100 protein-coding genes and 1 other annotated feature are annotated in these 115,343 nt (G+C 38.2%); of the genes, 16 read left to right on the top strand and 84 right to left on the bottom strand.

From position 1 onward, the window contains the following. Nucleotides 1–34: 34 nt before the first annotated feature. The 6 genes from IGL90_RS00500 to IGL90_RS00475 form a co-directional block, all read right to left on the bottom strand. Nucleotides 35–1,486, bottom strand: coding sequence for a YfcC family protein (locus tag IGL90_RS00500; RefSeq protein WP_002356134.1), 1,452 nt, complete (start codon nt 1,484–1,486; stop codon nt 35–37). A gap of 47 nt (nt 1,487–1,533) precedes the next feature. Next, entirely contained in the window at nt 1,534–2,226 is a 693-nt protein-coding gene (locus IGL90_RS00495; RefSeq protein WP_002356133.1) for a Crp/Fnr family transcriptional regulator, read from the bottom strand. A gap of 24 nt (nt 2,227–2,250) precedes the next feature. Next, nucleotides 2,251–3,183, bottom strand: a complete 933-nt coding sequence (gene arcC, locus IGL90_RS00490) for a carbamate kinase (protein ID WP_002356132.1) — start codon at nt 3,181–3,183, stop codon at nt 2,251–2,253. A gap of 105 nt (nt 3,184–3,288) precedes the next feature. Continuing rightward, complete coding sequence (gene argF / locus IGL90_RS00485; RefSeq protein WP_161299076.1) at nt 3,289–4,311, bottom strand: ornithine carbamoyltransferase; 1,023 nt, start codon at nt 4,309–4,311, stop codon at nt 3,289–3,291. A 26-nt stretch (nt 4,312–4,337) separates the two neighbouring features. Next, nucleotides 4,338–5,564, bottom strand: coding sequence for an arginine deiminase (gene arcA, locus IGL90_RS00480; RefSeq protein ID WP_002356129.1), 1,227 nt, complete (start codon nt 5,562–5,564; stop codon nt 4,338–4,340). 296 nt (nt 5,565–5,860) lie between these two features. Continuing rightward, entirely contained in the window at nt 5,861–6,373 is a 513-nt protein-coding gene (locus IGL90_RS00475) for an arginine repressor (protein ID WP_002397689.1), read from the bottom strand. A gap of 218 nt (nt 6,374–6,591) precedes the next feature. Between IGL90_RS00475 and IGL90_RS00470 the strand changes: the two genes are divergently transcribed. After that, nucleotides 6,592–7,071 carry an arginine repressor gene (locus IGL90_RS00470; protein ID WP_002356125.1) on the top strand — a complete coding sequence of 160 codons (480 nt, stop codon included), beginning with the start codon at nt 6,592–6,594 and terminating at the stop codon, nt 7,069–7,071. A gap of 130 nt (nt 7,072–7,201) precedes the next feature. Further along, nucleotides 7,202–8,152: an alpha/beta hydrolase gene (locus tag IGL90_RS00465; RefSeq protein WP_016615807.1), complete on the top strand. Its 951-nt coding sequence runs from the start codon at nt 7,202–7,204 to the stop codon at nt 8,150–8,152. Between the two features lie 36 nt (nt 8,153–8,188). Here IGL90_RS00465 and serS read toward each other — a convergent pair whose 3' ends face one another. From serS to IGL90_RS00445, 4 genes are read right to left on the bottom strand one after another with little or no spacing between them, the layout of a single operon-like run. Continuing rightward, the gene (serS, locus tag IGL90_RS00460; protein ID WP_002361511.1) at nt 8,189–9,460 is read right to left on the bottom strand and encodes a serine--tRNA ligase; all 1,272 of its coding nucleotides are present in this window, start codon (nt 9,458–9,460) and stop codon (nt 8,189–8,191) included. Nucleotides 9,461–9,486: 26 nt separating this feature from the next. Then, the gene (sdaAA, locus tag IGL90_RS00455) at nt 9,487–10,380 is read right to left on the bottom strand and encodes an L-serine ammonia-lyase, iron-sulfur-dependent, subunit alpha (protein ID WP_048738093.1); all 894 of its coding nucleotides are present in this window, start codon (nt 10,378–10,380) and stop codon (nt 9,487–9,489) included. Between the two features lie 14 nt (nt 10,381–10,394). After that, nucleotides 10,395–11,090, bottom strand: a complete 696-nt coding sequence (gene sdaAB / locus IGL90_RS00450) for an L-serine ammonia-lyase, iron-sulfur-dependent subunit beta (RefSeq protein ID WP_002387470.1) — start codon at nt 11,088–11,090, stop codon at nt 10,395–10,397. Further along, nucleotides 11,077–12,183, bottom strand: a complete 1,107-nt coding sequence (locus IGL90_RS00445; protein WP_002383466.1) for a PTS sugar transporter subunit IIC — start codon at nt 12,181–12,183, stop codon at nt 11,077–11,079. The genes sdaAB and IGL90_RS00445 overlap by 14 nt, the downstream gene beginning before the upstream one ends. A gap of 316 nt (nt 12,184–12,499) precedes the next feature. Between IGL90_RS00445 and IGL90_RS00440 the strand changes: the two genes are divergently transcribed. Next, nucleotides 12,500–13,120 (top strand): helix-turn-helix transcriptional regulator, encoded by a 621-nt coding sequence (locus IGL90_RS00440; RefSeq protein WP_002396730.1) that lies wholly within the window; start codon nt 12,500–12,502, stop codon nt 13,118–13,120. A gap of 58 nt (nt 13,121–13,178) precedes the next feature. On the opposite strand, the gene IGL90_RS00435 is transcribed toward IGL90_RS00440, so the two are convergent. The 7 genes from IGL90_RS00435 to fss1 all read right to left on the bottom strand — a co-directional run bounded on the left by IGL90_RS00435 (nt 13,179) and on the right by fss1 (nt 27,608). Beyond that, nucleotides 13,179–13,964, bottom strand: coding sequence for a lipoprotein (locus IGL90_RS00435; RefSeq protein ID WP_048738091.1), 786 nt, complete (start codon nt 13,962–13,964; stop codon nt 13,179–13,181). Nucleotides 13,965–14,119: 155 nt separating this feature from the next. Further along, nucleotides 14,120–14,881, bottom strand: coding sequence for a formate/nitrite transporter family protein (locus IGL90_RS00430; RefSeq protein WP_002389593.1), 762 nt, complete (start codon nt 14,879–14,881; stop codon nt 14,120–14,122). Between the two features lie 176 nt (nt 14,882–15,057). Next, a complete protein-coding gene (locus IGL90_RS00425; RefSeq protein ID WP_163404277.1) occupies nt 15,058–18,153 on the bottom strand; it encodes a glycosyl hydrolase family 28-related protein in 3,096 nt (1,031 codons plus the stop codon). Next, nucleotides 18,150–18,389 (bottom strand): hypothetical protein, encoded by a 240-nt coding sequence (locus IGL90_RS00420; RefSeq protein WP_002356115.1) that lies wholly within the window; start codon nt 18,387–18,389, stop codon nt 18,150–18,152. The genes IGL90_RS00425 and IGL90_RS00420 overlap by 4 nt, the downstream gene beginning before the upstream one ends. Nucleotides 18,390–18,733: 344 nt before the next feature. Beyond that, nucleotides 18,734–20,239: a helix-turn-helix domain-containing protein gene (locus IGL90_RS00415; protein ID WP_048738086.1), complete on the bottom strand. Its 1,506-nt coding sequence runs from the start codon at nt 20,237–20,239 to the stop codon at nt 18,734–18,736. Between the two features lie 82 nt (nt 20,240–20,321). Next, nucleotides 20,322–21,236 (bottom strand): diacylglycerol/lipid kinase family protein, encoded by a 915-nt coding sequence (locus IGL90_RS00410; protein ID WP_002407569.1) that lies wholly within the window; start codon nt 21,234–21,236, stop codon nt 20,322–20,324. Between the two features lie 273 nt (nt 21,237–21,509). Beyond that, complete coding sequence (fss1, locus tag IGL90_RS00405) at nt 21,510–27,608, bottom strand: fibrinogen-binding MSCRAMM adhesin Fss1 (RefSeq protein ID WP_152679635.1); 6,099 nt, start codon at nt 27,606–27,608, stop codon at nt 21,510–21,512. Between the two features lie 710 nt (nt 27,609–28,318). Here fss1 and IGL90_RS00400 point away from each other — a divergent pair. Further along, nucleotides 28,319–29,806: a helix-turn-helix domain-containing protein gene (locus tag IGL90_RS00400; protein ID WP_048738082.1), complete on the top strand. Its 1,488-nt coding sequence runs from the start codon at nt 28,319–28,321 to the stop codon at nt 29,804–29,806. Next, a complete protein-coding gene (locus tag IGL90_RS00395) occupies nt 29,800–31,284 on the top strand; it encodes a helix-turn-helix domain-containing protein (protein WP_048738081.1) in 1,485 nt (494 codons plus the stop codon). The genes IGL90_RS00400 and IGL90_RS00395 overlap by 7 nt, the downstream gene beginning before the upstream one ends. A gap of 155 nt (nt 31,285–31,439) precedes the next feature. Here IGL90_RS00395 and IGL90_RS00390 read toward each other — a convergent pair whose 3' ends face one another. The 15 genes from IGL90_RS00390 to IGL90_RS00320 form a co-directional block, all read right to left on the bottom strand. Next, nucleotides 31,440–31,619, bottom strand: coding sequence for a hypothetical protein (locus tag IGL90_RS00390; protein WP_002381345.1), 180 nt, complete (start codon nt 31,617–31,619; stop codon nt 31,440–31,442). A gap of 20 nt (nt 31,620–31,639) precedes the next feature. Further along, on the bottom strand, nt 31,640–32,875 hold the full coding sequence (locus IGL90_RS00385) for an MFS transporter (protein WP_002356101.1): 1,236 nt from the start codon (nt 32,873–32,875) through the stop codon (nt 31,640–31,642). A 296-nt stretch (nt 32,876–33,171) separates the two neighbouring features. Further along, a complete protein-coding gene (locus IGL90_RS00380; RefSeq protein ID WP_025189271.1) occupies nt 33,172–33,438 on the bottom strand; it encodes a hypothetical protein in 267 nt (88 codons plus the stop codon). Nucleotides 33,439–33,447: 9 nt separating this feature from the next. Next, on the bottom strand, nt 33,448–33,753 hold the full coding sequence (locus tag IGL90_RS00375; RefSeq protein ID WP_016630651.1) for a hypothetical protein: 306 nt from the start codon (nt 33,751–33,753) through the stop codon (nt 33,448–33,450). Beyond that, nucleotides 33,750–35,141, bottom strand: coding sequence for a DUF2974 domain-containing protein (locus tag IGL90_RS00370; RefSeq protein WP_048738077.1), 1,392 nt, complete (start codon nt 35,139–35,141; stop codon nt 33,750–33,752). Before IGL90_RS00370 ends, IGL90_RS00375 begins: the two co-directional genes overlap by 4 nt. Next, nucleotides 35,141–35,656, bottom strand: coding sequence for a hypothetical protein (locus tag IGL90_RS00365; RefSeq protein WP_048738075.1), 516 nt, complete (start codon nt 35,654–35,656; stop codon nt 35,141–35,143). The genes IGL90_RS00370 and IGL90_RS00365 overlap by 1 nt, the downstream gene beginning before the upstream one ends. Before the next feature lie 154 nt (nt 35,657–35,810). Continuing rightward, nucleotides 35,811–36,326 (bottom strand): hypothetical protein, encoded by a 516-nt coding sequence (locus IGL90_RS00360; protein WP_016626247.1) that lies wholly within the window; start codon nt 36,324–36,326, stop codon nt 35,811–35,813. 39 nt (nt 36,327–36,365) lie between these two features. Beyond that, entirely contained in the window at nt 36,366–36,881 is a 516-nt protein-coding gene (locus IGL90_RS00355) for a hypothetical protein (protein WP_048738072.1), read from the bottom strand. A 39-nt stretch (nt 36,882–36,920) separates the two neighbouring features. Next, on the bottom strand, nt 36,921–37,436 hold the full coding sequence (locus IGL90_RS00350) for a hypothetical protein (RefSeq protein WP_104859598.1): 516 nt from the start codon (nt 37,434–37,436) through the stop codon (nt 36,921–36,923). A 165-nt stretch (nt 37,437–37,601) separates the two neighbouring features. Further along, a complete protein-coding gene (locus IGL90_RS00345) occupies nt 37,602–37,844 on the bottom strand; it encodes a GlsB/YeaQ/YmgE family stress response membrane protein (protein ID WP_002356092.1) in 243 nt (80 codons plus the stop codon). 23 nt (nt 37,845–37,867) lie between these two features. After that, nucleotides 37,868–38,428, bottom strand: coding sequence for an Asp23/Gls24 family envelope stress response protein (locus tag IGL90_RS00340; protein ID WP_002356090.1), 561 nt, complete (start codon nt 38,426–38,428; stop codon nt 37,868–37,870). Between the two features lie 58 nt (nt 38,429–38,486). Beyond that, entirely contained in the window at nt 38,487–38,999 is a 513-nt protein-coding gene (locus IGL90_RS00335) for an Asp23/Gls24 family envelope stress response protein (RefSeq protein ID WP_002383483.1), read from the bottom strand. Nucleotides 39,000–39,011: 12 nt separating this feature from the next. After that, entirely contained in the window at nt 39,012–39,203 is a 192-nt protein-coding gene (locus IGL90_RS00330) for a DUF2273 domain-containing protein (protein ID WP_002356087.1), read from the bottom strand. A 12-nt stretch (nt 39,204–39,215) separates the two neighbouring features. Continuing rightward, entirely contained in the window at nt 39,216–39,788 is a 573-nt protein-coding gene (gene amaP, locus IGL90_RS00325) for an alkaline shock response membrane anchor protein AmaP (RefSeq protein WP_002381343.1), read from the bottom strand. Between the two features lie 12 nt (nt 39,789–39,800). Next, nucleotides 39,801–40,694, bottom strand: coding sequence for an SDR family oxidoreductase (locus tag IGL90_RS00320; protein WP_002356084.1), 894 nt, complete (start codon nt 40,692–40,694; stop codon nt 39,801–39,803). Nucleotides 40,695–40,967: 273 nt separating this feature from the next. On the opposite strand from IGL90_RS00320, the gene IGL90_RS00315 reads away from it, so the two are divergent. Further along, entirely contained in the window at nt 40,968–41,621 is a 654-nt protein-coding gene (locus tag IGL90_RS00315; RefSeq protein ID WP_048738045.1) for a Crp/Fnr family transcriptional regulator, read from the top strand. A gap of 42 nt (nt 41,622–41,663) precedes the next feature. Here the strand turns inward: IGL90_RS00315 and IGL90_RS00310 are convergent, their stop codons facing one another. The 3 genes from IGL90_RS00310 to IGL90_RS00300 all read right to left on the bottom strand — a co-directional run bounded on the left by IGL90_RS00310 (nt 41,664) and on the right by IGL90_RS00300 (nt 46,343). Further along, nucleotides 41,664–42,581, bottom strand: a complete 918-nt coding sequence (locus IGL90_RS00310) for a helix-turn-helix domain-containing protein (protein ID WP_023895201.1) — start codon at nt 42,579–42,581, stop codon at nt 41,664–41,666. A 546-nt stretch (nt 42,582–43,127) separates the two neighbouring features. Then, a complete protein-coding gene (gene ygjK / locus IGL90_RS00305; RefSeq protein ID WP_048738043.1) occupies nt 43,128–45,467 on the bottom strand; it encodes an alpha-glucosidase in 2,340 nt (779 codons plus the stop codon). A gap of 177 nt (nt 45,468–45,644) precedes the next feature. Beyond that, entirely contained in the window at nt 45,645–46,343 is a 699-nt protein-coding gene (locus IGL90_RS00300) for an N-acetylmannosamine-6-phosphate 2-epimerase (RefSeq protein WP_002364575.1), read from the bottom strand. Between the two features lie 212 nt (nt 46,344–46,555). Between IGL90_RS00300 and IGL90_RS00295 the strand changes: the two genes are divergently transcribed. Beyond that, nucleotides 46,556–46,993 carry a hypothetical protein gene (locus tag IGL90_RS00295; RefSeq protein ID WP_002388691.1) on the top strand — a complete coding sequence of 146 codons (438 nt, stop codon included), beginning with the start codon at nt 46,556–46,558 and terminating at the stop codon, nt 46,991–46,993. A 123-nt stretch (nt 46,994–47,116) separates the two neighbouring features. Here the strand turns inward: IGL90_RS00295 and ruvB are convergent, their stop codons facing one another. Together ruvB and ruvA are read right to left on the bottom strand one after the other, a co-directional pair. After that, a complete protein-coding gene (gene ruvB, locus IGL90_RS00290) occupies nt 47,117–48,133 on the bottom strand; it encodes a Holliday junction branch migration DNA helicase RuvB (RefSeq protein WP_002381340.1) in 1,017 nt (338 codons plus the stop codon). A 12-nt stretch (nt 48,134–48,145) separates the two neighbouring features. Further along, nucleotides 48,146–48,760, bottom strand: a complete 615-nt coding sequence (gene ruvA / locus IGL90_RS00285; protein ID WP_002361491.1) for a Holliday junction branch migration protein RuvA — start codon at nt 48,758–48,760, stop codon at nt 48,146–48,148. 218 nt (nt 48,761–48,978) lie between these two features. Here ruvA and IGL90_RS00280 point away from each other — a divergent pair, with 218 nt between their 5' ends. Both IGL90_RS00280 and IGL90_RS00275 read left to right on the top strand, forming a co-directional pair. Continuing rightward, the gene (locus IGL90_RS00280) at nt 48,979–49,965 is read left to right on the top strand and encodes an LLM class flavin-dependent oxidoreductase (protein ID WP_002386408.1); all 987 of its coding nucleotides are present in this window, start codon (nt 48,979–48,981) and stop codon (nt 49,963–49,965) included. A gap of 14 nt (nt 49,966–49,979) precedes the next feature. Beyond that, nucleotides 49,980–50,204, top strand: coding sequence for a DUF896 domain-containing protein (locus tag IGL90_RS00275; RefSeq protein WP_002386409.1), 225 nt, complete (start codon nt 49,980–49,982; stop codon nt 50,202–50,204). A gap of 46 nt (nt 50,205–50,250) precedes the next feature. Here the strand turns inward: IGL90_RS00275 and IGL90_RS00270 are convergent, their stop codons facing one another. The 20 genes from IGL90_RS00270 to IGL90_RS00175 form a co-directional block, all read right to left on the bottom strand. Continuing rightward, nucleotides 50,251–51,930 carry a peptide ABC transporter substrate-binding protein gene (locus IGL90_RS00270; protein ID WP_002361487.1) on the bottom strand — a complete coding sequence of 560 codons (1,680 nt, stop codon included), beginning with the start codon at nt 51,928–51,930 and terminating at the stop codon, nt 50,251–50,253. Between the two features lie 135 nt (nt 51,931–52,065). Then, nucleotides 52,066–56,088, bottom strand: coding sequence for a 5'-nucleotidase C-terminal domain-containing protein (locus tag IGL90_RS00265; RefSeq protein ID WP_048738040.1), 4,023 nt, complete (start codon nt 56,086–56,088; stop codon nt 52,066–52,068). 440 nt (nt 56,089–56,528) lie between these two features. Then, nucleotides 56,529–57,914, bottom strand: coding sequence for a bifunctional UDP-N-acetylglucosamine diphosphorylase/glucosamine-1-phosphate N-acetyltransferase GlmU (gene glmU, locus IGL90_RS00260; protein ID WP_002356067.1), 1,386 nt, complete (start codon nt 57,912–57,914; stop codon nt 56,529–56,531). Between the two features lie 201 nt (nt 57,915–58,115). Then, the gene (gene purR, locus IGL90_RS00255; protein ID WP_002381336.1) at nt 58,116–58,937 is read right to left on the bottom strand and encodes a pur operon repressor; all 822 of its coding nucleotides are present in this window, start codon (nt 58,935–58,937) and stop codon (nt 58,116–58,118) included. Between the two features lie 143 nt (nt 58,938–59,080). Beyond that, nucleotides 59,081–59,920 (bottom strand): metal ABC transporter permease, encoded by an 840-nt coding sequence (locus tag IGL90_RS00250; protein ID WP_002383493.1) that lies wholly within the window; start codon nt 59,918–59,920, stop codon nt 59,081–59,083. Nucleotides 59,921–60,081: 161 nt separating this feature from the next. Beyond that, nucleotides 60,082–60,774, bottom strand: coding sequence for a metal ABC transporter ATP-binding protein (locus IGL90_RS00245; protein ID WP_002356064.1), 693 nt, complete (start codon nt 60,772–60,774; stop codon nt 60,082–60,084). 25 nt (nt 60,775–60,799) lie between these two features. Then, nucleotides 60,800–61,753, bottom strand: a complete 954-nt coding sequence (locus tag IGL90_RS00240; protein WP_002386411.1) for a metal ABC transporter substrate-binding protein — start codon at nt 61,751–61,753, stop codon at nt 60,800–60,802. A 166-nt stretch (nt 61,754–61,919) separates the two neighbouring features. Further along, nucleotides 61,920–62,771, bottom strand: coding sequence for a 4-(cytidine 5'-diphospho)-2-C-methyl-D-erythritol kinase (gene ispE, locus IGL90_RS00235; RefSeq protein WP_002379846.1), 852 nt, complete (start codon nt 62,769–62,771; stop codon nt 61,920–61,922). A 180-nt stretch (nt 62,772–62,951) separates the two neighbouring features. After that, nucleotides 62,952–63,254 carry a Veg family protein gene (locus IGL90_RS00230; RefSeq protein ID WP_002383497.1) on the bottom strand — a complete coding sequence of 101 codons (303 nt, stop codon included), beginning with the start codon at nt 63,252–63,254 and terminating at the stop codon, nt 62,952–62,954. 57 nt (nt 63,255–63,311) lie between these two features. Then, on the bottom strand, nt 63,312–63,878 hold the full coding sequence (locus IGL90_RS00225; protein WP_002356059.1) for a sigma-70 family RNA polymerase sigma factor: 567 nt from the start codon (nt 63,876–63,878) through the stop codon (nt 63,312–63,314). An 85-nt stretch (nt 63,879–63,963) separates the two neighbouring features. After that, nucleotides 63,964–64,494: an NYN domain-containing protein gene (locus IGL90_RS00220; RefSeq protein WP_002356058.1), complete on the bottom strand. Its 531-nt coding sequence runs from the start codon at nt 64,492–64,494 to the stop codon at nt 63,964–63,966. Between the two features lie 14 nt (nt 64,495–64,508). After that, on the bottom strand, nt 64,509–65,366 hold the full coding sequence (gene rlmB, locus IGL90_RS00215; protein ID WP_048738038.1) for a 23S rRNA (guanosine(2251)-2'-O)-methyltransferase RlmB: 858 nt from the start codon (nt 65,364–65,366) through the stop codon (nt 64,509–64,511). Further along, the gene (locus tag IGL90_RS00210) at nt 65,356–65,754 is read right to left on the bottom strand and encodes a Mini-ribonuclease 3 (RefSeq protein WP_002356056.1); all 399 of its coding nucleotides are present in this window, start codon (nt 65,752–65,754) and stop codon (nt 65,356–65,358) included. The genes rlmB and IGL90_RS00210 overlap by 11 nt, the downstream gene beginning before the upstream one ends. After that, nucleotides 65,751–67,163 (bottom strand): cysteine--tRNA ligase, encoded by a 1,413-nt coding sequence (gene cysS / locus IGL90_RS00205; protein WP_010709112.1) that lies wholly within the window; start codon nt 67,161–67,163, stop codon nt 65,751–65,753. Before cysS ends, IGL90_RS00210 begins: the two co-directional genes overlap by 4 nt. Then, on the bottom strand, nt 67,156–67,695 hold the full coding sequence (epsC, locus tag IGL90_RS00200; RefSeq protein ID WP_002356054.1) for a serine O-acetyltransferase EpsC: 540 nt from the start codon (nt 67,693–67,695) through the stop codon (nt 67,156–67,158). The genes cysS and epsC overlap by 8 nt, the downstream gene beginning before the upstream one ends. 64 nt (nt 67,696–67,759) lie before the next feature. Then, nucleotides 67,760–67,966 (bottom strand) — a binding site (T-box leader). Continuing rightward, a complete protein-coding gene (gltX, locus tag IGL90_RS00195; protein WP_002381335.1) occupies nt 67,965–69,422 on the bottom strand; it encodes a glutamate--tRNA ligase in 1,458 nt (485 codons plus the stop codon). It overlaps the preceding feature by 2 nt. A 52-nt stretch (nt 69,423–69,474) precedes the next feature. Next, nucleotides 69,475–69,948 carry a 2-C-methyl-D-erythritol 2,4-cyclodiphosphate synthase gene (gene ispF / locus IGL90_RS00190; protein ID WP_033594376.1) on the bottom strand — a complete coding sequence of 158 codons (474 nt, stop codon included), beginning with the start codon at nt 69,946–69,948 and terminating at the stop codon, nt 69,475–69,477. Between the two features lie 18 nt (nt 69,949–69,966). Continuing rightward, complete coding sequence (locus tag IGL90_RS00185; RefSeq protein ID WP_002368622.1) at nt 69,967–71,112, bottom strand: PIN/TRAM domain-containing protein; 1,146 nt, start codon at nt 71,110–71,112, stop codon at nt 69,967–69,969. A 100-nt stretch (nt 71,113–71,212) separates the two neighbouring features. Next, nucleotides 71,213–72,583: a DNA repair protein RadA gene (gene radA / locus IGL90_RS00180; protein WP_002361473.1), complete on the bottom strand. Its 1,371-nt coding sequence runs from the start codon at nt 72,581–72,583 to the stop codon at nt 71,213–71,215. A gap of 78 nt (nt 72,584–72,661) precedes the next feature. Continuing rightward, nucleotides 72,662–73,147, bottom strand: a complete 486-nt coding sequence (locus IGL90_RS00175; protein WP_002361472.1) for a dUTP diphosphatase — start codon at nt 73,145–73,147, stop codon at nt 72,662–72,664. 319 nt (nt 73,148–73,466) lie between these two features. Here IGL90_RS00175 and proB point away from each other — a divergent pair, with 319 nt between their 5' ends. Together proB and IGL90_RS00165 are read left to right on the top strand one after the other, a co-directional pair. Next, nucleotides 73,467–74,282 carry a glutamate 5-kinase gene (gene proB / locus IGL90_RS00170; protein ID WP_002389550.1) on the top strand — a complete coding sequence of 272 codons (816 nt, stop codon included), beginning with the start codon at nt 73,467–73,469 and terminating at the stop codon, nt 74,280–74,282. Continuing rightward, nucleotides 74,269–75,522: a glutamate-5-semialdehyde dehydrogenase gene (locus tag IGL90_RS00165; protein ID WP_002385467.1), complete on the top strand. Its 1,254-nt coding sequence runs from the start codon at nt 74,269–74,271 to the stop codon at nt 75,520–75,522. The genes proB and IGL90_RS00165 overlap by 14 nt, the downstream gene beginning before the upstream one ends. A 91-nt stretch (nt 75,523–75,613) precedes the next feature. Here IGL90_RS00165 and IGL90_RS00160 read toward each other — a convergent pair whose 3' ends face one another. Next, the gene (locus IGL90_RS00160) at nt 75,614–76,561 is read right to left on the bottom strand and encodes a helix-turn-helix transcriptional regulator (RefSeq protein WP_002389777.1); all 948 of its coding nucleotides are present in this window, start codon (nt 76,559–76,561) and stop codon (nt 75,614–75,616) included. Between the two features lie 64 nt (nt 76,562–76,625). On the opposite strand from IGL90_RS00160, the gene IGL90_RS00155 reads away from it, so the two are divergent. From IGL90_RS00155 to IGL90_RS00145, 3 genes are all read left to right on the top strand, one after another. Then, a complete protein-coding gene (locus IGL90_RS00155) occupies nt 76,626–77,093 on the top strand; it encodes a VOC family protein (RefSeq protein ID WP_002379268.1) in 468 nt (155 codons plus the stop codon). Between the two features lie 7 nt (nt 77,094–77,100). Further along, nucleotides 77,101–77,610 carry a ClbS/DfsB family four-helix bundle protein gene (locus tag IGL90_RS00150; protein ID WP_002356044.1) on the top strand — a complete coding sequence of 170 codons (510 nt, stop codon included), beginning with the start codon at nt 77,101–77,103 and terminating at the stop codon, nt 77,608–77,610. A gap of 543 nt (nt 77,611–78,153) precedes the next feature. Further along, entirely contained in the window at nt 78,154–80,769 is a 2,616-nt protein-coding gene (locus IGL90_RS00145; protein ID WP_002361467.1) for a YfhO family protein, read from the top strand. Nucleotides 80,770–80,805: 36 nt separating this feature from the next. On the opposite strand, the gene mprF is transcribed toward IGL90_RS00145, so the two are convergent. The 5 genes from mprF to IGL90_RS00120 all read right to left on the bottom strand — a co-directional run bounded on the left by mprF (nt 80,806) and on the right by IGL90_RS00120 (nt 87,784). Then, nucleotides 80,806–83,397 (bottom strand): bifunctional lysylphosphatidylglycerol flippase/synthetase MprF, encoded by a 2,592-nt coding sequence (gene mprF / locus IGL90_RS00140; protein ID WP_048738034.1) that lies wholly within the window; start codon nt 83,395–83,397, stop codon nt 80,806–80,808. Nucleotides 83,398–83,587: 190 nt separating this feature from the next. Further along, complete coding sequence (locus tag IGL90_RS00135) at nt 83,588–83,968, bottom strand: RidA family protein (RefSeq protein WP_002356039.1); 381 nt, start codon at nt 83,966–83,968, stop codon at nt 83,588–83,590. Between the two features lie 99 nt (nt 83,969–84,067). Beyond that, nucleotides 84,068–85,282, bottom strand: coding sequence for a MalY/PatB family protein (locus tag IGL90_RS00130; protein ID WP_002399716.1), 1,215 nt, complete (start codon nt 85,280–85,282; stop codon nt 84,068–84,070). A 14-nt stretch (nt 85,283–85,296) separates the two neighbouring features. After that, nucleotides 85,297–86,865, bottom strand: a complete 1,569-nt coding sequence (gene malX / locus IGL90_RS00125; protein ID WP_048738032.1) for a maltose/glucose-specific PTS transporter subunit IIBC — start codon at nt 86,863–86,865, stop codon at nt 85,297–85,299. 148 nt (nt 86,866–87,013) lie between these two features. Beyond that, the gene (locus tag IGL90_RS00120) at nt 87,014–87,784 is read right to left on the bottom strand and encodes a MurR/RpiR family transcriptional regulator (protein WP_002387434.1); all 771 of its coding nucleotides are present in this window, start codon (nt 87,782–87,784) and stop codon (nt 87,014–87,016) included. A gap of 197 nt (nt 87,785–87,981) precedes the next feature. Here IGL90_RS00120 and IGL90_RS00115 point away from each other — a divergent pair, with 197 nt between their 5' ends. Continuing rightward, entirely contained in the window at nt 87,982–88,185 is a 204-nt protein-coding gene (locus IGL90_RS00115) for a hypothetical protein (protein WP_002383512.1), read from the top strand. Between the two features lie 46 nt (nt 88,186–88,231). On the opposite strand, the gene IGL90_RS00110 is transcribed toward IGL90_RS00115, so the two are convergent. The 7 genes from IGL90_RS00110 to IGL90_RS00080 all read right to left on the bottom strand — a co-directional run bounded on the left by IGL90_RS00110 (nt 88,232) and on the right by IGL90_RS00080 (nt 96,145). Next, the gene (locus tag IGL90_RS00110) at nt 88,232–88,759 is read right to left on the bottom strand and encodes an HdeD family acid-resistance protein (RefSeq protein WP_002356034.1); all 528 of its coding nucleotides are present in this window, start codon (nt 88,757–88,759) and stop codon (nt 88,232–88,234) included. 247 nt (nt 88,760–89,006) lie between these two features. Beyond that, nucleotides 89,007–89,384 carry a DUF956 family protein gene (locus IGL90_RS00105; protein WP_002356033.1) on the bottom strand — a complete coding sequence of 126 codons (378 nt, stop codon included), beginning with the start codon at nt 89,382–89,384 and terminating at the stop codon, nt 89,007–89,009. Between the two features lie 161 nt (nt 89,385–89,545). Beyond that, on the bottom strand, nt 89,546–90,457 hold the full coding sequence (locus IGL90_RS00100; protein WP_002356032.1) for a PTS system mannose/fructose/sorbose family transporter subunit IID: 912 nt from the start codon (nt 90,455–90,457) through the stop codon (nt 89,546–89,548). A gap of 22 nt (nt 90,458–90,479) precedes the next feature. Further along, on the bottom strand, nt 90,480–91,283 hold the full coding sequence (locus IGL90_RS00095; RefSeq protein ID WP_002356031.1) for a PTS mannose/fructose/sorbose transporter subunit IIC: 804 nt from the start codon (nt 91,281–91,283) through the stop codon (nt 90,480–90,482). Between the two features lie 34 nt (nt 91,284–91,317). Continuing rightward, the gene (locus IGL90_RS00090; protein WP_002356030.1) at nt 91,318–92,310 is read right to left on the bottom strand and encodes a mannose/fructose/sorbose PTS transporter subunit IIA; all 993 of its coding nucleotides are present in this window, start codon (nt 92,308–92,310) and stop codon (nt 91,318–91,320) included. A gap of 234 nt (nt 92,311–92,544) precedes the next feature. Further along, nucleotides 92,545–93,057 carry a mannose/fructose/sorbose PTS transporter subunit IIB gene (locus IGL90_RS00085; RefSeq protein WP_002385473.1) on the bottom strand — a complete coding sequence of 171 codons (513 nt, stop codon included), beginning with the start codon at nt 93,055–93,057 and terminating at the stop codon, nt 92,545–92,547. A gap of 202 nt (nt 93,058–93,259) precedes the next feature. Further along, complete coding sequence (locus IGL90_RS00080) at nt 93,260–96,145, bottom strand: sigma 54-interacting transcriptional regulator (RefSeq protein WP_002387433.1); 2,886 nt, start codon at nt 96,143–96,145, stop codon at nt 93,260–93,262. A 253-nt stretch (nt 96,146–96,398) separates the two neighbouring features. Between IGL90_RS00080 and IGL90_RS00075 the strand changes: the two genes are divergently transcribed. Then, entirely contained in the window at nt 96,399–98,030 is a 1,632-nt protein-coding gene (locus IGL90_RS00075) for an ABC-F family ATP-binding cassette domain-containing protein (RefSeq protein ID WP_002359215.1), read from the top strand. 39 nt (nt 98,031–98,069) lie between these two features. On the opposite strand, the gene IGL90_RS00070 is transcribed toward IGL90_RS00075, so the two are convergent. From IGL90_RS00070 to dnaA, 14 genes are all read right to left on the bottom strand, one after another. Beyond that, nucleotides 98,070–98,939, bottom strand: a complete 870-nt coding sequence (locus IGL90_RS00070; protein WP_002359214.1) for a DegV family protein — start codon at nt 98,937–98,939, stop codon at nt 98,070–98,072. A gap of 124 nt (nt 98,940–99,063) precedes the next feature. After that, on the bottom strand, nt 99,064–100,356 hold the full coding sequence (locus IGL90_RS00065) for an adenylosuccinate synthase (RefSeq protein WP_002359213.1): 1,293 nt from the start codon (nt 100,354–100,356) through the stop codon (nt 99,064–99,066). A gap of 236 nt (nt 100,357–100,592) precedes the next feature. Then, nucleotides 100,593–101,960, bottom strand: a complete 1,368-nt coding sequence (gene dnaB, locus IGL90_RS00060; RefSeq protein WP_002381331.1) for a replicative DNA helicase — start codon at nt 101,958–101,960, stop codon at nt 100,593–100,595. Between the two features lie 273 nt (nt 101,961–102,233). Beyond that, complete coding sequence (gene rplI / locus IGL90_RS00055) at nt 102,234–102,686, bottom strand: 50S ribosomal protein L9 (protein ID WP_002356023.1); 453 nt, start codon at nt 102,684–102,686, stop codon at nt 102,234–102,236. 5 nt (nt 102,687–102,691) lie between these two features. After that, nucleotides 102,692–104,716, bottom strand: coding sequence for a DHH family phosphoesterase (locus IGL90_RS00050; protein WP_002363542.1), 2,025 nt, complete (start codon nt 104,714–104,716; stop codon nt 102,692–102,694). Nucleotides 104,717–104,872: 156 nt separating this feature from the next. Beyond that, nucleotides 104,873–105,112 (bottom strand): 30S ribosomal protein S18, encoded by a 240-nt coding sequence (rpsR, locus tag IGL90_RS00045; RefSeq protein WP_002356021.1) that lies wholly within the window; start codon nt 105,110–105,112, stop codon nt 104,873–104,875. A gap of 25 nt (nt 105,113–105,137) precedes the next feature. Continuing rightward, nucleotides 105,138–105,704, bottom strand: a complete 567-nt coding sequence (ssb, locus tag IGL90_RS00040; RefSeq protein WP_002379277.1) for a single-stranded DNA-binding protein — start codon at nt 105,702–105,704, stop codon at nt 105,138–105,140. Nucleotides 105,705–105,748: 44 nt separating this feature from the next. Then, nucleotides 105,749–106,051, bottom strand: a complete 303-nt coding sequence (gene rpsF / locus IGL90_RS00035) for a 30S ribosomal protein S6 (RefSeq protein WP_002356019.1) — start codon at nt 106,049–106,051, stop codon at nt 105,749–105,751. Between the two features lie 174 nt (nt 106,052–106,225). After that, entirely contained in the window at nt 106,226–108,727 is a 2,502-nt protein-coding gene (gyrA, locus tag IGL90_RS00030; RefSeq protein WP_002361457.1) for a DNA gyrase subunit A, read from the bottom strand. Nucleotides 108,728–108,782: 55 nt separating this feature from the next. Beyond that, nucleotides 108,783–110,732: a DNA topoisomerase (ATP-hydrolyzing) subunit B gene (gyrB, locus tag IGL90_RS00025; RefSeq protein WP_002359210.1), complete on the bottom strand. Its 1,950-nt coding sequence runs from the start codon at nt 110,730–110,732 to the stop codon at nt 108,783–108,785. Beyond that, entirely contained in the window at nt 110,729–111,856 is a 1,128-nt protein-coding gene (gene recF, locus IGL90_RS00020) for a DNA replication/repair protein RecF (RefSeq protein ID WP_002356016.1), read from the bottom strand. The genes gyrB and recF overlap by 4 nt, the downstream gene beginning before the upstream one ends. Then, nucleotides 111,843–112,088, bottom strand: a complete 246-nt coding sequence (yaaA, locus tag IGL90_RS00015) for a S4 domain-containing protein YaaA (protein ID WP_002356015.1) — start codon at nt 112,086–112,088, stop codon at nt 111,843–111,845. The genes recF and yaaA overlap by 14 nt, the downstream gene beginning before the upstream one ends. Before the next feature lie 579 nt (nt 112,089–112,667). Further along, on the bottom strand, nt 112,668–113,798 hold the full coding sequence (gene dnaN / locus IGL90_RS00010; RefSeq protein WP_002356014.1) for a DNA polymerase III subunit beta: 1,131 nt from the start codon (nt 113,796–113,798) through the stop codon (nt 112,668–112,670). A gap of 201 nt (nt 113,799–113,999) precedes the next feature. Then, a complete protein-coding gene (dnaA, locus tag IGL90_RS00005) occupies nt 114,000–115,343 on the bottom strand; it encodes a chromosomal replication initiator protein DnaA (protein ID WP_002356013.1) in 1,344 nt (447 codons plus the stop codon).

The following is a 115,343-nucleotide window of genomic DNA, read 5'->3' as shown; positions in this document are numbered from 1 at the left end:
CGAAAGCCGAAGCCCTAACATAAAAAATTTTTGATTAGCTAAAGAGTAACATCGCGCCAATTAAGATAATTAGGTTAATTAAGCCTAAGACAATCATTGGTTTGGCCATGAATTTTGTCCAAGTGGCATATTGAACTTTGGAAATTTCCAAACCACCCATTACGACACCAGATGTTGGCGTGATCAAATTAATCAAGCCACAACCTGAAGCAAAAATCATAACCATCACTTCTGGACTTAAACCAATGTTTTTAGCTAACGCACCCATTACAGGAATAGAAACGTACGCTAAACCAGAAGTTGAAGGAATTAGGAAAGATAAACCTAAGTATAAAACAAAGGCACCGATGACAAATAAGACTGGGGAGAGTCCTTGTAATAAGCCTGCCGCTTTATCAAGGATAAATGAATCTAAATACGTTTTAGACATCAAAACAGATGCCCCGCGAGCAACTACGATAATTAAAACAACGGATAACATATCTTTGGCACCGTCGATAAATGCTTCAATGGTTTCTTTTTCAGTAAAGCGACCAATCAAGGCAGCAATGATCCCTAAAAGGAAGAACCACATCGCTAAGTCGCCAAAGTACCAGTCACCGAAACTGTTGCCTGTTAAAACAGACGTCCAGCCTTTGAAAATCGTCACTCCAAAGTCGTTCCATGGAATTAAGGAAACAATCATAATGACAAAACAGAAAGCGAATACCATTAAGATTTTTTTATGACGATTCGTAAATGGCATTTCTTTCGACGCTGCTTGTCCATATGTTTTTTCCATATCCTCTTGTTCTTGTAAAGATAAAATTGTTGAACCTTTGTCCGCCTTCACTTTTTTCGCATAACGCATCACAATGAAAATAGAATAGCTAGTAGAGGCCGCCCACAAAATAGCACCGACAATTAAAATAATTCCTGTATTGGGCTGAATGCCAATACCTCGCAACGCATCCATCGCTACCCCTGTGGAGAAAGGGTTAACCGTCGAACCGATAACACCTGATCCTGCACCCAATAGCACAGTGCCTACTGCGACAAACGTATCAAAACCAGCGGCGACCATGGTGGCACTCAATAAACCATAAAAAGGAATTGTTTCTTCTGCCATTCCATAAGTCGAACCACCAATAGAAAATAAAATCATTAAAATCGGAATGATTTTCAATTCGTTCCCTTTTAACTTTTTAACGACTGATTGAATCCCTGCTTCAAGAGCCCCAGTTTGTGTCACAATATTTAAAAAGCCACCAAGTACTAAAATAAAAATATTAATTTCAATGGCATCTTTAAACCCATTGAATGGAGCCATGATAATATCCGATAATTTGGCCCCTACCACGTGGTCAACCATTTTGCCATCAATTTCTCTTGGGGTAAATGGCTGGCCATTTAGCAAGACCGTTACGATACCTAAAACAATTAAAATAATAAATAAAATACTAAAAGACGAAAGCTGTTTTTTGTTTTTCTTCTTTTTTTCTGCCATATCCTTTTATACAGGAACCTACTTTCCTGTATCTCCCTTCTCTATGATTAATTACTCAATCGATCAATAAAGAATGGCGTATCTAGAAAAGTTAAGAATTTATGACTGTAGCTAATACGGTTCATTTGGACTAATTTTTTCATAACACTGCTTGCTGTTTCCCGCGTAGTTCCACTCATCCGTGCAATGTCATTAATGGTAATTGGACAAGTAATTGCAACGCGTTCTCTGTTGTCAATTCGTTCTCCTAAATCATTTAATAACATCGCCAGTGATGTCACAATCCGTTCACATGCATCATTGGTTGTTCCTTTTTGGATTTTGATCATACTTTCTTTTAAAAGGACCGATTGTTCTTGAATCCAATGAATCAATTGCTGGGGATTATTTTGGAGAAAACGCTCAAACAGTTTAACTGGCACAAACACAACCTCAATATCCGTATAGGCAATCGCGGAGTCGTAATGAACCTCATCTTGAAACAGTCCGATTCTCGGAAAAAGAGCCTGCTTTTTCATAAAATGCAGATAGGAAAAATTACCACTGCGATCATTTTTTTCAATTTTAATGACACCTGAAACCAATAAAATTAAATGATTTCTCGGATCACCTGGATAAAAAAGGACTTGGCCTTTTTTATAGGAGCGAACGAAACTCTCGTTGCGCAATTCTGTTAGTTCTGATTCAGAAAAGTATTGAAAATCTTGATTATTTTTAGTGATTATTTTCTCTATCATCATCTTAATTCTCCTAAATACTATACTTTATTTTGTCACAACCGTTCCTACGATTTCATCGCCGCTCATACTTCCTAAGTTTTCCAAAGAAGTGATAATTGCTTGTTTATTGGGTTGGCTTTCTACAAACTGAATGGCGGCTTCAATTTTCGGTAACATACTACCTGGTGCAAAATGACCCGCTTGTTTGTATTCTTCCAACTCTGCTACAGTGACATTGGTTAATTGTTTTTCATCTGGTTTGCCATAATTAATACACACATAATCCACGCCAGTTAAAATAACTAGTGCATCCGCATCCACTAATTCTGCCAGTTTTTCAGAAGCAAAATCTTTATCGATTACTGCTTCGACACCTTTTAATTCTTGTCCTACGACAGGGATGCCGCCACCACCACATGAAATGGTAATTATATCATTTTTTATTAAGGTATTAATAGTCTCAGCCTCGTGGATATCAATTGGCTTAGGACTTGGAACGACTTTGCGCCAGCCACGTCCTGCATCTTCTTTAAAAATAGCACCTGCTTGCATTGCTTCTTTGGCTTCAGCTTCTGTTAAAAATGGACCGATCGGTTTTGTTGGATTTTTGAATGCCTCATCTGCTGGATCTACGACCACCTGTGTTAAAACAGTAGCCACTTGTTTCTTGATTCCTGCTTTGTTTAATTCTTGATTAAGCGCATTGGACAACCAGTAGCCGATACTTCCTTGTGTCATAGCAACACACGTATCTAGCGGCATCGCTGGATTTTTTTCAGAATCAGCTGCTTGTTGTTGCAATAATAGATTACCGACTTGTGGACCATTGCCATGTGAAACAATCAACCGATGCCCTTGTTTAATTAAATGAACTAAATAGGCAGATGTTTGAACTAATGCTTGCTGTTGTGCATGTGCGCTAGCATCATTTGAAAGGATGGCATTTCCGCCTAGTGCAACGACCATTTTTTTCCCCATTACAAATCCTTCTTTCCTATCATAATAAAGAATAGGCCGCCCTTCAAAAGAAACTCTTAAAGGGCGAAACAACTATTCTTTTTTCAATGTTTTTTCAGTTGCTTCCTACACACGAGGAATGAATAAGTTGCCTAAAGTAGCTGCCATGATCGCTTTAATAGAATGCATTCTGTTTTCTGCTTCTTCAAATTGACGACCATATTTACTGCGGAAGACTTCATCCGTAATTTCCATTTCAGTAATGCCAAATTTTTCAGCAACCATTTCACCGTATTGTGTTTTCGTATCATGAAAGGCTGGCAAACAGTGTAATACGATTAAATCGCCATCCATGTTTTCGGTTTTTTCTAACATAGCCATATTAATTTGATAAGGTTTCAACAGATTGACACGTTCTTCAAATTTATCTTCTTCACCCATGGACACCCAAACGTCTGTATATAACACGTTGGCTCCTTTAACACCTTTAGCAACGTCGTCTGTAATCATTAATTCTGCACCAGATTCTTTCGCAAATTCTTTTGCATAATTAACGACTTCATCAGAAGGGAACAATTCTTTTGGTGCACAAATGCGAACATTTACGCCTAAAATAGCACCTGTCACTAACAAGCTGTTTGCCATGTTGTTACGGCCATCGCCGACATATACTAAAGTGATTCCTTCTAAACGACCAAAGTTTTCTTTCACTGTCATAAAGTCCGCAATCATTTGTGTTGGGTGCCATTGATCCGTTAAACCATTCCAAACAGGAACACCAGAATATTTCGCTAAATCTTCCACTACTTCTTGACTAAACCCACGGAACTCAATCCCGTCAAACATACTACCTAAAACAATCGCTGTATCTTCAACAGATTCTTTTTTACCTAATTGAATATCGTTGGCGCCTAAATACTCAGGATGTGCCCCTAAATCAATCGCTGCTGTCGTGAATGCAGAGCGTGTCCGTGTCGAAGTTTTTTCAAATAAAAGAGCGATATTTTTTCCTTCTAAATAGTGATGTGGAATCCCTTTTTTCTTCAATTCTTTTAAGTGAATACTGAAGTCTACCAAATACTCTAATTCTGCTCTTGAAAAATCTTTTTCTGCTAATAAACTACGTCCTTGAAATACTGAATTCATGATGATTCCTCCTATTTTTGGGTGTTTTTTTAAAGATCTTCACGGTAAAGTGGCATACTCATACAACGAGGGCCACCACGGCCACGTACTAGTTCACTTCCTGGAATGTAATTCAATTTCACGCCTGCTTCTTCTAGCGCTTTATTCGTAATCGTATTCCGATCGTAAACAACAACTTCCCCAGGGGCAATTGCTAATGTATTTGAACCGTCGTTCCATTGTTCACGGGCTGCTGCTGTTAAATTTCCAGCACCGCAACGGATTAATTGAACATTGTCTAAATGCAAGTATTTGCATAAAATGTTATCTAATGTATCTTTTTCTTTTGTAATTTGGATGTCTCCATCTGCTTTTTCAGTGATTGAGTAAACAACCAAGCCGCCTTCGATTTCTGGATGAATCGTAAATTTATCATAGTCAATCATGGTAAAAACGGTATCTAAATGCATGAATTTACGATGTTCACCGATATCAAAAGCCAAGATATTTTTGAATCCTAATTTTTGTTCAAAAATATTTCTCGCAATTTTTTCAATTGACGCGGCGTCCGTTCTTTGAGAAATCCCAATGGCCACCACTTCTTTTGAAAGAATTAATTCATCGCCACCTTCAATTCTGGTTGATTCTGAACGATCATAGACTCTAGGAACCTCTTTTCCAGCAAAACGAGGATGATAATCAAAAATGTATTGCCCAAAAATGGTTTCCCGTTGTCGAGTTACTGAATACATATGATTTAAAGAAATCCCGTGGCCCATTGTCGCAAAGTTATCACGTGTGAAGTATAAGTTAGGCATTGGATCAATAATGAATGGATAATCCGCTTCAACCATATCTGTTAAAAATTCTTGCTCATATTTAGGTAATTCTTGTTTTTGAATGCCAGCAATCGCTTTTTGAATCAGTTCTTCGTTGTCGTCAATTTCTAACATTAACTCTCTAACTTTTTCTTTTGCTGATTCGCTGCGAATATTGGCTTCTTCTAAGAATTGGTCAATAAATTGTCGGCGGACCTCTTCATTAATCAACGCTTCAGCAGCTAAGTCCTCTAAATAGACCACTTCGATATCTTTTGATCGTAACAACTCTGCAAATGCATCATGTTCTGCTTGTGCTTTTTCTAAAAACGGAATATCATCAAACAACAGTCTCTCCAGATAATCTGGCATTAAATTTTCTAATTCCTTACCTGGACGATGTAACATCACTGTTTTCAATTTTCCGATTTCAGAAAATACATTAATTGGATGACTCATGTGAAATAACCTCCTCAACTTAATTACAAACACAGAATAACAGACCTGATTAACCTAGGACGTGAGCCATTTGCCAAACAAAATACCAAATATACAACGGTATTCTTTCTTATGCATATTTCTAGCCTAAAAGAATGCGCTTTCATAGATATTCTAAAAAAATAATGCATAATTAAATAAAAAAAAATGCATTTATTCAAAAAAAATTATTTCTCCATGCATTTCATAAAGTTATAATCTTATAGAGGTAAAAGGAAGGGAACCAGAAGTCAAAACGACTTCTAGCTCCCTTCCTTTTATGCGTTACTTTTTGACAAAGGTGTTGGCTGAATAAATTGTTGAAAATACTGCTCTAGTTCTTGTGCTTTTTCCTCGGATGATGAAACAATAATAACAGTGTCGAAGCCAGCGACAGAACATTTCTTTTCACACAAAGACACTTCATCAAGTACAGCTGAAAACAATGTTGCGTTGTCTGGTAATGTATGAACCACTAGTAAAAAGGCGACACGTTCAACTTTGGTCACTACCTCACGAATTGCTTGTATCAACTGTTCTTTTTTTCGTTCTTCTAAAGAAGTGAATTGTTCAAAAATCGTTAACCGCATCTCGCCAGAATCATCTAATGCTTTGACGACTTTTAATTCCCATAAATCCCGTGAAATCGTTGCTTGTGCGACATTTATCTCGCGCTTTTTTAATTCTCTTAACAACTCATTTTGACTATGAATTACAGTTGTTTGAATGATTTCTTTAATCAAACTTTGGCGTGTTTGCTTATTCACAAATAACACCCTTCCTCCAGACATTTACAAAGCAATACTAGCAGAATCTCTCTTATTAGAATAGAAAAAGGGTCGTTTAGCTAAAAGGTTCTCATTGATTTTGTCGGATATTTCGCATTTAAAAAAGTGAGACTTGCACAATTTAGTAAAACGTTGTACAGTGATTTTAGGGAATTACTGGCACCGTTTTAAATAACAGCAATGATGTTTTTTTGCATGATTAACTGAACTGGAGGAAAGTAATGAACCGATTAAAACGCCAAACGATGATTAAGCGATTGGTCACAGAAAATGAAATCCATACACAAAGTGAATTACTAGCATTATTGGAAAAAGAAAATATTCACACCACACAAGCAACTATTTCTCGTGACATTCGTGAGCTGAATTTAAACAAAGTAGACAATGGTCAAGGAGAAGCCTATTATCGTATCTTGAATAATTCTGCCCTTCGTCCAAAATATAAAACAGATGAAGAACGTCTTGTTGACATTATTATTGAAACTGGTGTTTCTTTAACACAAATAGAGTTCACAAATCTTTTAACCGTCTTACCTGGCAACGGGCAAGCCATTGGGGTTTTAATTGATCGCATACGTATCCACAACCCTCATATCTTGGGCTGCATCGCTGGGGATGATACCATCTTAATTCTTTCAAAAAATAAAGAAGATGCCCTTGAAGTTAACAACTATTTCCAGCAGTATTTGTACCACCCATAATTCATCACTTAGTAAAATCGACTATTTTTTGACATCATTGCTATTTTTATTAAAGATAAATAAAAAAAGGCGTCTCAGTGAAAGCTGAGGCGTTTTCTCATGAGTTTTTCTTTTGAACACCGTCTTTTTTTTGTATAATAATCAAAAAGCAAAGAAAGGGTTTCTTATGACTGAACAATTCATACTCACTTCAAACGATCAACAAACTCAGCTCAATGTACGTCATTGGCCCTGTCCTTCACCCAAAGCCGTAGTTCAATTGATTCACGGCATGGCAGAGCATATCCAACGTTATGATGAATTTGCTCGTTTTTTAAATCAATTAGGGTTTGCCGTAATTGGTCATGATCATCTAGGTCATGGCGAATCTGTACAACCAAGCGCACCGATCTATGGTTTTTTTGGAGAACAAGGGCCTGAAAATGTCGTTACAGATATTCATCAAGTGAAACAATGGGCTGTGAATCGCTATCCACAATTGCCCTATTTTATGATGGGTCACAGCATGGGATCTTTCGCCTTGCGCAACTATCTGCAAGACTATCCTGTAACTATGCAAGGAGTCATTTTCATGGGTACTGGAACAAGTCCGTTACCTTTAACCGCCGCATTGCCTTTTATTAAAAAAATGGCCGAGAAACAGCCGAAAAAACCAGCTCCGTTCATTGATAAGCTGGCATTTGGTTCTTTTAGCAAAAAATTTCCTGAAGCAAGTTCCTTTAATTGGCTTTCTAAAAATCAAGCCAATGTCGCTGACTATGAAAATGACCCATTAATGGGCTTCATATTTACCAATAATGGTTTTGCTACCCTTTTTTCACTTGTTAAACGAGCCAATCAAAGGAATTGGTACCAAGCGATCCCAAAAGAATTGCCTATTTTAATCATTAGTGGCGCTGAAGACCCAGTTGGTGATTTCAGCAAGGGGCCAGCGAAAATTCAAAAGCAATTAAAGCATGCAGGTTTTCAGCACGTGACGTTACGACTATTTCCCACATTGCGTCATGAAATTTTATTAGAAACGGAAAAAGCTACAGTTTTTCAAGAAATTGGGCATTGGTTAACGGATTTAACGAATTAAAAAAGAAGGTTGATGTTGTGACATCAACCTTCTTTTTTAATCTATTTTCGTTAAACCACCCATATAAGGACGTAGAACTTCTGGAATCGTTACGGTACCATCTTCATTTTGATAATTTTCCAAAATGGCAGCCACTGTTCGACCAACAGCAAGTCCTGATCCATTAAGAGTATGGGCATATTGAACATGACCCGTTTTATCACGATAACGAATCAACGCCCGACGTGCTTGGAAGTCTTCACAGTTTGAACAAGAACTAATTTCTCGATACGTTTTCTGTGCCGGAATCCAAACTTCTAAATCATAGGTTTTCGCTGCCGAGAAGCCCATGTCACCTGTCGAAAGAGTAATCACTCGATAAGGGAGGCCCAATTTTTCTAAAATGTCTCCAGCATTGTTGGTCATTTTTTCTAATTCTTCATAGGAGTGTTCTGCATCACTAAATTTAACCATTTCTACTTTATGGAACTGGTGTAAACGAATTAATCCTCGGGTATCACGGCCTGCGCTACCCGCTTCCGAACGAAAAGAAGGACTTAAAGCAGTGAAATAAATCGGTAACTCTTGCGCCTCTAAAATTTCATTATTATAGTAGTTAGTTAACGGGACTTCCGCTGTGGGGATCAGCGTCAAATCACTTTCTGCAACTTGGAAGACATCTTCTTTGAACTTAGGAAACTGACCGGTGCCAAACATTGCTTTGCTATTGACCAAATAAGGAGGAATCACCTCGGTATAACCATGTTCATTAACATGTTGATCTAACATAAAATTATAGACCGCTCGTTCTAAACGAGCCCCTAAGCCTTTGTAATAAAGAAAACGGCTACCAGATACTTTCGCGCCTCTTTCAAAATCTAAAATTCCTAAGGCTTCACCGATTTCCCAATGTGGTTTCGGTTCAAATGAAAAAGTTTTCGGCGTACTCCACCGCCGAACTTCTACGTTGGCGGCTTCGTCTGCGCCAACAGGCACGCTCTCATGAGGTAAGTTAGGCAGACGTTCTGCAATTGCTGTGCATTGTTCTTGCAAATGAACAACTTCTTGGTCTAAAACTTTAATTTGCTCGCTAACTTCTTGCATATTTAGCAACTGTTGTGAAGCATCTTTTTGTGCACGCTTTAATTGTGCAATTTCTCCTGATACCTGATTACGGTGTTTTTTCAGTTCTTCAACTTTAACAAGTAACGCTCTCCGTTCTTCATCTAAAGCCAAAAAGCGTAATAAAACTTCCTCGTCCACACCACGTGTTTTTAACTTTTTCTGTACCACTTCTACATTTTGGCGAATTTTTTTCATATCCAGCATCTTATTTCCCTCTTCATGATTAAATTTTAAACAATGGTGAATTTTACTTTTTCAAAAATTTCATTCTTCATTCGTTGGCCAGTCGCTGTGCCAGCTAAGCCACCTAAACCCGTTTCTCTCAATTCTCGTGGTAATTGACGGCCGACTTTATTCATGGCTTCCACCACTTCATCTGCTGGTATTTTATTTACAATTCCAGCTAAAGCCATATCTGCAGCGATTAACGCATTGCCTGCACCTACTGTATTTCGTTTGACACAAGGAATTTCGACTAACCCAGCCACTGGGTCACAAACTAAACCTAATAAATTCCCTAAAGCCATAGCAAAAGCTTCAGAAGATTGGCGTGGTGTTCCGCCAGCCGCTTCAACAGCTGCAGCGGCGGCCATCGCTGAAGCACTGCCTACTTCGGCTTGACATCCACCAACAGCACCAGCAATCATCGCATTGTTGGCTGTGACCATTCCAAATAAAGAACTGGTAAACAAGAAACGAATTTGTTGCTCACGCGTTAAATTCAAGGTATTTTTAATCGCTGTTAAAACCCCTGGTAAGGTGCCACTTGCACCAGCAGTTGGCGTTGCGCAAACAACGCCCATTGCTGCATTGACTTCATTCGTACCTAGTGCGGCTTGAACTGCAGACATCATTAAATCACCTGATAACGTTTTGCCAGCTGCGCGGTATTTTTTTAAACGAGCCGCATCACCGCCCGTTAACCCAGTAGGAGAAAAAACGCCTGCTCCTTCTTGCGAGCGTTTGACAGCAGCATCCATGACATCCAAATTTTGACCCATCTGTGTCCAAATTTCTTCATAGCTTTTTTGGCTACGCTCCATTTCTTGCTCAATCATCAAATCAGAGATTTTTTTTCCTGTTTTTTCAGCTTTATCGATAAATTCTTCAATCGAAAGGTACATATGTCAAACTCCTATCATAATAAGATTATTTTCGATGTGTCATCTAGTGAAAACAGTTGTTCTTTCACCGAGGAAATTGGTGCCGAATCTAAGTCAAAGATGAATAAAATTTGATTCCCTTCCACATAACGAGACACCGCATTCACTTGAATATTATTTTTTTGTAACGTATCTTTAAAAGCTTGCATCGCCTGCTCTTCTTGATTAATGACTAACAAAATAGGTAAAGGACCATGTAGTTGGACATTGAAACCGTCTAATTCAATGTATTTCACCTCGATAGTGCCGCCACCTACAGAAATTCCTGTTAAATGAATTTCGTGCGTTGCATCACTGAGTGTCACACATGCTGTATTAGCATGCTTCACTGGACTTTCTTCACTCATTTCTAAAAATTGAATCTCAATTCCTTGTTCTTCCGCAAGTTCAATGGATTGTGTTACGTTGGCATCATCTGCTGCTAATCCAAGAATTCCACCAATAATTGCAAAATCAGTTCCATGTCCTTTATGCGTGTCTGCAAAAGATTCATAGTATTTAATCACAATTTTTTCTGGCGTTCCGCCGAATAACTTTCTTGCCGCTAAGCCAATTGCTAAGGCCCCAGCTGTATGCGAACTAGAAGGACCAATCATAATAGGACCGATAATGTCAAAACAACTTTTGTAGTTCATTACTTTGTTCACTTTTTTAGGTTTATTGATGGCCATAGCTGTGTTCATACGTAACTCCTCCTTTGGTTTTTACTGCTTCTTTTTCTTTTTCACTGGTTACTTCCGTCGTTCCTTCAAATTCTGGTGTATTATCCACCGCTTCAATTCTGTAACGTTTAAAGACCAGCGCACCTAAAAATCCAAACATCAGACTGACCACTGTGATAATCGCTACTGCTAGTAAAGTCGTTTGAATGGCATTGTTACCTAATGTCACAAGTAAACCAGCCCACGGTGTTGCCATTCCTGTCACAGGTACTTTTAAGCCAAAGAAAGTCACTACAATACCACTAACCATTCCTGAAAATAAATTCGTTGCGTAAATAGGAATTGGATTGGAGCTGATGATATCGACTTGTGTTAATGGCTCAATTGCCACAGCTAACGGGGTTGAAGCTGTGCCTAGTTTTAACTTTTTAAATAGCGCCGCATTGACAATGGAACTGCCGTAACAAGTCAACGCACCGACAGCCATTGGTACACCAGTCAAACCAATCAAGGCAGTTAAAACCATTGAACTTAACGGTGTCATACCAACAATCGGGATAATAGCACCTAAAATTGCGCCCATCACATATGGATTGCCATCTACTGCACTTAAAATCGTGCCCCCAATAACTTCTAGGACACCTAATACAACGGGTTGAATAAAACCAGCAACTAACGAGGCAGCGACTGGAATGACTAAAATAACGACTAATAAGTCAATCCCTTCTGGAATACGTTTTTGCATCTGCTCAACAACAAAAGATAAAAGATACGCGGTAATAAAAGCTGGTAACAAGCTGACTTTAATCAATGACAGACCTAAAATAATTGAAAAAACTGGACTAATACCGAAAGCCAGCGGCACAAGAGCTCCAGCTGCTAAACCACCTAGACTACCCATAGTTTCACCAATTTGCGACACATAATCTAAATGAAAAACGCCGCCTACTGCATACCGCAAAAACGCCTCTGGTAGAAAGGTGGCACAAGCTGCACCAGACAAAGCACTTAAAGATTTTTTCCCTCGCGGTGCTTTAAAAGAGAATAGGGACATGCCACATAAAACTAAGACTAACATCAAGATTCCTGATAACGTTTTCATTTCTTTGCCTCCAACTATATTTTTTTATAACGGATGGTACTCCTGAATAAAATTTTTATTGCTCAACAAGTGAAAGAATGAGCGAGCATTCCGATGAACTAAAGTACAATGAGTAACAAAAATTTCATTCCACATTCAGAGTATACGACTAAACAAAAGTTTAGTCAATGTATTTTTTTAACGTAAAGAATCTTATTGCTTTTCCATTAAAAAAGTATTACACTAAAATTAATTTCAGTGTAGGGGAGGATATCACTTGGAGTCATATTTACGTTTAAGTGAAGTAGATAAACAAATCTTACATTCACATGCCTTAATGCTTGATGGATTAGGGAACTTCTTTGGTAGTACCCATGAAGTCATTCTTCATAGTTTAGAAAATTTGGAAAGTTCAGCTATCAAAGTCATCAATGGCCATTTCAGTAACCGCAAGGAAGGTGCCCCCATTACTGATATGGCGTTAAAAATGTTAAGTCAAGTAGAGTCGGAACATGATTACGCTGTGAAACCCTACTACAATAAAAATCAAAAAGGGGTTATTTTAAAATCTTCCACTATTCCAGTTATCGGTGAAAATGATCGTATTATTGGATTAATCTGTATCAATATGCATTTAGAAATGCCATTAATTGATTACTTGCAAGACTTATTACCTTCAGGACAACAAAATGATATGTCCCAAGAGCTTAAAAATTCTGAACATTTTTCTGACAATATTGACGAATTAATCACTACTTCACTGTCAAAAGTAAAACAAGCAGTAGAAAGCGATCCAAATGTATCACATTTGAATCAAAATAAAGAAATTGTTATTCGTTTATATGATCAAGGAATTTTTAATCTCAAAGATTCTGTCATAAAGATTGCCGATCGATTAGGTATTTCAAAAAATACCATCTATTTACATATCCGCAATCATAAAAAAGAAGAAGCTTAAACCATCAAAGCCACCAACGCTAACTAGCGTTGGTGGCTTTGATCACTTCTCTTCTATTTTAATTTGGTAAATCAAACAAGTAAGGTGTCCCTATTTCTCCATTTAACGTAACATCTAAGCGATTTTTTGTGCCGGGAACTAAATTACTGGCTGTGAAATTCCCTTGGGCATCCGCAGTAAAACTTGCTAAAATCACCCGCGCATCATCTGCACGTGACACTAAAATAGTTGCATTCGGTGCTGTTTTACCAGAAATTGTCCCTTGTTTCGGATCAATCGTAATATTGCTAAAAGAAAGCGCTGCTTCTTGTCCTGAACTTGGAATATCAATTTGGACAGGTGCACTATTCCGTTGATCAACGGTTGCGATTAATTGAGTAGTCGCTCCCGCTCTGGGACTAATTACTGTAAAATTGCCATTGGCATCCGCATAAAAAACACCTGCTTGTGCAGAAGCATCACCGACTACCGTTGCTGTAATGGTTGCATTAGGTAATGTAGTACCATTAATTTCATTTCTTTCAGGATTGAAAACAACATTGGTAATTGTAATGTTTGTATCAGGTGTTTGGTTTTGAGGGACTTCATTCGTTTCATCAGTTTCTGCAGAAGGCTGCGTGGCATTTTCTGACGGATTTTCCCCTGTCACGTTAGAATTTTGACCCGTGACAGACGAATGACTACTTTTCATTTCTTGTTGGCTAGAGGATTTCTGCGTGGCTTTCTTTGTTTCTTGCTTTGGCTTAGAATCATTTGTGCTTGCTGTTTTTTTGTTTCCACATCCTGCTAGACTTAAAGACAATACACTGAACGTTAACATACTGAACAAAGCAATTTTTTTCATTTTTCGTTACCTCCAGAAATCTTTTTGTAACATTAATGTAACATTGTTTTAAAAATCTAGCAATAATTTTTCAACCGTTTTCCTTTTTGTTTAAAAAGAAAAAACCTGCACAAAGGCATTTAGCCTTTGTGTAGGTTTTTATCTGCTAAATGGATTTAATGTTTGCGATAGCTTAAATAGTAAAAGCCAGAAACAAAAATGGCACCACCAATGATATTACCTAAATAAACAAAAATAAAATTACGGAAAAAGTCTCCCCACTGAACGCCGCCTTCAAAAATTGCGGCTGGAATGATGAATGCATTCGCCACACTATGCTGAAAGCCAATTGCAACAAAAATCATTACTGGAAACCAGATGCCTAATAGTTTCCCCGCTGCATCTTTCGCACCATAACAAAGCCATAAGGCCAGACCTACGAACCAGTTACAGCCAATACCTGAAATAATTGCTTGAAGCCAAGTTGCTGCAACTTTATGTTCTGCAAGAGAAAGAACCTGATTTAAATAGGCACCGCTACTGGTTAAACCTAAATAATGGCCAAAAAAATAGGCAACAAATAGGGCGCCAACCATATTTGCCAATGTAATTGTGACCCAGTTCACGAGTAATTCTCTGAAAGAGACCTTTTTAGCAAACCAAGCCGTACTCACCGCCATCATATTTCCTGTGATTAACTCACCACCAGCCATTAAAATAACAATTAGACCAATCGGGAAAACCGCAGCTCCCACTAAAGCTTGAACACTGGCTAAATCTGCTGGAATAGAGGCGGAAACACGCACATAAGCCAAATAGCCGAGAGAAATCATGGCACCGCCGATAAATCCTAAAATGAGTTTTGCTACCAAAGGCTTTTGAATTTTTTTCTGACCATTTTCAATACTGATACTTAAAATTTCATCTGGTGTATACAAACATTTCACTTCCTTTGTTTTTTGTCCTCCTTTACTTTACCCTTATATCACAGAATTTCAAGTACTTTTGTGTATTTTTTCACTAAAAACTGTAGTTCTTTTAATTTTATATGAAAACATCCTGAAACAAGTCCTATTTCTTGTTTCAGGATGTTTACTTATCCGTTTTTAAAGAGTTATCTTTTCACTTTAAAACAATAGGTTGCTATGGCTAACGATAAAAAGCTCAGGCCTAGGAAGCTCCCAACTGTTGAAGATTGTTCCCCTGTTTTGGGGAATTTTTTCTTGGCAATTTTGGTCGTATTATCCGCTTTTTTGACTGTTCCTGACGATTCTTTATTTGTCTGTATCTGTTTAGTTGCTTGGTTTTCTGCTACTGATTCCTTTGTTTGACTAGCCTTGGCAGAGGGCTTTGAATTACTTTGAGCGTCATTAGGATCTTGATTAGACTCTACCGCGTAAATGACAGAATTCTGGCCTTTGTTTTGGCTGCTTTCGTTTACAGTGCTTGGGGTGCTACTCTCACTTGTATTGTTGGTTGCGCTGGTCGTACTTGAAGCACTACTTTCGCTGGTACTACTTGTTTTACTGGTTGTACTTGGCGTGCTGCTTTTACTCGTACTACTGCTCTCGCTTGGCGTGCTGCTTTCGCTGGTACTACTGCTCTCACTTGTCGTACTTGGCGTGCTGCTTTCGCTGGTATTACTGGTTTCACTGGTTGTGCTTGGCGTGTTGCTTTCACTCGTACTACTGCTCTCACTTGTCGTGCTTGGCGTGCTGCTTTCACTCGTACTACTGCTTTCACTTGTTGTGCTTGGCGTGCTGCTTTCACTCGTACTACTGCTCTCACTTGTCGTGCTTGGCGTGCTTGGCGTGCTGCTTTCACTCGTACTACTGCTCTCACTTGGCGTGCTTGGCGTGCTGCTTTCGCTGGTACTACTGCTTTCACTTGTTGTGCTTGAGGTGCTGCTTTCGCTGGTACTACTGCTTTCATTTGTCGTGCTTGAGGTGCTGCTTTCGCTTGTGTTACTAGTTGTCTCTATTGATTTTTCAACTAACAGAAGTAACGCCGTTTTTATGGTTTGTGTTAATTGGTTAATACGCTTTTGTGCATCTGCAGGCGTTTTAAAGCCACCAAGTGTTGGCTCTAATAATTCTTCATCTGACCAAGCAAGCAGTTGTTGTAACTGCTTAGAGCTTCCTTCGCCAGTTGTTGTATCTATTAAGGCTTCTTGCATGGCTTGCCAAGAGTCTTTGGTATATACAGATTCGTCTAATTTATGAACGCTTGCCAGTTCATTTTCTGCTTCTGTACGCTCTAGCGTGATATCGGCTTTTTTGACTAATACTTTCATTGCAGATTGCAAATTACTTGTTAACTGATCCACTTGCTCTTGGGTTTTGTCCTGACTCTCCTGACCTTCTGCTAACAATTGTGTCGCCTGCTGATAATAGGAAGAAACAATCGTTTTAGGCCCAATGGCAGTGAATAGCTGCCAAGAGTAAACCGTATATTGGTTTGCTTCACCAATCGAAGCATAAACGGTTTGTAGTTGGGACAAATCAAGCTTTTTTGCCGGAGCCTCTACCGTCACCGGTACGTTCACTGTTACCAATGAACCTGTTTCATAAGTTAATTGAACAGTCACTTTTTGTTGGCCGATTTCATTTAAGACCTCTGGATTGACGATTTTAGCGGCTGGGACTGCTTCATCCGCGTCATTTGTATTAGCAACCAGTTGCTGCGGATCGATTGATTGTCCTTGCACAATCGTTGTAGCCACAGGGGTTGCTAAAGTATTTCTAACCGGAATTGGCGTATTTTTATATTGCTCATAAAGTGTTGGTGAAATTAACGATTCCCATGTTGCTGGCATTAAGCGATAGTCGGCCTCTGTCCAATTTTCTACCAATAATTGGCCGTTTTTAAGGCCATCATCTCGAGTATTGTCTTTCACAAAACTCGTTTCTGGTCGGAAACCACCGCCACTAGCGATTAACAATTCCCGACGTCGGTTTTGCGGAATATTGTGGTAGTTAACAAACTGATTGTTGATAAATACGCCATTGAACACATTGTTATTTCCTGTATGTCGATTGTATTCCATTCCAATTGCATATTGATTGTCCCAATACTTCCAATCAAAAATGTTATTAGCCACTAGCCAGTTGGATAATTCTGAAATAGCTCCCTCTGCTTGTGTTTCTGCCAAACCAATCTCTGGTGTTCCATACATAATGAGACCTGTATTTCGCAAATAATTATTCATAATCGTAATATTACGGCCTGATTTAAATTTAAATCCGCCAGCTGGACCATTTTGTAGTCCACGTAAATGATTCCCCACCACCGTGATGTTTTGAGCACCACGGAAATAAATTGCATGATCTCCCACCAGACCATTCAAGTCTTCATTATCATAAGGTGAATAGAAAAAATTATGTTGAACAGTTACATCCTTCAGCATATTAAAAGAATTAACCCCGGTGGATAGATAATTTTGTTCATTAGGTACTGAAATAGCACCAGCTTCAATGGCTGTTTGCAAACGTGTAATAGTCGCTGCTAAGTCTGAACGACTGGTACTTTTAATCGCATCTAATTCTGTCACTTTTAACCCAAATAGATTGTCCACGATGTCTACATCTGACATATACTGGAAGCGACTTGGCGTTGAATAACCACCAATGTAAATCGCTCGGTTAAAATCAATCTTGGGTTGCATGTGTGCTGTGTCTCGCATGAAAATATTGCCTGAAATCTTAACGCCAATGTCTGCATTTAAATTGACCACAAATCCTTTTAATGGATTATAGAAGATATTGTTTGCTAGCGTTAATTGATTCGTCAATTTCAAGGTCACATTGATGCCATCAAAAGCAATATTTTGAAGTCGTACATTGGTTTTCGTTCCGTACGTAGTATCTTTCAGTTGAATCGGTGTACCTGTAGCATTATGTAAAATAGTGGCTCCTGTTGTATCGCCAATTAATTGATAATTTGAAGAAATCGTAATATCTTTTGACAAAGCATAACTTCCCTGTGGTAAAAATAATGCCCGTCCTTCCTTTGCTGTCTGACTCAGTAATGTCTGTAACTTCTCTGATTGATCTTCTGCACTATTAGGCACCATCGCTTGCGTACCAAAAATCGTTGTATCTGTTGCGTTAACTGGTTCAACCGCTTCGGTCACCATTGGTAGACCAACCACTGTTAATAAACCAAACAGAAGAATAAGTATTGTTTTCTTCATGTGTTTTCCTCTTTTCATTCCGTTACTTCCAACGGCTTATTTTGTAAAAGTTGATACAGCGTAATAACACGACTGTCTTCGTATGCATAAATTTTTTTGAATTTTGGATTCATATGTAAGATACTTGTTACCTTTAACAAGTTTTGATTTGTGACTTCTAATTCTAAGGCCTCAACCAATTCCTTTAATCGAACACCGGCACTATTTTCTTCACAACTTAAGATTTCTTCAATTTGTTCCATCCGTTTTTTCATTTTATCCCGCCTTTCTTCCCTTGCTCTTTCTATTATATAGAAAAATCCTTGTGAGAAACCTCAATATTTTTTAACTGACTGTTAAAAAAAGTAGTAGTTCCTTTACTATCAATAGCTAATCATCTATTATTTACGATAAAAAAAGCAAAAAAAGTACCTTTTTGACATAATTTTCAGAAGAATTGACGCAGTATTTATTAAAAAACAACGAGAAAACGTCAATAAGCAGGTGTTGATCACCTACTTATTGACGTTTTCTTCTTGTCTTTTTTTACTTTTTAGAAAAATTTTTTTACAATTTATCGGACATATGCATCAAAAAAGCCCATTTTTTTGATTTTTTATTAAAGTGACGTGGTTCTTTTCTCGTTAATTTTTACTATTTTTTGGTTCAAACGATTATATTGCTCAAACGTTAACTCACTTGAAAGTAAAAAGATCTCTGGATGACCCGTTTCCACATCTGCCAAAGAAGTCACTAATAGTAAATCAATATTTTGCCATTCTTCTTTGCTTGCTTCACTGTATCGTAAAACTTCCAATGCATAGAACCGACGAAAATTATTTTCAATCGAAAGTTTCACCCGTTCTTCTTCCAGTACTGGCAAGCCTGATTTTAAACCTAAAACAATTTTTTGTTCGCGATGAATTAAATCATCGGAAAGCGCCAAAACACTAGAATAACGCAGAGCCAAAAATTCTTTATTTGTAAATAATTCATTGCCTGTTTGTTCGTAAAGTTGATTTAAGCCTTGGCTTAATTCTTCTAAAAGAACCGGATATTTTTCTTTAACTTTATTCCAAAAGACATTGTACATTTTCACATTTTGGACATAGTAAAGTTCGGCAAATAAATGTGTAGCAAACAAATAATAAAAAATTTGCGGACGAATTTTCTCCAATTGCGGCGTCATGTGTATTTCTTCTAATAAGAAATGTTGGACTAAATGAGTCAACATGTAAACAGGCGCTTCAGTCTCATCAAAATGCGCTAAAATTGCTTGTGCAGTGGCTTCGTCTTGATAAAATTGGTCATTGGCTAACAAGAAAAAGTACACAAAAGTTAAATCGTTTTTATTAAGGAAAAGGGTTGTAGCTGTCATCTCTTCTATAAAGGCTTGGTAATGTTTATTACCTTCTAAATAAGTTTCTTGCTCGGCTGAAGGTCGATATTCGGCGCCTTGCGCACTCCGGACTTTTGAGATAGCGACCATATATTTAACTCGGCGTGTCACCGTTTCCGCAACTTCTACGTTGAAAAAAGCCATCATTTTTTGGACGGTTTGTGCGACTTCCGTTTCTTGTATATAGTCAAAAGGCCAAGTATCACGGATTAAGTCCATAAAAATAGTGTAAGCAAAATGGCGCAAATACGCTTCATTGCCTTCAATTTTCCAGGTGCTTTTATTAATCACTAGCCCCAATGGCGCTAAAATTTCTGTAAACCCTTTAAGCAAGCGCCGAATCGTGGCATCACTGGTATGATACTTTGCTGTCGCTGGCACAATTCCATTAAATCGACCCCAGAATAAATCTTCCATTACTTGATAAGTTAAACTATCCCGAAAAATTGCTGTATAAAGTTTCTGGAACGCTTGGCTAGACGCCAAGTTCAAGCGATAACCATGCCCCTTTTCAAAAGCCAAAGAAGCATCATTATCCACAGCATAATACGTAATGTCATCTTTTAGAAGTTCTACGTATTTTTTGACTGATTTTTTGTTTAATTGTAATTCTTCTGCTAACTCATTGATGTCAATCCAGCCTTCATTAATTGGCAAGTTTCTTAAAATAATAATTTTAGAAACGACATCTGTATCGAATATATCAACATATTCATCCCATTTCACTGTTCACTCAACTGCCTCTCTTCTGTTCTATTGTACACAAAATGAGAAATCTATTCCACGAAAAAAATAACAGTTGTTTCTTTTATTCTTTCGTAGATGTGGACGTTTCAGGAACAAACACGTTGAGTCCCCCAGCTTCCACCGTTACTTTAATCGGTAAATCATCGGTAGGGTCGCCATCTGTTCGTGTTTGGACTTTCTTGTCTTTTTCGCCACTAATTTTAAATTGACTCCCAGAGAAATACACGACACCAGGAATTTCATTTAATTGTCCTCTGATAATTTTAGGTAAATAATAGACAAACTTGTAAAAAACTAACTTAGGTAAAATGATAATGTGGACTTCGCCGTCATCTGGCGTGGCATTGGCATCGAAATTGGTAAAGCCGCCAGCAGAATTCGTCATGGTCATCGTTAATAATTGGGCTTTGCCATGCCAACGTCTTTCATCGCCATCAATTTTTAGTTTGTATTTTTTCTTTTTCATTAATAAGCGGAAAAATTGCTTTGTAAAGGCTAAAGGACCATATTTTTGTTTCTCCTGTTGGGTCACATTTGCTGCTGTATCTGCTAATAGTCCAATCGTTAAGGTCGAAATCATCACATCTTGATTTACCATCCCAAAGTCAACTGGCGTGGTCTGTCCTGCCAAAATGGTCTCAAAGGCGTCTTCTTCTTTCAAAGGAATACTTAACACACGTGCAAAATTATTGACTGTTCCACCTGGAATAATCCCTATTTGATAGTCACGAATGGTGTCTTTAAAATTTTGAACGGCATGATGAATGGTCCCGTCACCACCAATGACGACCAAGACACCCACTTGATTTTCTTTGGCATTTTTCCGCATTTCTTCAGGATCAATGTCTGGATTGGAAGGTTGCAAAATAACCGCTTCCCCTTTCGCTTCTGCAGCTTTTTTAAAGCGTTCTGCAATCTCTTTACTTTCACTACTTCCTGAAGTTTCGTTGTATAAAACCATCATCTTTTTCATCATTCTATCCTCATATCTCTAACTAAATTTCTTGCACATGTAAAGTGTACAATATTTTAGCCAAAATACCTAAAGATAGCATCGAAAAACAAAGGCTGAGGCACAAGCGGTTATCTTCAAGAACCCCGTAAGTTCTGTTCAAAGGCTAAACTGCGATGAAGGGTTACCTGAGAATGTCAATAAGAAGAAGCTACTTTTGTTCAGTTGATTAGCTTAAGATGAAAAAACAGGCCATCCGTCGAAAGGACGGATGGCCTGTTTTTTTATAGCTTTTGCTTATTTCTTGCTCTTTTTATAGAAGAGCCAACTTGCCAAACCGACCAACAGGAGGCCGATAAAGACAAAGAAGTAATTGACTTGTGTGTTGGTTTTCGGTAAACCAAGCCAACCTGTCTCTCTAGCTGCTTGTTTCGTTGTTGGCTGATTTGGTTTTGTTTTTTTGGATACAGGTTGTTTTTCGTTAACAAACGTGCCCGCATCCACGAGTTCAGGTTTGTCTTTCGCTGTTGCCGCAATAGTGAATGCGACAGCTTGCTTAGACAGTTGGTAACCATCCGGTGCTTTTGTTTCCACAAAGGTATATTTTCCTGGTTGTAAGTGGTTCACTTGAACTAACCCTTGGTTGTCAGAACGTAATGAACGAGCGACAGTTTGCCCTGTCTCTGCATCCGTCACTTTAAATTCAGCACCTGCTAAGGCATTCTTTTGCTGATCAATTTTCACCAGCTTGGCAGCACCTTGGTAATTAATAAAAGGTGCTTTAAGTACCACAGTGGCTGGTTTGCCTTGGTTGTCTTTCGCAATCGTAAAGCTTGCGCTTGGCGTTTCATTAAGAAGATAGCCAGTTGGCGCTTGTGTCTCCACAAAACGATACGTTCCCGGTGCTAAGTTTTTCGCAATGACTTTGCCTTGCTTGTCGGACATCAGATTGGTTTGTCCAGACACGGTTTGCCCTGCTTCATCAATGACCTTAAACACCGCACCAGCCAATGCTTCACCTGTTTCGTTTTCTTTGGTTAATTGAGCAGTTCCTTGATAATTGATAAGATCGCCTAAAGCAATTGGCTGCTCTTTTCCTAATTGGGCGGTTACATCAAATGGATGTGGCGTTGTGTCTAACAGATAGCCTGTTGGTGCTTTCGTTTCCACTAAAACGTAATGCCCTTCATTCAGCCCTTTAGCGTAAATTTCGCCAGTCTTATCCGTTGTTATTTCAGAAACTTTTTCTCCTACACGATTCAAGAATGTTATCGATGAACCTTGTGGCTGATTCTGCTCATCGGCATTGTAAATTGCAAAAACTGCACCCGCTAAGGCTTGACCTTGCTCATTGACTTTACATCCCGTTACTTCCGCTTGATAATTTACAAACTCTAACTCATCTAATGGTTGTTTATCATTTGAATTCTTCTTCACTACAAAATAAATGGGTTGTTTATTGACGATATAGCCATCCGTTGCATCCAGTTCATCTAATTCATAGCTACCAGCGCCTAAATCCTCCATAGCCAATGAACCATCTTTTTCAGCAGTTACTTCTCTTTCAAAGATTTTTTCCCCGTTTTCTATTCGATACAATTTAAAAATCGTTCCTGGAAGTGGGTTCGCATTGGCATCAATTTTCTTAAAGACGGCACGTCCTTTGAAATTGGCGAAGGCCCCTAATTGGAAGATCTCCGGGTCGCCTTTGAAATCACCACGAATTTCTACTTTTACTAATTCAGGATAAATAATATAATCTGCGCCATCTGGTAATTTTGGTGCTTTGATTTCTTTGTAATAATAGGTACCTGGCGCCAAGTCTCTAAAGATAATTTTGCCATCTTTGCCACTCGTTGCTGTAATCCCTAATGATTGTTTATTGTGATCATATAGTTCAAAAACAGCACCTGCTAATGGTTGGTCTGCGCTATTCGTTTTCACGATTTGGAAAGCCCCTTTGTAATTCACAAAGTTGTCACTAGCAACAATGACCGCTGGTTTACCAGCATTTTTCTCAGCAATTTCAAATGGGACTGGCGTGGTATTTAATAAATAGCCTGTTGGCGCTTTGGTTTCTACAAAGCGATATTTTCCTGGGGCTAAGTGCTCTGCAACAATTTCCCCTTGATTATTTGTCGTCAAGCCTGTTTGAATCGTTTCTCCCTTCGCATCAAGCACTTTAAATGTCGCACCACTTAATAAGTGTCCATTCACATCTTTTTTGATTAATTTAGCCGTGCCTTGATAGTTAACAAAGTTAGCCGTTGCTATAACTGTTGCTGGTTTGCCCCGATCGCTTGCTGCAATCGTGAAAGCACTTGGTTCAGTGTTTAAAAGGTACCCTGCTGGCGCTTTGGTTTCCACAAATTGATATTTTCCTGGGGCTAAATCCGTCACTGTGACTTTTCCGTTTGCATCCGAAACTAAGTGTTCTCGAACTGCTTGTCCTGTGGTGTCAAGGACTGAAAATTCAGCACCTGCTAATGGATTGCCTGCTTGGTCTTTTTTAATTAGTTCAGCAGAACCTTGGTAATTAAGCATTTTAACATGAACATCACGAATTTGTCCGCTCGTGTTTTGTGTCACAATGAACCGTTTGGGTGTCGTGTCTAAAAGATAGCCTGTCGGTGCTTCGATTTCTGTAAACTGATAAAGCCCTGGTTTTAAACTATCCACCTCTAACTGGCCATTTGCGTTGGTTCGATCCGGCGCAAGGGGAACTTCTTCCCAATGAGTAAACGGCGTGGTTACAGCATGCTCTAATTTAAAGCGTGCATTGACTAATTTTTTGCCCTTCTCATCTGTTTTTTCTAAAATTACTTTATTTACATCGTTTTTAATAATGGTTGGTTGTGCTCCTTCGGCTGAAGTTTCTTCATCAATAGTAATGACTCGGCCTTTAGCTAATTCGTCCGAAACTGTATAGCCTTCTGGTGCTTTTGTCTCCACCAAAATGTATTGCCCTTGCGGCAACCCACCAAATGTGATAACCCCAGTGGCGTCTACTGTACCTTCACGTAGGACTTGTGTTTTGGCTTGGTCCCAAATTTGGAAATGGGCGCCTGCTAAAATAGTCGTCCCATCCATGGCTGTTTTCTTCAGCTGAATTTTGCCTTTAGTCCCTGTGGCATGCCCGCCACTGTGATCAATGTCAACGACCACATCGCCATTGTCATCCCCATGAACGACTTCTGAACCATTTCCAGTAATTGACACTTGGTTGGATACCGTGTCTGTACTCCCCGCCGCTGAAGAAGTCACTAAACTACGATATTCCATATAATAAGGTGCTTCAATATGGGCCATTTTAACGACAATTTTTTGTTGTCCTGTTTCATTATCGGTGGTAACTTCCAGTGTGTAATCTTTTCCTTCTTCTAAAATAACAGATTTATCTGGCGTAATAGTTCCGTCTTCTGTTACGTTGGTACCGTAAATCACCAATGACTCGGGATCTAGCACTTGGTTTGGTGAGGGTGTATCAGTAATAACCACATCGTCTAAAACCGATTGGGCGCCATTGATCATTACATGCCAGTACACATGATCTGGATCATCTTTGTGGTATTCGCCACCTTTTTTCACTGATTCGCCACCATGTTGAATAGAAACTTTTCCTGTCACATCACGTGAAGAACCTTGGTTTGTATAAGATGCGGTATTGTCATAGCTAGCCGAACCTTCGATAACTTTTTCATCAACAGACGTCTTAAATTCAATCACATACGTACGACTATCATTAGGAAAATCAACACGCCAAGTATTTTGGTTTTTCTCGCTTGGTTCTTCCATTGTGATATCCGTCAACGGTTGCGTTGGTTTCACTTTTTCAACCGAACCATCTGGTTTTGTATTGCCTTCATAGACTTTCAAGCTCCCAGCCAAATAGGTTTGATTGGCTAAAATTGGATCCGTCAAAAAGGCGTCGACTAAACGATTATTACTTAAATTAACCGCAAGCGTCCAAGTGATTTCTTTGGTAACGGCATTGTAAACACCGCTTTTTTGCGCATTTAAATCAAAAGCAGGTAAAGGTTTAAACGGTTTACTATCTTCTGAATGATGATTGTTTCCTGCTTCATCCGTCCAATCAATGGCAGCAGTATTTCGGTAATGGTCTAACGCGGGATTGTTAGCGTCTAACTCGGTAACATCGAAAAAGGTAGTATAGGTTATGTGGAAGGCATCACTTGTTTTGGCATACGCCCCTATAAAACTTAACTTAAAGCCTGTTTCACCATCTGCATTATGAGTTATTTCTACCTTGTAATCTTTACCTAACGTCAACTGAGCACCAGTGGTTGTATCTTTGACAACCAACGAATTGGGTACCATGGTTAAGCCAGGAACTGGTTCGTACGTATCCGTAATCACGGCATTTTCCATCAAATAATTATTTTGATTCACAGCTAACGTCCAACCAATCGTCGAATTTTGATAATCCACTGCACCAGTGTTTTTAATAATATTTTGTTGACTGGCTGTGCCATCACCTTCTGAATGCTGACCAGTGCCAACATCCACACGATTATTCACGGCAACATCGCCTTCGACAATTCCATCAACTTTGGTTTTATAATCAATCTTGACTGCACCAGTCACATCATGTAAAAAGTCAATTGCAAAGGAACCGTCTCCGTTGATTACCACTTTGTAATCTTTTCCTTCCACAAGTTCTGCTCCAACGACTTCATTTCCTTTGTCATCAAACGTCACTGAATATAAATGTAAAGAATCTGGTTCAAACGTTAAATTATCGCCCATTGTGTCTGTAATGACTGCTTGGTCTTTTGGAATGGTTTGTTCACCATAGTTGTAGTTAATTTCCCAAGTGAATTCTTGATTGGCTTCGTCGTAATCTATATTGCGCTTGTCTAACATTTTGCCATATGTGGCGGTAACAGTTGCTTCAGCATCTAACCCATTTGGATTATTATCACTTGTTAACGTCGCGTGATTTTTAAAAGGCACATCGCCGCCGCCATCTGGAATAACCGCCTCGTCAATCGTCGTTTGGTACTCAAGACGATACGCTTTGTTGGTGTCACCTTTAATCGTCACATTGCCATTTTTATCAACGGTATATTCATCTGGACTAAGTTCGCGACCCACTTCTTTAATTGTTCCATCAAGATTCATCACTAACTCATAGACTTTCACGGACTTAAAGGTATTCCCTGTTGGCCATGTTTCCGTCACAGTTGGATTTGTTTGATCTTTCATCGCTTGATTGATATCTACCGTCCAAGTAATCGCACTAGGATTGGGCGTTCGATCAAAATGGCCTTGTTTATCAATTTGTTGTTCGGTATCTGGGACAATCGGAATCACTACAGGCGGCAAATCTTCTTGTGTAGGAATATCAATCACCCAATCTCCTGGGCCCCGCCCATCTGAATCATTCAAATGAGTATCTAAAGAAAAGTCCCCGTGAATGTCACTTTCAGACGTGATTCGCTCATTAAAGGTAAAACGAACCGTACCATCTTCACCAATTGTGTAGGTTCCATAGACATTGCCTTCTGCATCAACTAAGTCACCTGAACCGGGTTTATTAGGTTTCAAATTGCCAGGTAATTGAAACTCAAAGTAATCGCCTGCTTTCATTTGTTCCCGCACATCTTCTGGAATCGACCAGTTAAAGTTCCAATGAATGGTCACATCTTCTTTATACGGCGGTGTTGCTGGTGTGCCATCAGGATTTAAATAAATCGGATCTTCAAAATTATTGATAATCGTTGTTTCATCACCTGTAAAATAGTCACTGATATCTGTTGGTCCTGCTACGCGCGGTTTGACAGTCGTAGACTCGGTTGTTTTACTTTCTATCGCTTTTGTCGTGCTGGCGACAGTTTCTTCGGACGAACGAGGAACAGAGGAGTTTGTAGATGCTTCTTCTGTTGAACCTTCATTCGCTGATGCGGCTGGCGAACTCGTGATTGCCGTTGATTCTGTCGGATCAGTACCAGTATTTAACGTCAACGCTCGTTGCTGTTGTCCATAAGAAAACGTCACATCTTCTGTAGCTGTAGGGTTCAACGTTAAGACTAACGTATCTGCTAACGCTTGCTGATTCAATTCAATTTGAATCTGTTTCTTCTGGTCATCCACTTGAATCTTGCGCGTATTATTGGGCGCTGCCCAATGTGCAGCTTTGATTGACACATTGGCACTATAATGCACTACAACCTCTTGTGTTACTGGTTGTGCTTTTCCTTGAAGCGCTAAGGTCATTTCTTGTTGGCTGGTTTGCTTCACTTCTCCTAACGTTAACTGGCCATCGCTGTTAACATCTTCCGCCAAAGCCATGAGTGGTGTGCCATAATTTAGAACAAGTAACAAACACATCAACCCGTAGAGCCAACGGTTTACCATTGGTCCATTCTTTCTCATTTCTTTCATCCTTCCTCTACTAACGACACATAGAAGAGAACGTTCACTTCGTACCAATTTTTTATTTTAAACCAAATAAGTGAGTGCTCTTCTGTTGTCTTTCTTCCTTGCTAAAACAGACAGCCAACACACCTTTTCTTTTTATCTCCTCAAAACGCACTCTTACTTCGAATGCGGATTCATTTTCTGCTTTTTCCTATAGACTCTTCTATAAGAATAAGAAGAGTATAACGAGATTTTTCAGCAAAAATTATCAACAACTTCTCCTCCAAATAGAAAAAGTTGATAAAATCCAAGAAACCCTTTTCATCTTTATGAAGACACGCCCTTATCCTTTCTTATTTTTACTATTCCTCCTTCCACTATACCGTTTTTTTAAATTTTTTTCATAAGAACTAACCAGACAAAAAAGCCTATTTGTATAAGCTATTTAAGCTAAAAAATCAATAGACTCAAATTATCATTTTTGTTATTTAAATGTTTTATATAAACTGGTTGTTTTTCTTAATAATTTTTTGCTCTACCATTTTTTGTCCATGTTTTCTTCCGTTTGACACATTCAGTTCTTCTTGATTTTTAAGAATAGATACAGTAGCATAAGAACAACTAGTTCTTTCACTGGCAATTGTCAAATGTCATTTAGAAAAGAATGCCCTATCTGTATTATCTGAAAAATCAAACAATCATAACCAATTAGAAAGGTGGTTATTATGCATAACTTATTAACCAAACAGGAAATTCAGTTACTTTCCCTAATTGAATACTTGTATGACAGTAAAGAAAAAGTCCCCATGCAAGTACTCCGACGAAAATATGAATTTTCCCATTACAATATCAACAATTTATTGAATCAATTAACTTTGTTAATTTCTCGAGTCAATACACATGAAAATGTACATATTCGTATTATTAATAATCAACAGTCCATAGAATTAGTCGCCGATGAAAATATCCCGATTGAGTTAATGAAAGAAGCTGTTGTCCGCGGGTCACTAACCTATATGTTAGCCCTGGATTTACTTTTAAAACGCTACACTTCAGCCAAAGATTTTTGTGAAGAGCACTTTATTAACTTTTCTATTTTTAAACAAGTCAGTGACCGTTTAAATAATCATCTAGCTAGATTTAATTGTTATTTAAACTTAAAAAGACGAGAAAAAATTTGTGGTAACGAGAAAGATTTTCGCAGTTTCTTTTATTCCTTATTCTTCATTTCAGGAACTTCTCTAGTACCATTTTTATCTAAGACTAATCAAGCGCAATTGCAGAACTTCATTGAAATCATCAAAAACCGTTATCCTTACTTTACATATACCGATTTACGCAAATTAAAATTAATTATGTCCATAGGTTTACTCCGTTACCAATCTGATTTTACAATCAGCGATTATCCTGAAATTGCTACGATCAATTTAGCCTTTCCTTATTCAGAATTTCAATTATTAGTGAATGATTGTTTTATTAATGAACAAAAAGAACCCGACACATGGCGGGCTGAAATTCGTTTCTACTATGATTTTTTCAGTACATTAACGATGTATTCACTTGAACAAATAGAAACGGTCAACTTTGCCAACTTAGCGATTATGGGCATGGATGAAAGTCCCCATGTCACCTGGATTTTTGAAAAATGTACGCAATTACAGTTGGATTTAAGCGCAATAGAAGTTGTCTTTTTGTTGGTTAATTTATCCAATGCCAGTGAACGACTAATTCATTTTCCTGTGGAAGAGGAATTGAGCTATGAGGTTGCTAACGTCTCTTTGTATGAAAAGCAATACCCAAATGTTTCGCGAACAACCAACTATTTCTTAAAGCGTTTGCCTTTTGACAAAGAGCACCCACTAGATGCATTATTTAAAGAAACCATTTTTTTAATTATTCGGAGTGTTTTATTAAACAAACAAATTCCTGTTAAAATTTTACTTCATTCATCTATTAATCAGATACAAGAAAATTGGTTAGCGAAGGAAATCAATAATTATTGCGATGTTCCTTTGAAATTCGTCAATCATATTCAAGAAGTGCCTGACCTAGTCATTACTGACAAAAATAATCCGCTTTTTCACGCCAGCAAAACCTTTTATTGGCATCCTGTTCCTTATTTAGACGAGTACTATAACCTAAAACAAGTAGTTCGCAAAATTTATTTTGCCAAATTACGTGGGGAAAACAGTTTGGAGGGAATCGGATGTTAACAGGGTTACTTGATGTACCTTATCGTAAAAGTTTTGCTCTTTTAGAAGAATTACTCGAACGTCGTGAAGCAGAAGAGCAAACATTGGCGATTTCTACTTTAGCGACTCAATTAAAAATGCAACAAACTACCATTCTACAATCCGTGGCTTTGCTCCAAACAGAAATTGAAAAGAACGGCTGGGAGAACTTATTTTCTTTGTCGGCAAACGCCAAAGAAATCACATTTTGGTTTGCACCCTATTTCCAACTATCGTTCTTGATGCCTTACTTTGTCAAAAAAAGTTTCGCATATCAAGTGTTGACCTACGCCTTTAACCATAATGCAATTGATAGCAAACATTTTGAAAAAGTCCTAGAAATTTCTTCGTCAACCTTTACACGAAAAATTGGTCAACTAAATCAATGGCTTCAAAAATATCAGATTGAAATCAATTTAAAACGTACCAATGTGTTGGTGGGCAAAGAAAAAGATATCCGGATTTTCTTTATGATGCTTTTTTGGAACAATTACTCTGAAGGGGATTGGCCGTTGCACACGATTACTAAAAAAGAAGTCCATAGTCTCTTTCGACGTTTAAAACACTCTGTTTCTTTCAATACAACACAAGATTTTACAAAAGACTTAATTTTTTCTGCGGTGATTTTAGCGCGTTGGAAAGAGGGCTTTTTTATCAAAGAAACTTTCGTGGAGGAAGAAGCGATTGTTAATCCCTTTGTTAATCTGAGTGAGTTTGAATTGTTTTTTAAAGAAGAAGCCTTACACCAAGTTCCAACAAAATTTATACAAAAAGAAGGACTTTTTGCCTTTTTCTTATTGACGATTAGTGTCAGCTACGCCACACAAGATGTCTTGGAAATTCCTGCAGCACGGATGCATATGGTCCAGCTATTAGGCTCACCCATTAAAGAGATCATTTATCAACTAACGTCTTTTTATCAAATTAAATTGACATTTCACGAGTATCTTTATCTATATACTTCTATCCAAAATTTAAGTGTCTTTTTTAAGACCTTTGTCACGATTGCCAATCCATTTGTGCAAGAAAGCTTTTTAAAAGAAGCACTTCAAAAAAATCCAAGTCTCTACAAAGATGTGAAGCGACTTACAATCGAAATGCTTCCAACATTGATGGGCAATGAAAAATTGTTAGTTGACTGCTTGTTTATTCTTTTTTGTACATTGAAAACGAAATCTTTACCACCGATTCGTGTCTTAGTAAGGACCAATCAAAGTAATTTAATTTTAGATACCCTTTATGAAAAGCTAAGTAAAGCCGTGGATAAAAAATTAATTTTTGTCGCTTCACCAGAAAAGCCTTTCGATGTAATTATTACAGATATCTTTTCAGAAGTTAGTGTCAAATCAACGGTTCCCACTTATTATGTTGATTTTTCTGCTAGCATTGGTGAACTAGCGCAAAGCTTAGAAAATTTAAATACACAAATTGTCACCAAACAAAGTCCACGCCACTTTTAAAAGTTTTCACGTGAAACATTTTAAGTGATAAAAATTACAAAAAACGCCAAAAGGTAGCAGAAAAACTGCTACCTTTTGGCGTTTTTTACGAAAATTTTCAATGTTCCACTCTAGTGATACCGAAACGTAGAACATTCATTTACTAACTACTCACTTTACATGACGTTGTTATTTTCTGTCACCAATTCTAGCTCTTGCAAGTAATGATCCAAAGTCGCGTGATGTTGATCGACATCGGCTAACTCTGTTTCAATTTTAGCTAAACGCGTGTTCATGCGTTGAATTTCCGTTAGTGTTTGTTGTAAAACGTTTAAAATCCGTTCATCGTTAGGCATTGAAATCACTCCTTGTCCATTTATAGTTCTGAGCCGTGTTCAATCTCTTCAATCGTTTCAAGAGACAAATCTTTGGCATCATTTTTAGCTTTGTGGAAGACCATATATAAAATGGTACAAACGATTGGGATACAGCCTGCTAAGAAGTACATTTGTTGGAATGACATAAAGTTACGTAATTCACCTAAAACGTACGGACCAACCCCTAATCCAAGGTCTAAACCGATGAAATAAGTCGATAAAGCAATCCCGATACGGTGAGGACTTGGGCTTTCTTGAAGACAAACCGCTTGGCCATTTGACATGAAAGTACCATAACCTAAGCCAATTAACCCACCTGAAACTAATAACATCCAACCAGACGTAGTCATACTTAATAAGAATAAGCCTAGTGTTAAGAAAATGTAGCTCGGATACATGACGTAGCGTTCACCTTTGACATCGAAAATCCGACCTGTCGATGGACGTGTTAAGGTAATCACGACCGCATAGACGATAAAGAAGAAGGTGCTGACGTCAACTAAATCGATTACTTTGACATAAGAAGATAAGAAAGATAAGACACTTGAATAAGCAAGCCCCATTAAAAAGGCGATAAATGTAATAAATAAAACTTTCTTTTCAACAAAACTATCAAAATTCCATTTAGATAAAGCTTCACGATGTTCAGGTGTTAACTCAATATTTTTCACTGGGAAAATGAAGCAAGCAATGGTTGTTAACAAAATTAAAATAATTGAAAAGTTAATAATGACATGGAAGTTGGAAACATTTAACAATAACATCCCAATAAATGGCCCAATGCCGGCTGCTAAACTAGTACTCAACCCATAATAATTGATTCCTTCCCCTTTTTTGTTTTTAGGGATATAGGCGGTAACAATTGCGTTGGTCGCTGTCGAAACGGTTCCGTAACCAAACCCATTTAAAAAACGGACCAGATAAAGAATGCCCATACTTGGCATATACATATACGCAACAGTCGTTAAAAGATAAAACAAAGCCCCATAACGTAAGACTTGTTTGCGCCCAATCAGTTCAAGGAGTTTCCCCATGAAAAGTCGTGCAAGCAATGTCCCGATGATGTAAATTCCTGAGGCCAAACCAGCTTGACCTAAAGTAGCGTGTAAGCTATCTTGCGCAATCACCGCAATAATAACCATTAATAAATAATAAACAAGATAGACAATGAAATTAATCACTGTAATACTGATAAAGCCTTTATTCAAAAGCTTTGTTGGTGTTTGTTCTGTCATAATTCTTTGGATTCCTCTCTCTTTTGTTCTGTTTATTTTGTGTTGCTATTTTTCAATAAAAGACCGCTATCCCCTCACTTTGATGACTTATCAAAAAATTTTCTGAAATTCATTTGCAGTTATTACTATACGAGATATCCGTTACAAAAAAATGTAAATTTGTGAATGATAAACGTTATCTACAAATAACTTCAACAAATGTTGTTGATTTTTGTTGAAGAAAGAGTCCTCAACTATTCTCAAAATATCGAATGGTTGAGGACTCTTTCTTTTAATTAAAAATAAGTTCACATCTATTACAAACTGTCTATAGTTTGACTCTGTATGTCTAAGACATCGGTTACTTTTTGGCCAAATTGTCCTTGGATCGACTTTTCTAAGCCAGTATTTGCATTTTCTATTGAGCGTTTGGCTTGTGCTAAAGCATTTTTTTCCCTTCGCTTGCTTTTCTGTACTTTTTTACTCTGTTGTTGTAACAGCGATAAACCGAGAGACTGCGCTGTTACTTTTTGCAGATTCTTTTGGTATTCTTTCCATAATTTCTCCAATAACTCCATGAACATCCTCCTTCGTTAACTTTCCCGCTGTGCATTTAATTTTCTATACGTTATTTCTAACTCTTCCCTCTGACGGTAAAGTTTTCTCTTAGCATGACTTACTTCTTCTGAAAAGTCATATTCTAATCGGCCAAGCGCTTGTCTCGCTTGTTGTAGTGGTTGCTGATTTTCGGCAATCATTCGAATAGCAGACTGAATGTTATAATAGGTTTCTTCAGCGAGTTGTTGGCTTTTTCTCTGATAAGAAGCTAAGAGCATTTCTTGCTCATCTAACTCCCGCAATTGTCTGCGGCATCTTTCTAGCTCATCGGCTGTCGTCATGTTAAGGCTCCTTTCAGTTGGTTCGCTAATTCTTGATCTCTCTGAACCAATTCATTTATTTTAGCGGTAATTTGTTGGGTTAATTGAACAAATGAAGTTCTAATACGATTGATTTTGCTGAATTTTTTCTGGAAATATTCCAGATCTTGGTCAACCATCGTTTGTTTCGTACATTGGACTTGATCCATCGCCTCTCTCATTTCTGCATACGAAAGTTCTGGTGTATGTCGTTGAATGAGTTGCAATCCGTTTTCCCAATCTTCTTGTAATTCTTGCATCACTTTTTTGTAAATATGTAGGCACTCTTCCATCGCTACATCAAATTGTGATGCGGCGACTTTAACAACCGCTAAAGCTTGACTATCTTCTAAATAAATCCGTTCATTACTAGATAATCCGCCACCGCTCGCCGTTAAAGAAACACGTAATTCATTCAACTGATTAAATTGTTTTAGTTGTTCTTGAAGCCATTTGTTTTCTTTTTTTAAACGGTTGATTTCTGCCAATGTCTCAGGATTCGTGCCGTCGTAAGTCTCCAGCCCACGGATTCTATTTTTATTTTCTAAAATCTGCTGCGCCAAGATGGTTTGCTCGATTGCAACGCCACCATGCCCATCTGAATAGACAGCAATATCGCCAAATTTATCAATATAATTACCGGCATCATCAGTTTTAAACATATCCAAATCATGGCCGAACGTCTTTTTAACCCAACCGACAATTACACCACTATAATTATCAACTCCAAAACTATAAAAAGGAATTTTCCCTTGTCCACCTGTTACAAAACTGCTGGTGACCGCATCTGAAGTATCATAGAAATTAATAATTTGACCTTTGTAGTTTTTAATTTGTTCGTCTGTCAATCCTGAACCAGCCGCACCATACGTGATGGCATTGTAGCCTTTCAAAACCGCAACGTAAATTGCTTCGGCACCACCAAGAGAATGACCCGTCGTGTTAATTGTATAGCCAGCTTCAGGAGAATATTGGCGCTCAATCTGACTGGCATATGTTAAAGCAGATTGGAACGCTCCAGCTTGGTGTTTGTCATTAAAGCCAATTTCTCGAAAATTGGTTTTCCAATCTTGCCATGATTTGGTACCAGCGTAGACAATGGTGAGATTTTGGTTGATTACGGATTGGGGATAGTCTGGTACACCCTTTATATTTTTATCATTTTTATATTCATCTTTGATTTCTGCCACTGTCATAGCTTGCATGCTGTTGCTTCTTGGTTCATGTTCGTATCTGAGTGTATCTTTATCGGTGTCGATAGTATCGATTACAAGATACTTCGCCCCTTTGTATTTAATAACATCTCCTGAATTTGTTGTTTCTTTCTCCACTCCGTATACTATTTCAGAAAATTTCCGATAATTGTCCATTACTTTATCCCTCCTTCATAATAAATAATTTTATTCTTGGGCATTGTTACAGAAGTTGGCTGTTCTTTTTCTTCTAAAACATAATTATTTCTCGTATTTCCTGGATCCAAACTATAGCGAAATTTTCCTGTTTCTGCTGAGATAGTACTTAATGTTGTATTATCTTCATACACATCGTTAATAATAAATTCGACCTCTAAACCTTTCATTGGCCCTACTGCAAAACTGGTAAATTCTACTTTTTTAATATCGGAGTATTTGACAATTTCATCTAATTTATTTGAATACTCTCGATAACTCAATTCTCCATTTCCCTTATTATATTTCTTCTCTAATTGTGCTCTTTCTTGCTCATCAAATGTATAAATTCGATAGTTATTATACAAATAGTTCGCTAAATCTGTTTGGATTTCGTGTAGTTTCGCTTTTTCTTGTTCATCCATGTACCATTTTCCTCCAATTCCTATGATTAAGATAATGAGTAATCCGATTAACCATTGCTTCCTATGTTTCACTGATTCACCTCCTTGTTCTTTATGTACGATAATTTTTATTGGTTTGTTCCTTTATATGTCATCGATTACAATAAATTCAGTACCTTCAAGCTTAGTATTTATTTTATTCTTTTGAACGCCGTAGACTGATCTGATAAGATTCTATTCTGATCCATTAACGAATCCCTCCTTCATCGTACGTAACCAAACTTTCTGGTACAGGTAAATTGGTTGCTGTTGGCTTTTTCTCAAGATAATAGGGTCCCTCGCCCTCATGCTCACCGATTTTGAATACTAACTTATTTGTCTCTGCGGAAATAGTGTTGAGATACGTCTGTTTATTTAGCTTCTTATTTATTGTATAGTGTACTTTCAACATTTTCATTGGACTTACCGAAAATCCTGTAAATTCTATTTTATTGATATCAGAGTATTCTTTTAGTTTTTCAAGCTTGTCAAAAAACTCTTGTTCTGTCAGGGAACCTTTACCTCTATTAAATTCTTTAAAAATTTTCTCTTCTTCTTTTTCGTTCACTGTATATAACCGATAGTTATTATACAAATAGTTCGCTAAGTCTGTTTGGATTTCGTGTAATTCTGCTTTTTCTTTTTCGTTCATATACATTGCTCCTCCAATTCCTATGATTAAGATAATGAGTATTCCAACTAACCATTGCTTCCTATGTCTCACTGATTCACCTCCTTGGTCTTTATGTACGATAGTTATCCATTACTTTATCCCTCCTTCATAATACATAATTAAATTTTCCGGAATCGTTAATTCTGTCGGGTTATCTTTTTGTTCAATATAATAGGGACCTCTTCCTGTACTATTCGTTATTCGATAGATAAATTTCTTAGTTTCTGACGATATTGTGTCTAAACTGACCTCTTCTTCATAAACATCGTTGATGGTAAAATAAACTTTCAACGTGTTTACTGGGCCTATTGAAAAACTTGTAAATTCTACTTTTTTAATATCGCTGTATTCTTTTAATTCATCTGATTTTTTTAGAAATTCTTCCGTAGTTAAACTACCTTCCCCTCTGTTGTATTCCTTATTTAGCTGTTCATCCTTTGCTTCATCTACTGTGTAAAGTCTGTAGTTATTATACAAATAGTTCGCTAAATCTGTTTGGATTTCGTGTAGTTTTGCTTTTTCTTGTTCGTCCATGTACCATTTCCCTCCAATTCCTATGAATAAAATAATAAGTAGTCCGATTAACCATTGCTTCCTATGTCTCACTTGTTCACCTCCTTGTTCTTTATGTACGATAATTGCCCACTACTTTATTCCTCCTTCATAATAAATAATTTTATTCTTTAGCACTGTTACAGAAGTTGGCTGTTCTTTTCTTTCCAAAACATAATTATTTATCGTGTTGCCTGTGTTAAAACTATAGCGAAATTTTCCTGTTTCTGCTGAGATAGTACCTAATATTGTATAATCTGGATAAACATCATTGATAATAAATTCGACATCCAAACTATTCATTGGTCCCACTGAAAAACTTGTAAATTCTATTTTGTTGATATCAGAGTATTCTCTAATACTTTTCATTTTTTGTAGATACTCTTTTTCTGTTATTGAACCATTTCCTCGATTATATTTTTTCTTTATTTCTTCCGATTTTTCTTTATTTTTTGTATAAATCCGATAGTTATTATACAAATAGTTCGCTAAGTCTGTTTGGATTTCGTGTAGTTTTGCTTTTTCTTGTTCGTCCATGTACCATTTCCCTCCAATTCCGATGATTAAAATAATGAGTAGTCCGATTAACCATTGTTTCCTATGTTTCACTGATGCACCTCCTTTTTGCCACGCAACGACTTTTTAATTAAATTTTAACAAAACCACCTATCAAAGGAAAGCTATATTTAATCCAATTTTAATAAACTGAATGATATTAAAGAATATAAAAAAAAGAGTTTGGACAATCGCCCAAACTCTTCTGAAAAATCTTCTCTATTTTCGTCCTAAAATCCATGAAACGATGGCAACTAAAATCACTGCCCCGATAATCGATGGCACAATAGCCATCCCAGCTAAGCTTGGTCCCCATGTGCCTAAAATGGCTTGACCAATTGTTGAACCAACTAACCCTGCAATGATATTGGCAATAATGCCCATCGATGATCCTTTTTTAGTAATTGCTCCAGCGATTGCCCCAATGACCCCGCCGACAATTAATGCCCAAATAAAGCCCATGATTGTTTCCTCCCTTTAACTGTTTATTCTACACGTGGTTCCATATTTTCTTTGACTTGTTCTGTTCCTTTATTCACAGCTTTTTTTGCTTTTTCTGTTTGTTCAGAAGCAAATTCACCGGTACTTTTGGCAGCGCCTGTGACTTTATCTTGAACCGTTTCGCTATCTTCTTCGTATTCTTCTTTTGATTTGATATCAACTACGTTAACATTCACTTCAATCACATCTAAGTGGGTCATTTTTTTCACTTCACGACTGATTAATTCTTTCATTTTTTCGTAAATGTCTTGAATATCTTTGCCGTATTCTACCACGATATCCATATCAACAGCGACTTGTTTTTTACCAACTTCGGTATCAATACCCGCTGTGACGTTATCTGTGTTTACTAATTTTTCAGCAATATTTGAGAAAAAGCCGCCATCGACTGTTAATAGACCATCGACATTTTCTAAGGCTAAACCGATAATTTTTTGAACGACTTTATCTTCAAATGTTAATTCACCTTTGATTGCATGATCTTCTGGTGTGTGTGGTCCGTTTCCTGCTGGTTTTGGTACATTATTGAATTTTTCGTTACTCATGGTTCATTCCTCCTAGTTTCTTCTATTATTGCTTTATTTTTAATAAAATAATAACCAATTATTGAACACGAGGTGCCGTGTTTTCTTTGACTTTTGTCTTGCCTTTAGTTACCGCATGTTTGGCTTTGTTGGTTTGTTTTGACATAAAACTACCTGTCGCTTCAGCGGCGTTGCCAAGTTTATCTTGGACCGTTTCACTTTCTTCTTGGTACTCTGCTTGTGTTTTGATATCTACTACGTTGACATTGACTTCGATTACTTCCAAGTGAGTCATTTGTTGGACTTCGCGAGTAATAACCTCTTTCATTTGATCATAAATGGTCTCGATATCTTTCCCGTATTCGGCTACAATGTCCATATCCACTGCGACTTGTTTTTTGCCGACCTCGGTGTGAATGCCTGTTGTAACATCTTCACTGTTAATCATTTTATCTCGTAAATTCGAGAAAAAACCACCGTCCACAGTTAACAAACCGTCGACTTCTTCCAAAGCAATGCCAATAATTTTTTGGATTACTTTATCCTCAAACGTCAACTCACCTTTAACAATCGATACATTTGCATTTTCCATAGCCAAAACCTCCTATTTATGATGAAAATAATTTTTGACAATGCCTGTCTGTTCCAAATACAAACCTAGCCAAATACCTAGTCCTGTCAGGAGTACCACTAACAATGTTTTAAAGAAGCCGATTGACAGAAACAAGATTGCAAAAACCAAGCCGACTAGGCCACCAATTAACGGAACGGCATATTGTTTTATCCATTCAACCATTGTACATCCCTCCTACTCCACACGTGCTTGTGTTTGCTGTTGTTGTGGTCGTTTCATTGATTGAATATCTTCAAAATGAACATCAATCGTAATCTTGTGACCAGTTCCCACCAAACGAGCAAGCCGTTCTTCCATTGTTTTTGACCAAGCTTCTGTTTGCCCAATTAAATCTGCCGTTCGTTTCAGTGTGCCTTTAACATTGACCTTAATGCGCCGTTTTGTCGCCTTTACACGAATGGTTGGTGCTTCCAGAAAGTCACTGTCTTGCAAGCTAGAGCGTACAAATCCTTCGATGGCTTTACGGTGTAACACTAACTTTCCTTGCTCTTCTTTTAATTCAAACGTGCCTTTTCTTCTTGGGAATAAAAGAATGAATAAAAAGAGAAAGAGCATAATTCCTAGTAAAACCAGCGCTACCCAAAAGATTGCTTGACGTGCGTACTCGTTGTCTTGCAAGAACCATTGGACATTATCTGGTGGTTGCCAAGCTGTATCGGCTGACCAAGTGGTGATGGCCACCGCGCCAAATAATGCCATTAAAATCAGTGAACCTAGAAGCAAAAGTATTTTAACAACTTTATTCACGGAACATCCCTCCTAAAGATTAATTGCTTCTCCACCAGTTACGCCATAAACTTGAGCCGTAACATAACTTGCATCATTGGACGCCAAGAAAACATAAACAGGGGCTAATTCAGCAGGCTGACCCGCACGTTCCAGTAAAGAATGTTGCCCAAATTCTGGCAACTCTTCAATTGGTTGTCCATGATCTAACTGTAACGGTGTCCAGATTGGTCCTGGAGCCACGCCATTTACCCGAATGCCTTTTGGTGCCAGTTGTTTTGCTAAACCAACGGTAAAGTTGGCAATTGATGCCTTCGTTGCTGCATAATCCAACAAATGCTCACTGGGATTAAAGGCTTGGACGGAAGTCGTTGTCACAATACTACTTCCGGCAGGCAAGTGAGGCACTGCTGCTTTGACAATGCCAAACATCGCAATAATATTGACATGGAAAGTGTCTATCACTTGTTCCATTGGTAATTCTTCAATAGCGGCACAGGAAATTTGTTGGGCTGCATTTAAAACGAGGGTATCCAAGCCGCCTAATGCTTCATGAGCTTGTGCAACCAATTTTTCAGGTGCTTGTTTATCTCTTAAATCTGCTGGCAAAAGAACGACTTTTCGGCCAGCTTCTCGTATATAGTGCGCCACTTCTTCGGCGTCTTTTTCTTCACCTGGGAAAAAATGTAAGGCGATATCTGCGCCTTCACGAGCAAAAGCAATCGCCGCAGCTCGTCCAATCCCAGAATCACCGCCTGTAATTAATACCCGACGATTTTCTAATTTGTGATTTCCGACATAGCTGTCTTCCCCACAATCTGGTTTAGGGACCATTTTGTCCTGTAATGCGGGAGTTTCTTGATCTTGTTGCGGAAATCCATCACTATAAAATAACTTTCTTGGGTCTTTTAAGTTTGGTTCTGTCATTAAATCTCCTCCCTTTCTACTATTACCTTAATACAATTTTTTCTTTTTGAAAAATATTTGAGCACATAAAATAAAAAAAATATTTTTAATACTCATTAAGCGAAATTTTTGGCAAAATTATCTAAAAGCTGATTTTATTTTTCAAAATAGCGTTTAATTGACCTTTTTTATCAACATTTGTTATTGACATATGATGTCCAATTCGCTTAAATAAGAAAGAAGCCCAACAGGCAAAAACAAAAATATTTAGAGATAATTGAGGAGTTACCGCCAATGAGAAATGTTTTACAAGACTACTTAAATGAACATTCCTTTCGAGTCGTTGTAAAAAAGAAGAAAAATTATTTAACTTATGAAGGACTGCAAGATCGTTATGCCTATATTTTAAAAAGTGGCATCATCAAAACTAGCGTTATTTCCAAAGACGGTCGTGAATTTAATTTACGTTATATCAACAATTTGGAAATTGTTTCATTGCTACGTGATGAATATTCAGAATTTATTGATGCACCTTTTAATATTCGCATCGAATCTCCACAAGCAGAACTTTACCAAATCGACCGTGTTCAATTTTGGCGGGATATCAATAATAGTAAAGACTTGCAAATGTATGTCAAAGAATACTATCGGGACCGTTTAATGCATTCCATGAAAAAGATGCAGCAAATGTTGATGAATGGCAAATTTGGGGCCGTTTGTACACAAATCTATGAAATGTACGATTCATTTGGCGTAGAAACAGAGGAAGGTATTTTAATTGATTTCGTGGTGACCAATGAAGAAATTGCACATTTTTGTGGGATAACTTCTGCTAGTAGCGTTAACCGGATGATGCAGCAACTAAAAGAGTTAGGGGCAATTGAACTACGTAACCGCAAAATTTTGATTAAAGATTTAGATATGATTAGAGATAACATTATTGTTTAACATCAGCACCCCCCGCAAGTTTGACCTTGCGGGGGGTGCTTTTTATTTTTCAGTGACAATATTCAATGGAAACTGACCTTTTTCTAAATTAAATGTCCGACCAGCCGTCAGCTGAAGCATTTCTTTTTTCATGCCTTCCGCCAAACGTACATCGCCAAAGCTTTCAATCATATCAATAACGGCGATTACTTCTTTATAATATCTCATTTTGCCAGTGTACAGATAATACGTAAGGTTTTTTAAGTAACGTAAGTTAAAATGAATATAGTAGATTTCAGCAGGAATCGTGGTAACACTCACTAGCGCTAAATATTCCCGAGCTTTCGCATAATTTTTCTTATAAAGTTCCCCAGTAATGATATTTAGGTAAAAACCATAGGCAACATTTAGTGTTTGGGTATCACGTAATTCAGCATCTTTGACAGGAAACATCTGATCAAGAATCTGAAGGACTTCATTTTCAGAAAACAAGGCGGCAGGATTAGTCACCATTTGATAATCGTAGTATGTATAGTAGCTTTTGCTAGAGATAAGCGCGAGAATTACCATTCGATCGGTTTCATCAAATTCTGGAATTTCCTCCCAATCATTACTAAACGTTAATTTAATATCTGTGTAAATAGACATTTCCAACGCATTTTTATGAGGATTGCGCTCTAATTGATAAAAATAATGAATCAGATTCTTTTTTTCACTTGTATTGTTCAACCCCATTTGACAACATTCAATTTGATGTTTGACTTCTGAAGAAGCCATGATTCTCGTATCAGATACCATAAAAAAAAATTCATTAAAAGTAATCCCCAATGACTGTAATGCCGTCATTAAATCCTCGTAACTTAGCTTGGCTTCACCAATTTCGATTCTTCGATAGGTTTGTTTCCCCTTTTTTGGCAAAACATCTTTCTGAGCAATTTTTTTCTTTTTTCTAAAATATTTTAGAGCACCTAGCACATCCATAATATCCCCCTTTTATAATAAAAATAATATTAAATATTATTTTTTTATTAATTTAAAGATCCAACAATACCTGTACAAATTAAACAAAATCAGCGAAAACATTAATAAATATTTCAAAATATTCATTTTTATTATTTCCGTAATTATAATATTGTAATATTTTGATAATCATAAAAACTTATATACTTAACTTCCCTTGAAAAAACCAAAAGAAATGTTCTATAATAGAAGTCAATATAGCTAACAGAGAAGGAGGTTTTGCATATGTTTGGTTTTGATATCAGCTTATTCCTTATTACACTATTCCGTTAAACCCACTCTTCATTAACCATTGTACAATCAATTTCGTTGAATATCTATTTCATTTTTATTAAATAACATTTTTTATAAAAGTACATATCGTTTATTTTTAGATGTTTTATTTAATTATATGGAATATATTTATTTAAACAAATAAATTACCTTTAATTAAATCAGAGGGAAACAGATTGTAGCAAGTGAAGAAAAAAACAGCTCTTGAGAGATATTTTCTCAAGAGCTGTTTTTCTATTTTATTTCAAAAGCGGTTTGCGTTGTGGGGTTATTACTTAATAAGGTGTTTTTATACAGTAAATAGTACGCTGCCGCTGACCAACTAAAGTTTTTCGTACTTAGCCCCTTCCCTGTCAGTGGATCATAATTTTCATGAATAGGTCCTTCTCCCATCAATCCTTCGGCATGTAAGAAGAGTTTTTGTGTCATTTCTTTTGCTTCTTTTGTATAGTCATAGTTTTGAAGAGCTTCTACACCAAACAAGGCTTGATCAAGCCAAACTGGTCCCCGCCAATATTTCGTTGCAGCAAATTTTTCATTGTCTTTGGATGCCGTTGGGAATGGCATAAAGGTATTGAACATTTCTTGATTCATCATGTTTTTCTTAACTGCCGCCGCCTGTTCTTTGGTCGCTACTTTTGCCCAGAGCGGCAACCAGCCTTCTGTTCCTTTGCCACGATTGACTAACAATTTTGTTTTCGAGCCGTCTTCATTTATTTGTAAGTCATAGAAGAAGCCCGTTTTTTCATCAAACATATTTTCTTGAATATATTTTTTTAGTTTCTTCGCTTCTTTTTGATAGTTCTTATAGTCCTCTTTTTTGCCTAGTTCTTCTGCTATCGAAGCTAAATAGCCCTTTTCAGCGTAGAGATACGCATTCAAATCCACTGATTCTTGATTAATCGAATACCCCACTACTTTTCCTTTATTTTTGTTTTCAAAAACTTTAACTCCATCATCGCCTTTGCCCACACCTTCTTTGTCAAACCGTGTAGCGTTATCCATGCCACTTTCCCACGCGGCTGCTTCAATAACAGCATCATCATCCACTTTAGGTTGGCCATTTTTATCTTTAATGATTTGATCCTTGTCGTCTTTTTGCCAGTGAGCATCACTGACCATGCTTCCATATTCTGCTATCCCATTTTTATTGTGGTCTCTGTTGGTATACCACCAATTATGATAAGCCACAAGTTTGGGATACATTTCTTTTAAAAATTCCTTATCTTTGGTTTCTTGATAAATATGCCAAACTGCCCATGCAGCCAATGGTGGTTTAGAATTTCGTTCATTCCAGTTGCCACCTTCACCACCACGCGCACTGTCTTGATTGTAAAAGACAGCATCAATGATCGCTCCTGCATCTTGTGGACGTACGGTATCATCTTTTTGAATTTGATAATCAAACAAGGCCCGCATATTATTTTTAGCTAACTCGGGATTAAAATCAGCCGTTGCTACATCCGCTTTCCACGAATCCCAAGCCCACATACCAATAAACCATTTATAAGACATGGACGGAACAATCCCGTCATGCTTAAAGGCACCTGCCGCACTTCGCCAATTGGTATTAATCGTTTCAATCGATTTGACTAGCGCATTTTGATATTCAGGAAATTCTGCTGTTTTCTTTTGATCAAACGTTTTATCTAGATATCCTTGCCATCTTTGCTTGTTCTCTTTGAAATAGCGCGCCGCATTTTTGGTATATTCGGGTGCTTGTTGTTGTTCCTTTGCCTCTTCTTCTTTTGTAAAAGTATAGCTTTCTGTCGTATAGGTGTTGTACGTTTGTTTAGGCTTCAATTCAATAGGTTCAGCGGTCGCTGTATAATTCCGATTATCAATTTTTGTTGAAACTTTATCCGCGTGATGAATCGTATATTTTGTGTCTTTCGTAGCAAAATAATTCCACGTTTCTCTGACTTCACCAAAATTCACTTGAATGTCATTGTCTTTAGCAGTTAAACGAGTGCCAATATCTAAGGTTTCCGTTCCCTCTTGAATTTTGTCAAAGACCGCACCTGTCCAGCTTGCTTCAAGTGACAAGGGCTCTTCACCAGTGTTTTCAAGTGTCGTTTGGATAAGCGCCGTTCGATTGCTGACAAAAATTAAAGCTAAATGAATCGTTAGATCGTCTAATTCATAGGTTTGCTCTAGGCGCCCAGGATAATAAGACAGGTCCATGCGGTTGCTTTGGCTTAAATCATAGGTTTCTCCCATTTTTTTATTTTTGACCGTTAATTTGTTTAAACTTGCCGCCAAGTTTACTGGATATTCTTCCGCAATAATCAATGGCCCCGCAAAACCACCCAGTAGCTCTTTATTGCTTTTTTCAGGTAAATAGTAGCCATGCCATGCACCTAAATCAGAAAAATTATTAAAATAATTGGTATCGTATACGCCATTCGTCCGTTCGGTTGGTGATGCACTCACATCTAAAACATTTGCAAATTCATCAACTTTTGTTCTTTCAACACTTGCTTGCACTTCCCCGCTTAACGCAAAACAGCTGACTACGGTGATTCCTAACGCTAACCAAGTAGACACCCGTTTCTTTTTTGATAAACCCTTCATAAAACCCCTCCTATAAAATGATAGCGCTTTATACACTGATTTATTATCAGCAAGGACTATGCCAAATGGAGTGTATCCCTTTTTATTATTGAAAGATTCAACTTTCTCTAGAAAAAAAGCGACCGTATCGAAGTGTATTGATCAAAAAATAACGAGTGTATCGATAGTGTATTTAGTTTATGCTTGATTCTGTTTTATTTTCGTAGCTTCCACAAATTTTTCAGTAATTTTTTGCGGTCGTGTAATAACAGATCCCACCACCACGCTATAAGCACCTAGCTCCAGAACACGTTGGACTTTTGCTGGCGTATCAATCATTCCTTCTGCAATGATTGGTGTAGTAAAATGCTTCTTTGCTTCTCTTAACAGTTCAAAATCATTTTGTTCAATCCGCTGATTTTCACTTTGCGGCGTATAGCCGACTAACGTTGTGCCAATATAATCAAAACCTAACTCCGCCGCTTCAATCATCTCTTCCAGCGTGGAACAATCTGCCATCCATTCTTGGTTAGGATACTTTTCTTTTATTCTTTTGAAAAATGTGGCTAACGTTTCGCCATTTGGTCGTTTTGAATGGGTTGCATCGAGAGCGATAATTTCTGGCTGAACAGCCATTAATTCATCTATCTCACGCATAGTTGCGGTAATATATACTTCTGCGTCAGGATAATCTCGTTTAATAATCCCAATGATTGGTAAATCAACCTCTTTCCGGATTGCTCGAATGTCTACCACAGAATTTGCTCGAATACCTTTAGCCCCTCCTTGTTTAGCGGCCAAAGCCATCTTGGACATGATAAAAGAACTATGCAACGGTTCGTCTGCCAACGCTTGGCAAGAAACAATTAATGCCCCTTTGATTTCTTTATTCAACATTGATCCCTCCAATTTAAAAGCGATTACAAACACAGTATACCTACAACAGCTGAAATATGCCACTCTTCTAAATAAGAACAAACGTTTCACGTGAAACAAAAGAAAGCAAGCGGTTAAGGCTTGCTTTCTTTTGTTTCCATTTAGCATTTCACCTTAAAATATAGCGGATTTGATTATATCATGATACGATAATTCATATCGATAAGAAAGAGGTGATAAAATTGACAGAATACATCTACTTAGCTAGCGAACAACCTTTATCTACAGGCAGTATAACTTTAAACGGACTGAGCAAGCCCACTGGCAATCTATTAAATAAAGAGTTCTTCTTTTTTATAAATGATTTTGAAGGTGATCCACCAGGTAAATTTTCATACAGCAACTATTTAAAAACATTGAATTATCAGGTTTGCTCTATGTGTTCTCTACCGTCAGATAATCAAAATATTGAAACACCCTCAGCAGTCGCTCTTCTTGGCTACATCCGAAATCATTTTAAAAATACCTGCACAACTAAGTTATATATTTTGTCCGCTTTAAATGGTTTTGAAAACAAACCGATATCAAAAACAGTTACTCGCAAACTGTCTGATTTATCTTACAAAGATTTATATTATCAAGAGATGAAACTTTTAAAAATTATTCGTTAATATACTTATAGTGGTCTATCAAAAAAAGAATATTTATTCCGTTACATAAACTTTGAAAAAATGAAAAATAAGACCTTCAACATACTCTATCCTGTTGAAGGCCCTTCTCTCTTATTTAACCCTTTAATTTTTACGACCCTCTAAATAATCATACCCAAAATGTGCATACGCAAATGGCGTTGCAATTCGTCCTCGTGGTGTTCGTTTAATGAAACCTTTTTGAATAAGATAGGGTTCATACATATCTTCCACCGTTTCGGTTTCTTCACCGATGTTTACAGACAAGGTACTTAAACCAACCGGACCGCCACCGTATAAATCAATCATTGTTTTCAACAATTTTTGATCGACATAATCCAAGCCTTGATGGTCCACTTGCAGTAAGGTTAACGCTTTGTCTGCAATCGCTCGGTCGATTTTGCCATCTGATTGGACTTGGGCAAAATCACGGACACGTTTTAACAAACGATTAGCAATTCGGGGGGTTCCTCTTGAGCGGCGCGCAATTTCAAAGGCACCTTCCTCAAAAATCTCCGTTTGAAAAATATCCGCGGAACGGAGAACGATTTCTTTTAAATCCTGCTCTTGATAATACTCCATGTGAGAAATAATCCCAAAACGATCTCGTAATGGCGCTGAAAGCATCCCTGCCCGTGTGGTAGCGCCCACTAAAGTAAAAGGCGGTAATGGAAAATGAACGGGATGTGCCGTGGTTCCTTGACCGACCATGATATCAATGTAAAAATCTTCCATTGCAGAATACAGCATTTCTTCCACAACTCGCGGCAAACGATGAATTTCATCGATAAATAACACATCGCCAGGCTCTAATTCGTTCAAAATAGCGACTAAATCTCCCGCCCGTTCGATGGCTGGTCCACTTGTGGTACGAATGTTCACATTCATTTCATTGGCGATGACCATCGCCATTGTCGTTTTCCCTAAACCTGGCGGACCATAAAGAAGGGTATGATCCAACGCTTCATTCCGATTTTTCGCCGCTTCAATATAAATCGTTAGTTCTTGTTTTACTTTGTCTTGACCAATATATTGTGCTAAAAATTGTGGACGTAACGATTTTTCAATTGAAGCTTCTGCTTCTTGACTTGCAGCTGAAAGCAACCGTTCTTCTTCTGTCATCGTTATTCCTCCTTAGCGTTTCATCATGAATTTTAACGCATTGCTTAAATAAACATCTGTCGTTGTCTCACCTAACGCTTCCAATTGCTTAGTGATACGCTTAATCTCTCGGTCACTGTAGCCTAGGGCACTTAATGCTTCTAACGCTTCTGCCAATGCTTGATTGCTTGTTGTCACCACTTCGGTTGCGGTCATGGCCGCAACCGCTGCTTCGGAAGACTCTAATTCGCCTAGTTTTCCTTTTAAATCTAAAATCATTTGTTGGGCTGTTTTCTTGCCAACACCTGGGAACTTCGTTAAATATGTAACATCTTCCCCTTCAATTGCATTGATTAAACCACCATGATCAGCCACAGAAGCCATGATAGCTAAACCACTTTTAGGGCCAATTCCAGAGACACTGATTAATTTTAAGAACAATTGTTTTTCTTCTAAACTGCCAAAACCAAATAATAGCTGTGCATCTTCCCGCACGACTTGGTGAAGATATAGTTTAATATCCGTATCCATTTTTCCTGAATAGCGATACGGGTTATCGACTGAAATCTGATAGCCAATGCCATTTGTTTCAACGACAATATAGTATGGGCTAACAAACGTTACTTTTCCAATAATATATTCGTACATGTTGTCACCTTTCCAATTGCTGATTGCGTACATATGTTCCATTTTAACACAAAGCATCAAAAAGCCATAGCGGAGAATTTTTTATCATCGACCTTGGCTACATCTATTTGTTACTTTTCGCTCACTAGGGAATTAAAAAGTGCGTACTGTTTTTTTTGACATGCTTGCGTAATAATAGCGGTAGCTTCAAAAAAATAACCAAAAAGGAGACTACATACATGAAATTAAGTATCTTAGATCAATTAACGGTTCCTAAAAATCAATCAGCAAGCGACACATTACAAGAAGCCAAAGAGCTCGCTCAATTAGCGGAAAAACTTGGCTACACAAGAATTTGGTATGCCGAACATCACGGTTCAGACGCCTTTGCCAGTGCAACGCCAGAAATTTTAGTTGCACATATTGCTAGTGCCACCGAAAAAATTCGTGTTGGCGCGGGTGGCATCATGACCATGCATTATGCGCCATTTAAAGTCGCAGAAACGTTTAAAACGTTATCAGCTTTATATCCTGATCGAATCGATTTAGGCATGGGCCGCTCGCCTGGTGGCAGCCCTTTAACTACGTTGGCGTTAAATAATGGTCAGCCACCACAACTAGATCAATTTGATAAATTACCTGAAATTTTACTCTTTTTAAGAGAGGAATTTCCTGAAGATCATTTATATTCTAAAATTTCAGCTGTTCCGCGGGAAGTTCTATTACCACAACCCTGGTTACTAGGTGCTAGTAAAGAAAGCGCACGTTCAGCTGGTGAATATGGCATTAATTTTTCCTTTGCGCAGTTTATTCATGGACATTTGCCCAAAGAAGTATTGTCCGCATATTACAAGCATTTCCGACCAGTAACTGAACAACAAGAGCCTCAAGTGAGCGCTGCGTATTTCACTTTTGCCGCCGACACGAAAGAAGAAGCAGAATACCATGCGGCTAGTTTCGAGCATTATATCTTTGCCACCGAACATGGGCTTCCTAATAAATTTTTATCGCCAGAAGAAGCCCTAGCTTTCCCTTACAGTGAAATGGACAAACTGGTTTTAGAACAAAATAAACAACGCTTTGTCATTGGCAGTAGCCAAGAAGTTGCGGAGTTTTTCCACCAACAAGAAGAACTAGGGTTGACAGAAGCGATGCTAATCACCCCAGGTTATGACAAACAAACGCGCTTTCAATCGTTTGAACGCCTAGCAAAAGAATTATTATAGAAAGGAAATGAGAAATGTTAGATGTTTTAAAAAGAATTAATACGCTTGCACAAAAAGAGCGTGAACAAGGCTTAACATCTGAAGAACAAGCTCTTCGTGTCGATTTGCGACAAGAATATTTGCGGACCATTCGTGAACAATTCAATAAAACATTAATGGGCGTCACTATTTATGATCCTACTGGTGAAGATGTAACCCCAGAAAAATTAAAAGAAGAACAGCAGAAATATTTTGATTAAAAGAGACACAGAACAGTCGATTTGACTATTCTGTGTCTCTTTTTAACTACTCTTCTGTTACATATGTCCACTTATAATCATATTGTGCGCCAGCACCATGGGCAACGACGCCTTTCACTTCTTTACTGCGTAGATGGGCAGTCGCCTTTTGATAAAGTGGTGCTAAAGCGGTCTCTTCACCAATCAATAACTTCTCAGCCTTAACCATATCTTCCCAACGTTTTTCAGGATCTGAAGCATCTCTTGTGGCTGAAGCCTCGATCAACTCATCGTAGGCTTTACTTGAAAAACGCCCGCGATTATAGTTATTACCAGTAACAAAAAGGTCTAAGAAACTACTTGGATCTGCGTAATCCGCAGCCCAACCACCTAAGATTGTCTCAAAATCGCCGCGACTACCTCGATCAATTCGAACTGAAAACGGCACTGGGCTCACTGTTACATCAATGCCCTCTAAAGTATCCTTTAACGTACCTTGAATATATTCCGCTAACTTTTTCGTAGAATCGACATCATCGGCAACAATATCCATTTTGAGTGTTGTTATGCCCAATTCTTTCTTCGCTTTTGCCCAATATTCTTTTGCTTTTTCTGGGCTATATTCAACAATTTTTTTATTTTCATCAGCAAAATCTTTGTCATCTGTCGGCGAATACGACATCCCTTCTGGAATTAAGCCGGTAGCGACTACTGAGCCGTCGCCTAAAATTTTATCTACTAATGCGTTGCGATCAATCGCTGCTGAAATTGCTTTGCGTAAATTCACATTATTATACGGTGAATTTTTATCTCGCTGATTAAATTCCAAATAGCTGGTTCGTGCTTCTTTTTCGATAACCAATTCTGGATCCTTCGCCATTTGCTGGGCCAATTCGCCACTTAAAATAACATCATCTGCTTGGCCATCTTGGAATAAGTTCAAGGCAGTTGGTGCCTCCTTAACAACATCAAAATTGATTTTATCTAATTTGACATTGTCTTTATCCCAATAGTTTTCATTTTTTTCCAAAGTCCAATTGGTATCTGAGCCAGCCCCTTCAAAGTTAGCTAAGACAAACGGACCATTATAGACTGCTTTTTCACTGGAAGCAGCGTAATCTTTGCCATATTTCTCTACGGTTGCTTGATGTTGCGGGAAAAATAGTGGAAAGGCCAGTAAATAATCAAAATATGGTGTTGGTTTTGCCAGTTTAATTTCTAGCTCGTAATCTCCGTTTGCTTTAATGCCTAATTCAGAAACTGGTTTCTTACCAGCTACAATGTCTGCACCGTTTTCAATCATTTCTAGAAAATAAGCATACTCAGCGCCAGTCTGAGGATCTGCTGTACGTTGCCAACTAAAAACATAATCGGCAGCTGTGACAGGATCACCATTGGACCATTTTGCTTCTTCTCTTAGTTTCACTGTGTACGTCAAACCATCATCACTGACTTGCACTTTTTCTTTAGCCCCTGCTGGTTGCGGCTTGCTTTTATCATCTAAACGATAAATTCCTTCATACGCATTATTCAGTGCCGTAAAACTAATTGTATCTGTTCCTAAAGATAAATCTGCAGAAGGCATTTCTTGTTGAACTACTACTTTAAATTCTTGTTTAGCGGCAGTTTTCTCTGATCCGCCCTTTGCTTTTTCGGCGCCAGCTCCCCCATCACCACCACAAGCAGCTAAAACTAACAGCGTTGTTAAACTTAACCCGATAAGTCCTTTTATACGTTTACTTTTCATGCCTTTCTCCCTTCACAGAAAAAACTCTTCATTTTTTAATTTTTAGAATATTCTTATAATACTAAAATTAAAAACAAATGGCAAGCATTAAAATAAAAAAAGAACCAATCCCGAAGGACGGTTCTTAAAAAATGACTAACTAGCTTTGTTACGTCGTTTATAAATATACCAGCCAGAAGAAGAAAGTCCAACGAACAGTAAACCATATAATGCAAGCGTTTCTGTTTCTGTACCCGTTTTAGGTAAAAAGCCGCCATACTTTTTCTTCTCTGTTACGGATGGATTGCTCTGTCTTGCTCCCGCTTGGTTTTGTTTATTGGTTGCTACTGGTGTTTCTGGTGTTGGTTTCGGATCTGGTTTTGGATCTGGTTTTGGATCTGGTTTTGGATCTGGTGTTGGATCTGGTGTTGGATCTGGTGTTGGATCTGGTGTTGGATCTGGTTTCGGATCTGGTTTTGGCGTCTCTCCTCCACCAATTAACTCTTTGTAAGCTTCTTCCGAAATAGAAACAATTCGTTCGCCTGGGAATGGTTCTTTATATTGTGCTAAATCAATCGTCGTTGCTGCACGATACAACCGCAAGCTGGTTGCACTTTTCAAGTATTCAATTAAGACAGCATCTAGTGAAATCCCTTCTTCTCGTTCACCACCTAGCATATCGTAACCATCACCACCAGCAGCTAAAAAATCATTGGTAGCCATCCGGTATTGTTTCTTCTCATCCAATGGTTCAAACTTTTGTGTTTGCCGATTTTTAATTTCTATTCCTAATACGCGACTACCGACAATCGTTTGTCCTGTTTCATTGCCTTCGTCACTAGCCAAGCGAGTACCTGGTTTTGTGGAATCATAGTGGATACGAATGGAGCTTGAAACATGCAGGAAACCACCATTTGCGCCAAGTTTTGGTTGGCCAGCATCATCTAGTAAAATTGTGCCATTCTCATCTTTTTGTGGAATCGAACGAACAGACATTTCAAACATTTCTTTAACTTGAGCGCCGGTTACTTGAATTTGCGCAATGCTATTGCCAAAAGGTAACACAGCAATGACATCCCCAACTTTAATTGGCCCTTGTTTAATATCAGCGCGAATGCCGCCACCATTAGTTACTGCAAAATCAGCAGGTTGACTAAACGCGTCTTGGCCATATGACATAATCGCATCACCAATCAAATTCCCTAAGTTGGTCTCTCGTGTGCGCACATTTTCTCGTTGTCCATCCAATGTGAATGGAATATAATCGACAATTACTTTTTCATTTTCAGCGTTAAAATTCGTACGTGCTTCATCAACGATGGCTTTAACTGCCGGGTTTTCTGGCAATTCTAGCAACTCTGCTGCTGAAATCAATTTTGCTGTTTTCTTAGTTGGTTCACTCTCTGGTGCTGTGACAATTCCAACATTATTTAAATAATTACCTGTTTGAGCATAGATCACTTTGCCATAACGTTTGCCGCTTTCGACGGCTGTATGCGAATGTCCATCAATCACAGTGATATCTAACTCAGGATATGTTTGACTAAGGGTTTCTGCTAGCGTATCACCACGCCAGATATGCGGCGTCGTTTCATCTACGCCTAAATGCCCAGTAACCACGAAAGCTTGAATATCCGCGTACTTCTCTTTAATTTCATTAATCACTGCTTCTACTTCTGGAATCGGGTCTTTAAATGTCACCTTCTCTACGTTTTTCGGGTGTGTTTTCGTTGCTGTTTCTGGGGTCGTCACACCTACAATGGCAAACTTTTTCCCGGCTTTTTCTACGATAGTATACGGATCAAAAACCCGTCCACTGCCATCTTTGTAATACGTATTACTAGATAAAATCGGAAAATTCAGTTGGTCTTTATAACCTAGTGCAATCTCTAAACCAAAATCAAACTCGTGATTTCCCACCGCCATGGCATCATAACCAACTTCATTCATTGCTTTGGCCATATCCGCGCCTTTGGAGAAATTGGAGATTGGTAATCCTTGGAAAACATCCCCTGCATCCACCATCAAGGTTGGGTTTTCTTGGTCTTTAAAGGTTTTTAGACGCGCCATACCTAATTCGCCTTTCCCTGCTTCTAGTCGGCCATGAACGTCATTTGTGTGCATAATGGTATATGCATTATCTAAATCAAAGCCCGCATTACGGACATCTTGTTTCGTAATAGCGGCGGCGTTTGGTGTACGTCCATCAGGAGAAGTCGGAATTTGAAGAGTGCCGTCATTCACTAATTCGATTGCTTTGGCACGCCATTTTTCATCAAAATTTGTCCCAATAATTGACCAATTTCGTTCGATTTCTTGTTCTGGATCAAGCGTTCCTTTTTTCTTAATATAATCAACAATCATTCCTCGTAAGGTTTCTGGATCAGAATTTTTAATAGGTTCTCCTACTTGAATCCCTTGGCTAGCTAAACCGCCGTAACGATAATTATTCATAGCAATCGTATATTCTTTGGCAGGATCCAGCGGTTGGCCGTCAATTTTCGCATCTACAATTCGTTCACCCACTGGTTTTGAAATGTCAATCTTGTAGTCCACTCCAGAAATCATGTCATAGTTATATACACGAATGTTTGGATTAAAACTAATGGTCAAATCATCTGGCTGTGTTTGGTTATAGTACGCCCCTTGTTTTTCTAAATACTTCAGTAAGTTTTCACCGTTAATGGGAACACTCACTAAGGTATTCGGGTATTTGTAGATATCAAAAATCGTGGCATAGGAAATCTTCCCCGCAGGTAATTTACTGTCGTATTTAAACAACGCTGCCGCACTTAATTGTGCGCCTGTTACTTCTTTTTGAACATTATTAATTAAAGAAACCATCGCTGTTGGTTGTAATTGTGCTTCGGGAATTCCTTTAATTTCTTGTTTTGGTAAAAAATCAGCTGTTGCTGTGCCGATCTCCTCCTGAATAAACGCTCGCGTTTGCTCATGGTATTCTTTTGTCGCTGCCTTAACTGCTTCATCTGCTGGAACATTCGTTGTTGGTACAATCGTTGCTGTACCTTCTTGCACTTCCCACTTATCGGCATTTTTAGCAACTGAAAGATCAATTTTGACAACTTCTGTCCCCGTATCTTTCGGTCCCCCTACCGGTACAGTTTTTCCATTCGGCGCTGCTCCTTGCTTGGTAAAAGAAAGGTGGTCATGACCTAGAATATACGCATCAATCCCCGCGACATTTTCAATTACTTGGTCGGCACTGGCAACCGGATCACTATTTTGTTGTCCCGCATGAATCGAAGCAACAATAATGTCAGCCTGATCGTTAGTTTTCAACTCAGCAACTGCTTTTTCTGCTTCTTCTTTCAAAGGTAAAAAATTAAGCGAAGTAACACGAGGGCCATCCCACAAAGGAATGTGCGGGATTGTTAAGCCGATAATCCCAACTTTTAAATCTGGCTGCCCATCTTGATTAAGATCAAGTTCCTTCGTGGTAGTCCCTTCAACAAAACGACCACCATCCTTATTGTAGGTATTCGCAGACAAGATTGGAAAAGTGGCTTCTTGTTGAATTTTTTTGATTAACGGTAAACCAAAATTAAACTCATGATTCCCCAAAACCATTGCATCATACTTCATCACATTCATGGCGGTGATCATTGGATGGGTCTTTTCATTCACTAAAGGTGCTTTATTATACAAGTCATCTGTTAAAATAGTGCCTTGAATATTGTCGCCATTATCAATTAAAACGGTGCCTGCTGGGTTTTGTGCCCGGACTTGGTTGACGACTGTACTTACTTGGGACAAACCAACTGGTAGTTCTTTATCATCTTCATAAGACCAATTCCATAATTGACCATGAACATCTGACGTACCTAAAATTGTTATTTTTTGTGGTGTGCTCGTTTCTTCTTTTTCAGCGGTTGACGTTTCTAAATTCGTCGTTTCTGCTGGTGCCGTGGTTTCTTGTGACTGCTTGACACTGTCACTCGTAGCCTGATTTGGTGCTTCTTGTTTGATGTCTGTTGTTTCCTGTGTGATGACTGGTTCTTGTTTTCTACTTGAATCGGTGGTACTTGTTACTGCTTCTGAACTTTGTTGACTCGTTGTTTCTACTGCATATGCCGTACTAGTAACGCTTGGCGCTATCAACGCAACAGCCATTAAAAAATGCATGCCCCACTTCACTTTTTTAAAGCTCAACTTTTTCACAAATTTCCTCCTTGTGTTTCAACCCATTTGCAACAAACAATTGTCAAAGTAACAAACAACAAAAAGAGCCTTCCCCCATCACGCTGCTCTTCTTTTCCTATCATAATATATCCGTTAAATAAAAAACAGTAAATTCCGTTAAAATAAGATGTTTTTCCTGTAAATTGTTTTTATTTTTGGACAATATAGCGGATTTGTTTGTGAAAAAAATAGTAATTTTGACCAAAACACGAACTTTATAAAAAAGAAAGTCTTTTTATATTGGAAAAGCGGAACAAAAACTATTTTTTTGAAAAAAATAACTAAAAATACCGAATAAACAGCATTGGTCTAGTCCTTGGACGTCTCTAAACAAATACTAGCAGCAATTGGTCTAGTCTTTAAGGAGGAAAAAGAACGCTCTTTTGCTTAAGCAAAAGAGCGTTCTTTTTTATTTGAGATTAATCCTTCATATAAGGTAACTTTTTAGCATAGCCTTCTTTATTCACTTGACGTGCCCGGGCAATCGCCAAATCTTCTGAAGGGACATCTTCTGTGATAGTTGAACCAGCAGCAGTCACCGCATGATCACCAATCGTGACTGGCGCAACAATGTTCGTTGCAGAGCCAATAAACGCGTGATCACCCACGACTGTTTGGTGTTTATTTTTGCCATCATAATTAACAAAAACAACGCCGCAACCGACATTAATATCTTTGCCTAATGTTGCATCACCAACGTATGTTAAATGGCCCACTTTTGTGCCTTCATCGATTGTTGCATTTTTTACTTCCACGAAGTTACCAATGTGTACGTTTGCCCCCACATCTGCTTTAGGACGTAAATGTGCATACGGACCCACATCGGCCCCCTCGCGAACCACACTTTCTTCAATCACAGACTGTTTAACAACCACTTGATTGCCGATGTGACTATCAACGATTTCTGAATGTGCGCCAATCAAGCAATCTTCGCCAATCACTGTTTTTCCTTTGATAGTGACTCCCGCTTCAATGACTGTGTCTGAACCAATTACCACGCCTTCATCAATATACGTTGTATCTGGATCAATAAATGTAACACCATTTCGCATATGCATTTCATTTAAACGACGATGCATAATTTTATTAGCAGTGGATAAAGCGACACGATCATTTACACCCATTGCTTCGTCAAAGTCTGCCATTTGATAAGCAGCGACAGCTTTGCCTTCTTTTTTCAAAATTTCAATGATATCTGTTAAATAGTATTCCCCTTGTGTGTTGTTTGTATCTGTTTTCGCTAACGCTTCAAACAATGATTCATTATCAAAACAGAAGGTTCCTGTATTAATTTCTTGAACACGTGCTTCTTCTTCACTGGCATCTTTTTGTTCCACGATTCGTTCAACAATGCCCACATGGTCACGAATAATTCGACCATAGCCTGTTGGGTCTTCCGCATGCGCTGTTAAAATAGTCGCACTTGCATTCTTACCTTGATGGTAATCGAATAAATTTTTCAAGGTTTCCGCAGTTAATAACGGCGTATCCCCTGTAATAACTAATGTTGTTCCTTGTTTGCCACCTAATAACTCTTGTGCTTGCATGACTGCATGCCCAGTTCCCAATTGTTCAGCTTGTAAGGCATATTGACTACGTTCGCCTAAATGGCTTTTAATCATTTCCGCCCCGTGTCCAACGATCGTCACGATTTCTGTTGGTTCTGTTTGTTCTACTTGATCTAAAATATGTTCGACCATTGGTTTACCAGCAACTGGATGCAATACTTTATAAAGTTTAGATTTCATGCGTGTTCCTTTACCAGCTGCTAAAATAATTGCGTATCTATTTTCCACGTTTGCCACCTCAAATTAACTAAATTGTTTGATTTTCTTCTAAATCGTCCTCATTATACCTTTTCTAGTTTATCTTACTCTTTTGTCTTTTTCAACAAAATAAGGCATTTAAAAGGTAGACCAATTTATTTTCTCATCTTTTTTTAAAGGAATAAAACAGAAAAAAAGAACCTGAAAATGGAATGGACCATTTTCAGGTTCTTTTTCAAATTATTTCTCTGTGAAATAGTTTCCTGGGACTACGCTAATCGTTTTTGTTTGTGTATCCACATCTTCCACATATAATAGCGAAGTGTAGTCATCGATTGCACGACGGCCATTGAATTTTGACTCAGCAAAAACGGTAATGCCCACAAGTTCTGCTTCAAATTCTTCAATCATACTCTTCATACCATTGACGGTGCCGCCGCCTTTCATGAAGTCATCCACGACTAAAACTTTTGATCCGCGTTTTAAACTGCGTTTTGAAAGTTCCATTTTTTCGATACGTTCTGAAGACCCTGATACATAGTTCACGCTCACCGTTGAACCTTCAGTAATCTTAGAATCGCGACGAACAATCACAAACGGAACATTTAAGTAATAAGACACAGCTTGCGCAATTGGCACTCCTTTAGTCGCAACGGTCATTACCGCATCAATTTGTTTGCCTAAATATTTAGAAGCAATAATCCGGCCCACTTGTCTTAATAAATTCGGTTCCCCAAGTAAATCTGAAAGATAAACATAGCCCCCAGGTAATAAGCGATCTTGTTCTGACAAACGATCACATAAATCCATAATCAACTGCTCCGCTTCCTCATAAGGAATTTCAGGGATAAAGCGGACACCGCCTGCAGCGCCTGGAATCGTTTCTAAAATACCTGTTCCACGTTCTTTAAATGTTTTTTTAACAATTGCTAAATCTTCACTAATGGAAGACTTGGCAGATTGGTATCGGTCAGCAAAATATGTCAAAGAAACCAATGTATGGGGATGATCTAAAAGATATTGGGTCATATCGATTAATCGTTCACTTCTCCGAATTTTCAAATTCGTCACTCCTTTTCATTCTATCGTTCCTTATTATAAGGGGTTTAACCGAAAAATTCGAGGATTTTTTTCAAATAACTGAAAATAGTTCGCCATTTCTTTTAAAAAAAAGAAATAAAGGAGAAAAACTTTCGTTTTTCTCCTTAGTTTCTTTGCATTTTTTGTTTTCGTTGGACCATGACAACCACTCGGCGATAAATATTGACTAATAAGAATAAACCAATAAAAATTAGGGTAATGCTTGCACTCGGTGGTGTTTCCAAATAATACGAGCTAGTCAACCCTGTTAGCATGCCAATCAAGCCCATAAACACACTGATGATAATCACCGTGTTGAAGCCTTTACCAATTCGCATACCTATCGCAGCTGGTAAGACCATAATTGCTGAAATTAACAAGGCTCCCGCGATCGGAATCATCACAGCAATCGCCACACCAGTAATTACATTAAAAAGCATCGACATCCAATGAATAGGTAGCCCATCAACATGAGCAGTATCTTCATCAAATGTTAAAACATACATTGGACGTTTAAATAACATAAACAATAGAACTAAAACTACGAATAAAATTGCCAACATAACCACTTGATCCCACGTAATCGTGACGATGGAACCAAATAAATACGATTGAATACTAGCAGCTGAATTGCCTCCTGTTAAATTCATTAAAACTAACGCCAAAGCCAAACCGCCTGACATTAAAATAGCAATCGAAATTTCTGAATAGGTGCTATAAATCATTCGTAAATATTCTAGAATGATTGCAGCCACAATCACGACAATTAAGGTCATTAAATTAGGATTCCAATTAAAAAAGAAGCCTAGAGCCACACCGGCTAATGACACATGTGAAAGGGTATCTGCCATTAAAGATTGTCGGCGAATAACTAGAAAGACGCCGAGCATTGGAGCAATCACTGAGATAAACAGTGCTGCTAAAAAGGCCTTTTGCATAAATGCATAAGAAAGCATTTCTGCCATACGATTCACTCCTTACCGCTAAAATGAACACTACCATTGTAGCGACGTTTAAGCGAATTAATTTTTTAATTCCTGCTTATTTTTTAAATTTTTCCAACATTTCTTTAAGCCGTTCCTTGGCTTTCGTTATGATCGAGCCAGATAACGTTTTATTGGAAACTTTACGTATACGATTCTTCACTCATATGGAAACAACGCCATTTCGAATCTTCTTTGCGGACAAGACGAATTTGACGATCCACATAGGTTTTGATATCTTCATGATCATGCGTAATCATCAAAATAGCTTTTCCATGTTCATGCGCACTGTGTTGCAACAATTGATAAAATTCGTTTCGCGATTGTTCATCCATACCTGTTGTTGGCTCATCTAAAATAAACAAATCTGGATCGGTCGCAAACACTCGTGCTAAACTAATTCGTTGCTTTTGCCCTCCAGAAAGCTCGCCAATTCGTTTGTGGCGCATTTCCCACATGTCCACTGATTTCAAAGCTTTTTCCACATGAAGATGATCTTTTTTCGTCAACGGTTTGAACCAACGATTTCTGGGAAAGCGACCTGAACGTACTAATTCAATGACGGTGCTAGGAAAGCCCGCATTGAAAGAAGCGACTTGTTGTGGAATGTAGCCAATGCTGATTTTTTCACCAGCACTATTTTTTTTAGCGACCGTAATTTTGCCACTTGTTGGTTTTAATAACCCTAAGGTACTTTTGATCAGCGTTGACTTGGCAGCGCCATTTTCTCCTGTTAAAATAACGAATTCCCCTGGATCAACATAATAAGAAACATCTTCTAAAACAGGTTCATCATCATAATAGAAGGTTAAATTTTCGACTTCAATATAATGCATAAGTTGGCTCCTTTCTGTTGCCAGATTAATGAATGCTTTTTTGTAAAGCAGCGAGGTTTTCTTTCATGACAGACACGTAGTTCTCGCCTGCTTCTTGTTCTTTTTGAGTTAAACTCTCTAAAGGATTCAATACGGCTAATTCGACGCCTGTCTCGTCTGCCAATGTTTTGGCTACTTTTGTAGAAGCCGATGCTTCAAAATAGATCACAGAAACATTGTTTGTTTTAATATATTTTTTTAATTCGGCTAAACGACTTGGCGAAGGTTCTTGGTCTGGAGAAATCCCAGCAATCGGTTCTTGGGTCAAGCCATATTGTTTCGCCAAATAGCCAAATGCAGCATGTTGCGTCACAAAGGTCCGATTTTTAGCGTCTGCAAATGCAGCTTGGTATTCCTTATCTAGCGCAGTCAATTTTTCCAAATAAGCAGCGGTATTTTTTTCAAATACGGCTTTTTTCTCAGGATATTTTTTGATAAGCGCATCCCGAATCGCTGTTACTTCTTTTTGCGCTAACACGGGATCTAACCAGACATGCGGATCCAGTTCGTGGGAATGGTTATGGCCTTCATGACCTTCTTCGCCAGATTCTTCCTCTTCTGTTCCTTGCATCAATTGAATGGATTGACTGGCTTCCACGATTGAAACTTTTTTCGTGTCCAAGTTTTCAATAACATTCGGAACCCAAGTTTCTAGCTCTTTACTATTATAAACAAAGACATCCGCATCAGTAATTTTCGCTAAGTCTTTTGCGCTTGGTTCATAATCGTGTGGTTCCGTTCCAGCTGGAATCAACAGCTCAACCTCTCCCTCATCACCAACGACTTGTTTTGCGAAGTCGTACATCGGATAAAAAGTAGTCATTACCGTGAGCTCTTTCTTCTCTTTTGACGATTGTGTGGTTTGCCCACAGCTAGCTAAAAGAAAAGCACTGATTGCTAAAGTAACGCCGATTATCAAACGGCGGTAGATTTTCGTCATGTTCTGTCCTCTTTTCGATTTACCTATTATAAACCGTAATATTTACGATTTGCCAGGAATAATGTACCAAATGGATCACGGGACGTCAAGGAATAAATTTAAAAAAACAACAGAGCGTGGGACAAAAATCACTTTGGGTTTTTGCTCCACGCTCTGTTGTTTTTATTTATTTCAATGTCCGAACCAAATAAACTTCTTCGCAAAAGCCTTTGAGTCCATTATAAATCCGTTGTGCTCGTGTTTTCTTTTCACATAAAGCAAAGACTGTCGGTCCACTGCCGCTCATCAACGCTGCATCAGCGCCGTACTTCAGCATGCGATCCTTGATTTGTTGCACGATCGGATGTCTGGCAATCGTGACACTTTCCAACGCATTGCCGACCGTCTGGGTCATCCCAGTATAATCACCATTTTCGATGGCTATTCTTAGTCCAGCAATATCTGGATGGTGCAATTCATCTACCGCTAAATCATTAAAAACGGTACTAGTGGATACACTAATTCTTGGTTTAACTAACACAATCCAACATTGAGGCATGGTCGGTAATGTTTCAATTTTCTCCCCACGTCCGTTTGCAAAGGCTGTTCCGCCCCTTAAACAATAAGGAACATCCATACCAATTTGGCTGCCAATTTCACAGAGTTCGTCCATCGTCAACCCCAGATTCCACAGTTTGTTCAAGCCTCGTAATGCTGCGGCACAGTCACTGCTCCCCCCTGCTAAACCAGCTGCCACGGGGATACGTTTTTCAATATATATTTTAATTCCTTTATGAATATTATAGGTACGCTTTAATAAGTCAACTGCTTGATAGACATGATTCCGTCGATCCACGGGTAAAAAAGAGCTGTCCGTTTCAATACGAATGATGTCTTCTTCTAGATTTTCAAAAGTTAAATGATCGGCTAAATCTACACTTGCAAAAATAGATTCAACTTCATGATAGCCATCCACACGTTTATGCAGAACATCTAACCCAAGATTAATTTTCGCAGGAGCTCGTTCGATTATTTCCATCGGTTCCCTGATTCACCTTCCTTAATCTTTTGTCTACCAACATTTTAATCTTTTAGATTCTATCATATGTCCATGAAGAAGTACACCGAAGATTGATCTTTCTCTGACGACAGATGGCTGAAATTAAAAAGAGCTTAGGAACGAAGGGCTCTTCCTTCACTCCTAAGCGGACTTTCTAAATTATACGGCTTGACCGATGAATTCGATTTCAACGGTGCGTGTTAAAACATCTGAATAGCTATAAGATACACGTTCAAATGAGTTCTCGTCTGGATCCAAGTCAACAACAAAAACAGATGGATAAGTCTCCGTTAAGATTCCTTTACGTTCTGTTTGGCGCTTTCTTCCAGTCTGAGCAACTAACATAATTTCACTGCCGATACGGCCTTCCAAATCTTTCTTAATTGACGATAACGTTGTTGGCATTGCATTCACCTCGAGAAACATTATATCACTTTTTTTAAAAAATTTCAAGTTTATCATACTAGAAGTCTGTTTGCAACTACTTTTGCTCGACAAACCGGCTGTTTTGTCGAATTTTTATTCATTTTCTAATGTATATTTCATTTTTGCTTTGGCACGATCATAGGCACTTCGGACAGCTGAAAAAGTTCCCCCACGCACTTTAGCGATTTCTTCTAACGTGTAGCCTTTTAAGTATGCGTTTAAAATTTGTTGTTCCAACGAGGAAAGACGTGTCGGAAAAGCTGCCAATTTTTCTTGAATCATTAATTGACCTAATGGGTCGGTAGCCGCTGTCCCTAAATAGTCCACTAACTCTTCACCAGCGCTTTCTAATCGTTGTTCCAGAGAAATAGACAAGGTATCTGTTCGCCGCTTATAGGCGCATTGATGGCGAATTAAGCTATGTACGTGATTTTCAAAATTTCGTTTAAAAAACTTTCCTAATGATGCTTGTTTTTCTGAATCAAATCGTTCTAACGTCCGAAAGAAGACAATTCGTCCTTCTTGAAGCCAGTCTTCAGTATCATAATCTTTTAAATAGTATTTTTTCATGCACTTATAAATCACTGGCTGATATTGCCCATATAAGGCTTGAAATTGTTCTTGGTCTCCTGCTAATGCTTGTTGAATCTGTTCTAACATAAAAAGCCCTCCTTTTCGATAAACGTATCGAATGATTTAGGAGAGCATAGCATGTTAGAAATTTATGACTTAAGCGAACATTTGTTTAATCTTTTTTTTGAGACAATTCTTCTAGCTTCTCAGAAAGTTTTGATAACTGCTCCACGTTCCATGGAGAATTTCGACGAAATTGCTGGAAATGGATATCTGTTGCATGAATGGCAATCGTCTTTTCTGTTTTCTGGACAGCTTTGTAAAGTTCATTGGCCGAAGTCCGCAATGCACCTTGTGAAAAGACCACCCATTGTTCAGCCAAATCACTCGTTGCGACTGTTACTTGCGTTAAACGATCATTTTTTTCACCAGCTAGACGTTCAATATAACTATCTGCTGTTTCATCTTCTTTGGTGAAAACCACGGTCAAAAGGTACTTTTTGTACGTTTGCTGAATACCTGGGACTAATTGGGCATCAAAGACCACAATGATTTCCAACCCTTCATATTTGGCATAATTGGACAGACGACTAAGAAGCAGTTCACGCGCATCCTCTAAACGCTCTTGCTTTTTCAACTGGACCAATTCTGGCCAAGCACCAATCATATTATAGCCATCAACGATTAACAATTGTTTTTTCATACAATCGCCTTCTTCTATAATGGGTTGCGGCCACGATAGACTTCATACATTAGCAAGCCTGCAGCCACACCAGCGTTTAAGCTTTGAACGTGTCCAGTCATTGGAATCGTTAATAATTCATCCACTTCTTTATGAAGACCTTGACTCATGCCACGACCTTCATTTCCGATGATTAAGGCAATTGCGCCTTGTGTATTCCAGCGACGATAATCCGTCCCAGACATATCTGTACCAAAAATCCAAAATTGATTCTCTTTTAGCGTTGCAATACTTTGCGCTAGATTCGTTACACGAGCCACTGGAATATGTTCCACGGCCCCTGTTGATGCTTTGGTTACGGTTGGTGTAATTCCCACTGCACGATGTTTCGGAATGATAATACCGTCTACGCCTGTCGCATCAGCTGTTCGCAAAATTGAGCCAAAGTTATGTGGGTCCTCTAGACTGTCTAAAATTAGGAAAAATGGTGTTTCTGTCTTTTCTTTTGTTTGTTCCAATAATTCTTCTAAAGTTAAATATTGATACGCCGTGATTGCTAAAACCATGCCTTGATGCACGCCGTGATCACTCATCGTATCTAATTTTGCTTTAGGCACCCATTTGACTGGAACAGCCTGCTCTTTCGCTGCTTGTTTTAATTGCTCAATTTTTTCGCCACGAGCATCTTCTTGTAAAAACAATTTATTCCCGCGTCCTTGCTGCAACGCCTCAACAGTGGCATGGAAACCAAAGACAAAGTTATCTGCTAGCTCTTCTGAGGTTCCATCAGGACCTGCTGTCGCTGGTCGTGGGTTCCGTTCTTTTGAACGCTTATCTGAACGTTCTGGACGTTTCTTACCTTTTTTAAAAGGACGAGATTTTTCATTTTTCATTGGTTTCACCTACTTTCTTGATACACCAGTTAATTAATTCTTCTAAACGTTCTTTTTGTTGTGTTAAATGTAAATAACCCATCAAGGATTCGAAACCGGTCGCTACCCGATAGGTCGTCACATCAGCATTTTTGGCAAAGGTGTGACTTTTCGCATTCCGACCGCGTTTGTACATCACTTCTTCTTCCTCCGTTAGCATTTCTCCCGCTAACATCGCTTGCATTAAGCTTGCTTGGGCTTTTGCTGACACGTAGTGTGTCGCCATGCGATGCAAAACATTCGGTTTCGTTTGTCCTAAGGAAACTAAATAATCACGAATGTAAATTTCATAAATCGCATCGCCAACATAGGCCAAAGCTAAACCGTTTAATTGTTTGTAATCTCTCATTCACTTCTTCTCCATCTCGTTCCTTGCGGAGTATCTTCTAAAACAATGCCTTGTTCTTTTAATAAATCGCGGATTTCATCACTTCGGGCAAAATCACGGTCTTTCCGTGCTTGGTTCCGTTCTTCAATTAACGCATCGACTTGTGCATCCACTAATTCTTCGTTTTTAAAGAATAAACCAAAAATAGCTAACCAGCCACTGAAAAGCTTATCCATCGCCACTAGAATTGGTTCCGAAACTGTCGCTTGTTCACTATACTGATTCATCATCTTCGCTAATTCATAAACGACCGTAATCCCGTTAGCTGCATTGAAATCATCGTCCATTTCCGTAATAAAACGTTGTTCTAATTCGTTTAATTGAGCCAAATAGTGTTCATCCTCTGGCAAACTTGCGACCGCATCTGCTTGTCTAAAACGTAAATTTTCAAACGCATTTTTCAATTTTTGATAATTGGCTGCTGCCTCTTTTAGAGTGCTTTCGCTATAACGAATCGGGCGACGGTACTGGGTGGTGGACATAAAGAAACGTAAAATTTGCGGATCCACTTTTTGAATCATTTCATGAACAGTAATGAAGTTACCTAGGGATTTGCTCATTTTTTCATCGTCTTCACCAATTGTGACATAGCCGTTATGCATCCAGTAATTGGCAAAGGTATGGCCTGTTTTGGCTTCGCTCTGTGCAATTTCATTCTCATGATGTGGAAATTCTAAATCTTGTCCACCGCCATGAATATCAATCGTCTCTCCCAAGTGTTTTGTCGCCATGACAGAGCATTCAATATGCCAGCCGGGACGTCCTTTACCCCAAGGAGAATCCCAAGAAATTTCATCTTCTTTGGCACTTTTCCAAAGAGCAAAATCCAATGGGTCTTCTTTTAATTGTTGTTCAACGCCAGTTCGTTGACTTGCCCCCACTTCTAATTCATCAATCGATTGATGGCTTAATTTACCATAATTAGGGAATTTACGGGTGCGATAATACACATCACCTGCGACCTCATAAGCAAAACCTTTTTCAATTAAAACTTCGATGAAAGCTAAGATATCAGGCATGTGGTCCATCACCCGAGGATGTAACGTTGCTGGTTGGACATTCAATGCTTGCGTGTCTTCTTCAAAGGCTTTGATAAAACGCTCTGCCACTTCCGGCGCAGTAATTTTCAATTCTTTAGCTGCCTTGATAATTTTATCATCGACATCTGTAAAGTTCGAGACATAATTCACTTCATACCCACGATATTCAAAATAACGACGAATTGTATCAAAGGCGATCGCACTGCGCGCATTACCGATATGGATATAGTTATACACGGTTGGTCCGCAGACATACATCCGAACTTTATGCGCCTCAATTGGCGTAAATACTTCTTTTTCTCTGGTCAATGTATTATAAATTTTAATCATGCCCTTTTTCCACCTTTCTTCCATTTAGACGAACGACTTTCGCAGGAACACCCACAGCTGTGGCATCTGCTGGGATGTCTGAAATAACAACAGCACCCGCCCCAATTTTTGAACGTTCACCAATCACAACTGGCCCTAAAATTTGAGCTCGTGCCGAAATCATCGCTCCTTTTTTCACTGTTGGATGGCGTTTACCCGTATCACGACCGGTCCCACCTAACGTCACTCCGTGAAACAAAACAACATCTTCTTCTATTTCCGCGGTTTCCCCAATCACAATGCCCATGCCGTGATCGATAAAAACCCCCGCACCAATTGTGGCTCCGGGATGAATTTCTACGCCCGTTATGAAACGCCAAAATTGTGCATGAATCTTCGCCAACAAAAACAACTGATGCCTATATAAGAAATGAGACAAGCGATGCCAAAACAGGGCGTGCAAGCCAGGATACGTTAAAAGAACTTCTAGTGTGGTCCGCGCTGCAGGATCGTTTCTTTTAACAGCTGCGACGCTACGTTTCAACCAACTCATATGGTGAACTCCTTTCTATTATACAAAAATAAAAAACGTCTTTTAAGCAACAAAAAAACGTTGCTTAAAAGACGCCCATGCGTGGTTCCACTTTTCTTCACAAGAACTAGCTCTTGCCTCGATACAGTTAACGCCTGCCGACGTCTTCGGTTACTTTTTTCACCAAAGCCACTCATAGATGCATTTCGACAAAAGATGCTCGCTGTTCTCACCACCCACAGCGTCTCTGAAATCCATCTGATTGTCTACTTCTTCTATTCTTTGTGTTTTTATAACACTTTATTTAAATGATCTAAAGCTTTTTCTTTGCCTAATAACTCGATGGTTTCGCCTAATTCAGGACCATGCATTTGTCCAGAAACAGCAATTCGAATTGGCATAAACAAGTTTTTGCCTTTAACGCCGGTTTCTTTTTGGACGGCTTTAATCGCTGCTTTAATACTTGGGACATCGAAAACGTCCAAGGCTTCTAATTGTTCTTTAAACGCATGTAACACAGTTGGCACTGTTTCTCCTTGCAAGAATTCTTTCGCAGCATCATCTAAAACTGGATGTTCATTAAAGAACAAGTTTGATAGTTCCACAATTTCAGCTGCATAACTCATTTGTGGTTGATACAAGCTAACTAATTGTTTTAACCATTCGATTTTTTCAGGAGATGGATTTTCTTCAACACGACCGTCAGCGACTAAATAAGGAATACACATATCTGTTAGTTCACCTAAGTCCATTTGTTTCATGTATTGATTGTTAATCCATTCTAATTTTTTCGCATCAAAGGCCGCTGGTGACTTGCTTAAGCGTTGTTCATCAAACAATTTAATCAAGTCTTCTTGTGAGAAGATTTCTTCTTCGCCAACAGGAGACCATCCTAGTAAAGCAATAAAGTTGAACATGGCTTCTGGTAAGTAACCTAATTCACGGTATTGTTCAATAAATTGTAAAATTGTTTCATCACGTTTGCTCAATTTTTTGCCAGTTTCTGAATTAATGATTAAGGTCATATGGCCAAAGACAGGTGGTGTCCATTCAAACGCTTCGTAAATCATTAATTGTTTTGGTGTGTTCGCAATGTGATCATCGCCACGTAAAACATGAGAAATTTTCATTAAGTGATCATCTACTGCAACGGCAAAGTTATACGTTGGCATCCCATCGCGTTTTTGGATGACAAAATCGCCACCAATGTTATCTGACTCAAAAGTAATTTCACCTTTCACGATGTCATCAAATTTGTATTCTGTATTACGTGGCACACGGAAACGAATCACTGGTTCTAGACCAGCCGCTTCTTTGGCTGCTTGTTCAGAAGGTGTTAAATTCGCACAAGTGCCTGCGTAGTGAGGCATTTCCCCACGAGCTTGTTGTGCTTCACGTTCTGCTTCTAATTCTTCTGGCGTACAATAACACTTATACGCACGATTGCTACTTAATAATTGATCGATCAATGGTTGGTAAATTTCTTTACGTTCTGATTGACGATATGGACCATATTCTCCCGGATGAGCAGGTGATTCATCCCATTCCATCCCTAACCATGCTAAGTTTTCCAACTGACTTTTCTCGCCGTCTTCGATGTTCCGTTTTTGGTCGGTATCCTCGATACGAATGATAAATTCTCCGTCATTGTGGCGGGCAAATAAGTAGTTAAATAATGCTGTTCTTGCATTCCCAATGTGCAAGTGTCCAGTTGGACTTGGTGCGTAACGCACACGAACTTTCGTCATGTTCATTCCTCTTTCCATTTTTTAAAAACAGACGGTTTAACGTCGTTTTCAGTTATTTTTCCAATAAAGCAACGGCAATTGCGCCGATTCCTTCTTTTTTACCAACAAAGCCCATCGCTTCCATGGTCGTTGCCTTAATGTTCACTTGTGTGACCGCTAAGTGGCAACTCGCGGCTAGATTCTTTTCCATCTCTGCCAAGTATGGGCTCATCTTTGGCTCTTCCGCTAAAATTGTACAATCAATATTGCCAATAGTAAAGCCCGACCGCCCAACTTTTTCATTTACTTTTTTTAATAAGTTTACAGAATTCGCATTTTTGAACTGCGGATCGGTTTCGGGAAACAGTTGCCCAATATCACCCAGACCAGCGGCACCAAGGATTGCATCAATAATTGCATGTGTTAAAACATCGGCATCTGAGTGACCTAACAGACCTTTTTCATAAGGAAGAGTAACCCCACCAATAATTAAAGGTCGTTGCGGAACTAATTGATGAACATCAAAACCTTGACCGATTCGAATCATACTAAGTCCTCACTTTGCTTAATTTTTATCGTTTTTAGGATGGTTATCCTTGCGATCATTAATCCCGCGACCCGCGTGCGCCGGTTTGGCAAAAATCATACGCCCAGCTGCGGTTTGTAAAGCACTTGTAACGACCACTTCGATTTGCTCATTCATGTAATGCTGGCCATCTTCTACCACAACCATTGTGCCATCATCTAAGTAAGCGACCCCTTGTTGACGCTCTGTTCCGGCTTTTACAACCATCACATTCATCGTTTCACCTGGAATCACCACTGGTTTCACAGCATTAGCTAAAGCATTAATGTTTAAAACAGGCACATTTTGAAATTCAGAGACTTTATTTAAGTTGTAGTCATTGGTCACAACCACGCCATCTAATAATTTTGCTAATTTGATTAATTTACTGTCTACTTCAGAGATATCCTCGAAATCTCCGTCATACATCTCAACGGAGATACCTTCTTCTTTTTGTAAAGCATTTAAAATATCTAAGCCACGACGACCTCTCACCCGTTTTAAACTGTCTCCAGAATCAGCAATGTATTGTAATTCATATAAAACAAAGTTAGGGATGAGCAAAACACCTTCTAAAAAGCCTGTTTTAGCGATATCGTAGATTCTGCCATCAATGATGACACTGGTGTCTAAAATTTTGTATTTATGGAAGTTGTCTTCCACTTTACGTTCCAACATTTGTCCTTCGGTGTCTTCCGTATTTGCTTTCTTTTGGCGAGGTGTAAAAACTTTTTTCCACTCCTCAATCCGTGTTGTTCCCATTCGGAAACCTAAGTAACCCAGAATAATCATAACTAGAATTGGCAGTAAACTATTCACGACAGGAATTTGTAAGTTGTACATTGGAATGGAAATAATGACACCAATTGTTAAACCAATGATGGCACCAATACTTCCAAATAATAAATAGGTTAAACTCATTTCATTTAAAGCTGCTTCGATTTTTTTGACAGCGGAAACAATATACTTTGCTAACCCTAAAGATAAAATAAAGAAAATAATTGCACCGATTAATCCGTTCGTAAAGTTATTGTTTAACCAACTGTTATTGCCTTGCTTAGCCATTTCCCAAGCCATTGGGAAAAGAGAAATTCCTAAACTTGCACCAGCAATGATCATCAGCAACGTGATGATTCGTTTTTGCATATAGCCATCCTCCTCGTTTATTTAATAAAGACGTCTAGTGTTGTGGGGCGTACAAAAATCATACGCCACCAAAAACCTAAACGGATTATTTCTACTTTCATTATTTAAAAACTTTTCTTAACGTTTCACCAATTGTTGAAACGCCAATAATTTCAATCCCTTCAGGCGCTTCCCAGCCACCAAGGTTATTTTTAGGGACATAGACTTTTGTAAAGCCTAGTTTTTGCGCTTCACGCACTCGTTGTTCAATACTATTCACGCGGCGGATTTCACCAGTTAAACCAATCTCACCAATGAAACATTCCGAAGATGAGGTTCCTTTTTCTTTATAGCTAGAAGCAATACTGATTGCTAACGCTAAATCAATAGCTGGTTCATTAATTTTGACTCCACCAGCCGCTTTTAGATACGCATCCTGGTTTTGTAACAAAAGGCCTGCCCGTTTTTCTAAAACCGCCATGATTAAAGAAACGCGATTAAAGTCCAACCCGGTGGTCGTTCGCTTGGCATTGCCAAACATCGTTGGGGTAACTAACGCTTGGATTTCCACCAAAATAGGGCGTGAACCTTCCATTGCTACCACAATTGAAGATCCGGTGGCTCCTTCTAAACGTTCTTCTAAAAAGACCTGAGAAGGATTCATAACTTCAACCAATCCATGTGTCTGCATTTCAAAAATACCAATCTCATTCGTTGAGCCAAACCGATTTTTGACAGCCCGTAAGATTCTAAAGGTGTGATGCTTATCTCCTTCAAAATAAAGAACCGTGTCTACCATATGTTCCAACATCCGTGGCCCTGCGATAGACCCTTCCTTCGTTACGTGTCCGACAATAAAAATGGCAATCCCATTCGTTTTTGCCAGTTTCAATAATTCGGCAGTTGTTTCTCGGACTTGACTGACACTACCAGCAACGCTGGTAACATCTGGCTGCGTCATTGTTTGAATCGAGTCAATAATGACATAGTCTGGTTCTAATTTTTCAATGGCTCGTGATATTTCGTGCATATCTGTTTCTGCGTATAAGTAAAATGTCTCGTTGACGGTGCCTAGACGCTCCGCTCGTAATTTAATTTGCTCAGCACTTTCTTCACCAGAAACATATAAAACCGTACCACCTGTGGCTGCTAATTGTTGCGATACTTGTAAGAGCAATGTTGACTTACCTATTCCGGGATCGCCACCGATTAAAACTAACGAACCTGGAACAACGCCACCACCTAAAACCCGATTCAGCTCCACTAATTCAGTTTTTACACGAGGCTCTTTTTTAGGTATGACTTCAGATAGCCGTTGTGGTTGTGTCTTTTTACCAGTCAAACTTACTCTAGCACGACGATCAGAAGTATCTTGAATAACCTCTTCCACCATCGAATTCCATTGTCCGCAATTAGGACAGCGGCCGAGATATTTTGGAGACACATACCCACAGCTTTGACATTCAAATTGAACTTTTGCTTTTTTTGCCATGTAGAATCTCCTTATCTGTTGTTTATTTTAACATTTATTAAATGGTTTGAATAACGTTGCCTACTGAAAAAATGGGCTTTATTTTTGTCCAGACGAACCAAAACCGCCCGTTCTTTCTGCCTCGACTTGGTCATCATCCGCTAATAAAAACGGCTTAAAAATCCCTTGGCCAATTCGTTCACCTTTTTCAATGACAACATCTTCATATCCAAAGTTTAAAAATTGGAACATGATATGTCCTTCGTTATTCTCGTTATTATAATAATCACTGTCAATGACTCCGACACCATTCGCTAAAAGTAGGAATCGTTTTAGCGGGTTCGAAGAACGACTTACCAATTCTAAATATTCAGAATCAGGCATATACGCCTTAATTCCTGTTTTAACTAAAATTGGTTTGGGATTTTCTCCAGCTTGTTGTAACTTCCAAAGACTTGGTACAACGACCGTTTCGGCTGCTTGAAAATCATACCCCGCGGCACCTTTTGTTGCTCGTTGTGGGACACTCAAGCCCTCTTCTTGATACTTAGAAATAATCTCAAAACCACGTTGTTTCATATTCATTCTCCCCTACTGTCTAAACTACTCCTATTTTACCATAATCTCTGATACTCTGGTTGTTTTTAGTAAGTTTCTCATTTCTAAAAGCCCAGTTAATCTAGACTACGCAAAAAAGAGGAGAATTTTTGTTTATTTTCCTTCTTTTAGTCTATCATCTTCTCTTAAAATAAACAGACCAAATCCCAAAAAGTCCCAAGATTCCCTCAAAAAGTTCACACTTTCATTAAACTTTCTTTACTATTCATTATTTAGCACTTTCTAGTAGCCGCTGATTTTGTTATAATGAGTGTCAAATTTTACTGTAAAAAGAAACGAGGCACTTATGAGAAACAAACTCCAACAGGCCAAACGAATTGTGATCAAAGTCGGAACCAGTTCTCTGATTTATCCCAATGGCAATATTAACTTAAAAGCAATTGATCAATTAGCCTTTACTTTGAGTGATTTAAGCAACCAAGGCAAAGAAATTATTTTAGTTTCTTCTGGCGCAATTGGTGTCGGACTGAATAAATTAAATCTATCTGTACGCCCAACGACAATTCCCGAACAACAGGCAGTCGCTGCAGTCGGCCAAGCAGAATTAATGAACATTTATAATCAGCGGTTTTCAACCTATAGCCAACAAATGGCACAAGTTTTATTAACTCGTGATGTTATTGAATATCCTGAAAGTCGCAATAATGTTACCAATACTTTTGAACAACTGTTAAAAATGAATATTATTCCTATCGTCAATGAAAATGATACTGTCGCAATTGAAGAATTGGATCACTTAACCAAGTTCGGGGATAACGATCAATTGTCTGCCATTGTCTGCCAAATTGTTCAAGCTGACTTGTTAGTTATGTTATCAGATATTGATGGTTTCTTTTCAGACAACCCTACTGTCAACAAAGAAGCCACGTTATTTTCTGAAATCAATGAAATTAATGAAGACTTGTTCCAATTAGCCGGTGGTAAGGGAAGCCGCTTTGGCACTGGTGGGATGTCTAGTAAATTAAAAGCTGCTGAACGTGTGTTAGCTAATCAACAGGCGATGATTTTAGCAAACGGAAAGCAGCCAAAAATCATTTTTGAAATTTTAGAAGGAAAAGATATCGGTACGTTATTTATTAAAGGAGGGCATGAAAGTGACTGATTTAAAGCAACTAGGGCAACAAGCTAAAGAAGCCTCTTATACGCTAGGCTTGATGGATACTCGTCAAAAAAATACTTTGTTAAACAAAATGGCCGCAGCCATTGAAGCCAATGCACCCCGCATTTTACAAGCAAATGCATTAGATTTAGAGCAAGCCGCTACCCACGGAATTTCTGAAACAATGCAAGACCGCTTACGTTTAACAGAAGAACGGATCACAGCGATGGCTGAGGGCATACGCCAAGTCGCTACTTTACCCGATCCAATTGGGGAAGTAGATAAAATGTGGCGCAATGAAGCGGGACTGTTAATTGGGCAACAACGCGTGCCTTTAGGTGTTATTGGAATCATTTATGAATCGCGGCCAAACGTGACAACAGATGCCGCTAGCCTTTGTTTCAAATCGGGAAATGCTGTTATTCTTCGAGGCGGAAAAGAAGCGTTTCACTCCAATCAGATATTGGTGACAATTTTACAAGAAGCGCTAATCCAAGAAGCCGTTTCTCCCCATCTCATTCAATTTGTTGATGATACTTCTAGAGAAACAGCCCAACAACTTATGCGCTTAAATGACTACTTGGATGTCCTCATTCCGCGTGGCGGCGCCAACTTAATCAAAACTGTTTTGACAACAGCCACTGTTCCTGTTATTGAAACGGGCACGGGCAATTGTCATATTTACGTGGACAAAGACGCCCAGTTAACAATGGCAACTGAAATTATTGTCAATGCTAAATGTCAACGTCCTTCTGTCTGTAACGCCGCCGAAACGTTATTAATTCATCAAGAGGTGGCTGAAGCCTTTTTACCAACAATTGAAAAAGCCTTGAAGGAGTTTCACGTGGAACTTCGGGCAGATGAACGTGCGTTAGCAATTTTTGAAGAAGCCATTCCAGCGACTGAACAAGATTGGGAAACGGAATTTCTCGACTTTATCTTAGCAGTGAAAGTCGTTGATTCTTTGGACGAAGCCATCCAGCATATTAATCGCTACAATACAAAACATTCTGAAAGTATTATTAGTGATAATTACTTTGCCACACAACAATTTTTACAACAAGTGGATGCAGCCGCTGTTTATGCGAATGCTTCAACTCGTTTCACGGACGGTTTTGAATTTGGATTTGGCGCCGAAATCGGCATTAGTACGCAAAAATTACATGCCCGTGGACCTATGGGTCTAGCAGAGCTTACTTCGACAAAATATGTTATTTATGGAAATGGGCAAGCACGTTCTTAGAAAGAAAAACCCTTGATTTAAAAATCAAGGGTTTTTCTTTCTCCTCTCTAATGTGCATTTTTACACATGAGATTGTTCACAGTTCCACAATCTATTCTTGATATTTTTTTTGAATCCTCATTATACTTTCTACATATGCTTGTTTCACTTGGACTGGCTCTAAAATTGTCACTTCTTCACCAAAGCCCATAAAATAGTTGGCTAAAAATTGTGTTTCTGTTGGATGAATCTGTCCAACTAAAAAACACTGCGTGGGCGTTTCTTCCAACTGAATATTGTCAAAGCGATGTTTATAAAAAAATTCTTTGCCTTTTTCTGTAATGATTGCTTTAAATGGAATCGTACGTGCCGTCGTTTGTTGATGGCGATACGATTCTTTCAATTCTTCAGTCGTAAAATCCAGTGTTTGGTTTAATTGCTGAATAGCCTCCATAAAATCACAGCGGTAAGTACGCCAAGCCTTTTTAGTCACATCATAGCCTGAACAATACCAATACCCTTCTAAAATAGTTAACCGGGTTGGTAAGATTTTTTTCGTTGTTGCTTCATATCTGGTATAGTTAAACTGAATTACTTGTTGCGCCAAAATACAATGAAACAGCTGCTCTAAATTGCCTGGTGCTTCTACTTGTTCAATTCCTTCGTAATAGACGACCTTACTCATTTGACTGATTTTAAATTGGGTTGGTTCATCTAAAGAATGCAATAATTTTTGCTTAATTTGCTGATAGGAATGACCAAACGGTGACTCTGCGACTAATTTCAGTAATTGTAACGAAAAAAAGATTGCTAACACTTCATTTTCGTTAAAATAAATCGGCGGCAACAACGGTTTGTTTAAAACTCGATAGCCACCATAACGACCATTCTCCACATATAGCGGCACGCCTAAATTTTCCAAAGCTTCAATATCCCGCAAAGCTGTGCTTTTAGAAATCCCAAAAGTTTTCATTAACTGATTTAAATTAAACTGAGGATGGGTTCTCAAGAAAAAAAGTTCCTGATTTAAACGTTCTGATTTTTTCATTTTTCCCTCCATCGGTGTCACTTTTTGACACCTTTTATTGTTATGCTTATCTTATCAATCTTAGGAGGTTCAAACAATGAAAAACACACAATTTGCCCTTTTTATGGTCTTAAACGGACGAGCAACGGAAGCCTTGACGTTTTACCAAGAAGCCTTTGCTGGTGATATTCTTTTTAAAATTACTAATCAAGAATTTAAAGAGCGCTTAAATCCTTCTTTGACCATTCCCGCTGGCGAAGAACACTGGCTTTCTCACTCGATTTTACAAATGGACACTTTTCAATTACAACTAGCTGATAATCCTTTGTTTGCAGGAATGAATACCACGCCCACAGAACAATTGACCCTCAGCTTAACCGTCAATAGCCGTCACTCTGCCAAAACAATTTTTGAAAAACTCACGTGCCATCCCGAATCCTGTATTATCCAAGAACCAATTGAAAATGAATTTGCAACATTTTATGCGATTGTGAAAGATCCTTTTGGTTTAGTCACTCAAATTACTCATGAAAAACAAGCAGATCCTACCAAGAAAGGAAGTTAGCCGAAGAATGCGAACCTATGAATCAAAAGAAGCCTTGATTGAGGCCATTCAAATAGCTTCACAAAAATATTTAGCTGAATTTGCAGAAATTCCTGAAACACTTAAAGATCACCGAATTGAAACAGTAGCTAAAACACCTTCAGAGAACTTAGCCTATCAATTAGGTTGGCTCAACTTGCTGCTTTCTTGGGAAGAACAAGAACAACGTGGTCTGACCGTTCAAACGCCAGCTGAAGGCTATAAATGGAATCAACTGGGCGCGCTCTATCAATCATTTTATCAAACCTATGGACAAATGAGTTTAGAAAGTCAGCTGATTGCGTTGCAAGACACCTTAGAAAAATTACTTCATTGGATTGACTCGCTTTCCGAAGACGAATTATTTTTACCTCAACAACGGGCTTGGGCGACCACCAAAGCACAATGGCCTCTTTGGAAATGGATTCACATTAATAGCGTTGCCCCTTTTACTAGTTTCCGAACGCAAATTCGCAAATGGAAAAAAGCTTGTCTTTAAAAAGTTATCCACATTTTTTCAAAAAAAGCTTGACAAGCATTTTTAAATTCTCCACAGAAAACTTTGTGGATGAAATTTCTTATTTTTTCCAAAAAACTTTTCCACAATGCTTATTTGTTCGACATTAAATCTTTGTAAATTCTAGAAAAAAGAAGATGAAAACGTTGTTTTAATAACGTTTTCATCTTCTTTCAACTTTAGGGATTCCTTTACTTTTAGCAAACAGGACTTCTGAACTTACGTCTGTTTTTTTTAGCAACTCGAAAACTTATCCTTGTGGATAAACCGAGATAAAAAGCTTTTTTGTGGTTTTCAACAGAGTTATGCACAAAGTTATCCACAGGGCGTTTTCAGCAATTTTTCGGAGAATATTCGTTGTTTAATCTGGTGATTTAGCATTTGAATGTCAATCCCTTACTACTAATTCTTCTTCACTCCACCCTTAGGATCCTAATAAAATTTTAAAGTTTTTCTTCTATTGGTACATCAAATAAAGAGTATGATAAACTATAGGTACTTTCGAAAAATCAGGTGAGGTTATTTATGAAAAATAAAAGTAGGCAGTTTTTAAAAAACAACTGGCCTTATATGTTAGCCAGTTTCTTCATTCCATTTTTAATTATGGCAATTATCTATTTGAGTATTGGGATTTATCCAGGAAGTAGTCGCAGTGTTTTAGCCAGCGATGCCTTTTCTCAATTTTCAAATTTTCACGCAAGCTTTAACAATGTTCTTCATGGAAAACAAAGTCTTTTCTATACGTGGAATGCTTCTTTGGGACTAAACTACTTGTCCTTAATTTCCTATTATCTTGGTGGCTTATTTACGCCGCTCGTCTTTTTCTTTAACAATCAAAACATGCCTGATGCGCTCTATTTCCTAACGTTGTTGAAAATTGGGAGTGCTGGCTTGAGTTTTTGGTTCTTGGCAAAACAAACCTTTAAGATTCCTAAATGGTCCCATGTGACTTTAAGTGTGTCTTATGCGCTAATGTCCTTCATTGTGGCCCATTCAGAATTAATTATGTGGCTGGATGCCTTTATTTATCTGCCACTCGTAATTTTAGGAATTCATCGTTTAATGGACCAACGAAAACCGACATTATTGTTTGTCAGTTATTTCTTGCTTTTCATTACAAATTATTATTTTGGCTTTATGATTGGGTTGTTTTCCTTCCTGTACTATTTTGCACGAACGTTTACAGACTGGCAACGATATAAATCTCGAATCGTTGCGTATTTTACTACTTCTCTTTTAGCTGGTGGAGCATCCATGATTATGGTCTTACCTGCTGTCTTAGATTTACGAACCAATGGTGAAACTCTTTCTGAAATTACAACCTTTAAAACAGAAGCGACTGCCTTTTTAGATATTATTATGAAAAATATGATTGGCGTTTACGATACAACCAAATATGGGTCCATTCCTTTTATTTACATTGGGTTGTTGCCTTTGATTTTTTGTCTCTTCTATTTCGTTACGAAAGAAGTTCCATTGAAAAACAAACTACTTTTTGGCAGTTTGTTTGTCCTATTGATTGCTAGCTTTTACATCACGCCCTTAAATTTATTCTGGCACGGTATGCATGCGCCGAACATGTTTCTTTTCCGCTATAGTTTCCTCTTTTCATTCTTAGTTATTTTGCTTGCAGGTTATGGTTGGGAGAAATTTGAAAAGGATGATCTCGGTGTCTTAAGCGGCTTGATTTTGATTCTTTTAGCAATTTTTGCTCTTGCAATGGGCACAAAAGGTGCTACTAGTTATACGTATGTGACTTTAACCTCTTTCGTATTAACGGCAACTTTTTTACTATTATACTTTTTCGGGATTGCTTTTTATCAATTGAAAAAAGCGCCTATGCAATACTTAGTGATTTTGTTATTGCTGCTCGTTTCTGGTGAAGCAATCATTAACACACGGGCGATGGTCACTGGTATTTTAGATGATTGGAACTACGCATCACGCAGCTTGTATTCTGAGCCTTATCCTGACTTAAAAAATCTAGTCGATCAAACAAAAAAAGAAAATGATACCTTTTACCGCTTGGAAAATTTAAATGGTGTTTCGGCCAATGACGGCATTAACTATGGCTACAGTGGCATTAGCATGTTTTCTTCCGTACGGAACCGACATTCTTCAACATACCTAAACGCCTTAGGTTTCCGCTCACGAGGCACGAATTTAAATATTCGTTACCAAAATAATACCTTGTTAATGGATGCTTTGATGGGCATTAAATACAATATTGCTGAAAACAATCCAATGAAATTCGGCTTTGAGCGACAAGCTGCTGCTGGTAAATATCAGCTTTATCGTAACGAAAATGCTTTGCCGTTAGGATTTTTAGCAGACAAAGAGATTTACAATGTCCGGCAACCTCTCAATGATAATTTAGGTAGTCAAACAAATTTACTAAATGCTTTAGCCAATACTAATGAACGGTATTTTACCTTTTATCAACCAACGATGACGCTTCAAAATAACGTGACAATTACGCAAAATACAGCTGGCGTAACTTTTACGGAGAAACAACATAACGTAGCCAAAGAGATTTCTTATACAGTCAATGTGCCCGCCAATACGCAAGCTTATTTGAGTTTATTCCCAACGGATTTTGCTCAATTGGAAAGTTCCACTGCGACGGTCACCGTGAACGGCTCAAGTCAGCAATCACAAATTGGCATTACTGGCCAATATTATAACTTAGGTTACTATCCCAAAGATACAACCGTTAACTTCAAAGTAAGTTTTTATGGAACCAAAGCAGTAAGTTTTGTTCAGCCGCAAGTGGTTGGCTTAAATACCAATGCATTTGAAAAAGCCATTTCCGCCGTGCAAGAAAAAGGCGTTGATTTAACAACTGGCAAACGCTCTGCTTCAGGTACCTTTACCGCCGACAAAGATCAAGTACTCGTCACTACAATTCCTTATGACAAAGGTTGGCGTGTCAAAATTGATGGCAAAAAAGTTACCCCAAAAGCCTTTAAAGATGCCTTTCTAAGCGTTCCTGTCAGCGCTGGAACCCATACTATTCAGTTCTCTTATTTACCAGAAGGATTGATTCCTGGCATCGTGTTATTCGTTCTATGTACTGGTGGTTTCGTTGCCTACGTAACCTTGATTCCTGCTAGACGAAACCGTAAAAAAGAAGACAAATAAAAAATCACGCGATGGCTAAGTCATCGCGTGATTTTTTTAAATTTCAGTCATTGCTTCTTCCACAAGCGAAACACTTTGATGTCTTCCTTTCGTAATCAACAAGGAAAGTTGCACAAAAGCAAAGAGTACGCTGGTCCGCTTAGGATAAGCAAAATAACGTGGTTGCCAACTAGTGACATATTGTTCTTTGCGCTTGCGTGTATCTTGAAACGCATAAATTTGATAACTATACTTGTAAAAAATATTAACAAAGCGTTCTTTTAAGAAAGAGTACTTGCTCTCCCCTACGTTAGCCAACGGCGCCATCCCAATATCAATTAATTGATAGCCCTGCTGTTGATAGGTTTCAATAAAATGAGTGAACAAATATTCTCTAGTAAAAGCAGGTGCGTCTGAACGAATACGTAACAAATCATACGAAATACTTTTGCCTTTTTCCATTTCTTTTCCAGTAATGAAACCGATGACCGTTTGTTTCTGTCTCACCAAGCCCACGCTACTGCATTTCAAGTACTCGGGATCCAACCGTCCACCAATAAAGTAGCGCTCTTTTTGATTCCGTGACCAGTCCGCAGAAACTCGTTCTAACTCTTGATATAAGGCATCACTAATCGTTTCGGGATAAAATTCAAACTGAAAATCCGCTGCTTCCGCTGCTATTTTTTCAGTCACTGTTTCCGTCCAGGCTGTTTGATTCACTGTTGACGGCTCATCAAATTGAATCAAGCCTTCTTCCCCAACTTTCATAAATTCAAAGCCGCAATCGTGAAGATTCATAACATATTCTTCCGAAATACGATAAAAAACTAATTGATAACCTAACAAATCAGCTTGATCCATAAACGCCAGTGTCGCCGCTGTCCATTTCTCTCGTTGCCCAATCGGATCCGCCAAGACAAAGCATTTATTAAACTTCATTTGAAACCCAAAAAGTACTTGATCTTCGCCTTCTTCTTGGTAATAAAAATGACCATAATCCTTTAAATACAAAAATTGACTGCCTTCGTTGCCACCAAATTTTTCCAAAAAGCGTGTCAACCGCGCTTTCTCAAATCCCTCACCTAAAGTAACAGTTGTTTCGGCTAAATATTGATACAAAAAGAATAAACCAATCAAGGAAATACTTAATCCAATCAATCCGTTAAACCAAACATCATCTGACGGAAACAACAAAAAGTGATTGATAACTTGATTGCCACCAGCTGGTCGTGCGGCGTAATAGCCAGCAACCGCATAACCGATAAACAAGCAGCCAAACAAAATACTATCTACCGTTAAAGCGCCCCATGAATAAACAAACTTTTCACGATAAAATTCTTTACGAGCCAAAATAACCGCCAATAAAATAACAGCATAAACAGCAATCAACTGCCACGAAGTCGTTCGTGCCACCGTATTTACAATACAAAATCCTAGTAAAATAATTGTAGGCCAATAAGCTTTTTTCACTTTCATAGAAATGCCTCGAGCTAAACCTAATAACAAGAATCCTACAAATAAATTCAATGTTTGATCTAAAAAATTAAAAGAAAAGGGAAGTAACACTTGGAATAAACGACTGACATTCGACAAATTCGTCACAGTCGACAATAGAACCATCATAATCCCTGCAAAATATAACGCCGCCACCAAAATAAAATGCGCCACTTTTTGTGAAAATAACCGAGGTAAATTATCAAAAAATTGATTGACTTTCATGCCTGCTTGTTGCAAGAACAAAATAACTCCTGTCATAAAAGGCGTCACATAATAAAACAAACGATAATACAACAACCAGACGACCGCTTGTGATCGATCAATCCCTAATTGTGATAAGCCCAAAATCATTAAGACATCAAACGTTCCCATACCACCAGGAACCATAGTTAACATCCCAATCAACGTAGCGATAACAAACATTGGGTAAACAGAAACCATCGAAACTGGCACCTGCATCAAGCGACCTATCATCAAGAAAGCAAACATCCCACCTAGCCATTGACCTAATGAAGCGCCGAATAATAGGAGCACTGCTTTTGGAAAAAATGTTTTAAACAATGTTCGCCGTTTTAAATACGTGAAAAACCAGAGCGCTGGCGCAATCAGGCTGCCCAATAATAACCAAACCCAATATTCACGAAAAACATTTTGGGTTCGAATAAAAAATAAATCAACAAACGCCACAAAAGATAAAATAGATAACCCTGAAATCAAGAACAGAGCAACTTTTGAGACCGTTGCTACAACCTTGCCCCGCGGTACATCTTTTCCGTAAAAATTAATCCGTAGCGTTGCCCCAACCACGCCGCCAAAACCCGCTAAGTTATTAATGGTATTGGTGACCCAAGCCGAAGTTAACCAATCCATTCGTTTCATTGGTGGCTTACCTTCTTTTTCCAATAATTTAACGACTACATAGTCATAAAGGAGCATCGGAATAACCCCTAATAGTCCTGCCAAGACCATACCAATTAAACGCCCCGTACTTTGTTGTTCCATCGTGGAAAAAATATCCGCCCAGCTCATGCCTTGAGCGATATGTGTCACTTGGTTAGCCACGAAAACTAATACAGAACCAAGAAAAATTAGTTTCAATAATAAACTGTGTTCTTTCAACCACTGCGTTAGTTGGCTAATATTTTTTTTCATCTTATAGCCTCTTTCATATCTCTTTTCTATTCATTTAACTTTCGTTTTATCGATTTTCTTCCATGGTAGCCTATTTGCTGAAAATTTTCCAGCACGGCTAGACATTTTGGCTGAATCGTATTGTTTTATTGAAAAAAAGAGTGAGAAAAAAATCTAAGACGATTTTTTCTCACTCTTTTAACTGTATTTTTTACGCCACTACTTCTGCGATAATCTCAATCTCCACCAACACATCCATCGGTAATTTAGAGATTTCAATCGTTGTGCGTGCAGGATATTCCGCACTAAAATACTCAGCATAGACTTCATTGAATGCCGTGAAATCCGCCATATTTTGTAAATAGCATGTCGTTTTGACTACATGAGCAAAATCACTACCAGCTTCTGTTAAAATCCCTTGAATATTTTTCAGTACTTGATTGGTTTGTTCTTTAATCGTTGTCCCAACCACCTTGCCTGTTTCAGGATCCAGTGGAATCTGACCAGAAGTAATCAATAAACCATTCACAATTTTTGCTTGTGAATATGGCCCAATTGCTTGTGGTGCTTGCTTTGTTTTAATTGTTTTCATTTCTTTTCCCCCAGTAAATGACAAGTTGTTACTTTTTGTTATTTTATTTGTTTCTATTTTTCCATTGTACTGCAACCATTTTCGGAATGCTATCTTTTCTCAATTATTCCTAAGCGCTGATGCTGTGCCATCCTTTTGTAAAACAGCTTCAAAACCTTGGCGCATCCTTTCAAGTCCTTCGTGTAGTTTTGCTTGCGAACAGCCAATATTTAACCGTAAAAATCGTTGCCCATTACCGCCATAAATCGAGCCGTCCATAATAGCGACTTTCCCCACAGAAACTAAAGCCGCTTGTAAGCGGGCCACATCTGGAACTGCCGCTGATACATCCAACCACATTAAGTAAGTGGCTTCCAGCTCCGTCACTTTAATTTTTGGCAAATATGTCTGTAAAAAATCTTTCACGTAACGTTGGTTCTCCGCTAAATAATCATTCAACTCGTCAACCCAAGTACCACATTTTTGATAGGCCGTCATGGTTGCTAGCATTCCCAAAATACTTGTTGATGATAAACCATCGGCGTTTTTTAATTTGAGCTGAAAAGCGTCACGCAATTCGTTATCTGGAATTAAGGCGTAAGCAAAAATCAGCCCTGGAAAATTAAAGGTTTTCGTGCCACTGGTAATAATGGCAGATTTTTTATAATCAAATTGCGTAATTGGTCGATGAACATGGCCTTTATTAACGATATCCATATGAATTTCATCAGAAAGTAAAAACACATCATACTGTTGGCACAATGAAACTATTCGCTCTAATTCCCATTGCTCCCAAACACGTCCTGTTGGATTATGCGGGGAACATAAAAGCAAACAGCGATTTTCTGGTTGCGCTAGTTTTTTTTCTAAATCAATAAAATCAATGCTGTAGCGCTTCTCTTGATAAAGCAGTTCATTCGCCACTACTTGCCGCTTATTTTCCTGAATAACTTTAAAAAATGCATCATAGGCAGGTGTTTGTAAAATAATGCCCTCCCCTTCGTTAGTCAATAATTGAATCAAAGCAGAAATACCATAGATAACGGTCGGGGTATACATAATCCAGTGTTCTTCAATCTTCGTCTGGAATCTTGTCTGGTACCACGTTTGAATTGCTTCTTTTAATTGCGGATGGTTCCACCTCGTATAGCCAAATACTGGATGGTTCAAACGCTCCTGTAATGTTGCCAGAACTGCCTCTGGCACAGCAAAATCCGTATCGGAAATAGTGAAGGGAAGCAAGTCCGCTTCCCCAAATCGGTCTTCTACAAAATCCCACTGTGTACAATACGTTCCTCGTCGATCAATTGCTTTATCAAACGACACACTCTTCACCTTCTGTCTTTTTTCTAACCTAAAATCATCTCTAATTGATTACGGACCATTGTCACTTTGGTTCCGATAATCACTTGTACATTCTGCGCATCTAAATGTACAACGCCTAAAGCCCCTAATTGCTTTAATTTGTCATCATCTACTTTATTAGCATCTGCTAACACTAAACGTAAACGCGTAATGCAATTATCAATAGCTTGAATATTCTCTTGCCCACCCAAAGCCGCTAAAATCCCAGGCGCATCATAGCCACCCGTTTTCTTATATTGAACTTCTTGATCGGTATATTCAGTCTCATCTAAGACCTTGTCTCGTCCAGGTGTTTTTAAATCAAAGGTTACAATGACTGTTTTAAAGACGAAATAATAAACAACAAACCAGATAGCGCCGACAATGAGAACCCACCACCATTTTGTATAAGTTCCTTGTAACAAGCCAAAAATAACAAAGTCCAGTAGCCCGCCATCAGTGTTCCCAATCACAACACCTAATAAAGCCATTACCATGAAACCTAGACCAGTCATAATGACATGAAACAGCCATAATAATGGACTAATAAATAAGAATAAAAATTCAATTGGTTCTGTAATGCCAGTGATAGCCGTAGCAATTACACCCGAAAGGAGTAAGCCTTTAATCTTATGTCGATTCGCCGGAGCTGCAGTATGATACATCGCAAGTGACGCCGCTGGTAAGCCAAAAATAAAGGTCGGCATTTTCCCTTGTGACAAGAAAGCTGTTGCGCTTGGTGAAATCGGTAAATTATTTTGCAATTCTGCATAGAAAATATTTAACGCGCCAAACACTTCTTTGCCAGCCACCACCGCTGAACCCCCTGCTTCAGTAAAACGAATCATGGAAACCAAAATATGATGCAACCCAAACGGTAACAGTAGACGTTCCCCTGAACCAAACAGAAAAGGCCCAAAAATACCAGAACGTTGGATAAGTTGGCCAATCGCCATAATCATTAGCGCGAAAAGTGGCCAAACTAACGGAATTACTAAGCCCACGAATGCCATTACTAATGAAGTAATAATTGGCACAAACCGTGCGCCAGAAAAGAAGGCAAAACTATCTGGTAGTTGCACCGTATAAAATCGATTATGCAACTTATAGACAATAAGCCCAGCGATAATTCCACCAAGAACACCCATTTCAATCGTTTGAATCCCAAAAACCATTCCTTGGCCGGCTTCCCGCAACTGCTCAGGATCCACGAGGCGATTCGTCTGCACTAAATAGAAATTAATCGCTAAATTCATCACCGTATAGCCTACGAAACCTGAAAACGCAGCAATTCCTTTTTCTTTCCGAACTAACCCCAACGGAATGGCCATTGCAAACATGACAGGTAAATAGGCAAACGCAAAACCACCAATTGTCGACATAAATTGGAAAATAATTTTCACTGCGGGCTTTCCTAAAAACGGGATCGTTTCAATCATGGATTCACTGGAAAAAGAACTTCCTAATCCCAACAAAATCCCCATAAAAGCTAATAAAGCCACTGGCAACATAAACGTTTTACCTAATCCTTGGAAAAACTCCCAGAAAGTCGCTTTCTTTTTCTTTACTGCCATTTCTTAACTCCTCCATTCATTCTTTACAAAACTAAAAATGATTGCGTTTACATTCATTGCCCTCATTATAACTAGCCCAAAACAAAGAAAAAAGAGGCTACACTCTTTCTGTATCCCCTTACATCATTTAGTATGGTGTTGCATAAAATTACCGCGGCTGCTTTGCCTCTGCGTACATTAATAAAACCGTATCGAACAAACAAATGACAGCAATTCTTGAACTTAAATCCACGCGCTGATGATAACGTGTCGTCCCTTTGGCAAATAACGTCGTCGTCGACAATTTTTCCAAGGTGCTTCCTTTAGTCGAAATCAAACTAATCATCGGCACTTGCTGTTCCTGCGCTACACGTGCATACGCTAAAATCCCCTTAGTTTCTCCTGTATAACTGACAAAAATGGCTAAATCCTGTCCGTCCAGATTCTTAACTGCTGCCGCTTGTTCATCCCAATCAGATCGTGCATAGGCTTTTTTTCCTAAAAATGTTAGCTTTCGTGCAAAATCAGTACAAATAGGAAAACTGCCACCAACACCGAACACTTCAATCGTATTCGCACGCTCAATCATTTTAAGCATTTCCGCGACTTTGGCTTCATCCATTTGTTGAAAACTATCTTGCACATTGGCAATCAACTGTTGCGTAATAGCTTGAAAACTACGACTATCGCTTTCTGTGCTCTCGCTCTGCACCGATTGGACGATTGCGTATTTTAATTCTTGGAAGCCTCGATAACCTAAGTGTTTTGCTGTCCGAGAAATAGTGGCTGTTGAGACAAACAACGCCTGCGCCACCTCATAAATGGTTTGTGAACTAATTTCCGTCATATGCGTCAAAATATAATCCAGTACTTGATTTTCAATTTTACTTAAATGATTTCGTTTCTTTTCTAACAAAGCGATTAATCCCTCAGTCGACATCCAATCCCTCACTTTAAATCCTTTTTTATAATTATACACCAGAATATTCTGATTATTTCAATAAGAAAGTCCAAAATAACCAACAGCGGCTCCATCATTCGCCAGAGAAAAAAATCAGCCTTCCGATGGAGGTGTTTGTTGCGCTTTCTTGCTATACTCTGTATATAGAAAACAGGAAAAATTTGGAGGTAGTACGTATGAATAATCAACGACCAATGTTTATAAATATTCTTTTAGTGGTCCTTTTATTTTTAGTTGTCGGTTCACTCTTTAGTGCCGTTGTCGGTATCGTGGGAAGCTTATTGTGGCTAGCAGTAAAAATTTTAGTTCCCGTAGCGATTATCGTGTGGCTTGTTCGAACAATTTCGGGAAATAATGGCAACTGCCACCGTCGTTATTAAAAAAAAACAGGTTTTCCTTTTCGGAAAACCTGTTTTTTTACTTCTTTTATCTAAAAGCATATACAATATTACTAATACCAAACATCATAAAGTAGAAGCCAACTAAGAAGCTTAAAGTTAGTGCTGAAGACAATGGATTAAATAATAACATTACACCTAAGATAATCCCTAAAACGTCAACAATTAATGTGAACCAGAAGTAACCTGTGCTTACTCGTTTAGCAAAATCTAAAGTAAATAAGCCGAAAATTGAGTCGAATAAAAACCAAATTGCAAAAACAAATGGTAACACAGCGACACCAATATTTAAGTTAAACAATAAGTAAACACCAATGAGGATATCAATAATCCCTAAGATGATTGGTGCATAAGCTTTGTAGCCTAGCAATTCTTTCATACGATTACGTACAAAAATTTCGAAAATCCCTTTAATAATAGCAAAAATCGCAAAAACCATCACAATGGCAATTAAATTACCGGCAGGATTTTGGAAAGAAATTAATGCAGTCAGAACAAATAGAATTCCTAATACTAATGAACCCCAGTCCATTCCATGATGTTGTCGTTGTTCCATGACACTCACTCCTCTATAAAATAATTTATTACACTTATTATGTTACTACTATTTTACAAGGTGTCAAATATTTTCATCGTGCTTTCTGAAAACCATTTCAATGATAACTCCATTAAAAACAACGTATCACTTGATTGTCTCTTTTTTGGTGCAAAATTGTGCCTTTTTTGTATAAATAAGTCCCTCGTTTTCCCACAAAAAAACCGCTACTTTTTCATCTAGTTTATAAAAAAGTAACAGTTATAAATTATTTTTTCTTTTTCCCAATCGAGAGAATCCCTCTTTTTATGACATCAAAGAAACTCAAAGATTGGACCATATGATCTGGGTCAACATATTCACGAATAGCTCGTAACACTCGCTTCGGCTCTTTTGAAGCAAACGTATACGTCCCATTTTTCTTGGTTTGAATCGCATAACGAGGAATCCATTTTCCTTTGAACATTACTGAAGCCAACACGTAATCGACTTCTTCCCACGGAATTTGGATAAACTTACGTGGATCTTTGGCATGGTAAAATTCAAACCCGCGGTCACCTATCATAATTTGTCCATAATCTGTTAATCCTGTAAATGCCGTCGCATCTATAACTAAATCAACTTTTGTGTTTAATGATTGTACCATGTTATCTGCTCCATTTCATTCAACTAATTCCTCTTTATTATACGTTTCTTTCCTGATCGAAACAAACAAAATTACATCTTTGTTTAAAAAAGCGGAAGAAAAGTTTCTCGACTTCTCTTCCGCTTTTTTTGATTAGAAGTAATAAACTTACCTCGTCATTCTTATAATAAGCCGATTAAGTGGCCGACAACGCCGACTACGAATAAACCAAGAATGATAACGATTGGGCTAACTTTTTTCTTCAATAACCACATACATAAGAATGTAAGTAGTAATGGTGCTAGACCTGGAATCAATTGATCTAAGTTATCTTGTAAAGTAGTAACTTTCGTTGGTGAAAGCGCCAAGCCTTGGTTCACTTGTTCAAAGGCTTTATGCATTCCTTCACCGCCAGCAGGAAGTTTATCCCACTCGATATAAGCACCTTTGTCTAACTTAACTTGTGAGACAATTGGTAAGAACTTAATCGATACCCAACGTTGAACTAATGCGGCCAGTACGAACATCCCTAAAATAGAAGCACCTTTTGTAATATCTTGTAGTAAACCACCTGAAAGGTCATCAGTAATTTTAGAACCTGCTTTGTAACCAAACTCTTGTGTATACCACATGAATGACCAACGAATTAAGTTCCAAGCAACGAAGAATAAGATTGGGCCTAAGATGTTACCACCCATTGCTAAGGAAGCACCTAAAGCGCCTAACATTGGACGAACAGTAAACCAGAAAACTGGGTCACCGACACCGGCTAAAGGACCCATCATCCCAACTTTAACCCCTTGAATCGCTACGTCATCAACTGGTGCGCCATTGGCACGTTCTTCTTCCAAAGCTAATGTTACACCAAGAATTGGTGAGGCAATGTATGGGTGTGTATTAAAGAACTCTAAGTGACGTTTTAACGCCGCTGAACGTTCTTCTTTCGTTTTATATAATTTTTTGATTGCTGGAATCATTGAGAATGCCCAGCCGCCGTTTTGCATACGTTCATAGTTCCAAGAACCTTGGATAAATGTTGAACGCCAAGCTACAGCTAAACGATCTTTTTTAGTTAATTGAATTTTTTCTGCCATTTTCTTTGCTCCTCCTTCAGAATTAGTAGTCGTTTAAAATATCGCCTAATGGGTCGCCAGAGTTGCCTCCGCCATTTGAGTTAGAAGAACCGCCCATTTTAGATAAGTTCAAGTAAATAAGAGCTAAAGCGACACCTAAAGCACCTAATGCGATTAATGTTAATTGAGAAATCGCTGCGACTACGAAACCGATAATGAAGAATGGCCATACTTCTTTTGTTGCCATCATGTTGATTACTAATGCATAACCTACGGCAACGACCATACCACCACCGATAGCCATACCATCAGTTAACCAAGCTGGCATTGATTCTAAGAAATTACGAACAGTGTCAGCAGGAATGAATAGTAACGCACCTGCTGGAATCGCAATACGAATACCTTGTAAACATACAGCGAAAATGTGTAACATTTCAACTTGTTTAATGTTGCCTTTTTCAGCAGCCGCATCCATCATGTGAACGATTGGAACCGCAACTGTCCGAACGATCATTGTTAAGAACAAACCTGCAACCGCTAAAGGAACTGCGATGGCAATCGCTGAAGGAACACCTTTAACACCTTGGCCACCTAAAACTAAAATAATTGCTGAGGCAACAGATGCTAAAGCGGCATCCGGTGCAACGGCAGCCCCGATGTTCGCCCAACCTAACGCGATCATTTGTAAAGTACCACCTAAAACAATTCCGGCTTCTAAATTACCAGTAACTAATCCGATTAATGTACATGCTACTAACGGTTGGTGGAATTGGAACTCATCCAAAATCCCTTCCATACCAGCTAGAAAGGCAACGAGTAAAACTAAAATAATTGATATAACAGACATGATAAGCCTCCTATTTTGATTTGTATTTGACGAGTTACGCGTTTGCTAACTCATTTTTTGCTTTTTTCAAAATTTCGTCCATATTCGCTTTTGAATCATTTGGCACTTTACGCACATCAAATTTGATGCCTTTGGCTTTTAATTCATCAAACGTATCAACGTCTTCTTGACCCATTGATAATACTTTGCTTACAACGACTTTTCCAACAGAGTGAGCCATTGAACCAACGTTTACTTCTGGGATTTCTACGCCGCCTTCAACCACTTTTAAGACGTCTTCAGGATTTTCAAATAATAATAATGCTTTTGTATTGCCAAAACGTGGATCTTTCGCTACTTCAATCATTTTACTGATTGGAATAACATTGGCTTTTACTCCTGGAGGAGCTGCTTGTTCGATTAATTTCTTACGTAAGTCATCTTTTGCAACGGCATCAGAAACAACAATAATTCTGTTTGGTTGTGTTGCTTTTGTCCAAGCTGTTGCTACTTGACCATGTAATAAACGTGAATCAATACGTGCTAGCACAAATTTAATTTTGCCATCGCCAACAACTGTACCTGGTGGTAACGAACCTTTTGGCTGTGCATCTTCTGTCGCAGCAGCTTTTGGTGCTTCTGCTGGTTGTAACTCTTCTGGTTTAACTTTGACACCATCTTTTGCTGTTTCAAGAATGTGTGTCGCAATTTCTTGTGCTGATTCCATAGAGAAACGAGAAGCATATGCTTCAATAACCATTGGTAAGTTCATACCTGCAACGATTGCCCATTTGTCTTTATGATCTTCTAACAATGAGTTCGCTTGGTTAAATGGTGTTCCTCCCCATAGGTCAACTAAAAATAGTACTTCGTCTTGATTGTCAAACGATGCAATGGCTTCTTGCATTTTTGCTTTTACATCATCGGGACCTTCGCTAGGCATTAACGTAACTGCTTTTACATTTTCTTGTTCGCCAAAGATCATTGCACCAGATTGCAAGATCCCTTCAGCAAATTCACCGTGACTTGCTAGGATAATTCCTACCATTTTTATACCTCCTGTATAATTGATGTTTTTTTTCATGGTTGTACTGCTAAACGCTTTCACTTTTTGAAAAAAATCAGATAAATCAGATTCTGACAAAAATAAATGAAAAAATTTCAATAGTTCTTGATTTTTTTCAACATCAGCACTTGCCTTTATCAATACAGTTCATGAAGCAATGATGTTGGTCCTAGGCCACCACATCCTTTCAATGTCTTTCGTCTGTAAAAATTAACGTCAGCTGGCGTTATTTTCTTTGCTACGCTCTTTTTTCAGTAAATCCATCAAATTCACTTGGCTGTCTGCTGCGACTTTTCGAATTTCCAATTCAATACCTTGTTCATTTAAAAACAGAAATGCTTTTAAATCGTTGGCATCCACTGCGACTGCATTCGTAATCATTCGCTTGCCTGTGCTGAAACTCATTCCGCCAATATTCACAGAAGTTAGTTGTACACCGCCTTCGACCACTCGTTTCACGTCCAAAGGATTAGTGAATAACAACATGGCTCGAAACGAATCAAAACGAGGATCAGGGTAAACATCAATCATTTTTTGAACAGTGATGACATTTACTTTGACACCAGGTGGAGCAGCTTGAACCAACAAGGCTTTTCTCAAATTGTCATGAGCAACGGAATCACTAACCACTAAAATGCGATTAATGTTCGTCAATTTTGCCCAAACAGTTGCTACTTGGCCATGAATTAATCGATCATCAATTCGAGCTAAACGAATATCCATTACCATCGGGAATGCTCCTTTAAATTCATTTTTAAAGGTTAGGACCTTTGTCTTTTTACTTAAAAATTTTAGGTAAAAAGGGACACCTTATTATAAGCAAGTTTCGTGCCAACTTTAGTGTATCGGTTCGAAACCTAGAAAATTATAGGTTTTTTTAAGAAAATAAAAAAAAACGATACACTAATAAATAGTGTATCGTTTTTCTGTATTAATCTAGTGTATCAATTTCGGTGATTTTATCTTCGATACACTGAGCATTTTTGACTAACTGTGCGATAAAATAAACTTCTTCTGCTGGAACATCCATATTAAGAGCTTCTTCCATAGTCTCAATTGAGGACACAATCACTGGATAAATTGGTTCTTGAACCAATCGACCAAGTTCCTTTTCTGAAACCGTCAGTGTATCATTCCGTAAAATACGCTCCAACATGCCCGATGTGTGCATAATCAAATTGATGTAAAATGTGTACTCTTCTGGCATCGCTAATTGGGTTTGGATATTTTTAGCGAATGACCACAACAGATCAATGATTTTTTTTCCATTAATGAAAGTGAAACTTTGCTCCATATATTTTAGACAAATTTCTTTTGCTGCCGCTTCGTCCAACGGCTTATTCATTACTTCTTCTTTCCGCTCTGCTAGTAATTGCTGAATAATTTTTTCTGCTTCACCGGAAAAGAAATTTTCCATGGAAATATAAGGAACACCAATTTTGGGATTGGTAATCCCAGTTGTCGCAATAATTTCATAGTCTTCTTGAATTTTAGGCAAGACTTCTTTCATATTTACAATGGACAAAGGAATCACTTCTAAATGCCAGTCTATTTGTGGCAAGACAGCTTCCTCAATAAGCTCTTTCATTCGGCGCGCAGTTCCTTCTCCAGAAGCGCAGATAGCAATAATTGCTCTTGTTTTCCAATTTTCAATGATTTGTTTCGTTTCACTTTGGCGAATATCGGCATAGCCATGAAAGTTTTTTAAAGACTCGTGAAGTGTTTCCAATTGCGTATCAATTAATGCGGTTTTGCGGGCCGCTTCAAGAACAATTGGCGTGGTCACCATGTCTACTGTCCGCACATCAATGCCTGTCTGGCGTACAATTTCTTCTGAAAAAGTACTTAATGAACCCATATCCACCAATAATAGTACGCCATTCTCTTCATTCACTTCACCAACTGCTTCAACGATTTTACGCAAAGCTTCTTTCGGTGGCATATCTAACGGCATATCCACAGCCTTCAAATTATCAACATTTAACAATTGAGAAACCACTTGTACCATACTGCTAGCGGTACTATTTCCGTGCGCAGCCACGACAATGCCAATCCGGCCAGCCTCAGGATTTTCTCTTAAAGAAATGAGCAAAACAGCTAAATAGTAACTTTCAGATTCAGGAATCTCCATCTGATAACTACTTTCAATAATATTTTTAATTTCTTTTGCTGTTTCAAACTCTGTTGGATAATCTAAAACCATATTTCGAATACTTTCATTTAAAGGATGCTTAGGATCTTTGCCTAATTGGATGCGTTTCAAGAAAGAACTAATGTGTAAACTCATTGCATAAATAAAGTTGGGTTGAAACGAATACGATAACCGCTTCGCTGCAAAATTATAAATTTTCTTAGTGACATCAATAATTCGTTGGTCAACAATTTCAGCCAATTTATTTTCTGTATCAAAGGTGAACCCATAATCTTTGTAGAAAGATTTTAAATGAACATTGATATCCGTTGTAATAAAATTATTAATTAGTTCTTGGTCCAAGCCGTCTGCTTTTAAGAGAGCCGCTTTATCTCCAATAATCTCATATAGATTGTAAGGCAATTCATAGGCATCTGACTGAATAGCTACTAAAGATTCATTTGGTGATACCACTAATTGCGGTTCCAGATATTTCGATAACTCCGACAATACTTCTCGATTACTGGCAAGTTGCATAATGCCTTCTTTGATATTGTCCGTTAATTCGTCCATCGTAATCATTAATTCCTCTTGTTCCATCTGATTAAGGAACCCTCGCGCAGTCACAAGTTGCACATTCGATTTTAGCTGACCGACATTTCCATAAGAAACACTTCCAATTAACGCTTTGACCACATCTTCTGACAAAGAGATTCGCCGTTGAATCCGCGCTGCTTCCATTGAAACCATCACTTTTAGGAGGTCAATTTTTTCTTTCGCAGGACGGTCACTAAAGTTCGGTAATTGAATGATAATCGGAATGCGTCGCACAAAAGTATTCAATAAAGAAGAAGTAGGATTCTCCGTCGTAGCACAAATAATCCGAACATCCGCATGATGTGATTTCACTGTTTCACCTAAACGCGCGTACACGCCGTGATCCATAAAATAAAAAATCATTTCTTGTCCTTCGGGTGGTAACCGATGTACTTCATCTAAAAACAGAATGCTGCCATCTGCTTCATCAATAATCCCTTCTTTCGCTTTCGTAGCGCCTGTGAAGGCCCCTTCTACATACCCAAATAAATGCGACATCAAAAGTTCTGGATTATGCGCATAGTCTGCACAGTTAAACACCACAAACTCTTTTTCTTTGGCCACAATTTGGTTCAGCTTCGCAAATTGAAACATGGCATGAGCAAAATAAGTTTTCCCAGAACCTGTTGGTCCAGTAATTAAACAATTCAAGCCTTTTGGCGGATATAAAATCGCTGCTTTGGCTTGTTCCACCGGCGTTTTCATGCTTCCAGCTGAACCGATAATTTTTTTGAAAATATCTTCAACTTCTGGGGTTTTACTTGTCGTGACTACTGGTTCAACCAATGGTTCGATAAAAGTTTTTGTGGAGTGATCCATTGATTTTTCCCGATAACTTTTAACTGGCTTGGTTAATGGTCGATGCTGAAACGCCACCTGCGCGACATATTTTACTGGTCGACCAGATAATTTTTTCAAGCGCCCTTCACGAACGAGTTGATTCAAATCTTTACTAGCATTGGTCCGCTGAATGTTTAAACGTTCTGAAATTTCTTGTGTCGTGACTCCCGCATCACTTGTTAAGGTCATTGGCGTTAAATTCTTCGTTTGCTCTTTAACATATTGATAGATTTTTTCAATCCGCTTCATTTTTGATGGCTCCTTTAATCGATACACTAATTAATTTACATGATACAGTGTATCATTAAAAAAATACACTAAAAACCCTTTCATGAAAAAAATTTCTGTTTCACATGAAACATTTTGAAAAAACGCCTTTTTTTCTATAAAAAACCCACCTTTTTATTCGTTTCTGTAAAAAGATTGAAACTCCTTGAAAAAAGGTTCTGTAGCCGATATAATGCAGAGAGGTTCAAGAATATATTAAAAGCGAGGAAAACAATTGATTACTGTTAATGATGTAAGTTTACAATTTCCAGATCGTAAACTTTTTGAAGAAGTGAATATTAAATTTACTCCTGGCAACTGTTACGGCTTAATCGGCGCAAACGGTGCAGGAAAATCAACGTTTCTTAAAATTTTATCAGGTGAGATTCAACCGACAACTGGCGTGGTTTCAATGGGTCCTAATGAGCGACTAGCAACGCTGAAACAAAATCACTTTGACTACGAAGACTACACTGTTTTAGAAACTGTAATTATGGGACATAAACGTCTTTACGAAGTAATGAAAGAAAAAGATGCTATCTATATGAAAGAAGATTTTTCAGATGAAGATGGGATTCGTGCCGCAGAACTAGAAGGCGAATTTGCTGAACTTGACGGTTGGGAAGCAGAACCTGAAGCAGCTGTTTTACTCCAAGGGCTAAACATTCCAGAAGAATTACATGATCAAAAAATGAGCGAATTAACAGCTGGTCAAAAAGTCAAAGTGTTATTAGCTCAATCTCTTTTTGGTAAACCAGATGTCTTACTATTAGACGAGCCGACAAATGGTTTAGACACCCGCTCAATCAATTGGTTAGAAGAATTTTTAATCAACTTTGAAAATACCGTTATCGTGGTTTCCCATGACCGTCATTTCCTAAACAAAGTCTGCACTCACATGGCAGATTTAGACTTTAGTAAAATCAAACTTTACGTTGGTAACTATGATTTCTGGTTGGAATCAAGCCAACTAGCGACAAAATTGCAAGCACAATCTAATGCCAAAAAAGAAGAACAAATCAAAGAATTACAAGACTTTATCGCTCGTTTTAGCGCCAATGCCTCAAAATCAAAACAAGCAACGTCTCGTAAAAAAATGTTAGATAAAATTACCTTAGATGACATTCAACCTTCCTCTCGTCGTTATCCATTCGTTGGTTTTACACCAGAACGTGAAATCGGCAATGACTTATTACAAGTTGAAAATGTCTCTGTAACGATTGATGGCAAAAAAATCTTAGATAATATCTCGTTCAACTTAACAAAAGATGATAAAGTGGCATTCATCGCTGACTCAGATATTACAACGACTACGTTATTCAAAGTGATTATGGGCGAAATTACTCCCGATACAGGTTCTGTTCGTTGGGGCGTTACAACTAGCCAAGCTTATTTACCAAAAGACAACAGCAAAGACTTTGAAGAGCCATTAACCATTTTAGATTGGTTACGTCAATTTGCTGGTAAAGAAGAAGATGACAATACGTTCTTACGTAGTTTCTTAGGTCGGATGTTATTCTCTGGTGAAGAGGTACTAAAACCAGTCAATGTTCTTTCCGGAGGCGAAAAAGTGCGTGTCATGCTTTCAAAATTAATGCTTTCCAAAGCCAATGTCTTAGTTTTAGATGATCCAACGAACCACTTAGACTTAGAATCAATCACTGCGTTAAATGATGGGTTGATGGCTTTCACTGGTTCAATTCTTTTTGCTTCACATGACCACCAATTTATCCAAACATTAGCGAACCGAATTATTGCTGTTTCTGATAAAGGGGTTATTGATCGGGCAGAAACAACCTATGATGAATTCTTGGAAAACCCAGAAATTCAAAAACAAATGGACGTTTTATTCAGTTCAGATTATTAAAAAAATAGAGAAGTCATTAAAAAATGACTTCTCTATTTTTTATTTTCTTTTTTCACCAAAAGAAAACACAGCAATACAACCTATTCCGGTATGACTAGTAATGGTGGGTCCTAGAGGATAAATCAGTATCTCATTAACCTCTATTTCTTTTTCAATTAATTCTTTGACTTTTTCCGCGTCATCTTTCGTTCCCGCATATGCAATCAATAGTGTTTGTTTCATTGGCTCTACAATGCCTTGAATCGTTTCTTGCGCAATCTTTTGCAAGGACTTGTTTCGTCCACGAGTTTTACCAACGGATGCTAGTTTGCCTGCCGCATCCACGCGAATAATTGGTTTAATGTTCATTAAGCCACCAAGTGCAGCCGCTGTTTTAGAAATCCGTCCGCCACGTTCTAAATGTTTTAAATCATCTACCGTTACCCACGAGTGAAGTTTCATTTTTTGCTCTTCAAGATAGGCAACAACTTCTCCTAATGAATGACCATCTGTTTGTAATCGAATGGCTTCTCGGACTAACATCCCTTGACCTAAGCTAGCTGCTTTTGTGTCAATAATATGAATTTCTACATTATCATACTCTTCTTTTAACATCTCTACTGATTGCAACGCACTTTGATAAGAGCCACTTAACCCAGATGAAAAAGCTAAATAAATCACCGGTAACCCTTGCTCCACAAAAGGACGGAAAAATTCATTGTAGCGTCCTACATTAACTTGAGAGGTAGTGGGCATACTTCCATTTTTAATAGCCGTTAAGAAGTTCTGATAATCAAACGTTTCACCTAAATCATCGCGATATTCTTTCCCGTCAATTTGAATATTCATGCTAATAAAAGGTACTTGGTTTTCTTTTAAGTATGTATACGGCAAGTCACAACAAGAATCTGTCACTAATTGATAATTCACGGACAATTGCCCCCTTCATGTTTTCTTTTATTTTACCATAGTTTTTCATTTTTATATAAAATTAAAAAAGAACGTAAAGGCTGAACTGGCATAAGCCATCCTTTACGTTCCCTTAAAAATCTGCTTAAATTTGTGCCCAAACGCTTTCTAAAACGTTCGTTTGGTTACGGTCTGGACCTACAGAGAATGTTGAAATGCGCACACCAACTAATTCTGAAATCCGATGCACATAGTTACGAGCATTAGCTGGTAAATCGGCTAAAGTTTTGCAACCAGTGATATCTTCAGACCAACCTGGTAATTCTTCATAAACTGGTTTACAGCGGCTTAATTCTTTCAAGCTTGCTGGATAATGATAAATTAATTCACCATCAAGTTCATAAGCTGTACAAATTTTCACCGTTTCTAAACCACTTAACACGTCAATCGAGTTTAATGACAAGTTTGTAATCCCTGATACACGTTTTGAATGACGCATGACTACTGAATCAAACCAACCGACACGACGCGGACGTCCTGTTGTTGTTCCGTATTCTTTACCGACACGACGAATGGTTTCTCCTGTTTCATCAAATAATTCTGTTGGGAATGGGCCGTCACCGACACGTGAAGTGTACGCTTTGCAGACACCAACCACTTTATTAATTTTTGATGGACCAACGCCACTACCGATAGTTACGCCACCAGCTACTGGATTAGAGGAAGTAACAAATGGATAGGTTCCTTGATCGATATCCAACATGACACCTTGTGCCCCTTCAAATAAAACCCGTTTTCCAGCATCTAATGCATCGTTTAAAATAACCGAAGTATCTGTAACATATTGTTTAATTTGTTGTCCGTATTCATAGTATTCTTCAAAAATATCATCAAATTCAATGGCTTCGCTATCAAACATTTTAACGAATTGACGATTTTTTTCTTCTAAGTTAATTTGCAAACGTTCCGCAAAAATTTCTTTATCCAATAAATCAGCGATACGGATTCCCACCCGTGCTGCTTTATCCATGTAGGCTGGGCCAATTCCTTTAATCGTTGTCCCAATCTTGTTTTCACCTTTCGCATCTTCTTGCAATTGATCCAATTTAATATGATACGGCAAGATGACATGGGCACGATCTGAAATACGTAAATTATCAGTGGCAACATTATTTTCTTTTAAATAAGCTAATTCTTTTACTAAAGATTTTGGATTCACAACTACGCCGTTACCAATTACACTAATTTTTTCTTTATAGAAAATCCCTGAAGGAATTAAATGTAATTTATACGTTACGCCGTCGAATTTAATGGTATGTCCGGCGTTATCTCCGCCTTGGTAACGAGCGATCACTTCTGCGTTTTCACTTAGAAAGTCTGTAATTTTTCCTTTACCTTCATCGCCCCATTGCGTTCCAACAACTACTACTGATGACATTCGAACACCTCGTTCATAATTTTTTTGTCCTGAATCATTGTACCAGTAAAACCAGTCCCTTTCAAGGGTAAAAATCGAATATTCTTTCACAATCAAAAGCGTTTCTGTCAAAAATACGAACATTTTTAGTTATGTTTTTGTAAAATAATAAAATATACGAATATTGTTCGTGTTTTACTCTCTGATTTTAATCCCTTAATAAGCAAAAAAACGAACTCAAAAAATGAGTTCGTTTTTTAAAATTCTGTCCTCGGCGAAAGCGAAGAAAATTTATTATATTCTTTAATGAAAAGTAATTCGACCGTTCCACGCGCACCACTACGGTTTTTCTCAATGATGACTTCTACAACATTGTCAACTTCTGGTGGCTCATGATCACCGTCTTCTCCTTCACCACGATCGTAGTAATCATCACGATAAAGAAAGGCAACGATATCGGCATCTTGCTCAATGGAACCTGATTCACGAATATCACTTAACACAGGACGTTTATCTTGACGTTGTTCCACGCCACGAGAAAGCTGTGACAAAGCGATAACCGGGACTTTTAATTCTTTCGCTAATTTTTTTAATTGACGTGAAATATCAGAAACCTCCTGTTGGCGGTTCTCTTTTCCAGTTCCTTCAATCAATTGTAGGTAGTCGATCAAAATTAGACCTAAGTTGCCTTTTTCTTGTGCTAATTTACGACATTTCGCACGAATTTCGGTAATTTTAATCCCTGGTGTGTCATCAATATAGATATTCGCACGGGACAAACTACCCATCGCAATAATTAAGTTTTGCCATTCTTCTTCAGATAATTGCCCTGTTCTTAAATGGCTGGCCTCAATGGATCCTTCTGCACAAAGCATCCGGTTCACTAATGATTCTGCCCCCATTTCTAAACTAAAAATAGCGACAGCTTTATCTGTCTTGGTGCCGACATTTTGGGCAATATTTAATGCAAAAGCGGTTTTCCCTACCGCTGGACGGGCCGCTAGAATAATTAGCTCTTCCGCTTGCAAGCCAGCAGTCATTTTATCCAATGCTTGATAGCCTGTAGGTAAACCAGTAATCTCTTCATCATTTTGGTATAATTGGTCAATATTCGCAATAGTTGTATTTAGAACATCTGAAATTGATAAAAAGCCACTACGATTCCGCTTTTCGGAGACTTCTAAAATGCTTCGTTCTGCATCATCCAAAATAGATTCAACATCTTCACCTTGCTCAAAGCCTTTAGTTACAATCTCTGTAGCGGTTTGGATTAAGTTGCGCAGCAACGATTTTTGTTCAACAATTTTTGCATAATAAATGACATTGGCAGCTGTCGGCACAGCTAAAGCTAAATCTGACAGATAACTTAGTCCACCAACATCTTCTAACAAATTCTCTTGTTCTAGGCGATCTTTGATTGTTACCACATCAATCGCTTCATTTCGGTCGCTTAAGGTCATCATCGTTTGGAAAATCAACTGATGACTACGACGATAGAAATCTTTAGGTTCCACATATTCCATCGCTTCTATTAGCACATCTGCATCTAAGAAAATAGAACCTAAAACGGCTTGTTCCGCTTCAATATTTTGTGGCGGTACCCTATCTTGCAATAATTCATTCATTTTGTTCTCTCCCACGATGTCTTACTTTCTGGTTCGTTTAGTCTATCCATTTTAACACAATTTCATTAAAAAAAGTACATTTTTTCTCTGCTGATTTCTCTATTTTTAGTTCACTTTCCAATTTTTAAAAATATACAATTAATAAAAATATAATACTTTCGTTAATTTAAATTGTTGTATATTTGATTTTTAAATATTATAAAAAATAATTCTAGTAATTTATTTCGCATAAAAAAGAAGCCGGAGAAATCGGCTTCTTTTTTATCGATTGTATTATTCCGCTACGACATGAACCTTAATTTTCGCTGTAACTTCATGATGTAGTTTGACTGGTACGTTAGTGTAACCTAGAGAACGAATTGGGTTGGCTAATTCGATTTTGCGTTTATCCAATTTTACATTGTATTGTTTGTTTAAGGCTTCTGCAATTTGTTTTGAAGGAATTGAGCCAAATAAACGGCTGTCTTCTCCAGCTTTTGCCTTGATTTCTACAACAGTCTTTTCATCTTCTAAAAAGGCTTGCATTTCTTTTGCTTGTGCTAAAACTTCTGCTTCATGTTTTTCTTGGGCTTTCTTTTGACCCGCTAACGCACTCATGCTCCCTTTATTGGCTTCTTTCGCATAACCATTTTTAATTAAAAAGTTTTGGGCGTAACCAGTTGGCACTTCTTTTACGTCCCCTTTTTTTCCTTTTCCTTTAACGTCTTGTAAAAAAATGACTTTCATTTCCTTCACTCCTGTTCATACATTTCATTAATATTTTGACGAATTACATCAAGTAGTTGCTCTTTTACTTCTGCTACTGTTACGTTTGATAATTGTACTGCCGCATTAGTAAAGTGACCGCCACCACCTAAATTTTCCATAATAATTTGGACATTAATTGAACCATTACTCCGAGCACTAATGCCAATCTGTTGATCCGTCCGCTTGGTAATGACAAATGCTGCATTAATCCCTGCCATAGAAAGTAATGTGTCCGCTGTTTTGGCAGCTGTGACACTATCATATTCTTTGTCTTCACTCCCTGCAACAACGACGGTATCTTTTGTGACATATTCGCTTTTAGAGATTAAATTGTTCATTTCCAGATAGCTTGTAAGATCAGAACTTAATAGATATTGTACTAAAGATGAGTCTGCTCCACAAGTTCGTAAATAACTAGCCACATCAAATGTTCGCGCCGTCGTTCGTGTATTGAAACTTTTCGTATCAACCACAATTCCCGCCAACATCATGGTTGCTTCAAAGGCCTGCAGTTTATTTGCGCTATTACTTTGATATTCGATCAATTCTGTGACTAATTCTGAAGCAGAAGAGGCAGAAGATTCAATATAAGAAAGCAAGGGTTTTGCTGGAAATTCGTCTCCTCGTCGATGGTGATCAATGATTACTACTTTATCAAAACGCTCATAGAGCTCTTGTGAGATCGATAGAGACGGTTTATGGTAATCTACCATAACTAATAAGCTACTTTCTTTCTTGCGCTTCATGGCCTCTTTAGGACTAATAATGCGCTCTTCTAATTCTGGGTACTCTTTAATCGCCTCTAACACTCTTTTGACATCGGGAATGATTTCATTTTCATCTAAAACAATCCACGCTTTTCGATTATTAAACGAGGCTAAACGAGCAACACCAAATGCTGAACCTAACGCATCCATATCTGGATAACGATGGCCCATAATATAGATGTCAGCAGATTCCGCAATAATTCCCTTAATTGCCATGCTCATTGCGCGAGAACGTACTTGGGAACGTTTCGTCGTTACTGCCGTTTTTCCACCAAAAAATAACGGCTTCGCTTCATCTTTGGCTTCTTTTACAACCACTTGATCACCACCACGAACTAAAGCTGTATCTAGGTTTGTTTGAGCCGTGGTCCCGGTTTGATCTAAGGTTGGGCCCCCATAAGCAATCCCCATACTTAACGTAATGGCTACTTCATGGTTAGCTGATTCCTTACGGATCGTATCCAAAATAGAAAATTTTTCGTCCATCATTTTTTGAATATCTTCCCATTGGGCAATGAAAAAATAACGTTCTGCGTTGATTCGCTTATAAAAAACTTTGTATTGGTCCATCCAATCAGAAACCATCGTCGTAATGAAACTATTCAAATAAGAAATTTCTTTCTCATCCATTGTATCGGTGACATCATCATAATTATCGACAGACACAATGCCAATAGCCGTTTGCATTTCGACTTTTTCTTGATACAAATTACTTTCTTTAGTGATATCTTCAAAAGTAATTGTATGTTGTTCTTTATTGACGCTAAAGCGATAGGTATTTTCGTCAATCGTAAAAATATCTTGGTTTCGTTCTGCTAATTCTAAATAAGACGTAACTTGGCTAGCGGTTAACGTTAGCTGATTGTCTTTATTAAAAATAGAAGCAGCATAAGGATTAAGCCATTCTACCGCGCGTGTTTCCCCGTTATACGTAATAATTCCCACAGGTACTTCATTTACAACATAATCCAACGATTGTTCAGCAATGGAACTTGCTTCTTGAATCTTTTCTACGTTCGTAATTTCTACATCTCTAATCAACAGCCGAATAACCACTAAGAGAAAGATATCTAATGCGATAATTACCGCCAATAGCAGCCATTTATTTGTTAGTAAGAAATAGAGGAGAAATTCTACTAAGAGAAGACCCACAACAATTAAGAAACCGTTTTTTTGAATTCTCTTCTTTTGCATTTTTTTGCCTCCAATCTTTCTGCAGACCTTTGAGGCGACTTGTTCCAACGAGCATATTGCTCTGGTGATTCACTAGTTATTTCATCCCTTATTTTATCACAAAACACTTCATTCTGCGAACCTTGTTATGTTTCACGTGAAACACTAGTCAAGATAAAAAAGAACCAAAGAGCAAGCTCTTTGGTTCTGGAAATTGTCATAAAATTATTGTTCGTCACTAACGAATGGTAATAATCCCATGATACGTGCGCGTTTAATAGCAATCGTTAATTTACGTTGGTTTTTAGCGCCAGTACCTGTAACACGACGTGGTAAAATTTTGCCACGTTCTGAAATGAATCGTTTTAACAATTCAGTATCTTTATAGTCGATGTATTCGATGTGGTTTGCTGCGATATAGTCGACTTTCCGACGTTTACGTCCGCCTCTTCTTTGTTGTGCCATTCTTGTTCCCTCCTATCAAATTCGTTTAGAATGGTAAATCATCATCTGAAATGTCGATAGATGAACCTGAGCCACCAAATGGATCAGAATCTTTATCGAAATCAGGCATACCGTTATTGTTTTGCGACTGAGAAGATGATGGATTGAAACTATTGTTGTTGTTATTAAATCCAGAACTGGCATTGTTATTACCAAAGCTACGATTTTGTGATTGATAACCATTTTCGTTGTTATTAAAGCTACCGCCGCCAGTTCCTCTTTGTTCTGAAGCAGAACGAGATTCTAACAATTGGAAGTTTTCACAAACCACTTCAGTTACGTAGACACGTTGACCTTGTTGGTTCTCGTAGTTACGAGTTTGAATTCTTCCGACAACACCTAATAATGTACCTTTACGGGCATAATTAGCCATTGTTTCTGCGGGTTTACGCCAAATCACACAGTTGATAAAGTCTGCTTCACGATCACCATTTTGATTCGTAAAGTTACGGTTTACAGCAAGTGTAAAGGTCGCAACAGCTGAACCACTAGCGGTGTAACGTAAGTCAGGATCTTTTGTCAATCTTCCGACTAATACAACGTTATTAATCATTCAAAACATCTCCTTTCGTCAATAAATGTTTCATGTGAAACAAATTATGCTTCTACCTTCACGATCATATGACGGATAATATCGTCATTGATTTTTGCTAAACGATCAAACTCGTTGATTGCGCCAGCTGTTGATGGAGAAGTAACATTAACGATATGATAGATGCCTTCACGGAATCCGTTCATTTCATATGCTAAGCGGCGTTTTTCCCAATCTTTAGATTCGATAACTTCTGCTCCGTTATCTTTTAAGATTGTGTCGAAACGTTCTACTAAAGCAGTTTTTGCTTCTTCATCAATGTTCGGACGAATAATGTACATGATTTCGTACTTCGTATCTTGACTCATTGATTTTCACCTCCCTATGGACTTCAAGGCTCTTAGTTGGCTAAGAGCAAGGAGAACATACCTAAAAAGGTAGTTCACAATCTCTAATTATATGCTAATTGATGGACAAAAGCAAGAAATAGTTTTGAAAAGCCCCAATAAAAAAGTTTCGCCAACTGGCGAAACTTTTTTATGTTATTCTTCTGTTTCTGATGTTGTTTCGTTTTCTGTTGTTTCTACAACTTCAACGATTTCTTCTTCCACTTCTTCTGGTTCTACAACAGCCATTGTTACCACTTTGGCACCATCTTCCATTCTCATTAAACGAACCCCTAATGTTGCGCGTCCTGTTTGAGAAACAGAATCAACGTTAAAGCGGATAATGACGCCTTTGTTCGTAATCAATAAGATATCTTCATCACCATTGACCGTGGTTAAACCAGCTAATGGACCATTTTTCTCAGTGATATTTGCTGTCTTAATCCCTTTACCGCCACGTCCTTTAACTGGATATTCAGAGGCTTTTGTACGCTTACCATAACCATTTTCAGTAATGACTAGGACTTCTTTATTTTCATCCAGAATCGCTGCGCCGACCACATAATCATTTTCGCGGAGACGGATTCCACGAACACCTGATGCTGTCCGGCCCATATCACGTACAGTATTTTCATCAAATGTGACAGAGTATCCTGCATGTGTTCCGATAATCATCTTCTGATTGCCATTAGTCGTTACTACGTTAACTAACTCATCATCTTCTTTTAAGCTAATGGCGATTAATCCATTACTACGGATATTAGAAAAGGCTGTTACGGCTGTCCGTTTGACGGTTCCTTTTAAGGTTGTGAAGAACAAGTATTTACCTGCTTCCGCTTTGCCCTCAACAGAAATAATCGCTTGAATTTTTTCTGCAGAATCAATTCCCAGTAAGTTAATCACTGGAATTCCTTTTGCTGTTCTACCGTATTCAGGGATTTCGTAACCTTTTGCTCGGTAAACTTTCCCAGTGTTCGTAAAGAATAATAACGTGTCATGTGTTGAACAAGAAACTAGGTTTTTCACGAAATCATCATCATGAACGCCCATGCCTTGGACACCACGTCCGCCGCGGCGTTGCGCCCGGAATTCGGAGTTTGCCATCCGCTTAATGTAGCCGTTATTGGTTAATGTAATCACGACTTCTTCTTCTTCGATTAAATCTTCATCTTCAAGACTTAGGACTTCACCTACTAATAATTCTGTGCGTCGTGCATCACCAAATTTTGTGCGAACGTCATTTAACTCTGTTTTAATGATTTCAATGACGCGTTCTGGGCGGGCTAAAATGTCCTCTAAGTCCGCAATGAATTTCAATAGCTCTTGATATTCATTTTCAATTTTGTCGCGTTCTAAGCCTGTTAAACGGCGTAAACGCATATCTAAAATCGCTTGCGCTTGACGATCTGAAAATTCAAAGCGTTCAATTAACGTTGCTTTTGCTTCGTCATCTGATTGTGACCCACGGATAATGGCAATGATTTCATCGATATGATCTAAGGCAATTCGTAGACCTTCTAAAATATGCGCCCGTGCTTCTGCTTTGTTTTTGTCAAAAATCGTCCGGCGAGTAATGACTTCTTTTTGGTGCTCGACGTAGTTTTCTAAAATACGTTTCAAGCTTAAAATTTTCGGTACGCCTTTTTCGATGGCTAACATGTTAAAACCAAAAGATGTTTGTAAGGCAGTCATTTTGTACAAGTTGTTTAACACAACAGAGGCACTCACATCTCGACGAACATCGATGACAATCCGCATGCCTTCACGAGAAGATTCATCCCGCAAATCAGTAATTCCTTCAATTCGTTTATCTCTGTGTAATTCAGAAATTCGTTCGATTAATTTGGCTTTATTCACCATATAAGGCAATTCAGTTACTAAAATACGTTCTTTTCCATTCGGCATTTCAGTCAATTCAACTTTTGCACGAACAGTAATCGAACCTTTCCCTGTTTCATATGCTCGGCGAATCCCTGATTTCCCCATCACTAAACCGCCTGTTGGAAAATCTGGTCCAGGTAACACTTCCATCAATTCATTCGTCGTTACATCAGGATTGTCCATCAATAAACTTGTTGCATCAATCACTTCACTTAAATTGTGTGGTGGAATATTTGTTGCCATCCCCACCGCAATCCCCGTTGTTCCGTTAACTAGTAAGTTTGGAAAACGAGCAGGTAAAACTACTGGTTCTTGTTCTGAATCATCATAGTTTCCTTGGAAATCGACTGTATTTTTGTTAATATCTCGTAGCATTTCTAAAGCAATTTTACTCATACGTGCTTCGGTATAACGCATAGCGGCAGCGCCGTCACCATCGACGGAACCGAAGTTTCCGTGGCCGTCAACTAACATAGCCCGATAACTAAAAGGTTGTGCCATCCGCACCATTGATTCGTAAATCGCACTGTCCCCATGGGGGTGATATTTACCCATAACATCCCCAACAATCCGGGCTGATTTTTTGTGTGGTTTATCAGGGGTTACCCCTAATTCGTTCATTCCATATAAGATTCGGCGATGAACAGGTTTTAAACCGTCACGAACGTCAGGTAACGCGCGGGCTACGATAACACTCATTGCGTAGTCAATGAAAGATTCTTTCATTTCGCTGGTCAGATTGACGTCTTGAATGTTTTCTTTAATTTCTTCACTCATGAATTTTTTCCCCTCTAAATATATGTTCTAGCGTCTCTTACAACGTTGCGACACATTAAATATCCAAGTTTTTCACGTAATGGGCATTTTCTTCGATAAACGCACGACGTGGTTCCACACGATCGCCCATTAGCATTTCAAAAATTTGGTCAGCTTCAATGGCATCATCGACACTCACTCGCGCCATTAATCGTTTTTCTGGGTCCATTGTTGTTTCCCAAAGTTGGTGATCATCCATTTCACCCAACCCTTTGTAACGTTGAACACTTGGTTTTGGTGAAGCAGGTAATTCTTCTAACACTTTTGCTAGTTCTTCTTCAGCATGTTTGCCCGGTTGAACGTAGGTGATGTTTTTCCCTTGTTTCACACCATATAGTGGTGGTTGGGCAATATACACATAACCAGCTTCAACAATTGGCCGCATGAAGCGATAGAACAAGGTTAATAACAACGTTCGAATATGCGCACCATCGACATCGGCATCGGTCATAATTACTAGTTTGTGATAGCGTGCTTTAGAAACATCGAAATCTTCGCCGAAGCCTGTTCCCATAGCTGTAAATAATGATCGAATTTCTTCATTGGCTAAAATTTTATCCATGCTGGCTTTCTCAACATTCAAGATTTTCCCACGAATTGGCAAAATGGCTTGGAATTCACGGCTACGTCCTTGTTTTGCTGAACCGCCGGCCGAGTCTCCTTCGACGATAAATAATTCGCATTTTTCCGGATCTTTACTTGAGCAATCAGCCAGCTTCCCTGGCAAGTTGCTAATTTCTAAAGCGCCTTTACGACGGGTGACTTCACGGGCTCTTTTAGCGGCTAAACGAGCTTTTGAAGCCAACATGCCTTTTTCGACAATTTGTTTGCCGACTGTTGGGTTTTCCATTAAAAATTTTGTAAAGTATTCTGAGAATAGACGATCCGTAACGGTCCGTACTTCTGAGTTCCCTAATTTCGTTTTCGTTTGTCCTTCAAATTGAGGATCGGGATGTTTGATGGAAACCACTGCGGTTAAGCCTTCACGAACATCTTCCCCAGTTAATTTTTCATCGTTTTCTTTCATCAATTTTTGTTTACGTGCATAGTCATTAATCACACGTGTTAAAGAAGTTTTAAAACCAGATTCATGCGTTCCGCCTTCATAAGTATGAATATTGTTGGCAAAACTTAAAATATTTGAGTGGTAGCCATCTGTATACTGCATTGACACTTCCACTGTAATATCTTGTTGCTCTCCTTCAATGAAGATTGGCTCTGGGAAAATAACGTCTTTATTGGCATTTAAATGCTCAACATAACTCTTAATCCCGCCTTCATAGTGATACTCTTTTTTATCTTCTTGTCCTTCACGACGGTCTTCAATTGAAATGTGTAAGCCTCGATTTAAAAAGGCTAATTCACGAACCCGTGTTGCTAATTTATCAAAATCATAAACGGTTGTTTCTGTAAAAATTTCAGGATCTGGAATAAAGTGAACAGTGGTTCCGTGACGATCCGTTTCTTCGATAACTTTTAGGTCATCAACAACCGCACCACGACGATATTCTTGGTAATACACTTTGCCATCTTTATAAACACGAACATCTAAACTGGTCGATAAAGCATTAACAACAGAGGAACCAACACCGTGCAAGCCACCTGATACTTTATAGCCGCCACCGCCAAATTTCCCGCCGGCATGTAGCACTGTAAACACTGTTTCCACAGCTGGGCGACCTGTTTTGGCTTGAATCCCGACTGGAATTCCACGACCATCATCGATAACAGTAATACTATCGTCTGGTTCGATAATTACTTGAATTGATTTAGCAAATCCTGCTAAGGCTTCGTCGATAGAGTTGTCAACGATTTCCCATACTAAGTGGTGTAACCCTTCGCCACTAGTAGAACCTATGTACATACCAGGACGTTTCCGGACAGCTTCTAAGCCCTCCAAAACTTGAATCTGACTAGCGTCATATTCTTGCGCACGTTCTCTCATGTTTTTTTCTTCTTCTGTCATGTCGCTGAATTCCTTTCTATCTTGCCTTGTTGAACATAGAAAATATCTGGTTCAACTGTTAGCTTGTCTTTTATGTGATCTAAACTAGTTGTCGTTAAGAACGTTTGAACTTTGCCTTCAATCGTTTCTAACAAGTGAATTTGACGTTCATTATCTAATTCACTCATGACATCATCTAGTAATAACACAGGATATTCTCCTGTTTCTGAATGCATCAAATCAATCTCTGCCAATTTAATACTTAAAGCTGTCGTTCGCTGTTGGCCTTGTGAGCCATACGTTTGAACATTTTGACCATTGACAATAAACAGCAAATCGTCACGATGAGGGCCTAAAAAAGTATTCGCTTTAAACAATTCACGCTTACGATTGTTCATTAATTGTTGGAGCAATTGATTTTGAAGTGCTTCTAAGGAAAGATCCGTGTTGTCAATTGGGATGCTTGATGCGTAGTCAATGGTGAGCGTTTCGCGTCCATGACTAATTTTTTGATGGAGTAAGTTTGCCCAGTGTTCTAATTTTTTAAGAAAACCTAACCGAGCGTATAGAACTTTCCCGCCAAATTCAGCTAGCTGCTCTGTCAAAATATCCAGATAAACAGTATCTGTTTGTTTCTTTTCAGCTAGTTGTTTTAGGTATTGGTTCCGTTGCTTTAAAACAGACTGATATTGGACAAGATCATAAAGATAAATAGGACTCACTTGTCCGAGTTCCATGTCAATAAATTTCCGGCGGACTTGAGGTGAGCCTTTCACCAAAGATAAATCTTCTGGGGCAAATAAAATAACATTCAGTTGCCCAATGTACGCACTGAGCCTTTTTTGCTCAATGTGATTAACCTTGGTTTTACGTCCTTTGTTGGAAATTAAAATTTCCAACGGCACGGTGCCTGTCTTTTTTTCAACCACACCGCTAATTTTAGCTGCTGCTTGTTCCCAGCCAATTAATTCTTTTTCATTGCTGGTTCGATGACTTCGTGTCATTGCTAGAACATAAATGCTTTCTAACAAGTTGGTTTTTCCTTGGGCGTTTTCGCCTAAAAAAAGATTTAACGTTTTTGGAAAATCTAAGCTGACTGTTTCATAATTACGATAATGCTGAAGTGTCAGCTCATTCAGCCGCATCGTCGGACTCGTTTCCGTTTTTCACCATAAAAAAAGTACCTTCTTCAGGTATCTCAATCATCATGCCCGCATAAAGTTTCCGTCCGCGACGATTTTCCAACTCGCCATCAACAAACACGCTATTATCTGCCAAATACCATTTGGCTTGGCCGCCACTACCAATGACGTTGATTTCTTTAAGAAACTGACCAAGCGTTATATACTCAGTTGCTAAAACAAACGTTTTTTTCAATGTGCATCCCTCTTTTTTCTAATACGTTCTCATATATATTATACCCTTTTTCATAAGAGAAAACAAATTTATCTGTCTAATTTTCATTCTAAGCAATTTTAATTCTAAATGACCGAAAATATTATTAGGATAAAAAAACTCTTAAAAAGCATTTTAAAACGGAAATTGATATTTTCTTGAGAAAAAAGGGGCCTGATTTGGCAGAAATGACGAGTAGCGTTTAACTAAAAAACAATTAGGGGTAACTCAAAGACAAACGAAGAGGGCGCGCAATGAAGAAAAGTAGCTTGTAGAGGTCTGAGCGTCGTTTTAAGCAACGTAAACTTCTTTCACTAGGAAATATTCATAAAAAAATGAACAGCCCTTAAACGAAAAATTAAAGGGCTTTTTTCTTTATCCACGAAAAAAAAGGCAGAATTTATTCGTCAAACGATAGTTCAAACATTCACAATCATATTAGCGTAAAAGCTATTCTAGTTTTAAAAAGCTTATCTAGCAGCGTTTATCGGCTTTAAACAGACGACAAAAAAGAACCTTCGGCGATCATAGTGATTTTCCGAAGGTCTTTTTTAAACATGATTAATTTGTACGAACCGGTGTAATTAGTTGAATGAAATCTAGTTCTGTTTCGGTTGGCTCCAATGTAAACGGACGAATTGGAGAAAGGAATTTCACGGTAATATTCATATCGCCAAACGCTCGCAACGCATCTTTCATATAATCTGGGTTGAAAGAAATATCCAACGCTTCACCAGAAACATTTTCATAGTTTAACGCTTCTTCGACTTTTCCAATTTCAGGTGAATTTCCATATAAAACAACAGAATCTGGTGAAATTGAAAGGCGAACAATATTGTTACGTCCTTCATGAGAAAGTAAAGAGGCACGTTCGATTGCTGAAAGCAATTCTGGTACATAAAATTCAATTTGCGTGTTATGGCTAGTTGGAATTAAACGGTTGGTATCAGGATAATTTCCTTCTAACAAACGAGAATAGAAGTACATTGTTTCTGTTTTAAATAGCACTTGGTTTTCCATAATGCTGATTTCAACCATTTCTTCTTCATTGGTTAATGAACGAGAAAGTTCAGTTAAACTTTTTCCTGGAATTACAATGTTAAAGTCTTCTACTGCTTGTTCTGTCGGGATCACACGTTGACTTAAACGATGTGAATCTGTCGCAACGGCAAGTAATTTTTGATTTTCTAAAATAAAGTGGACCCCAGTTAAAATTGGACGACTTTCGTGCATCGATACAGCAAAACCTGTTTCACTAATAATTTTTGTCAATAAATGAACAGGTAATTTCATTTGGTTTTGAGTATCAATTACTGGTAAGTGCGGATAATTATCAGCATCTAATCCATTGACCGTAAAATCAGCTTTTCCTGAAGTAATTGCAACTTGATTGTTATCTAGAACTTCCATTGTGAACATATCTTCTGGTAATTTACGAATAATTTCGCCAAAGAAACGAGATTGTAAAACGATGCTACCTGTGCGTTCAATGGTCATTTGAGCTTTTTCATCGTCTTTACTTAAAAAACTTTCAATTGAAATATCCGCGTTACTCCCAGTAAGTGATAAGCCATCTTCTGATAACACAATTTTAACACCTGTTAAGATTGGAATCGTTGTTTTAGAAGAAATTGCTCGTTGAACAGTTTGTAATTCTTGTAAAAAGACACTTCGTTTGACCGTTAATTTCATAATGTAAACTCCTTTTTAAGTATTTTCAATACGTTCTAATTTTGTACGCCACTGTTTTGTATATTATATATAAATAAATAATAAAAGTAATAGGACATGTTGATTCTGTGGAAAAGTCAAAAGAGCATTGATTTTACTAAGTTATCCACTTGTGTATAAGTTGTGGATAACTTTGTTCTTTTTTGTTTAGTTTTCCACATCCTAAGAGTTCAATAAATTTTTAATTTCACTGACTTCTTTTTGAATCGCTGGATCTTTTTCCAATAATTGCTGAATCTTTTCGTGCGCATGAATCACCGTGGTATGATCTTTGCCGCCAAATTCGGCACCAATTTTTGGCAAGGAATTGTCGGTCATTTCTCTAGCAAGATACATTGAGATTTGACGAGGAACCACAATTGTTTTCACCCGTTTTTTCCCTTTTAAATCTTTAAGAGGCACATGATAATATTTGGATACTTCTTCTTGAATTTGTAAGATGGACAATTGATTTTTACTACCAACTGATTTTAGAGATTTCAAGGCGTCCGCCGCTAAACTAGTGGTAATATCTTCTCCATTAATAGTTGCAAAGGCTTGAACGCGGACCAAAGCACCCTCTAATTCACGGATGTTGGAATCGATTTGACCAGCGATATAACTTAGTGTATCATCCGGAATTTCTAAACGCTCGGCATCTGCTTTTTTGCGCAAAATTGCAATCCGTGTTTCTAAATCAGGCGGGGTGATATCGACAGACAAACCCCAAGCAAAGCGAGAAACTAATCGTTCAGGTAATTTTGGAATATCATTCGGCGGGCGATCACTTGTTAAAACAATTTGTTTATTTTCATTGTAAAGATCGTTGAAGGTATGGAAAAATTCTTCCAATGTTGCTTCTTTTTCCGCCAAAAATTGAATATCATCGACTAATAATAAGTCAACATTGCGATATTCTTTCCGAAATTGTTCGGATGTCTTTGTTTGAATTGAGTTGATAAATTCATTCGTAAACGTTTCGCTACTAACATATTTGACTTTGGCATCTGGTTGATTCACTAACATTTGATGACCAATGGCATGCATCAAATGGGTTTTCCCTAACCCTACACCGCCATAGAAGAAAAGGGGATTGTAAATCGAACCCGGATCCTCGGCAACAACAAGCGCTGCAGCGTGAGCCATTTGGTTTCCTTTACCAATAACGAAGGTGTCGAAAGTGTACTTAGGATTAAGCATCGCTTTTTTACTTTGTTCACTAAAAACAACTTCTTCTTCGGCAGGTTCTTCGAGTTCTTGTGCCAGTGCTGCGTCTTTTTCATCGGCAACAACAAAATGGGGCATCACTTCTGCACCGGTCAATTTAAATCCAGTTTCGACAATTTTTGCCGAAAGATTTTTTTCCCAGTAATCACGATGAACTGCAGAAGGGACTTCTAGCCACAATTGATTGTTGTCTAATTTCAAAGGGCGTGTGGTTTTAATCCAAGCATCAAAACTTGGCGCCGACAAAATCGCTTGATAGGCTTCTTCAAGGCTATGCCAAAAACTTTCCACGTCGGGCAT

Source organism: Enterococcus sp. DIV1307a (assembly GCF_050537425.1).
GTDB lineage: Bacteria > Bacillota > Bacilli > Lactobacillales > Enterococcaceae > Enterococcus > Enterococcus faecalis.
The sequence above is the reverse complement of the archived record's forward strand: the minus strand, read 5'-3'. Positions and strand labels throughout refer to the sequence as shown.

Bases quoted from the DNA above. Each gene is read 5' to 3' on its own strand.
- rlmB (WP_048738038.1), bottom strand. From the start codon at position 65,366: ATGAAAAATGAAAAATCTCGTCCTTTTAAAAAAGGTAAGAAACGTCCA.
- IGL90_RS00300 (WP_002364575.1), bottom strand. From the start codon at position 46,343: ATGTTGAATAAAGAAATCAAAGGGGCATTAATTGTTTCTTGCCAAGCG.
- IGL90_RS00375 (WP_016630651.1), bottom strand. From the start codon at position 33,753: ATGACGACAGCCGATGAGCTAGAAAGATGCCGCAGACAATTGCGGGAG.
- epsC (WP_002356054.1), bottom strand. From the start codon at position 67,695: ATGAGTTGGTTGAAACGTAGCGTCGCAGCTGTTAAAAGAAACGATCCT.
- IGL90_RS00090 (WP_002356030.1), bottom strand. From the start codon at position 92,310: ATGGTAGGAATTATCCTAGCAAGTCACGGTGAATTTGCTGAAGGGATC.
- serS (WP_002361511.1), bottom strand. From the start codon at position 9,460: ATGCTGGATATGAAAAAAATTCGCCAAAATGTAGAAGTGGTACAGAAA.
- IGL90_RS00105 (WP_002356033.1), bottom strand. From the start codon at position 89,384: ATGGTACAATCATTAAACACAAAAGTTGATTTAGTTATAGATGCGACG.
- IGL90_RS00135 (WP_002356039.1), bottom strand. From the start codon at position 83,968: ATGAAAACAATTAAAACAAAGCAAGCACCACAAGCAATTGGGCCATAT.
- IGL90_RS00425 (WP_163404277.1), bottom strand. From the start codon at position 18,153: ATGAAAAGAGGAAAACACATGAAGAAAACAATACTTATTCTTCTGTTT.
- gltX (WP_002381335.1), bottom strand. From the start codon at position 69,422: ATGACGAAAGTTCGTGTGCGTTACGCACCAAGTCCAACTGGACACTTG.
- IGL90_RS00155 (WP_002379268.1), top strand. From the start codon at position 76,626: ATGAAAAACACACAATTTGCCCTTTTTATGGTCTTAAACGGACGAGCA.
- IGL90_RS00445 (WP_002383466.1), bottom strand. From the start codon at position 12,183: ATGAAAACGTTATCAGGAATCTTGATGTTAGTCTTAGTTTTATGTGGC.
- ruvB (WP_002381340.1), bottom strand. From the start codon at position 48,133: ATGACAGAAGAAGAACGGTTGCTTTCAGCTGCAAGTCAAGAAGCAGAA.
- dnaA (WP_002356013.1), bottom strand. From the start codon at position 115,343: ATGCCCGACGTGGAAAGTTTTTGGCATAGCCTTGAAGAAGCCTATCAA.
- IGL90_RS00100 (WP_002356032.1), bottom strand. From the start codon at position 90,457: ATGGCAGAAAAAATTCAATTAACTAAAAAAGATCGTTTAGCTGTAGCT.
- IGL90_RS00250 (WP_002383493.1), bottom strand. From the start codon at position 59,920: ATGGCAGAAATGCTTTCTTATGCATTTATGCAAAAGGCCTTTTTAGCA.
- gyrB (WP_002359210.1), bottom strand. From the start codon at position 110,732: ATGACAGAAGAAGAAAAAAACATGAGAGAACGTGCGCAAGAATATGAC.
- IGL90_RS00475 (WP_002397689.1), bottom strand. From the start codon at position 6,373: ATGTCTGGAGGAAGGGTGTTATTTGTGAATAAGCAAACACGCCAAAGT.
- IGL90_RS00280 (WP_002386408.1), top strand. From the start codon at position 48,979: ATGAAATTAAGTATCTTAGATCAATTAACGGTTCCTAAAAATCAATCA.
- IGL90_RS00385 (WP_002356101.1), bottom strand. From the start codon at position 32,875: ATGACAGAACAAACACCAACAAAGCTTTTGAATAAAGGCTTTATCAGT.
- IGL90_RS00320 (WP_002356084.1), bottom strand. From the start codon at position 40,694: ATGACAGAACCAAACTTAAAAGACCCAAGAAAGTTATTTTATAGTGAT.
- IGL90_RS00245 (WP_002356064.1), bottom strand. From the start codon at position 60,774: ATGCATTATATTGAAGTCGAAAATTTAACCTTCTATTATGATGATGAA.
- IGL90_RS00150 (WP_002356044.1), top strand. From the start codon at position 77,101: ATGCGAACCTATGAATCAAAAGAAGCCTTGATTGAGGCCATTCAAATA.
- IGL90_RS00270 (WP_002361487.1), bottom strand. From the start codon at position 51,930: ATGAAAAGTAAACGTATAAAAGGACTTATCGGGTTAAGTTTAACAACG.
- ispF (WP_033594376.1), bottom strand. From the start codon at position 69,948: ATGATTCGAATCGGTCAAGGTTTTGATGTTCATCAATTAGTTCCGCAA.
- IGL90_RS00495 (WP_002356133.1), bottom strand. From the start codon at position 2,226: ATGATGATAGAGAAAATAATCACTAAAAATAATCAAGATTTTCAATAC.
- IGL90_RS00165 (WP_002385467.1), top strand. From the start codon at position 74,269: ATGAAAGTGACTGATTTAAAGCAACTAGGGCAACAAGCTAAAGAAGCC.
- IGL90_RS00335 (WP_002383483.1), bottom strand. From the start codon at position 38,999: ATGGAAAATGCAAATGTATCGATTGTTAAAGGTGAGTTGACGTTTGAG.
- IGL90_RS00275 (WP_002386409.1), top strand. From the start codon at position 49,980: ATGTTAGATGTTTTAAAAAGAATTAATACGCTTGCACAAAAAGAGCGT.
- rpsF (WP_002356019.1), bottom strand. From the start codon at position 106,051: ATGAGTCAAGATACGAAGTACGAAATCATGTACATTATTCGTCCGAAC.
- IGL90_RS00210 (WP_002356056.1), bottom strand. From the start codon at position 65,754: ATGAGAGATTACAAACAATTAAACGGTTTAGCTTTGGCCTATGTTGGC.
- IGL90_RS00160 (WP_002389777.1), bottom strand. From the start codon at position 76,561: ATGGAGGGAAAAATGAAAAAATCAGAACGTTTAAATCAGGAACTTTTT.
- IGL90_RS00220 (WP_002356058.1), bottom strand. From the start codon at position 64,494: ATGAAAAAACAATTGTTAATCGTTGATGGCTATAATATGATTGGTGCT.
- malX (WP_048738032.1), bottom strand. From the start codon at position 86,865: ATGGCAGTAAAGAAAAAGAAAGCGACTTTCTGGGAGTTTTTCCAAGGA.
- radA (WP_002361473.1), bottom strand. From the start codon at position 72,583: ATGGCAAAAAAAGCAAAAGTTCAATTTGAATGTCAAAGCTGTGGGTAT.
- sdaAB (WP_002387470.1), bottom strand. From the start codon at position 11,090: ATGGCCATCAATAAACCTAAAAAAGTGAACAAAGTAATGAACTACAAA.
- IGL90_RS00440 (WP_002396730.1), top strand. From the start codon at position 12,500: ATGCTTGATGGATTAGGGAACTTCTTTGGTAGTACCCATGAAGTCATT.
- gyrA (WP_002361457.1), bottom strand. From the start codon at position 108,727: ATGAGTGAAGAAATTAAAGAAAACATTCAAGACGTCAATCTGACCAGC.
- IGL90_RS00370 (WP_048738077.1), bottom strand. From the start codon at position 35,141: ATGGACAATTATCGGAAATTTTCTGAAATAGTATACGGAGTGGAGAAA.
- IGL90_RS00175 (WP_002361472.1), bottom strand. From the start codon at position 73,147: ATGAATATGAAACAACGTGGTTTTGAGATTATTTCTAAGTATCAAGAA.
- IGL90_RS00390 (WP_002381345.1), bottom strand. From the start codon at position 31,619: ATGCCTAACGATGAACGGATTTTAAACGTTTTACAACAAACACTAACG.
- IGL90_RS00410 (WP_002407569.1), bottom strand. From the start codon at position 21,236: ATGATGAAAAAGATGATGGTTTTATACAACGAAACTTCAGGAAGTAGT.
- IGL90_RS00500 (WP_002356134.1), bottom strand. From the start codon at position 1,486: ATGGCAGAAAAAAAGAAGAAAAACAAAAAACAGCTTTCGTCTTTTAGT.
- IGL90_RS00080 (WP_002387433.1), bottom strand. From the start codon at position 96,145: ATGAAGCGGATTGAAAAAATCTATCAATATGTTAAAGAGCAAACGAAG.
- IGL90_RS00395 (WP_048738081.1), top strand. From the start codon at position 29,800: ATGTTAACAGGGTTACTTGATGTACCTTATCGTAAAAGTTTTGCTCTT.
- IGL90_RS00345 (WP_002356092.1), bottom strand. From the start codon at position 37,844: ATGGGCTTTATTTGGGCATTAATTGTCGGCGGGGTCATTGGGGCAATC.
- IGL90_RS00145 (WP_002361467.1), top strand. From the start codon at position 78,154: ATGAAAAATAAAAGTAGGCAGTTTTTAAAAAACAACTGGCCTTATATG.
- ygjK (WP_048738043.1), bottom strand. From the start codon at position 45,467: ATGAAGGGTTTATCAAAAAAGAAACGGGTGTCTACTTGGTTAGCGTTA.
- IGL90_RS00330 (WP_002356087.1), bottom strand. From the start codon at position 39,203: ATGGTTGAATGGATAAAACAATATGCCGTTCCGTTAATTGGTGGCCTA.
- rpsR (WP_002356021.1), bottom strand. From the start codon at position 105,112: ATGGCACAACAAAGAAGAGGCGGACGTAAACGTCGGAAAGTCGACTAT.
- IGL90_RS00225 (WP_002356059.1), bottom strand. From the start codon at position 63,878: ATGTTAGAACAGATTCAACAAGCATTAGCAGGAGACCAAGAACAATTT.
- arcC (WP_002356132.1), bottom strand. From the start codon at position 3,183: ATGGGGAAAAAAATGGTCGTTGCACTAGGCGGAAATGCCATCCTTTCA.
- fss1 (WP_152679635.1), bottom strand. From the start codon at position 27,608: ATGAGAAAGAATGGACCAATGGTAAACCGTTGGCTCTACGGGTTGATG.
- IGL90_RS00310 (WP_023895201.1), bottom strand. From the start codon at position 42,581: ATGGATGTGCTAGGTGCTCTAAAATATTTTAGAAAAAAGAAAAAAATT.
- IGL90_RS00085 (WP_002385473.1), bottom strand. From the start codon at position 93,057: ATGGTAATGGATATTCGTTTAGCTCGAATTGATGATCGATTAATTCAT.
- IGL90_RS00315 (WP_048738045.1), top strand. From the start codon at position 40,968: ATGAGAAATGTTTTACAAGACTACTTAAATGAACATTCCTTTCGAGTC.
- IGL90_RS00420 (WP_002356115.1), bottom strand. From the start codon at position 18,389: ATGAAAAAACGGATGGAACAAATTGAAGAAATCTTAAGTTGTGAAGAA.
- IGL90_RS00435 (WP_048738091.1), bottom strand. From the start codon at position 13,964: ATGAAAAAAATTGCTTTGTTCAGTATGTTAACGTTCAGTGTATTGTCT.
- recF (WP_002356016.1), bottom strand. From the start codon at position 111,856: ATGCGGCTGAATGAGCTGACACTTCAGCATTATCGTAATTATGAAACA.
- IGL90_RS00115 (WP_002383512.1), top strand. From the start codon at position 87,982: ATGAATAATCAACGACCAATGTTTATAAATATTCTTTTAGTGGTCCTT.
- IGL90_RS00095 (WP_002356031.1), bottom strand. From the start codon at position 91,283: ATGTCTGTTATATCAATTATTTTAGTTTTACTCGTTGCCTTTCTAGCT.
- IGL90_RS00230 (WP_002383497.1), bottom strand. From the start codon at position 63,254: ATGATAAACTTGAAATTTTTTAAAAAAAGTGATATAATGTTTCTCGAG.
- IGL90_RS00380 (WP_025189271.1), bottom strand. From the start codon at position 33,438: ATGTTCATGGAGTTATTGGAGAAATTATGGAAAGAATACCAAAAGAAT.
- rplI (WP_002356023.1), bottom strand. From the start codon at position 102,686: ATGAAAGTCATTTTTTTACAAGACGTTAAAGGAAAAGGAAAAAAAGGG.
- IGL90_RS00120 (WP_002387434.1), bottom strand. From the start codon at position 87,784: ATGTCGACTGAGGGATTAATCGCTTTGTTAGAAAAGAAACGAAATCAT.
- IGL90_RS00065 (WP_002359213.1), bottom strand. From the start codon at position 100,356: ATGTCATCAGTAGTAGTTGTTGGAACGCAATGGGGCGATGAAGGTAAA.
- IGL90_RS00110 (WP_002356034.1), bottom strand. From the start codon at position 88,759: ATGGAACAACGACAACATCATGGAATGGACTGGGGTTCATTAGTATTA.
- sdaAA (WP_048738093.1), bottom strand. From the start codon at position 10,380: ATGTACCTTTCGATTGAAGAATTTATCGATAAAGCTGAAAAAACAGGA.
- arcA (WP_002356129.1), bottom strand. From the start codon at position 5,564: ATGAGTCATCCAATTAATGTATTTTCTGAAATCGGAAAATTGAAAACA.
- IGL90_RS00185 (WP_002368622.1), bottom strand. From the start codon at position 71,112: ATGCAAAAACGAATCATCACGTTGCTGATGATCATTGCTGGTGCAAGT.
- IGL90_RS00340 (WP_002356090.1), bottom strand. From the start codon at position 38,428: ATGAGTAACGAAAAATTCAATAATGTACCAAAACCAGCAGGAAACGGA.
- ssb (WP_002379277.1), bottom strand. From the start codon at position 105,704: ATGATTAATAACGTTGTATTAGTCGGAAGATTGACAAAAGATCCTGAC.
- dnaN (WP_002356014.1), bottom strand. From the start codon at position 113,798: ATGAAATTAACGGTCAAACGAAGTGTCTTTTTACAAGAATTACAAACT.
- dnaB (WP_002381331.1), bottom strand. From the start codon at position 101,960: ATGAATGAATTATTGCAAGATAGGGTACCGCCACAAAATATTGAAGCG.
- proB (WP_002389550.1), top strand. From the start codon at position 73,467: ATGAGAAACAAACTCCAACAGGCCAAACGAATTGTGATCAAAGTCGGA.
- IGL90_RS00240 (WP_002386411.1), bottom strand. From the start codon at position 61,753: ATGACGAAAATCTACCGCCGTTTGATAATCGGCGTTACTTTAGCAATC.
- IGL90_RS00470 (WP_002356125.1), top strand. From the start codon at position 6,592: ATGAACCGATTAAAACGCCAAACGATGATTAAGCGATTGGTCACAGAA.
- ispE (WP_002379846.1), bottom strand. From the start codon at position 62,771: ATGGAAATAATCGAACGAGCTCCTGCGAAAATTAATCTTGGGTTAGAT.
- IGL90_RS00400 (WP_048738082.1), top strand. From the start codon at position 28,319: ATGCATAACTTATTAACCAAACAGGAAATTCAGTTACTTTCCCTAATT.
- cysS (WP_010709112.1), bottom strand. From the start codon at position 67,163: ATGATTAAAATTTATAATACATTGACCAGAGAAAAAGAAGTATTTACG.
- ruvA (WP_002361491.1), bottom strand. From the start codon at position 48,760: ATGTACGAATATATTATTGGAAAAGTAACGTTTGTTAGCCCATACTAT.
- mprF (WP_048738034.1), bottom strand. From the start codon at position 83,397: ATGAAAAAAAATATTAGCCAACTAACGCAGTGGTTGAAAGAACACAGT.